This is a genomic window from Chromohalobacter canadensis (genome assembly GCF_029544075.1).
Taxonomy (GTDB): Bacteria; Pseudomonadota; Gammaproteobacteria; order Pseudomonadales; family Halomonadaceae; genus Chromohalobacter; species Chromohalobacter canadensis_A.
This window is the reverse complement of sequence record NZ_JAJQJH010000002.1, coordinates 343,229-455,205: the sequence shown is the minus strand read 5'-3', so window position 1 is coordinate 455,205 and position 111,977 is coordinate 343,229. Positions and strand designations below refer to the sequence as shown.

General features: G+C 61.3%; 114 protein-coding genes and 1 pseudogene (2 of these 115 running past the window's edge). 54 read left to right on the top strand and 61 right to left on the bottom strand.

The genetic code is table 11. The features are described 5' to 3' along the window. A protein-coding gene (locus LUN51_RS05800) for a ZinT family metal-binding protein (protein WP_277810504.1) crosses the window boundary here: on the top strand, positions 1-160 show its 3' end. 584 nt of this gene lie to the left of the window's left edge; 160 of the gene's 744 nt are visible here — the last part of the coding sequence; its start codon lies beyond the left edge, outside the window; it ends in the stop codon at positions 158-160. Between the two features lie 64 nt (positions 161-224). On the opposite strand, the gene LUN51_RS05795 is transcribed toward LUN51_RS05800, so the two are convergent. Then, positions 225-1,106, bottom strand: coding sequence for a DMT family transporter (locus LUN51_RS05795; protein WP_247620832.1), 882 nt, complete (start codon positions 1,104-1,106; stop codon positions 225-227). Positions 1,107-1,229: 123 nt separating this feature from the next. Here LUN51_RS05795 and LUN51_RS05790 point away from each other — a divergent pair, with 123 nt between their 5' ends. From LUN51_RS05790 to LUN51_RS05755, 8 genes are all read left to right on the top strand, one after another. Continuing rightward, positions 1,230-2,126 carry a LysR substrate-binding domain-containing protein gene (locus tag LUN51_RS05790; protein WP_277810503.1) on the top strand — a complete coding sequence of 299 codons (897 nt, stop codon included), beginning with the start codon at positions 1,230-1,232 and terminating at the stop codon, positions 2,124-2,126. A gap of 83 nt (positions 2,127-2,209) precedes the next feature. Then, a complete protein-coding gene (locus tag LUN51_RS05785; RefSeq protein ID WP_277810502.1) occupies positions 2,210-2,740 on the top strand; it encodes a C40 family peptidase in 531 nt (176 codons plus the stop codon). A 114-nt stretch (positions 2,741-2,854) separates the two neighbouring features. Continuing rightward, positions 2,855-3,892, top strand: coding sequence for an ABC transporter substrate-binding protein (locus tag LUN51_RS05780; RefSeq protein ID WP_277810501.1), 1,038 nt, complete (start codon positions 2,855-2,857; stop codon positions 3,890-3,892). After that, positions 3,889-4,650, top strand: coding sequence for an ABC transporter permease (locus LUN51_RS05775; protein ID WP_277810500.1), 762 nt, complete (start codon positions 3,889-3,891; stop codon positions 4,648-4,650). Before LUN51_RS05780 ends, LUN51_RS05775 begins: the two co-directional genes overlap by 4 nt. After that, positions 4,647-5,429, top strand: coding sequence for an ABC transporter ATP-binding protein (locus LUN51_RS05770; RefSeq protein ID WP_277810499.1), 783 nt, complete (start codon positions 4,647-4,649; stop codon positions 5,427-5,429). Before LUN51_RS05775 ends, LUN51_RS05770 begins: the two co-directional genes overlap by 4 nt. Next, positions 5,426-5,728 carry a hypothetical protein gene (locus LUN51_RS05765; RefSeq protein ID WP_040240664.1) on the top strand — a complete coding sequence of 101 codons (303 nt, stop codon included), beginning with the start codon at positions 5,426-5,428 and terminating at the stop codon, positions 5,726-5,728. The genes LUN51_RS05770 and LUN51_RS05765 overlap by 4 nt, the downstream gene beginning before the upstream one ends. Positions 5,729-5,911: 183 nt before the next feature. After that, the gene (locus LUN51_RS05760; RefSeq protein WP_247620838.1) at positions 5,912-6,544 is read left to right on the top strand and encodes a peroxiredoxin; all 633 of its coding nucleotides are present in this window, start codon (positions 5,912-5,914) and stop codon (positions 6,542-6,544) included. A gap of 136 nt (positions 6,545-6,680) precedes the next feature. Further along, positions 6,681-7,367 carry a DJ-1/PfpI family protein gene (locus LUN51_RS05755; protein ID WP_246894955.1) on the top strand — a complete coding sequence of 229 codons (687 nt, stop codon included), beginning with the start codon at positions 6,681-6,683 and terminating at the stop codon, positions 7,365-7,367. 16 nt (positions 7,368-7,383) lie between these two features. Here the strand turns inward: LUN51_RS05755 and LUN51_RS05750 are convergent, their stop codons facing one another. The 4 genes from LUN51_RS05750 to LUN51_RS05735 all read right to left on the bottom strand — a co-directional run bounded on the left by LUN51_RS05750 (position 7,384) and on the right by LUN51_RS05735 (position 11,087). Next, on the bottom strand, positions 7,384-7,527 hold the full coding sequence (locus LUN51_RS05750) for a hypothetical protein (protein WP_247640156.1): 144 nt from the start codon (positions 7,525-7,527) through the stop codon (positions 7,384-7,386). A gap of 189 nt (positions 7,528-7,716) precedes the next feature. Beyond that, positions 7,717-8,736, bottom strand: coding sequence for a histone deacetylase family protein (locus LUN51_RS05745; protein ID WP_277810498.1), 1,020 nt, complete (start codon positions 8,734-8,736; stop codon positions 7,717-7,719). A gap of 72 nt (positions 8,737-8,808) precedes the next feature. Then, positions 8,809-10,098: a methyl-accepting chemotaxis protein gene (locus LUN51_RS05740; protein ID WP_277810497.1), complete on the bottom strand. Its 1,290-nt coding sequence runs from the start codon at positions 10,096-10,098 to the stop codon at positions 8,809-8,811. A gap of 113 nt (positions 10,099-10,211) precedes the next feature. Continuing rightward, positions 10,212-11,087: a DMT family transporter gene (locus LUN51_RS05735; protein ID WP_277810496.1), complete on the bottom strand. Its 876-nt coding sequence runs from the start codon at positions 11,085-11,087 to the stop codon at positions 10,212-10,214. A gap of 211 nt (positions 11,088-11,298) precedes the next feature. Between LUN51_RS05735 and LUN51_RS05730 the strand changes: the two genes are divergently transcribed. Further along, on the top strand, positions 11,299-11,883 hold the full coding sequence (locus LUN51_RS05730) for a gamma-glutamylcyclotransferase (RefSeq protein ID WP_040240656.1): 585 nt from the start codon (positions 11,299-11,301) through the stop codon (positions 11,881-11,883). Between the two features lie 82 nt (positions 11,884-11,965). Here LUN51_RS05730 and LUN51_RS05725 read toward each other — a convergent pair whose 3' ends face one another. The 3 genes from LUN51_RS05725 to LUN51_RS05715 all read right to left on the bottom strand — a co-directional run bounded on the left by LUN51_RS05725 (position 11,966) and on the right by LUN51_RS05715 (position 15,784). Then, the gene (locus LUN51_RS05725) at positions 11,966-13,831 is read right to left on the bottom strand and encodes a TRAP transporter large permease subunit (RefSeq protein ID WP_277810495.1); all 1,866 of its coding nucleotides are present in this window, start codon (positions 13,829-13,831) and stop codon (positions 11,966-11,968) included. An 82-nt stretch (positions 13,832-13,913) separates the two neighbouring features. Further along, positions 13,914-14,915 (bottom strand): TRAP transporter substrate-binding protein, encoded by a 1,002-nt coding sequence (locus LUN51_RS05720; protein WP_277810494.1) that lies wholly within the window; start codon positions 14,913-14,915, stop codon positions 13,914-13,916. A 104-nt stretch (positions 14,916-15,019) separates the two neighbouring features. Next, complete coding sequence (locus LUN51_RS05715; protein ID WP_040240652.1) at positions 15,020-15,784, bottom strand: SDR family oxidoreductase; 765 nt, start codon at positions 15,782-15,784, stop codon at positions 15,020-15,022. 249 nt (positions 15,785-16,033) lie between these two features. On the opposite strand from LUN51_RS05715, the gene LUN51_RS05710 reads away from it, so the two are divergent. Next, complete coding sequence (locus LUN51_RS05710; RefSeq protein ID WP_040240650.1) at positions 16,034-16,762, top strand: GntR family transcriptional regulator; 729 nt, start codon at positions 16,034-16,036, stop codon at positions 16,760-16,762. Positions 16,763-16,812: 50 nt separating this feature from the next. Here LUN51_RS05710 and arfB read toward each other — a convergent pair whose 3' ends face one another. Together arfB and LUN51_RS05700 are read right to left on the bottom strand one after the other, a co-directional pair. After that, a complete protein-coding gene (arfB, locus tag LUN51_RS05705; protein ID WP_040240648.1) occupies positions 16,813-17,226 on the bottom strand; it encodes an alternative ribosome rescue aminoacyl-tRNA hydrolase ArfB in 414 nt (137 codons plus the stop codon). Between the two features lie 76 nt (positions 17,227-17,302). Continuing rightward, the gene (locus tag LUN51_RS05700) at positions 17,303-17,476 is read right to left on the bottom strand and encodes a hypothetical protein (protein WP_179861068.1); all 174 of its coding nucleotides are present in this window, start codon (positions 17,474-17,476) and stop codon (positions 17,303-17,305) included. Between the two features lie 338 nt (positions 17,477-17,814). On the opposite strand from LUN51_RS05700, the gene LUN51_RS05695 reads away from it, so the two are divergent. Next, complete coding sequence (locus LUN51_RS05695) at positions 17,815-18,180, top strand: hypothetical protein (protein WP_277810493.1); 366 nt, start codon at positions 17,815-17,817, stop codon at positions 18,178-18,180. 11 nt (positions 18,181-18,191) lie between these two features. Continuing rightward, entirely contained in the window at positions 18,192-20,231 is a 2,040-nt protein-coding gene (locus LUN51_RS05690) for a pyrroloquinoline quinone-dependent dehydrogenase (protein ID WP_277810492.1), read from the top strand. Between the two features lie 244 nt (positions 20,232-20,475). Here LUN51_RS05690 and LUN51_RS05685 read toward each other — a convergent pair whose 3' ends face one another. Together LUN51_RS05685 and LUN51_RS05680 are read right to left on the bottom strand one after the other, a co-directional pair. Then, positions 20,476-20,664 carry a hypothetical protein gene (locus tag LUN51_RS05685; RefSeq protein WP_277810491.1) on the bottom strand — a complete coding sequence of 63 codons (189 nt, stop codon included), beginning with the start codon at positions 20,662-20,664 and terminating at the stop codon, positions 20,476-20,478. Positions 20,665-21,598: 934 nt separating this feature from the next. Then, on the bottom strand, positions 21,599-22,189 hold the full coding sequence (locus LUN51_RS05680) for a manganese efflux pump MntP (RefSeq protein ID WP_075367653.1): 591 nt from the start codon (positions 22,187-22,189) through the stop codon (positions 21,599-21,601). Positions 22,190-22,530: 341 nt separating this feature from the next. Here LUN51_RS05680 and LUN51_RS05675 point away from each other — a divergent pair, with 341 nt between their 5' ends. Further along, entirely contained in the window at positions 22,531-23,028 is a 498-nt protein-coding gene (locus LUN51_RS05675) for a TspO/MBR family protein (protein WP_075367652.1), read from the top strand. Between the two features lie 119 nt (positions 23,029-23,147). Here the strand turns inward: LUN51_RS05675 and LUN51_RS05670 are convergent, their stop codons facing one another. Further along, the gene (locus LUN51_RS05670) at positions 23,148-23,642 is read right to left on the bottom strand and encodes a hypothetical protein (protein ID WP_277810490.1); all 495 of its coding nucleotides are present in this window, start codon (positions 23,640-23,642) and stop codon (positions 23,148-23,150) included. A 248-nt stretch (positions 23,643-23,890) separates the two neighbouring features. Here LUN51_RS05670 and LUN51_RS05665 point away from each other — a divergent pair, with 248 nt between their 5' ends. Further along, positions 23,891-24,784, top strand: coding sequence for a LysR family transcriptional regulator (locus LUN51_RS05665; protein WP_277810489.1), 894 nt, complete (start codon positions 23,891-23,893; stop codon positions 24,782-24,784). A gap of 174 nt (positions 24,785-24,958) precedes the next feature. On the opposite strand, the gene LUN51_RS05660 is transcribed toward LUN51_RS05665, so the two are convergent. Next, entirely contained in the window at positions 24,959-25,549 is a 591-nt protein-coding gene (locus LUN51_RS05660) for an NADPH-dependent FMN reductase (RefSeq protein WP_277810488.1), read from the bottom strand. Between the two features lie 166 nt (positions 25,550-25,715). On the opposite strand from LUN51_RS05660, the gene LUN51_RS05655 reads away from it, so the two are divergent. Both LUN51_RS05655 and LUN51_RS05650 read left to right on the top strand, forming a co-directional pair. Continuing rightward, a complete protein-coding gene (locus LUN51_RS05655) occupies positions 25,716-26,249 on the top strand; it encodes a 2,4'-dihydroxyacetophenone dioxygenase family protein (RefSeq protein WP_277810487.1) in 534 nt (177 codons plus the stop codon). Between the two features lie 241 nt (positions 26,250-26,490). Then, positions 26,491-26,613 (top strand): YHYH domain-containing protein, encoded by a 123-nt coding sequence (locus LUN51_RS05650; protein WP_101706253.1) that lies wholly within the window; start codon positions 26,491-26,493, stop codon positions 26,611-26,613. A gap of 108 nt (positions 26,614-26,721) precedes the next feature. On the opposite strand, the gene LUN51_RS05645 is transcribed toward LUN51_RS05650, so the two are convergent. The 3 genes from LUN51_RS05645 to LUN51_RS05635 all read right to left on the bottom strand — a co-directional run bounded on the left by LUN51_RS05645 (position 26,722) and on the right by LUN51_RS05635 (position 31,066). Next, positions 26,722-28,671: a tripartite tricarboxylate transporter permease gene (locus LUN51_RS05645; protein WP_277810486.1), complete on the bottom strand. Its 1,950-nt coding sequence runs from the start codon at positions 28,669-28,671 to the stop codon at positions 26,722-26,724. A 77-nt stretch (positions 28,672-28,748) separates the two neighbouring features. Further along, positions 28,749-29,867 (bottom strand): Bug family tripartite tricarboxylate transporter substrate binding protein, encoded by a 1,119-nt coding sequence (locus LUN51_RS05640; protein ID WP_277810485.1) that lies wholly within the window; start codon positions 29,865-29,867, stop codon positions 28,749-28,751. Positions 29,868-29,932: 65 nt separating this feature from the next. Beyond that, positions 29,933-31,066, bottom strand: coding sequence for a 4-oxalomesaconate tautomerase (locus LUN51_RS05635; protein ID WP_277810484.1), 1,134 nt, complete (start codon positions 31,064-31,066; stop codon positions 29,933-29,935). Positions 31,067-31,211: 145 nt separating this feature from the next. Here LUN51_RS05635 and LUN51_RS05630 point away from each other — a divergent pair, with 145 nt between their 5' ends. Further along, the gene (locus LUN51_RS05630; RefSeq protein ID WP_097021652.1) at positions 31,212-32,120 is read left to right on the top strand and encodes a LysR family transcriptional regulator; all 909 of its coding nucleotides are present in this window, start codon (positions 31,212-31,214) and stop codon (positions 32,118-32,120) included. A 144-nt stretch (positions 32,121-32,264) separates the two neighbouring features. Here the strand turns inward: LUN51_RS05630 and LUN51_RS05625 are convergent, their stop codons facing one another. The 3 genes from LUN51_RS05625 to katG all read right to left on the bottom strand — a co-directional run bounded on the left by LUN51_RS05625 (position 32,265) and on the right by katG (position 36,265). Further along, positions 32,265-33,026: an SDR family NAD(P)-dependent oxidoreductase gene (locus LUN51_RS05625; RefSeq protein WP_277810483.1), complete on the bottom strand. Its 762-nt coding sequence runs from the start codon at positions 33,024-33,026 to the stop codon at positions 32,265-32,267. A 40-nt stretch (positions 33,027-33,066) separates the two neighbouring features. Continuing rightward, positions 33,067-33,819 carry a sulfite exporter TauE/SafE family protein gene (locus tag LUN51_RS05620; RefSeq protein WP_277810482.1) on the bottom strand — a complete coding sequence of 251 codons (753 nt, stop codon included), beginning with the start codon at positions 33,817-33,819 and terminating at the stop codon, positions 33,067-33,069. 292 nt (positions 33,820-34,111) lie between these two features. Next, positions 34,112-36,265 carry a catalase/peroxidase HPI gene (katG, locus tag LUN51_RS05615; RefSeq protein WP_246925647.1) on the bottom strand — a complete coding sequence of 718 codons (2,154 nt, stop codon included), beginning with the start codon at positions 36,263-36,265 and terminating at the stop codon, positions 34,112-34,114. 317 nt (positions 36,266-36,582) lie between these two features. Here katG and LUN51_RS05610 point away from each other — a divergent pair, with 317 nt between their 5' ends. Then, a complete protein-coding gene (locus LUN51_RS05610; protein WP_277810481.1) occupies positions 36,583-37,899 on the top strand; it encodes an aspartate aminotransferase family protein in 1,317 nt (438 codons plus the stop codon). Positions 37,900-37,985: 86 nt separating this feature from the next. Here the strand turns inward: LUN51_RS05610 and LUN51_RS05605 are convergent, their stop codons facing one another. Next, positions 37,986-39,446 (bottom strand): PLP-dependent aminotransferase family protein, encoded by a 1,461-nt coding sequence (locus LUN51_RS05605; RefSeq protein ID WP_277810480.1) that lies wholly within the window; start codon positions 39,444-39,446, stop codon positions 37,986-37,988. 249 nt (positions 39,447-39,695) lie between these two features. Here LUN51_RS05605 and LUN51_RS05600 point away from each other — a divergent pair, with 249 nt between their 5' ends. The 4 genes from LUN51_RS05600 (at position 39,696) to LUN51_RS05585 (ending at position 42,800) form a co-directional block, all read left to right on the top strand. Continuing rightward, complete coding sequence (locus tag LUN51_RS05600) at positions 39,696-40,619, top strand: transporter substrate-binding domain-containing protein (protein ID WP_277810479.1); 924 nt, start codon at positions 39,696-39,698, stop codon at positions 40,617-40,619. An 82-nt stretch (positions 40,620-40,701) separates the two neighbouring features. Next, positions 40,702-41,343 (top strand): amino acid ABC transporter permease, encoded by a 642-nt coding sequence (locus tag LUN51_RS05595; RefSeq protein WP_277810478.1) that lies wholly within the window; start codon positions 40,702-40,704, stop codon positions 41,341-41,343. Between the two features lie 10 nt (positions 41,344-41,353). Continuing rightward, entirely contained in the window at positions 41,354-42,019 is a 666-nt protein-coding gene (locus tag LUN51_RS05590; protein ID WP_277810477.1) for an amino acid ABC transporter permease, read from the top strand. After that, positions 42,012-42,800, top strand: a complete 789-nt coding sequence (locus tag LUN51_RS05585) for an amino acid ABC transporter ATP-binding protein (RefSeq protein ID WP_277810476.1) — start codon at positions 42,012-42,014, stop codon at positions 42,798-42,800. The genes LUN51_RS05590 and LUN51_RS05585 overlap by 8 nt, the downstream gene beginning before the upstream one ends. A gap of 32 nt (positions 42,801-42,832) precedes the next feature. Here the strand turns inward: LUN51_RS05585 and LUN51_RS05580 are convergent, their stop codons facing one another. Further along, positions 42,833-44,248: an amidase gene (locus LUN51_RS05580; RefSeq protein WP_277810475.1), complete on the bottom strand. Its 1,416-nt coding sequence runs from the start codon at positions 44,246-44,248 to the stop codon at positions 42,833-42,835. On the opposite strand from LUN51_RS05580, the gene LUN51_RS05575 reads away from it, so the two are divergent. Next, positions 44,243-44,494: a UTRA domain-containing protein gene (locus LUN51_RS05575; protein WP_277810474.1), complete on the top strand. Its 252-nt coding sequence runs from the start codon at positions 44,243-44,245 to the stop codon at positions 44,492-44,494. The genes LUN51_RS05580 and LUN51_RS05575 overlap by 6 nt on opposite strands. Before the next feature lie 16 nt (positions 44,495-44,510). On the opposite strand, the gene LUN51_RS05570 is transcribed toward LUN51_RS05575, so the two are convergent. Continuing rightward, positions 44,511-45,761, bottom strand: a complete 1,251-nt coding sequence (locus LUN51_RS05570) for a D-alanyl-D-alanine carboxypeptidase (RefSeq protein WP_277810473.1) — start codon at positions 45,759-45,761, stop codon at positions 44,511-44,513. 286 nt (positions 45,762-46,047) lie between these two features. Here LUN51_RS05570 and LUN51_RS05565 point away from each other — a divergent pair, with 286 nt between their 5' ends. Then, complete coding sequence (locus LUN51_RS05565; protein WP_277810472.1) at positions 46,048-46,977, top strand: drug/metabolite transporter; 930 nt, start codon at positions 46,048-46,050, stop codon at positions 46,975-46,977. Here the strand turns inward: LUN51_RS05565 and LUN51_RS05560 are convergent. After that, positions 46,921-47,865 (bottom strand): LysR family transcriptional regulator, encoded by a 945-nt coding sequence (locus LUN51_RS05560; protein ID WP_277810471.1) that lies wholly within the window; start codon positions 47,863-47,865, stop codon positions 46,921-46,923. The genes LUN51_RS05565 and LUN51_RS05560 overlap by 57 nt on opposite strands. 87 nt (positions 47,866-47,952) lie before the next feature. Between LUN51_RS05560 and LUN51_RS05555 the strand changes: the two genes are divergently transcribed. The 3 genes from LUN51_RS05555 (at position 47,953) to LUN51_RS05545 (ending at position 49,562) form a co-directional block, all read left to right on the top strand. Continuing rightward, complete coding sequence (locus tag LUN51_RS05555) at positions 47,953-48,702, top strand: NAD(P)H-dependent oxidoreductase (RefSeq protein ID WP_277810470.1); 750 nt, start codon at positions 47,953-47,955, stop codon at positions 48,700-48,702. Between the two features lie 121 nt (positions 48,703-48,823). After that, the gene (locus LUN51_RS05550) at positions 48,824-49,099 is read left to right on the top strand and encodes a hypothetical protein (protein ID WP_277810469.1); all 276 of its coding nucleotides are present in this window, start codon (positions 48,824-48,826) and stop codon (positions 49,097-49,099) included. Positions 49,100-49,163: 64 nt separating this feature from the next. Continuing rightward, positions 49,164-49,562, top strand: coding sequence for a YkvA family protein (locus tag LUN51_RS05545; RefSeq protein ID WP_277810468.1), 399 nt, complete (start codon positions 49,164-49,166; stop codon positions 49,560-49,562). A gap of 67 nt (positions 49,563-49,629) precedes the next feature. On the opposite strand, the gene LUN51_RS05540 is transcribed toward LUN51_RS05545, so the two are convergent. Then, on the bottom strand, positions 49,630-50,406 hold the full coding sequence (locus tag LUN51_RS05540) for a ferredoxin--NADP reductase (RefSeq protein ID WP_247620863.1): 777 nt from the start codon (positions 50,404-50,406) through the stop codon (positions 49,630-49,632). A gap of 159 nt (positions 50,407-50,565) precedes the next feature. Here LUN51_RS05540 and LUN51_RS05535 point away from each other — a divergent pair, with 159 nt between their 5' ends. Continuing rightward, a complete protein-coding gene (locus LUN51_RS05535; protein ID WP_261507916.1) occupies positions 50,566-51,492 on the top strand; it encodes a LysR family transcriptional regulator in 927 nt (308 codons plus the stop codon). A 65-nt stretch (positions 51,493-51,557) separates the two neighbouring features. On the opposite strand, the gene LUN51_RS05530 is transcribed toward LUN51_RS05535, so the two are convergent. Next, the gene (locus LUN51_RS05530) at positions 51,558-53,372 is read right to left on the bottom strand and encodes a methyl-accepting chemotaxis protein (protein WP_277810467.1); all 1,815 of its coding nucleotides are present in this window, start codon (positions 53,370-53,372) and stop codon (positions 51,558-51,560) included. 127 nt (positions 53,373-53,499) lie between these two features. Next, positions 53,500-53,934, bottom strand: coding sequence for a host attachment protein (locus tag LUN51_RS05525; RefSeq protein WP_277810466.1), 435 nt, complete (start codon positions 53,932-53,934; stop codon positions 53,500-53,502). A gap of 266 nt (positions 53,935-54,200) precedes the next feature. Here LUN51_RS05525 and LUN51_RS05520 point away from each other — a divergent pair, with 266 nt between their 5' ends. Next, entirely contained in the window at positions 54,201-54,644 is a 444-nt protein-coding gene (locus LUN51_RS05520) for a hypothetical protein (RefSeq protein WP_277810465.1), read from the top strand. 20 nt (positions 54,645-54,664) lie between these two features. Here LUN51_RS05520 and LUN51_RS05515 read toward each other — a convergent pair whose 3' ends face one another. The 8 genes from LUN51_RS05515 to hemE form a co-directional block, all read right to left on the bottom strand. Beyond that, complete coding sequence (locus tag LUN51_RS05515; RefSeq protein WP_040240956.1) at positions 54,665-55,393, bottom strand: amino acid ABC transporter ATP-binding protein; 729 nt, start codon at positions 55,391-55,393, stop codon at positions 54,665-54,667. An 84-nt stretch (positions 55,394-55,477) separates the two neighbouring features. After that, complete coding sequence (locus LUN51_RS05510) at positions 55,478-56,587, bottom strand: amino acid ABC transporter permease (RefSeq protein WP_277810463.1); 1,110 nt, start codon at positions 56,585-56,587, stop codon at positions 55,478-55,480. Between the two features lies 1 nt (position 56,588). Continuing rightward, entirely contained in the window at positions 56,589-57,767 is a 1,179-nt protein-coding gene (locus LUN51_RS05505) for an amino acid ABC transporter permease (protein ID WP_277810462.1), read from the bottom strand. A gap of 79 nt (positions 57,768-57,846) precedes the next feature. Continuing rightward, a complete protein-coding gene (locus LUN51_RS05500) occupies positions 57,847-58,875 on the bottom strand; it encodes an amino acid ABC transporter substrate-binding protein (protein ID WP_277810461.1) in 1,029 nt (342 codons plus the stop codon). A gap of 124 nt (positions 58,876-58,999) precedes the next feature. Further along, positions 59,000-59,863, bottom strand: a complete 864-nt coding sequence (gene speE, locus LUN51_RS05495) for a polyamine aminopropyltransferase (RefSeq protein WP_277810460.1) — start codon at positions 59,861-59,863, stop codon at positions 59,000-59,002. Between the two features lie 98 nt (positions 59,864-59,961). Then, a complete protein-coding gene (locus LUN51_RS05490; protein WP_277810459.1) occupies positions 59,962-60,330 on the bottom strand; it encodes a VanZ family protein in 369 nt (122 codons plus the stop codon). A gap of 3 nt (positions 60,331-60,333) precedes the next feature. After that, a complete protein-coding gene (locus tag LUN51_RS05485) occupies positions 60,334-60,834 on the bottom strand; it encodes a thiol-disulfide oxidoreductase DCC family protein (RefSeq protein WP_277810458.1) in 501 nt (166 codons plus the stop codon). Further along, positions 60,806-61,867 (bottom strand): uroporphyrinogen decarboxylase, encoded by a 1,062-nt coding sequence (gene hemE / locus LUN51_RS05480; protein ID WP_277810457.1) that lies wholly within the window; start codon positions 61,865-61,867, stop codon positions 60,806-60,808. Before hemE ends, LUN51_RS05485 begins: the two co-directional genes overlap by 29 nt. A gap of 223 nt (positions 61,868-62,090) precedes the next feature. On the opposite strand from hemE, the gene ribA reads away from it, so the two are divergent. From ribA to LUN51_RS05465, 3 genes are all read left to right on the top strand, one after another. Next, positions 62,091-62,720 carry a GTP cyclohydrolase II gene (ribA, locus tag LUN51_RS05475; RefSeq protein ID WP_277810456.1) on the top strand — a complete coding sequence of 210 codons (630 nt, stop codon included), beginning with the start codon at positions 62,091-62,093 and terminating at the stop codon, positions 62,718-62,720. Positions 62,721-62,797: 77 nt separating this feature from the next. Next, complete coding sequence (gene trhA / locus LUN51_RS05470) at positions 62,798-63,481, top strand: PAQR family membrane homeostasis protein TrhA (protein WP_277810455.1); 684 nt, start codon at positions 62,798-62,800, stop codon at positions 63,479-63,481. A 33-nt stretch (positions 63,482-63,514) separates the two neighbouring features. Further along, positions 63,515-65,365, top strand: coding sequence for an ABC transporter ATP-binding protein (locus LUN51_RS05465; RefSeq protein ID WP_277810454.1), 1,851 nt, complete (start codon positions 63,515-63,517; stop codon positions 65,363-65,365). Between the two features lie 7 nt (positions 65,366-65,372). On the opposite strand, the gene LUN51_RS05460 is transcribed toward LUN51_RS05465, so the two are convergent. Beyond that, a complete protein-coding gene (locus LUN51_RS05460) occupies positions 65,373-65,879 on the bottom strand; it encodes a DUF421 domain-containing protein (protein WP_277810453.1) in 507 nt (168 codons plus the stop codon). 314 nt (positions 65,880-66,193) lie between these two features. On the opposite strand from LUN51_RS05460, the gene LUN51_RS05455 reads away from it, so the two are divergent. Next, positions 66,194-67,456 carry a NupC/NupG family nucleoside CNT transporter gene (locus tag LUN51_RS05455; RefSeq protein ID WP_277810452.1) on the top strand — a complete coding sequence of 421 codons (1,263 nt, stop codon included), beginning with the start codon at positions 66,194-66,196 and terminating at the stop codon, positions 67,454-67,456. 54 nt (positions 67,457-67,510) lie between these two features. Further along, a complete protein-coding gene (locus tag LUN51_RS05450; protein WP_277810451.1) occupies positions 67,511-68,365 on the top strand; it encodes an outer membrane protein OmpK in 855 nt (284 codons plus the stop codon). 97 nt (positions 68,366-68,462) lie between these two features. On the opposite strand, the gene LUN51_RS05445 is transcribed toward LUN51_RS05450, so the two are convergent. From LUN51_RS05445 to LUN51_RS05435, 3 genes are all read right to left on the bottom strand, one after another. Next, positions 68,463-68,780, bottom strand: a complete 318-nt coding sequence (locus tag LUN51_RS05445; RefSeq protein WP_277810450.1) for a hypothetical protein — start codon at positions 68,778-68,780, stop codon at positions 68,463-68,465. 123 nt (positions 68,781-68,903) lie between these two features. Continuing rightward, positions 68,904-69,224: a DMT family transporter gene (locus LUN51_RS05440; protein ID WP_178998406.1), complete on the bottom strand. Its 321-nt coding sequence runs from the start codon at positions 69,222-69,224 to the stop codon at positions 68,904-68,906. Further along, positions 69,221-69,595 carry a DMT family transporter gene (locus LUN51_RS05435; RefSeq protein ID WP_277810449.1) on the bottom strand — a complete coding sequence of 125 codons (375 nt, stop codon included), beginning with the start codon at positions 69,593-69,595 and terminating at the stop codon, positions 69,221-69,223. The genes LUN51_RS05440 and LUN51_RS05435 overlap by 4 nt, the downstream gene beginning before the upstream one ends. Before the next feature lie 132 nt (positions 69,596-69,727). On the opposite strand from LUN51_RS05435, the gene LUN51_RS05430 reads away from it, so the two are divergent. After that, positions 69,728-70,339 carry a TetR/AcrR family transcriptional regulator gene (locus LUN51_RS05430; protein WP_277810448.1) on the top strand — a complete coding sequence of 204 codons (612 nt, stop codon included), beginning with the start codon at positions 69,728-69,730 and terminating at the stop codon, positions 70,337-70,339. A 9-nt stretch (positions 70,340-70,348) separates the two neighbouring features. Here LUN51_RS05430 and LUN51_RS05425 read toward each other — a convergent pair whose 3' ends face one another. The 6 genes from LUN51_RS05425 to LUN51_RS05400 all read right to left on the bottom strand — a co-directional run bounded on the left by LUN51_RS05425 (position 70,349) and on the right by LUN51_RS05400 (position 76,008). Beyond that, entirely contained in the window at positions 70,349-71,329 is a 981-nt protein-coding gene (locus LUN51_RS05425; RefSeq protein ID WP_277810447.1) for an alpha/beta fold hydrolase, read from the bottom strand. 22 nt (positions 71,330-71,351) lie between these two features. Further along, entirely contained in the window at positions 71,352-71,954 is a 603-nt protein-coding gene (locus tag LUN51_RS05420) for a class I SAM-dependent methyltransferase (RefSeq protein ID WP_040240562.1), read from the bottom strand. Positions 71,955-72,051: 97 nt separating this feature from the next. Further along, positions 72,052-72,828, bottom strand: a complete 777-nt coding sequence (gene djlA / locus LUN51_RS05415) for a co-chaperone DjlA (protein ID WP_277810446.1) — start codon at positions 72,826-72,828, stop codon at positions 72,052-72,054. A gap of 25 nt (positions 72,829-72,853) precedes the next feature. After that, positions 72,854-74,803 carry a 1-deoxy-D-xylulose-5-phosphate synthase gene (gene dxs, locus LUN51_RS05410; RefSeq protein WP_277810544.1) on the bottom strand — a complete coding sequence of 650 codons (1,950 nt, stop codon included), beginning with the start codon at positions 74,801-74,803 and terminating at the stop codon, positions 72,854-72,856. A gap of 19 nt (positions 74,804-74,822) precedes the next feature. Then, positions 74,823-75,716: a (2E,6E)-farnesyl diphosphate synthase gene (gene ispA, locus LUN51_RS05405; protein ID WP_277810445.1), complete on the bottom strand. Its 894-nt coding sequence runs from the start codon at positions 75,714-75,716 to the stop codon at positions 74,823-74,825. Continuing rightward, positions 75,703-76,008, bottom strand: a complete 306-nt coding sequence (locus tag LUN51_RS05400; protein ID WP_040240552.1) for an exodeoxyribonuclease VII small subunit — start codon at positions 76,006-76,008, stop codon at positions 75,703-75,705. The genes ispA and LUN51_RS05400 overlap by 14 nt, the downstream gene beginning before the upstream one ends. A 314-nt stretch (positions 76,009-76,322) precedes the next feature. On the opposite strand from LUN51_RS05400, the gene serA reads away from it, so the two are divergent. Then, positions 76,323-77,573, top strand: coding sequence for a phosphoglycerate dehydrogenase (gene serA, locus LUN51_RS05395; protein WP_277810444.1), 1,251 nt, complete (start codon positions 76,323-76,325; stop codon positions 77,571-77,573). 97 nt (positions 77,574-77,670) lie between these two features. Here serA and LUN51_RS05390 read toward each other — a convergent pair whose 3' ends face one another. After that, entirely contained in the window at positions 77,671-77,838 is a 168-nt protein-coding gene (locus LUN51_RS05390; protein WP_179861065.1) for a hypothetical protein, read from the bottom strand. A gap of 80 nt (positions 77,839-77,918) precedes the next feature. Then, positions 77,919-79,955, bottom strand: a complete 2,037-nt coding sequence (locus LUN51_RS05385; protein ID WP_277810443.1) for a TonB-dependent receptor family protein — start codon at positions 79,953-79,955, stop codon at positions 77,919-77,921. A 270-nt stretch (positions 79,956-80,225) separates the two neighbouring features. On the opposite strand from LUN51_RS05385, the gene LUN51_RS05380 reads away from it, so the two are divergent. Then, the gene (locus LUN51_RS05380) at positions 80,226-81,188 is read left to right on the top strand and encodes a rhodanese-related sulfurtransferase (RefSeq protein ID WP_277810442.1); all 963 of its coding nucleotides are present in this window, start codon (positions 80,226-80,228) and stop codon (positions 81,186-81,188) included. An 89-nt stretch (positions 81,189-81,277) separates the two neighbouring features. On the opposite strand, the gene chrA is transcribed toward LUN51_RS05380, so the two are convergent. After that, the gene (gene chrA, locus LUN51_RS05375) at positions 81,278-82,510 is read right to left on the bottom strand and encodes a chromate efflux transporter (RefSeq protein WP_277810441.1); all 1,233 of its coding nucleotides are present in this window, start codon (positions 82,508-82,510) and stop codon (positions 81,278-81,280) included. 193 nt (positions 82,511-82,703) lie between these two features. Here chrA and LUN51_RS05370 point away from each other — a divergent pair, with 193 nt between their 5' ends. Further along, positions 82,704-83,174: a DUF2243 domain-containing protein gene (locus LUN51_RS05370; protein WP_277810440.1), complete on the top strand. Its 471-nt coding sequence runs from the start codon at positions 82,704-82,706 to the stop codon at positions 83,172-83,174. Continuing rightward, positions 83,069-83,953 (top strand): cytochrome c oxidase assembly protein, encoded by an 885-nt coding sequence (locus tag LUN51_RS05365; protein ID WP_277810439.1) that lies wholly within the window; start codon positions 83,069-83,071, stop codon positions 83,951-83,953. Before LUN51_RS05370 ends, LUN51_RS05365 begins: the two co-directional genes overlap by 106 nt. A 28-nt stretch (positions 83,954-83,981) precedes the next feature. Here LUN51_RS05365 and LUN51_RS05360 read toward each other — a convergent pair whose 3' ends face one another. The 7 genes from LUN51_RS05360 to LUN51_RS05330 form a co-directional block, all read right to left on the bottom strand. Continuing rightward, positions 83,982-84,470, bottom strand: coding sequence for an ureidoglycolate lyase (locus LUN51_RS05360; protein WP_277810438.1), 489 nt, complete (start codon positions 84,468-84,470; stop codon positions 83,982-83,984). A gap of 22 nt (positions 84,471-84,492) precedes the next feature. Further along, positions 84,493-85,341, bottom strand: a complete 849-nt coding sequence (locus LUN51_RS05355; protein ID WP_277810437.1) for a bifunctional allantoicase/(S)-ureidoglycine aminohydrolase — start codon at positions 85,339-85,341, stop codon at positions 84,493-84,495. Positions 85,342-85,358: 17 nt separating this feature from the next. After that, complete coding sequence (puuE, locus tag LUN51_RS05350; protein ID WP_277810436.1) at positions 85,359-86,300, bottom strand: allantoinase PuuE; 942 nt, start codon at positions 86,298-86,300, stop codon at positions 85,359-85,361. A gap of 206 nt (positions 86,301-86,506) precedes the next feature. Further along, positions 86,507-87,547: an SDR family oxidoreductase gene (locus tag LUN51_RS05345; RefSeq protein ID WP_277810435.1), complete on the bottom strand. Its 1,041-nt coding sequence runs from the start codon at positions 87,545-87,547 to the stop codon at positions 86,507-86,509. 46 nt (positions 87,548-87,593) lie between these two features. Next, on the bottom strand, positions 87,594-90,680 hold the full coding sequence (locus LUN51_RS05340) for an FAD-binding and (Fe-S)-binding domain-containing protein (RefSeq protein ID WP_277810434.1): 3,087 nt from the start codon (positions 90,678-90,680) through the stop codon (positions 87,594-87,596). A 48-nt stretch (positions 90,681-90,728) separates the two neighbouring features. After that, entirely contained in the window at positions 90,729-91,826 is a 1,098-nt protein-coding gene (locus LUN51_RS05335) for an enolase C-terminal domain-like protein (RefSeq protein ID WP_277810433.1), read from the bottom strand. A gap of 20 nt (positions 91,827-91,846) precedes the next feature. Further along, on the bottom strand, positions 91,847-93,646 hold the full coding sequence (locus LUN51_RS05330) for a thiamine pyrophosphate-requiring protein (RefSeq protein ID WP_277810432.1): 1,800 nt from the start codon (positions 93,644-93,646) through the stop codon (positions 91,847-91,849). A 470-nt stretch (positions 93,647-94,116) separates the two neighbouring features. On the opposite strand from LUN51_RS05330, the gene LUN51_RS05325 reads away from it, so the two are divergent. The 6 genes and pseudogenes from LUN51_RS05325 (at position 94,117) to hepT (ending at position 101,037) form a co-directional block, all read left to right on the top strand. Further along, complete coding sequence (locus LUN51_RS05325; protein ID WP_277810431.1) at positions 94,117-95,934, top strand: glycoside hydrolase family 15 protein; 1,818 nt, start codon at positions 94,117-94,119, stop codon at positions 95,932-95,934. 359 nt (positions 95,935-96,293) lie between these two features. Then, a complete protein-coding gene (locus tag LUN51_RS05320) occupies positions 96,294-97,025 on the top strand; it encodes an aspartate/glutamate racemase family protein (RefSeq protein WP_011505387.1) in 732 nt (243 codons plus the stop codon). A gap of 222 nt (positions 97,026-97,247) precedes the next feature. Then, positions 97,248-98,596, top strand: a pseudogene (locus tag LUN51_RS05315) (NCS1 family transporter). A gap of 48 nt (positions 98,597-98,644) precedes the next feature. Then, the gene (locus LUN51_RS05310; protein WP_277810430.1) at positions 98,645-100,099 is read left to right on the top strand and encodes an NCS1 family nucleobase:cation symporter-1; all 1,455 of its coding nucleotides are present in this window, start codon (positions 98,645-98,647) and stop codon (positions 100,097-100,099) included. A 97-nt stretch (positions 100,100-100,196) separates the two neighbouring features. Then, positions 100,197-100,598 (top strand): type VII toxin-antitoxin system MntA family adenylyltransferase antitoxin, encoded by a 402-nt coding sequence (gene mntA, locus LUN51_RS05305; RefSeq protein WP_277810429.1) that lies wholly within the window; start codon positions 100,197-100,199, stop codon positions 100,596-100,598. Positions 100,599-100,629: 31 nt separating this feature from the next. After that, positions 100,630-101,037 carry a type VII toxin-antitoxin system HepT family RNase toxin gene (gene hepT, locus LUN51_RS05300; protein WP_277810428.1) on the top strand — a complete coding sequence of 136 codons (408 nt, stop codon included), beginning with the start codon at positions 100,630-100,632 and terminating at the stop codon, positions 101,035-101,037. Between the two features lie 54 nt (positions 101,038-101,091). On the opposite strand, the gene LUN51_RS05295 is transcribed toward hepT, so the two are convergent. Continuing rightward, on the bottom strand, positions 101,092-101,835 hold the full coding sequence (locus tag LUN51_RS05295; RefSeq protein ID WP_277810427.1) for a GntR family transcriptional regulator: 744 nt from the start codon (positions 101,833-101,835) through the stop codon (positions 101,092-101,094). A gap of 50 nt (positions 101,836-101,885) precedes the next feature. Then, complete coding sequence (gene uraH / locus LUN51_RS05290; RefSeq protein ID WP_075368674.1) at positions 101,886-102,242, bottom strand: hydroxyisourate hydrolase; 357 nt, start codon at positions 102,240-102,242, stop codon at positions 101,886-101,888. 122 nt (positions 102,243-102,364) lie between these two features. On the opposite strand from uraH, the gene uraD reads away from it, so the two are divergent. From uraD to LUN51_RS17425, 5 genes are all read left to right on the top strand, one after another. Beyond that, complete coding sequence (gene uraD / locus LUN51_RS05285; protein WP_277810426.1) at positions 102,365-102,889, top strand: 2-oxo-4-hydroxy-4-carboxy-5-ureidoimidazoline decarboxylase; 525 nt, start codon at positions 102,365-102,367, stop codon at positions 102,887-102,889. A gap of 109 nt (positions 102,890-102,998) precedes the next feature. Further along, positions 102,999-103,829, top strand: coding sequence for an IclR family transcriptional regulator (locus LUN51_RS05280; RefSeq protein ID WP_277810425.1), 831 nt, complete (start codon positions 102,999-103,001; stop codon positions 103,827-103,829). A 326-nt stretch (positions 103,830-104,155) separates the two neighbouring features. Beyond that, entirely contained in the window at positions 104,156-105,205 is a 1,050-nt protein-coding gene (locus LUN51_RS05275) for a homocysteine S-methyltransferase family protein (RefSeq protein WP_277810424.1), read from the top strand. Between the two features lie 125 nt (positions 105,206-105,330). Beyond that, complete coding sequence (locus LUN51_RS17430; RefSeq protein WP_431355562.1) at positions 105,331-105,411, top strand: aldehyde dehydrogenase family protein; 81 nt, start codon at positions 105,331-105,333, stop codon at positions 105,409-105,411. A gap of 32 nt (positions 105,412-105,443) precedes the next feature. Then, positions 105,444-105,614, top strand: a complete 171-nt coding sequence (locus LUN51_RS17425) for an aldehyde dehydrogenase family protein (protein ID WP_431355561.1) — start codon at positions 105,444-105,446, stop codon at positions 105,612-105,614. Positions 105,615-105,653: 39 nt separating this feature from the next. Here LUN51_RS17425 and LUN51_RS05265 read toward each other — a convergent pair whose 3' ends face one another. Further along, positions 105,654-106,508, bottom strand: a complete 855-nt coding sequence (locus LUN51_RS05265) for an SDR family oxidoreductase (RefSeq protein WP_277810422.1) — start codon at positions 106,506-106,508, stop codon at positions 105,654-105,656. 183 nt (positions 106,509-106,691) lie between these two features. Between LUN51_RS05265 and pyrB the strand changes: the two genes are divergently transcribed. After that, positions 106,692-107,723 carry an aspartate carbamoyltransferase gene (gene pyrB / locus LUN51_RS05260; protein WP_277810421.1) on the top strand — a complete coding sequence of 344 codons (1,032 nt, stop codon included), beginning with the start codon at positions 106,692-106,694 and terminating at the stop codon, positions 107,721-107,723. A gap of 31 nt (positions 107,724-107,754) precedes the next feature. Here pyrB and LUN51_RS05255 read toward each other — a convergent pair whose 3' ends face one another. After that, positions 107,755-108,582 carry a helix-turn-helix transcriptional regulator gene (locus tag LUN51_RS05255; protein WP_277810420.1) on the bottom strand — a complete coding sequence of 276 codons (828 nt, stop codon included), beginning with the start codon at positions 108,580-108,582 and terminating at the stop codon, positions 107,755-107,757. A 123-nt stretch (positions 108,583-108,705) separates the two neighbouring features. On the opposite strand from LUN51_RS05255, the gene LUN51_RS05250 reads away from it, so the two are divergent. After that, positions 108,706-109,515, top strand: coding sequence for a carbon-nitrogen hydrolase family protein (locus LUN51_RS05250; RefSeq protein ID WP_277810419.1), 810 nt, complete (start codon positions 108,706-108,708; stop codon positions 109,513-109,515). 65 nt (positions 109,516-109,580) lie between these two features. Beyond that, positions 109,581-110,903 (top strand): APC family permease, encoded by a 1,323-nt coding sequence (locus LUN51_RS05245; RefSeq protein WP_277810418.1) that lies wholly within the window; start codon positions 109,581-109,583, stop codon positions 110,901-110,903. 72 nt (positions 110,904-110,975) lie between these two features. Here LUN51_RS05245 and ruvX read toward each other — a convergent pair whose 3' ends face one another. Beyond that, positions 110,976-111,422 (bottom strand): Holliday junction resolvase RuvX, encoded by a 447-nt coding sequence (gene ruvX / locus LUN51_RS05240; RefSeq protein ID WP_246942565.1) that lies wholly within the window; start codon positions 111,420-111,422, stop codon positions 110,976-110,978. Further along, a protein-coding gene (locus tag LUN51_RS05235; RefSeq protein WP_246942567.1) for a YqgE/AlgH family protein crosses the window boundary here: on the bottom strand, positions 111,422-111,977 show its 3' portion. The gene runs 2 nt beyond the window's last position; only the last 556 of its 558 coding nucleotides appear in the window; only part of the start codon is in view: it crosses the right edge, with 1 base visible at position 111,977; its stop codon occupies positions 111,422-111,424. Before LUN51_RS05235 ends, ruvX begins: the two co-directional genes overlap by 1 nt.

Below are 111,977 nucleotides of genomic sequence, written 5' to 3'. Positions count from 1 at the left end.
GTTCAGCGATCACGCCATCTCTCCCATGGATGCCGACCACTACCATCTTTACTGGGGCGACGATCGCGCCGCCCTGCTGGACGAGGTCACGAACTGGCCGACCTACTACCCCTCCCATCTAGACGGTGACGCCATCGCACGGGAAATGATGGCGCATTGACCGGGCCTGTACATACCACTCGGCATCCTCGGCGACAGCCGCCCCGAACGGAGCGGCTGTCGTCTCAAGAACTCACCGCCCCCTGGGGACGTCTCTTCAACTGCGTAATGACGGCGCTGCCCAGCACACCCACGAAGGCGATGACCAACGGCAGACTGAACGCGGCACGCCCCACCAGGATCAGCAGCACCGACGACATGACGGGCACGAAATACGTCAGCACGCCCAGCAACGTGGAGGAGCTTCTCAGCAGGGCGTAGCCCCAGGTGATGAACGCCAGTCCATAAGGGCCGATCCCGATGAGCGCCGCCACGCCCCAGTCCATCGCCGTCGCGTGCTCGGGAGCGGTTTCGAACGCACGGTGCAGCCCCCAGGAGGCGACGGCGGCAACGGCGAACAGGTGCTTGTAGTCCACCCAGGACAAGGCGGCGCGCCCCCGGAGATAGAGGGAGAACATGATCCAGGAAGCGCCGGAGGCCATGCCCTGCATATAGCCCAGTGCCGAGGTCGATTCGCCCTGAGCGTTCGAGAGCACCAGCGGCACCAGCCCCGCAAACGCCACGGCCGACCCCAGTAAGGTACGCGCCCTAAGACCACGCCCGGCCAGCAAGTCTGCCACGAGCATGAATCCCAACGGCCAGAGGTACGTCACGAGCGTGATCTTGGCCGGGTCGCCCTTGCTCAGGGCGGAGAAATAGAAATACAGCGCGCCTGTCAGGCCACCGACCCCCATCAGCCAGAACTTCCCGTCGCGCCAGGCGGCCACGCCGGACGATGCACCACGCCATCCCATGAGCAGTGCCATCAGCGCAGCCGCCCCCATGGCCACTGCTGCCGTCAACATGGGAGGCAGATTGATCAGATCGCGCAATACCGGCAGGCTGGCCCAGAGCGTGACGGTCAGAAGGCCCGCCAGTAGTCCGGTGGTGGTGCGTGTGCTGGTCATGGCCTGCTCCTGTGTATACCGAATCGGCGTGGGTGGTATGTGACGCGAGCAGTCTGGAGCCGCATGAATTATCATGGAAACGAAGACTTTCGATATTTCGATCATGATTCGTGATGGTACTGAATGGCTAACTTTCGTCCCTTAGATCTAGTGGTGCTCAACACCTTCGTCACGGTGGTGGACAAGGGAGGGTTTACCGCAGCGACGGATGCCTTGCATCTAGCACAATCGACCGTCAGTGCGCACATGAAGCGTCTGGAAGAAACCTTCGGGCAGCCCTTGTTGCAGCGTGGGCGGAAAGCGCCGATCCCTACGCCGGCGGGAGAACGTCTGCTCTCGCACGCACGGCAGATGCTGCGCCAGAATGCGCTCGCCTGGCAGGATGTCAGCGAGCAACGGCTGGATGGCGTGGTACGCCTGGGAATACCCGACGACTACGTGGTCTATCTGCCCGAGGCGCTATCCGAGTTCGAGTCCCAGTATCCGGGAGTCGAATTGCAGGTGGACTGCGGGCTCAGCGTGGATCTGGTACAAAGCGTGCGCGCCGGCAGCCTGGACCTGGCGATCACCACGCGTCAGCCCAAGAGCCCCGGCGGCGAGGTGCTGTGTCAGGAGCCCACGGTGTGGGCCGGCGCCCCCGGACATGACACCCAACGCCGCACACCGCTGCCCCTGGCGGTCTCTACGGATGGGGTTTGCATCTTCAGGGAACGCGCCCTGGCGGCACTCGACGCCGTAGGCATCCCCTGGCGAATCGCCTATACCAGCGCCAGTTTGTCCGGCCTTACGGCCGCGGTACGCGCGGGCTTGGCGATAACGGTGCTCACACCCTCCATGCTGGGCTCGGACCTGAGCATCATCGATAGCGCCGAGGGGCTCCCCGAGCTGCCCATGACTGAAATCGCTCTGCACCGCAGCCCGGGACGCCCCAAGGAGGCGGCGCGGCAGCTCGCGTTGAGCCTGCAAGCCCATATTCAGGCCCGATCAACGGTCGACCTTAACAAAGCGGCGCCAGTATGAGCTGGCGCTCTCACCCCCGTAGCATCTTTGGCTACACTGCTGGCATTCTTGTCGCTCATCGGATTCCGACTGTAGGAGCTCGCATGGAGAGTGATCCTGTCACCCATTCATCGTCCGCGGCAGTTGCTGCGCCGCGCTTACAAGCGACTTTGGCGCTGCTTTTATGCCTGCTCGTTCTGGCCGGGTGTTCGTCGAGCCAACGCATCGAGACGCACGATCCCGGCCCGACCACGGCGGAGGGCCTCTCCATCGAGCGGGCACTGATCATTTCCAACGCCAAGCAGGCGCTGGGCACACCTTATAAATGGGGCGGCAATTCGCTGGAGACTGGGGTGGATTGTTCCGGGCTAGTGCAAGTTGCATACCACGCGGCTGGGATCGATGTACCACGCACTTCCAATCAGCAGTACCAGACGCTCGATCATCGCGAGCAGGCGCGACCAGGGGATCTGCTGTTCTTCGGAGCCGGGGGTCGCGCCACCCACGTTGGGATTTATCTGGGCGACCGACGGATGATCCACGCCCCCGGCAGTGGCCGTGAGGTCACGGTCTCCTCGCTGAATATCCGCTACTGGCGCAAGCACTACTTAGGCGCTGCTGGCCCGGCACCATGAACGCCTCACGGGCAACGCGCATATTCTTATAACCAAATCGTTATTCGGGGCTTTTTCGTTATTATCGGCGAGTCGCTATAGTGGCGAACCTATCGCTTACCCCGGAGACTCGCCATGCGACGACTGTTTCACTGGATCGGCGCGCTCGCGCTGACCGCCCTGCTGCCGGGCGCGGCCCTGGCCCAGAACGACGAAACGACGACTCTCGAGGTCGGCTACATGCCCATCCTGCCGGTCGCGCAATTGTTCGTCATGGAGGGCGCCGGCTGGACCGACGAGGCGGGGCTGGATCTCGAGTTGACGCGCTTCTCCAGCGGTCCGGCCATGGTGCAGGCGCTGGCATCCGGCAAGCTCGACGTGATGAACTTCGGCATTGGGCCGGCCATGGTCGCCCGAGCCAACGGTGTGCCGATCAAAGTGCTCGCCGCCAGCATCCAGGAGCAGATCGGGCTGATCGCCCGCGGCGAGCTCGCCAATGCCTTCGAGGGCAATGATCCGGCGGCCGCCATTGCCCAGTTCACCGAGACGCAGGGCCGCAAGCCCAAGATCGCCACCTTCCCCAATGGCTCGGTACCCTACACCGTGCTGCGCTACTGGCTGGAAGAACAGATCGGGGTCGACGCGGACGCGGTGGATATCGTCACCATGGGGGCCTCAAGGGTTCAGCAATCGCTGCTGGCTGGCGCGGTGGACGCCGCCTCTACCCTCGAGCCGATCCTCAGTGTCGTGCAGCAACGCGATCCCGACGCTCGAGTCGTGGCACGCGGCAACGACATGCTGCCTCACCAGCCCGGCGCGGTGCTGGCAGTACGCGAGGCCGTGCTCGAGGAGCATCCCGAGGCGATCCAGGCTCTGGTCGCGCAGCACGTCCGCGCCACCGAGATGCTCGAGAACGAGCCCGCGAAGGCCGCGCCGTACGTGCGCGAGTTCGTCGGCAAGCGGCTCATCGACGAGGAAACTGTCACCGCCGCCTTGTCCTCGCCGTCGTCCAACTACCTGGCCGACCCGCACATGATCATCGACGCCACGCGTACCATGGCCGACTTCCAGCGTCGCATCGGCACGCTGAAGAAGCCCGTGGACGTGGATGCGCTCTTCGATACGTCGGTCTATGACGCCGTGATGTCCTCGACGGAGAACGCAGCGCCATGACGCGTCCCGCACGCCATCGACGCACCCTGATCAGCGCCGTCAGCCTTGCCACCCTGGTGGCGCTCTGGGAGACGGCCCTGCGCGTGGGCTGGCTGCCGAGCAACCTGGTGCCATTGCCCTCGCAGATTCCCGGGGTACTCTGGGCGGAAGTGCTGGACGGCATCTGGCTCGACGTCGTGTTGTCGAGCCTCTCCCATTACAGTATCGGCCTGGTGATCGGCTCGGTGCTGGGGATTGCGGTCGGCATGGCCGCGGCGCTGCTGCCCCGGTTCGATGCCGCCCACAGCTGGCTGGCACGCCTGCTGCGGCCGATTCCGCCGCTGGCCTGGATCCCCTTCGCGATCATCTGGTTCGGCGTGACCGAAACCGCCGCGGCTTTCATCATCAGCATCGGCGTGTTCTGGATCAATTACTTCACCAGCTACAGCGCGGTGCGCGCCATCAACGACGGCTACTACGAAGTCGCCCGGGCCTTCGGCCAGGGCGGTTTCAGCGCGCGGCTGGCCAAGATCAGCCTGCCGGCGGCGGCGCCGGGCATCCTCGGGGGACTGCGTGCCGGCCTGGGCCAAGGCTGGATGACGGTGGTCGCCGCCGAGCTGTTCGGCATTCCCGGCATCGGCCAGCGCATGATGGAAGCCTCGGGCCTGCTCGCCACCGATGTGGTGGTGGTCTACATGCTGACCATCGCCGCGCTCTACGCCCTGTTCGACTTCCTGTTCATGCGCATTCAGCGGAGGGTTCTACGGTGGCAGCAATGAATGACGCGTCCGCACCCGTCCTGACGGCACGCGGCGTACGTCTGGGCTTTGCCGACGACATCGTGCTCGACGACATCGATCTCGAGGTGGCCCCGCGCGAATTCGTGGCCATGGTCGGCGCTTCGGGCGTCGGCAAGTCCACCCTGCTGCGCGCTTTCGCCGGCTTGCTAGCCCCGCTGCGTGGCGACGTCCATCTCTCCACCGCCGAGGCGTCGGCCAGCCGCGCCTGGTCGATGGTCTTCCAGGCGCCGCGCTTATTTCCCTGGCGTCGCGTGCGCGCCAATGTCGAGCTGGGTCTGGAAGGGCTGGGACTATCGCGCGACGAGCGCCGTGCCCGTGCCATGGAACCGCTGTCGTTGGTCGGGCTCGAGGAACTCGCCGAGCGCTGGCCACGCACGCTGTCCGGCGGTCAGCAACAGCGCGTGGGCATCGCCCGCGCACTGGCGGTACGGCCTCGGGTGTTGTTCATGGACGAGCCGTTCTCCGCACTCGACGCCCTGACCCGCCAGCGCCTGCAGAGCGAACTCACCGAGCTGCGCCAGCGCAGCGACGCGGCGATCGTCTTCGTCACTCATGACATCGAAGAGGCCGTTCTCCTCGCCGACCGCGTCGTGGTATTGGCCAAACCCGACAAAGACGCGCCGGCCACGGTGCGTGATATCGTCACCATCGACCTGCCGCTCGCCCGGCGCCGCGAGCAGAGCGGCTTTCGCGACCACGTGCAGCGCCTGGAACAGCATATCGGTGTTGCCGCCACCCCCGAGGAGACGACCTCATGAGTGCCTTGCGTGTCGTATTGCATGCTCCCACCGCCGATGGCCTCGCCCGCGCCCGGCGCAATGCACTCAACCTGGCCCGGGCACGGCCCGACACCGAGATGCTGATCGTGGCCAACGGCGCCGCCGTGGCCGCCGCCCTGGACACGCCCGACCCGGCCACCGATGCCTGGCTGCGGCTTTGCCGCAATACCCTCGCGACCCAGGCGCTGGACAACCCCGGCGGCCTCGGGGAAGTCGAGGCCGCAGTGGTCACGCTCGCCGAACTGCAGGCGCAGGGCTGGGCCTATATCCGCGCTTGAGTCTCGCGACGCCCCCCTTGTGATCCCCGGGGCGCGTCACCATGTGTTGGAGAGAGGGGCGCGGGAAGCGTCACGTATGGGCAAATACCCAAGATGCATTTGCTTAGCGAAATCCATTGTTTCCCATGCCCTAGTTTGTGATGCGATGCTCAATGCTTCGCCAATCAGTGAAAGGAGGACGCCATGGCACTACAACTCGGCGATATTGCCCCGGATTTCACCCAAGACAGCACCGACGGAACGATCAACTTCCATGAGTGGGCCGGCGACAACTGGGTCATCCTGTTCTCGCATCCCAAGGATTTCACCCCGGTTTGCACCACCGAGCTCGGCGAAGTGTCGCGCCTGAAGCCGGAATTCGAGAAACGCAACGCCAAGGCCATCGGTCTCTCCGTAGATCCGCTGGACGATCACAAGGCATGGGAAGGCGACATCAAGGAAACCCAGGGCCATGGCCTGAATTTCCCACTGTTGGCGGATGCCGACCGTCAGGTCAGCTCGCTATACGGGATGATTCATCCCAACGCCAACGACACCCTGACGGTGCGTAGCGTCTTCATTATCGACCCCAGCAAGAAAGTGCGCCTGACACTGACCTATCCGGCCAGTACCGGTCGCAACTTCTCAGAGATCCTGCGCGTGCTGGATAGCCTTCAGCTGACCGACAGCCAGAAGGTCGCCACACCGGTCAACTGGACCGAAGGCGACGACTGCATCATCGTGCCCTCGGTCGATAACGAAAAGGCTAAGGAACTCTTCCCGCAAGGCTGGGACGAGAAGAAGCCGTACCTGCGCATGGTCAAGCTGCAGAAGTAACCCGTTACACGTGACCTACTGGGTCAGGCGCCGTCCGGTGCCATGACCTTTGATCGCCCGTGGCCTCCTGGACCACGGGCGATTTTTTTCATGCGCGCTATTCTGTATGAGACAACCCTTGCCTACGGATACCGCCATGGCGTCGACAATACATATCGTGATACCGATCTATCCCGGCGTCACGCAGTTGGATTTCACCGGACCTCATCAATTCTTCTCGCGTGTGCCCCAAACCGAGGTCGTGGTCGCCTCCGTCGGCGGCCTGCCGGTAGAGGCCCAGGGGCTGACCTTCACCAACCTGGCCGACCTGGACGTTATCGAGGCATGCGACGTGCTGTGCGTACCGGGCGGGCTGGGGTGCCTCGACGCCGCAGAGGATGCACGATTCCTTCACGCCATTCAGCGGCTCGCCAGTACCTCGCGGTACCTGACATCGGTCTGCACCGGCTCATTGATCCTGGGCGCGGCCGGCCTTCTGCGGGGGAGACGTGCGGCCTGTCACTGGGCCTGGCGAGACATGCTGCCACTCTTCGGCGCCATCCCCGATGCGGGGCGCGTCGTGCGGGACGGCAACCTCATCACGGGCGGAGGCGTCACGGCCGGCATCGATCTGGCGCTGACGGTCATCGCCGAGCTGCTGGGTGACGAGACCGCCCAGGCGGCGCAACTGACGCTGGAATATGCACCCGAGCCGCCCTTCGACGCCGGGCGGCCAGATACCGCACCGGCGTCCGTACATGCGCATGTGCTCGACGGCATGGCGGACATGCAGGCATCCCGGTATCGGCAGGCCGAACGCATCGCCACGCACTTGCCCGCATGACGCCGCTCTCCAAGGCCTAGGCCACGGGCGATTGTCGTTTAGCGGCGCGCCGCCCGGTGAGGCGTCGCCCTTTCATACGGCAGGCACGCACCAGACACACCACCCGATAGGTGATGAACAACAACAAGATAGCGATCTTGAAACTGGCCTTGATGCGCATCGTCGTACCCGGCTCGGCGTCTCATTGGGGAGGAGTACGACGAGTTAATCAGAGGGATGTTAAGGAATGTTGACGCCATGGTGGACGGCTGTACCCAATATCGACATCCCATAGGCATACTTGAGCGTGAACACCTCTTTTTTATAAAAACTTTCTTATTCAATGCTTGCCGATAAACTCGACCCTCTATCAGCCTTGGGTCAGGCCCTCGAAGAAGCTCACCGCGTTGGCTTCCAGCCCCTCGAGATAATAGCCGCCTTCCTGCACCACGAGCGTCGGCAGGTCAAGCTCGGCCACCACGCGCCCGAGCTTGCCAAACCCCAGCGTGGAAACCGCCACCTTGGCCTGCGGGTCCTGCTCATGGATGTCGAAACCCAGCGCCAGCACCAGCGCGTCCGGCTCGAACAACCGAAGCGCCTGGCAGGCTTCATCCAGACGCTCGAAGAACACCGCTTCTGGTGATCCGTGCGGCATCGGCAGATTGAGGTTGTAGCCCTCTCCCGCGCCATGACCACGCTCATCCTCGAAGCCGGTCACCGCCGGATAGAAGTTAGTGGTGTCGCCGTGGATCGAGATATACATCACGTCGTCGCGGTCATAGAAGATTTCCTGCACCCCTTGGCCGTGGTGCATGTCGGTATCCAGCACCACGACGCGCGGGTAACGTGCGGTCAGATGCTGTGCAGCGATGGCGGTGTTGTTGAGAAAGCAGAAGCCGCCAGCGGCATCGGCGCGGGCGTGGTGCCCTGGCGGCCGCGTCAGCGCATAAGCCTGGCGTGCCCCATGATTGAGCGCATCGGCGCCGGCAATCGCGCTTTGCGCCGCCCAGTACGCGGAATCCCAGGTCGCCTCCCCTATCGGCGCACTGCCATCCGCCAGGTAACGCCCCGCCTCGGCCAACACACCGCGCAAGGCATTGGGCGAGCGCACGAAGACATTGGACATGACCTCGTCGCCCCAATCGTCTCCCAGCGCCGTCCAGCGACGGTGGGCGCTTTCCAGAAAGCGCAAGTACGGCAGATGGTGCACGGCGCGAATCGCCGCCAGGCCACTATCCGGCGGTGTACGCACTTCGAATCCCAGGCGCCGAGCGGCACCCAGCAAGCCATCGAGGCGCGTGGGAACCTCCTGAGGCTCGCGCAGCTTGCCGCGCGAAAAGTAGAGCCGGGGGTGGTGGCGGCGCTGCTCGGCATGAAAAAACGTCTGCATGGTCGTGCCTCCGTTCCGGATCGATCTCGATAACGGTGCAAGATACGCGCCGAAATACTCGGCACGGGCCGGCTATGCCCAAGCGGCGTGCGCCTCGACCTGGTGGTGCGCTGGCAAGGCCCGGCGGGGTGCTGCGTCACGCGACGCGGGTGTCTCCTGCGACGTCTCCATGAGGCGGAACCGGTGTACCACGCTGGCCAGTCGGGATGACTGATCGTGCAGCGAGGCCGCCGCGGCCGCGGACTGCTCGACCAGGGCCGCGTTCTGCTGGATCATGCGGTCGATGCGCTCCACCGCATGGTTGACCTGCTCGATACCACTGGACTGTTCGCTGGCGGTGCTGCTGATCTCGCTGATCGCGCCACTGACCCGCTGCACCCCGGCAACGATCTCCTCGATGGTCGTTCCCGTGGCTTCGGCCTGGCTCACGCCGGCGGCCACCGTTTCGCCGCTGTCGCGAATCAGCGTCTTGATCTCGTTGGCCGCCGTGGCGGAACGTCCCGCGAGATTGCGCACTTCACTGGCGACCACGGCGAAACCGCGGCCCTGGCCTCCCGCGCGGGCGGCCTCGACCGAGGCGTTCAGGGCCAGCAGGTTGGTCTGAAAGGCGATGTCGTCGATCAGCCCGACGATGTCGCCGATACGCCGTTCCGCCTCGGCGATGGCATGCATGCGCGCGACCACGTCCTTCACCGCTTCGCCACCGCGCACGGCTGCCTCGGCGGTATGCGTGGCCAGCTCGTCGGCTCGCTGCGCGGCCTGCGCGGTCTGCTGGATGCTCTCGGTCAACTGGGCGATTGAGGCGACGCTCTGCTGCAAGTTGCCCACCGATTGTTCGGTGCGCGTGGCGAGGTCCTGATTGCCCAGGGCGATTTCCTCGCTGGCGATGGCGACGCTATCGCTGGCGTCGCGCACCTGGGCGACCATGCCGCCCAGGCCCGTCTGCATGGTGCCCAGGGCCTCCTGCAGCTCGCTGATTTCATCACGCCCCTGGCAGGTGATCGGCTGAGTGAGATCTCCCCCGGCGATGGCGGTCGCATAGTCCTTGGCCTCGCGCACCGGCGCACAGATCGCCCGCATGTTGAGCCAGGTCAGCGGCGCCACGACCAGGATCGTCACCAGCCCCGCGACTACGAACAACAACAGCGAACCTTGCGCCACCTCGGCCAGCCGCGTGGCCATGATACCGGACTGGGTCTCCTGCACGACCCCCTGATCCAACAGTCCCAGACTGGCGTCGTACAAGCGGTATATGCCCCATGCCCCGGTTCCTCCCAGCATGCCCAGCAACACCAGAACGACGACGATAGCGCCCACCATGCGAACGCGCACCGAGAAACGGCGCATTAGCGTCATCAACATGAGTTCCTGCCTCTTGAGTGGTCGAAAACCATTCCACCACTGTGGCAGGGCACGCATCGCAAACCTTGATGTACGTCAAGTACGCGAGGATTCACCGGCATGGGCCGCCAGTATCAGGTCGTCGGGCGGGCCTTGATTGCCACCTGCCGTTCATACAAGGCGATGGCGACGCCGCTGCCGATGATCACCAACGCGCCGATGAAGACCCAGATATCCGGCACTTCATCCCACAACCACCAGCCCAGCAGCACGGCCCAAACCATAGCCGTGTAATCGAACGGCGCCGCCAACGCCGCCGGGGCGTAACGAAACGCCAGCGTGATGCACGACACCGCGCCCACGCCGAAGATGCCGGACCCGATGAAGCCCAGCCACGCCGCCCCCTCGGGCATCCGCCAAACATTGGGCAGCAACATAGCGCTAACGATCAAGGGCACCAGCGTGGCGTAGAAGACCATCGCCCAAAGGCTTTCCTTACCGCCATAGCGCCGCGCAGTGATCATCATCAGCGCGTAGCACACCGCGGCGCCGACGACGATCAGCGCACCCCACTGGAAGCCCGCCGCGCCGGGGCGCACCACGACCAGAACACCGGCGAAGCCGACCAGCGAGGCGATGAACGGCAGGCGTTCGACGCGTTCCTTGAGCAGCGGGCCAGACAGCAGCGTCACGAACAACGGCGCGGCGAAGGCGATGGCGGTAGTTTCCGCCAATGGCAGTAGAGTCAGGCCGGTGACAAAGCAAAACATCGTGCCAGTGAAGATCAACCCGCGCATGAGATGCACGCCCGGGCGCCGGGTCTTGAGCTTTTGCCAGCCGCCGTTGAAACGTGCCAGCAGCGCGATCAACGGCAGCGAGATCAGGGTGCGGAAGAAGATGATCTGAATCGGATCGTAGGTGGCGCCTAGCCACTTGGAAATCGCATCGCCCAACGCGAGGCACAACACCCCGGCGCACATGATCAAGATTCCCAGCAGGGACGGCGACATACCCACCTCCATGAAGAAAGACCACGCGGCGCCTATCACAATGCGCCCCGCTACGTGTAATGGAAACGGCCCGAAGAATCGGCCCTTGAGCATAGCCGAATCGAATGCGCACCGCGATGGTGCAAAAAGAGGTATGCCGCATATCGACGCCAAAACGTGCATAATCGGGGGGGAGATTCCCGTTTATTCACTCGACGTACGCAAGAGAGTCATGACGCTCGATACGACCGCGATCAACCAGCAAATGACGCATTTCAACGACCATGAGGCGATCTGGCTTTTTGGCTATGGCTCGCTGATCTGGAAGGCGGATTTCTCGTTTCTGGAAAGTCGGCCTGCACATATCATCGGCTGGGAAAGACGTTTCTGGCAGGGCTCGCACGACCACCGCGGCACGCCACAGGCGCCGGGACGTGTCGCCACGCTGACCGAACGCCCTGGCGCGGTCTGCCATGGTATGGCCTACCGCATCACCCAAGACGTGCTCGGCCCGCTGGATGTGCGCGAGAAAAATGGCTATCTGCGCGTGGTCACGCCGCTGCACTTCGATGACGTCGAGGAAGAGGAAAACCGCGAGGGCCTGGTCTATCTCGCCGGCGAGGACAATGCCGCCTTCCTCGGCCCTGCACCTGACACCGCGATCGCCCGGCAGATCGCCGAATCCCACGGGCCCAGCGGCCCCAATCGCGATTACCTGCTCAACCTGGCCCAAGCGCTGCGTGACATGGGCCACGACGACCCGCACATCTTCGCCCTGGAACGTGAACTACTCGCGCTTCCCACTCAGCCGGCGTGAAACGACACGTCGGCTGACAGCAGGTCACGTATCTATCTTGTCACACAGTACGCAAACCACATACTTTAGATAAGTTGTATGGTCATCCCAAAAGCTCCCACAAGCCTACCGTCAGGAACGGGAATAAACATAGCAGAACCACTACCACCATAGCCCCAGCAATAAATGGCACCACCGCCCTGAACACTGCCGAAGGTGAAACCTTGGCAATTTGGGATGAGATAAACACCAACAGACCTACTGGCGGGGAGACGCCGCCGAGCTGCAGGACAATGATCATAATGATACCGAGCTGAACAGGGTCGACCCCAGCGTTAGTCATCATTGGCAAGAACAGTGGCGCAATAATCAGCATCGCCGGGGTCAGATCGAGAAACATCCCCGCAGCGGCCAAGACCACCAGCAGGATGATGAACAGCCCAAGTTGGCCATCAACGATGGTACTCGCCCAAGCGACAATCTCTTGGGGTACTTGCTCGGCGATCAGGACCCAGGCGAAGGGCACCGAGGCAGCGATCAAAAAACCCACCAAGGCGGCATCGGTCCCGCACTCGGCGAAGGCACGGTAGAATTTCTTCCAGCCATATTCACGGAATACAAATTTGCCGAGTACGAACGTCCAGAGCAACGCTATGACTCCCGCCTCGGTAGCGGTGATAATGCCAAACCGAATTCCCCCCAGCACACCAACGGTAATGACCAACACCGGCAAGGCACGCAGGAAGCTACGCCAAACGTCGTTCCAAGGGGCTCGAGCAGTGGCCGTTTGGTACTGACGACGCACCGAGATCAAGTAGGAGACCCCCATCAGGACGCCCGCACAGAGGATCGCTGGCAGGATACCGGCCATAAACAGCCGAGCGATGGAGACATTAGCCACTGAAGCGTAAACCAGCATGGCAATCGCTGGCGGCACGACATTGGGCAGAATCGCCGATGAAGCCGTGACCGCACAGGAGAATGCCGGTGAATAGCCACGCTGAACCATCTCGGGGACCAAGATCTTGGTGCTACTAGCAGCGTCGGCGCTCGACGACCCGGAAATGCCGCCCACCATCAGGCTATTGAGTACGTTGACATGGGCCAAGCCACCACGTAAGTGGCCAACCAGGCTAGAGGCAAAGTCGATCAAGCGTGTGGACAGGCCTCCTAGATTGAGTAGATAGCCGGTCGAGAGGAAAAACGGGATTGCCAATAGAATAAACTTGGTCGAACCGGTGACCATATTCTGAACGATCGCTGGCGCTGGAAGGATGAACGACGCCGAGTTAGCCAGGAAGACCCCGAACATCAAAGAAAAAGAGACCGGCACACCAACTACCAGAGCCACGAAGAATGCGACCAGCATGATCAGACTAGGCGAAACACCCTGTAACGGAGCAAGCAAGCCATGATCGAGACCAAGATAAAGCAGGCCAGCAATACCAAGTGCCAAGAAATTGCGGACCAAGGTACGCGTGTTGTCAGCATCTCGAGCAAGCAGGAATACCAAGCCAATCAGGCCAAATACCGGAATGACCGCGTACTTATATACCTTAGGCCACTCCAAGCTGGCACTGACTCCGCCGACCATCTCGGCAAGCTGGTAGCCACTGAACATCATCATCATTACCGTCAGAGCCAAGATCAGGCTCTGGATGAAGCCCAGCAGGCCTGACGACCAACCAGATAAATTCTTGGTCAAAAAATCAGCAGCGACGTGGCGCTGCTGTCGGATCCCTAACGCCGCCCCGAGGAAGATCAACCAGGTGAACGACCAAACCGCGAACTCAGCGGTCCACGAAAAGGCGTCATTGAATACATAGCGCGAGACTACGCCAGCGAATACGTCTATCGTCATCGCCAGCAAATTGACGAAGATCAGCAGGCGGACCACCGACTCCAGCCCAGCAGCGCCGCGACCAAGACTCAGCAAAGGCAGCGTGTGAGAAAGGCGATAGGCTGACATTCGATACGCTCCAGAATGGCAACGCCATTGAGGTGGGATGGAACGTGCGACCCCGCCATGGTGGCGGGATCGCTTCCAAGGTTCAGTCGGCGTTCTCAATCAGCGAGACGAGTGCCTTGCCGTTAGGAATTTTCTTGGTGTACTCCTCCCTGACTGGCTGCATGGCTTCTTTCCACGGACCTTTATCATCGATCTCAATGATGGTGGCGCCATCCTCAACAGTCTTGGCTAGAGCCGCCTTATCATCTTGCTGACGCATAGCAGGCAGTTGCTCCTGAACTTCGCTGGCAGCCTTGGTGATCTCTTGCTGGTATTCCTCCGGCAAACGCTGCCACCAGCTTTGTGACACTACCCAAGTCCCCATCGCATAAACGTGCCCAGTTTTTACGTAGTAAGGCGCAACTTCATAGAAGCGATTGGTAAGGTAATTGGTCGCTGTATTATCAAAAAAGTCGATCACCCCTGTCTGCATTGAATTATATATCTCGGGAGCTGGGATTGGCGTAGGGTTAGCACCGGCGGCTTTCCACATAGCGACGTGCAGTGGACTCTGGATGACGCGCATCTTTTTCCCCTTAACGTCATCAACCGAATGAATTGGAGTGCTGCTCATCAACTGACGGATGCCATTGACCGAAAACCCCATGAGGTGGAAACCTTCACCCTCAAACTTGGGCGCCAATTCATCAGTGAGAGGCTCGTTAATCGCTACCGCCTGTTCGTCACTGTTGATCAAATAAGGCAGATCAAGAACCTGAACTTCGGGTACCCAAGAAGTCAGCACCGAGCTAGTAATGATCCCCATCTGTACGGAGCCAAGCCTAATTCCCTCCGCCGATTCGCTCTCACCGCCGAGGACACTGTTGGGAAACAGCTTAATATCGACATTATCATCGGTTCGCTCGCGCACCATATCGGCAAACTTTTTAGCCGCAACGTACTTAGTGTTACCCTCTGGCACGTCAAGCGAAAGCTTGGCGTTGTACTCGGCTGCCAATGCCGATGTGCTAGCAACGGAAATAGCCAATGTCGATAACAGTGCAGTAATTACCGGTAGGCCACGCAAGGAGTGTTTGATTTTCATGATACGTCCTATTGATCTTATGTTTACATTACAACGTGTAGGTTAGGAAACTTGTCATTGTCATGAGCGTAAGCTCTATTCACTAACCCTTGTGTAGGAGCTCATCAAAGTACGGCGAGCATGCCGCCATCGACGTAGATAATCTGTCCATTGACATAGTTGGAAGCAGGCGACGCTAAGTACACCACCGTCCCGACCAAGTCTTCAGGCGTTCCCCAGCGCCGCGATGGTGTACGTCCAGTGATCCAGCCATTGAAATCGGGATCATCGACTAGCGGTTGCGTCATCTCGGTAATCATGTAACCAGGACCAATCGCGTTAGACTGGATACCATGCTCTGCCCATTCCGCCGCCATCGATTGCGTCAATAACCGTACCCCGCCTTTAGCAGCCGTATAGGCGCCTACAGTAGGACGAGCTACGGAGCTCATTAGCGAACCAATATTGATTACCTTGCCACCCTGACCGCGCGCTATCATTTGGCGTGCGACATTGCGGCCAAGTAAGAAAGCGCTCGACAAGTTCGTATTGATGACCGTATCCCACTCATTGCGAGTCAACTCTACCAGCGGCTTTCGCAGCTGCATGCCAGCGTTGTTGACTAGAATATCAACATATACGCCATCCTCCTTGAGGTTACCAAGGGCCTTTTCGATAGCGGCTTCATCCGTAATATCGAAGGAAATCTTCAAAACATTGAAGCCTTCACCGGACAGTGCTAAGTGAGCCTCATGCAGCTTGTCTTGGTTGCGCCCATGCAAAATGACTTGGGCCCCGGCTTGTGCCAACCCCCTTGCCATAGCAAAACCCAGGCCACCAGATGAGCCTGTGATCAATGCTGTCTTGCCCGATAGATCAAAAAGCGTCATAAGCCGCTTACTCCCTTGCATCAGGATAGTTAAAGCTGTTGAATAACCGCATCGTCACCCCTAATTTTCAAGGCTTCAGAAGGAGCACCACGGTCATTACCCGAGCAGCCAAGGTTAAGCATTTAACTATGTGCCACCTTTGTCTAACGCTGCTTTTATGCTCTCAGATTTCGTTTTCTAATAAGAAATATATCGCCAAATTTCAAAGTATTCCATAATACTTAAGATTAACGATGGGCAGGTAAAACAATGTCTGAAACAAAAAAATCAGCAACTTACAGTAAGTCTCAGGGAAACCTGGCTTATGAACGGCTTGAATCAAGCATTGCTCATATGGATATTCAGCCAGGCGCCTTCATGACCATGGCCGACTTGCAGAAGCAGGTAGGGCTGGGGCGCACCCCAGTTTTGGAAGCTACGCGCAAACTGACTGATGATACCCTGCTGGAGATGCAGGCAGGCATTGGGATACGGGTCACCCCTATCGACCTGGCAAGAGAGAAGCGATTACTCAAGATCCGGCGTGATCTTGAGTGTTTTGTACTTGAGATGGCTATCGAGAATGAAAGCGGTCTAGTGCGCAACCAAATGCACCATTTAATTCAGGCTTTGCACGAAGCCGAGTCGAACAATGACTTGCGTCGATTCAACGACCTCGATAAGCGCATGGATCAACTAATTCTTGAAGCCGCCAACGAACCTTTTGTAGCACGCACACTACGACCATTACATACCATATTTCGTCGCTTAGGCTTTCTTTACCAGAGCCATCTAGGAGACACCACCACGGTCAACAAGAATATACTAATTCACATTAAAATCCTTGATGCAGTTCTCAATCGTGACGTCTCCTCTGCCATCTCCGCCAACCATGAGCTCATGGACTTTATGCATGCAATGTTCGAACCGCTGGACCGAAAGCTAGAGCCTTCATTCTTTGACGTCAGTATCAAGCCACTAAATGCAGGCCTTTACTGACCTTCTGAAAGATTAGCCGGCGTGAAGTGACACGCCGGCTGAAAGTGGGGTTACGTTTCTACCTTGCCACGCAGAGCCTTGGTTTTGCCCTTGCGGGTTTTCTTGTCGATGCGGCGGCGCTTCGCGCCCTTGGAAGGCTGGGTGGGGCGGCGCGCCTTGTGCTGCTTCACCGCATCCTGAATCAGCGCCTTGAGACGCGCCAGCGCCTCTTCCTTGTTGGCTTCCAGCGTGCGATAACGCTGCGCCTTGAGGATGATCACACCGTCCTTGCTGATGCGCTGATCGGACAGAGCCATCAACCGCTCCTTGTAGAACGGCGGCAAGGACGAACGGGGAATGTCGAAACGCAAGTGTACCGCCGAAGCGACCTTGTTGACGTTCTGGCCGCCGGCACCCTGCGCGCGAATCTGGCTAATGTCGATTTCCCAATCGGCGAGCGTCACCGTATTGGAGAGCGTCAGCATGGCGTGGCCCTCTTGGTGGGTGAATGAGCCTCGACAGGCTACACCACTGGCGCCTCCCTTGGGCACTCGCGTGACGTCAGGAAGCGTCGTCGTCCTGGCGTTTATCTTCGTTCAGTGTTGAGACCTTCGTCGTGGCGTCATGGACACTTACGTGTTGATTGGCTTCGCTTTCTGCTACCAGAGAGAACGGCAGCAGGGCAGAGACGACGATGGTTGCCAACATCGAGAACAGCTTGTTGAGCGCTTTCATAACCACTCCTTAAAGATGATGGTGATGCGGCGTTTTGTCGCAATACACTATTAGCATGCTAAAAGAATGGCCAAGCGTCAAGAGCTCCATGCTCACCCGTGTTTTCTGCCACACTCAAAGGATCACTGGCGGCAATATTATTAGCCGTTAAACTATTTTGGCCCAAGGCCACAATTTCTCTGAATTTTTTACTAAAATACCCATGCGGGCTACGACCAAAGGCGTAGCCACGGCTCAATCATTTCGCTCATAACCTTTGAGCCTGGCGCAATGCCCCGGCCCAACGGCGGAATAAGAGCTAGGTGATCATTCCTGTCCCACAAGGAGACAACAACGTCATGCCACAATCTCGTTCGCAAAGATTGGGCGCCATTGTGCTGCTGGTAGCTTCGATCGTCGGGTTTGCCATCGCACTCTATGCCTATTTCACCCCGTTGACCGGCGTCAATGGCACACTTGGCGCGCTTGTCGCCATCCTGGCCAACATCGCCCTGGCCGTCATGGCGCTCATATTGCCTGCACTGAAAGGGACCGCCGCGCGTAACGTGTGGCGCGTGCTGATTTTGCTGGGTCTTGCCGGTACCTTCTTCGCGGCGCTCCTCCTACACCAATGGTGGATCTGCGTCGCCATGGTGGTCGGCTTGATCGGGCTGATTCTCGATCTGGCCCTCGCGACCCGCACCGCACGCCCCGCCCATACATAAGGAGCCGCCCCATGCCGACATTGAGAACCACTGCGCAACGCCTGGGCACGGCCACGGCGCTAGCGCTTTTCCTGACGCCGCTGCCGCTTTTGGCGCAGGATCAGGAAGCCGACCAGGACGCCTTGAGTGCACAAGAAGGCACGTCGTCGCAAGCTTCATCCAAACAAGCGTCGTCCGAATCGATACCGCTGGTCCCCGGCACGCCAACGTGGGACAGCTTCCACGGCCAGCTCAACGCGCAGAAATACAGCCCCCTGGATCAGATCAACGCCGATAACGTCGGCGACCTGAAAAAGGTCTGGGAAGTGCATACCGGTGATGTCTCCGATGGCTCTGGCGACCTACCGCCCACTGTCTGGTCCGCAACGCCGGTTTTCGCCAACGACACGCTCTATATTGGCACGCCGTTCTACCGCATTCTCGCGCTCGACCCCGCCACCGGCGAGCAGAAGTGGAGCTTCGACACCGAGTCTTCCCTCGAGGCACTGACTCAGCCCGCGCTCAAGAGCCGCGGCGTCGCCTACTGGGAAGCGGACGACCCGGTCGAGGGCGAATCCTGTCAGAAGATCGTCTATCTCGGCACCATGGACGCGCAACTCTTCGCCGTTGATGCCGACACTGGCAAGAAGTGTACAAGCTTCGCCGATAACGGCGTACTCAACGTCAACCAGTGGAACGACACCCATGACAAATGGCCACTGTCGCTGCTGCAGCCGCCGACCGTGGTGGGCGACCACCTGATCCTCGGCTGGGCCGGCAAGGACTGGGCATTCGAGCAGGCGCCTCCCGGCACCGTGTTCTCCATCAACGCCCGCACCGGTGAGCGTGAGTGGAGCTTCAACGCCCTCTCCGATGAAATGCGCGAGAAGAGCGGTACCGCCAACGTGTGGACGCATATGTCCGCCGACGAAGAAAACGGCCTCGTTTATCTGCCGATCTCTTCGCCGTCACCCAACTATTGGGGCGGCAACCGCACCGAGGACGTGCCCTTGGCAACCTCGACCACCGCGCTCGATGTCGATACCGGTGAAGTCGTCTGGTCGCGTCAGTGGGTACACCATGACGTCTGGGACTACGACATCAACGCCGCACCGACACTGATGGATATCACGGTGGATGGCGAAGAAATCCCGGCATTGATCCAGGCCACCAAGCAAGGCTTCCTGTTCGTCGTCAACCGACTGACTGGTGAGGATGTCTGGCCGATCGAAGAACGTCCGGTACCACAGGGCGACGGCTCTGTTAAAGGTGAGGAATACGCGGATACGCAACCCTTCCCGACCAAGCCCGCGCCGCTTCTCGACCAATCCGAGAAGCCGAAGATCTGGAAACTTGCCGATGTCGTTGGCGGTGGCGAGTGTTCCGCGCTATGGGACGACCTGACGTATGAAGGCATGTACACACCGCCCACCACCAAGGGCGAAGGTGCACTGGCCTACCCGGACAGTGCCGGTGGCGTGCAATGGGGCGGCGTTGCCTTCGATCCCGTCAGCCAGACGGCCATCGTCAACACCTCGCACATCGTGCAGACCGTCAAGCTCTATGACCGCGAAGCCTACGAGAAAGCCGATAGCGGCTCGGGCAACGAAAGCGGCTTCGCACCGCAGACAGGGGCGCCTTACGGCATGCGCCTAGAAGTGGCGCGTAACTGGCTCGGCATGCCGTGCTGGGAACCTCCCTTCGGCGAAGTCGTCGCGCTCGACATGAAAACCGGTGATGTGAAATGGCGTCGTCCGATCGGCTCTTCGCAGCAGTACGGCTTCTTCATGCCTGAAAGCTGGGGTTCACCCACCATCGGTGGTCCTGCAGTCACGGCCGGTAACCTGGTCTTCATCGGTGCCTCGATGGACGCCAAGCTACGCGCCTACTCGCTCGACAGCGGCGAAGAGCTGTGGGAAGACCAGGCCGAAGCGCCCGCTGTCGCCAACCCCGCCGTCTACGAGTATGAAGGCCGCGAATACGTCGCCTTCGTGGCAGGCGGCAACTCGATCCTGAAGGATCAGGTCGGCGACCAGGTCGTCGTCTACGCGCTGCCGGAAGACGACGAGTAACGTCTGACGGTCAGCGGTAGAAGGCAAGACAGCAGTAACGTAGAAAGCAGACGGGGTGGGCCATTGGGCCCACCCCGTTCTTGTTGTCGCGTCTCTTTGTGGTCAGATTTTGTAGCCCCGTTTGTCTTGAAACCAGCTAACCGGCATCTGCAGCAGGGCGTGGACTCCCCCCGACCCAGTAGACACCTATCGGGTCTCAGCTTCGATCCCAAAAGCTGCGGTATCAAACCTGCGGCGACTACTGTCACTTCACCGAAAAAGCCACTGAAAGGATCAGCTCAATCTTGGCTTCGTCTCGGACATAGCCCGCGCCTTTCAAGATGAGACTTAGCTCAAGGGTTCGCACCAGATAGCTCACTCGCTGCCAGTTACTCAGGAAGTACCAATATTTCGATAGCAACGGCGAAGCAAAAGCGGGCAAGTCAGCCAGCATGATAGTTTAAAAAAATTCCTCCAATATGAAGTGGGTACCTATATCAAGAGGGGTATAAAAACCACAACGGCCACCAGGCACACAGTGCCTGGTGACTACTAAGAACCGTTCAGCGATTCACGACGTGTGACAAGCAGGAGAGCAGTAAAAACACCCATTCGATTGAGTGTAGTAGATTCTCTTTGCCTCACGCACGGCCGGAGCACAGCTTTGGAAATCGCCTACATAGGTTTTACTAACAATCTGATCATAATATTGGCAACTCTGTGTATGAACCTCATGATCACCATTAGCTTGTGCCTTGTCATTGACGTAATAGCGCATGATGCTTCCCTTTTATAATGAATTCACCACAACGCTCGCATTATATCTCAGTTATGTGATATCCCACTTTAGAATAACCGACCCGCATCGAGGATAGCATTAGGTGCATTTGCGGTTGGTACCCACATATTTTCCGTTAACCACTTACCGAAGTCCGCAAGTTCTCCATCGTTCACAAGATAGTGGTCTGCAGCCGACTAGCCAGCCTGTTGGGAAGCCCGCAACCTGCAGGGTATCGCCAATGTACTAGTGGTAGCTTCATCTTCCGCATCCTCGTCAGCCACCTCTCCGGCCTACACCCGCTACGCACAAAAGAACTTTGTCATTTCGAGATTCGTACTCTCGTTGGAGCAACTAGTATGGATGATGCACCATCTGGTAACCATCAGCTCGAATTACCGCTCACGCCTTCGATCCTGAAGGATCAGGTCGACGACCAGGTCGTCGTCTACGCGCTGCCGGAAGACGACGAGTAACGTCTGACGGTCAGCGGTAGAAGGCAAGACAGCAGTAACGTAGAAAGCAGACGGGGTGGGCCATTGGGCCCACCCCGTTCTTGTTGTCGCGTCTCTTTGTGGCAGAGCCTTTGAACCCGGTTAGCGATAGCGCATCACACTGAGGCGACGCCCACCAGATGTTCATAGAGTACGGCGACACCGATGGCGATGAGAATCAAGCCACCTAGCACCTCGGCCCACTTGCCGACGATGGTGCCGATGGCACGGCCGAGCAGCGTGCCGATGGTTACCATCAAGGCCGTCGCCAAGCCAATGGCCGCTGACGCCAAGACGATATTGATATCCGTCAGCGCCAGCGTAATCCCCACGGCCAAGGCATCGATGCTGGTCGCCAGCGCCGTGAAGGCAATTAGCCATATGGATTTTTCTCCCTGCTGATCTCCGGCGACCTTGATCGCGTCGGCACCGCCCTTCTGAAGCCCTTCCCAGATCATGTGACCGCCCAGCATCCCCAGCATGGCAAACGCGATCCAGTGATCGATACCGGATACGAAACGCATCGCGGCATGGCCTAGCGCCCAGCCCACCAGCGGCATGATCGCCTCCACCACGCCAAACACAAGACCTATGCGTAGCGCGCTGATGAAGCGTACCTTGCTCAACTCGGCGCCTCGGCCGATGGAAGCGGCAAAGGCATCTGTCGACATGGCGAATGCCAACAGAATCAAGGAAGCAGGATTCATGTGTTCTCCATGGTGCACGACAGGCGACGCCGATGACTCGACCTCGCACCAAAAACCTGATCATTTTTGTCAACTTTTAAAACAGCCTATACCCGACACCCCAAAAGAACAATAAATGATTGAAAATAAAGCAAAAATTAACCGCGATTGATAAGTATCGTGGTGGTTAACGGTTTGGGAGCAGGCTTCGAATGAATAACCAAGGTTTAACAATTCCTTGCGATTTATAGGGAAAGGCGAACGCACTGCGACGTTTCAGCGCAATATCCGAAAAATGCTTGGCATATCATCGCCATATCGCACAATCTGAAGATGGTTTTCGAAGGGAAAGAGGCATCGCCATGCACGTATTTTCGACTCGCCACCAAGTCCTCGGGCTGCTCGGCTGGCTGGTGGTCAGCTTCATTACCGCCGGGATCGGCGCCATCGCATCAGTGGATGCCACGCAGTTCTACGCCGAACTCACGCAGCCCAGTTGGGCGCCACCCGCCGGCGCCTTCGGCCCGGTGTGGACAACTCTCTTTGCATTGATGGGCGTCGCCGCTTGGCTGGTCTGGCGGGAAGGCGGCTGGCGTCGGCACCAGGGCGTACTGACGCTGTTCATCGTGCATCTCGCCATCAATGCACTATGGAGTTGGCTGTTCTTCGTCTGGCACCAGGGGGCGCTGGCCTTCGTCGAGGTCATACTGTTATGGGGCATGATCCTCGCCACGCTCATCGCCTTCTGGCGTGTGCGCCCGCTGGCCGGGCTGCTGCTGGTGCCTTACCTGGCTTGGGTGACACTAGCTACGGCGCTGACCTACACCGTTTGGCAACTCAACCCACAGTTGCTGAGTTGAGCATTCGGATAGCACCTGAGATAAGTCCGACATTCCCCCTCAATATGAGTGCGGCCTACATGGCCCCGCCCTGCGCCTCAGTCAATACTTGGAAATAGATCTCGCGCCATGGCTCAATTCTAGGCCATGGCGCTCTTGATGCTTTCAATAGAAACCTCTGTTCTCATTTTTAGCGTCGTCGGCTCAAGTTCTTTTTCAGACAGACAGTTCAACCAGGCTTGCTGAGGCTCAGCGCAGAAGAACCGCTTTATGCCATCGCCAAGAAAGTTTTCTAGATCAACATGATCACTGGGATATAACAGCGCAAATGCCTTTTTTGCCTCACCGATATCCGACACCTCTCTCGCAGTGCACCTCAGGTAGAGACACATGAGGTTGTTGGTCCCCCTCGCGCGTGTCGAATCATAGAAGGTCATGAAGGCCGAGTTATTAAAAATGATATTCTTGGAATGTTCCGCCTGAACCCAAGACGACCAGAAAAAGTTTAAATCCATATCCGGCAAGGCGGTGACAGGTGTATTCCATGGCACGTCGTTTTTCGACGTCGCTATGTTGGCATAAAGGTTGTCATTAAGAATACCAGCTGCCCGATTGGCTAAGTCGATGTCGTTCATTACTATCTCCCAGGTTGGAGGGTTCCATGGCTTTGGCGCCCCTGCATGCCACGGCTGAGGAGGATCAGCACCAGGCCCCTATGAGCGCAACACGACCATAAGCAGGGTAAATGCGCCTGGAGGCGTCGTTTCTTTGCGGGCCGTCACAAGAACAGCGTACGTACAATACCCACTTTCCTAAAAGCGATTTATCCTGATACCTGCTATCGTTTTTAGAGATAAGTGCCTTTCTGGCAGGGAGACACCGCATGCAACTCAAATCGTTACGTCTGTTCATGGCCGTGGCCGAAACCGGCAGTTTCGTGGCCGCCGCCGAGAAGATGCATACGGTGCAATCCAACGTGACAGCCCATCTCAAGAGACTCGAGGAAGAACTCGATGCCCAGCTCGTCCATCGAACAGGCCAGACGCGCCTGACCTCTGCCGGACGAGCGCTGGTGGCGTATGCCGAGCGCATGCTGTCCGCGCATGATGAAGCGCTATCGCACTTCAAGGGCAGCGACAAGACGCATGGACAACTGCGGATCGGCGCAATGGAAACCACCACCGCGTTACGGCTTCCCCCAATCCTCACGGCATACCATACCGCCCACCCCGAGATCGATATCACGCTACACACTGGTTCCACGGCGGAACTCATCGAAATGCTGATGGCGGGCCACGTCGATGGCGTATTCATCGCGGGAGGTCTCAAACATCGCCGTTATCATCTACTCAAGGCCTTCAGCGAACACCTCGTACTGGTCGGCCCCCAGCCCATGACCGCAATGCCCACCTCGGAAGAGCTGATGGCTACCGCCTTCCTCGCGTTTCGCCAAGGCTGTAGCTATCGCCAGCGCATCGAGCTGCTACTGGCCTCCCATGGCGTCAACGCAGCACGCATCTTCGAGTTCGGCAGCCTGGATGCCATGCTCGGCTGTGTCGCCGCCGGGATGGGCTATACCGTGCTCCCCTTGAGCACGGTCGAGGCCCACCAGCACCGCTTTGGCATCCACTACCTAGCTCTGCCGGCATCCCTGGCAGAAATCGACACCTACTTCGCCGCACCCGAGCCCGCCACCTGGACGCCTGCCCTGGCCCGCTTCGTCGACACTTTGCACCAGGCCGTAGACGTGCCCGAACCGCAGCGCGTCGAAGCCTGATATCAGCCAACGCGCATGTCATGGGTCATTCACGTTCATGGCCTCGGCGCAGATTAGACACGGCACTGATCTATACCGTCTAGCAGCTCAACCCACAATTGCTGGGGTAAGGCCAACTCTCGGCGGGAAAGCGCCTTACTGGGAACCCGGCTGACGTCGAACGAGTAGGATGACCTAGAATGGTGGGGCCCGGTGCTCACGCTGGCGTTTACTCGCCTCGATCCACCATGTCAGATCATCCGCAAATCGGCCAAACGCACGTTCAAAGGATTTGCCAGCATCACCGACGGGCGTGCCGTTCTCGTCCAACGTATTGGTAATCTGACCGACTGCGACCGTGCTGGAAATGACCACCATACCCATCTCAGCTAAAGTCCCGTGCCAGGCCAGGTTGGCGTGAGCACCGCCGAGACGGCCGGCCGAATAGCTGACGATACCGGCTGGGCGCCAGAACCACTCTTCCAGAAAGTGATCGGTCAGGTTCTTCAAACCCGGCTGCATGCCCCAGTTGTATTCGCCAGTGACGAAGATGAAACCATCGGCCTCGCGAATCTTGGCCGCCAGTGCCTCCATCGGTGCCGGCGCCTCGCCCTCGGGATATTCCTTGTACATGCGATCCAGCATCGGCAGATCGACGGCCTTGGCATCGACCAGTTCGGCATCAGCGCCCCGATTCTTCAACGCATCGACGATATAGTCGGCGAGCCGAATGCCGGCGCGGTCGGACCGGTAGGAACCATAGAAAACCAGAATACGATCAGCCATGAGAAAGTACCTCGAACGCGAAGGGTGATTGGACAGACAAGTCCCTTCAGAGTAGCGCCGTCGAGGGAAAGCCACCACGACCACTCCCCCCATGCGAAAGCCTACTTTATCTCCCGCGCGGAACCGGGCATGACTGTGCACAGGACACAACGCACAGGAGCCTGACATGCCCACCCACGCCACCACCGAATTCTGGAAGGACCTCGCCCCCATCGCCGAAAGCTTCAAGCCCGATGCCAGGCCCGAGGTCCACATCGCCAACGCCCCCACCGACGACGAGCGCTACTACGTGCCGTTTTCCGACACCGTTTCCTCCCGGCCGTTGTGGATTTCGCCTTCGCAAAACCGCTGGTGCGATGTCCTCATGGCCAAGGGCGCTGGCCTGGTCAATCGCCACTACCACCCACATGAAGTCTTCGCCTACACCATCTCCGGTAAATGGGGTTACCTGGAGCACGACTGGGTCGCCACCGCTGGCGACTTCATCTACGAAACGCCCGGCGAAGGCCACACCCTGGTCGCCTACGACCACCCCGACCCCATGCGCGTGTTCTTCATCGTCACCGGCCCACTGATCTGGCTCGATGAAAGCGGCGACTCCTGCGGCCACTTTGACGTGCACGACTACATCGCCCTCTGCCGCGACCACTACGACAAGGTTGGCCTCGGCGCCGACCTTGTGGACAGCCTCTTCCGCTAATCACCGGTTTTTAAGCGCACCGCCACCACGCCGCCACACATCCAGCAGCGTGTTTTTTAATGCGCCTTTGCTACAGTGAATGTATCGCTATGTATATTTAGGTTTCGAAAGGTCAATGGCGTAGGCTGTGCCGAAGTGGAATAGCAAGGCCGTGATAAGGAGCAGCTAACACTCGGATGGAATTTGGGTGTTTCAATACCAAGGAAGACACCAGGCAATTCTCTCCACAAAAGAGGCTTTTATGACAAAGTTAATAGCATTCCTGTTCGCTTCAATGATGATCGTTGGCATAGCCCAGGCGCATTCTGGCGGAACTGACGAGGATGGTTGTCACGCAGGTTCTAAACCGTATCACTGTCACTAACCAGTACATTACTGCACCAAGCAGATACGCTCTACTTGGTGCAGTGTTCACGCTACCTTCAGACCAAATACCCAAATCGGTCCGCGGAACGTGTATGACAGAGCTGATTCAGCCGAACAGCCAAGGATCGATCAGCCCACTCGGGTAAGTCAGGGTCAAGAACTCAGCCATACCCACCAGAAAGACCGTAACCCCAAGCGCCATGACGGCCGCCACCCAAGGCTTGAGACGCGCGATGGCCAACAGAAAGACGAGGCAGAATAGCGTCGCCGCGGTGATGAAGCCCAGTAGCTGCATGGCACCTACCAGAGCAAAGAATCCTACTAGCCAGAGCCCCTGCAGGCCGATGGCTTGATGCTCCCACTGGGGACGATGCATCAGGCAACGAGCGATCTCCATGAGGCAGGAAACGGCGAGGATTGCGATGGCCAGTCGGGGCATGATGCCGCCTATCAAGGTCAGGTCGGTCACATCGAGCCAGGCAACGATTGCCGTCCCCAGCAAGGCAGCGAAAAGTACCACGTCGATGACGCCCAGGGAGGAAGGTTCGGTGCGGTCCGTGGAAGCGGCGCCGACCGACGAGGCCTGTCGACGCTTGATCCACAGCGAACGCAGCAAGGGAATGAAGAGAGCCGCAAGGATCAGGGAGCCGATGATCAGCACGCCGGGACGCATGAAGGCATCCGCGCCCTGGAACTGCACCGCCTGGTAGAAGTAGCCCTCCGCTCCCGGCGCCAGCACGAAACCGATAAGAAAGGCAGGGCGAGACCAATTCGCCTGCTTGAACAGGACGCCCAAGATACCCACCGCTCCGAGGGCGATCAGGTCACCCGTGGAACGCGTGGCCTGGAAAGCGGCGAACATGATCAACACCGTGATCAGAGGTGCCAGCGTGGCGAAGGGGACCCGGGTCAGACTGGCTACCGGGCGAGCCAGCATCAGGCAGAGCGCGGCCCCCAGGATGTTGGCCAGGGCCAGCGACCAGATGATGGTGTAGGTCAGGTCGAGGTGAGTCTCGATCATGCCAACGCCAGGCTGCAGCCCAAGCAACAAGAGACCACCCAGGAACACTGCAGCCGTGCCCGAGCCCGGTACGCCGAACAGCAGAGTCGGCACCATGGCCCCGCAAGCGCAGGCATTGTTGGCAGATTCAGGGGCGATCACCCCGCGAATATCTCCCTTGCCAAATTCGGACTTGTCCTTCGCGCTTTGCACCGCATGACCGTAGGTGAGCCAATCGACCACCGAGCCGGCCAGGCCAGGGATGGTACCGATCAGGCTGCCGATAGCAGCACAACGTGCGACGAGGCCTCGTTGCTTACGGACATCTCGAATGCCTTGCCGCCATCCTTCACCGAGTTTACAAGGCTCTTCGGCGATCGAACCGCGTTTAACGAGTAGATCGACGATCTCCGGGAGAGCGAAAATCCCGAGCCCCACCACCACCAACGGCAAGCCATCGTAGAGATAGTCGAGACCGAAGTTCATGCGAAATTCACCGGTGGCCGGCGCCATGCCGATAGCACCCACCAGCAGGCCCAGGCCACAGGCGGCTAGCCCCTTGAAGAGATCGCGCCCGGAAAGTACGGCCACCATCGAAAGGCCTAGCAAGGTCAACATGAACAACTCGGAGGAAGAGAACGACAACACCAGCGGGCGGGCGATCAAGATAAAGCCGGTCAAGATGACGGCACCGATGAGGCCCCCGATCATCGAGGACAGAAAGGCACTGGACAGCGCACGTGCCGCTTGGCCGCGCTTGGCTAGCGAGAAGCCATCGATGACGGTCGCCTGGGAAGAGCTGGAGCCGGGGATACCCAGCAGCACGGAGGCAAAAGTATCACCGGTGGGAATCACGGCGACCAGGCCCATCAGCATGCCAAGGGCCACGGTCGGTTCCATACCGTAGAGGAAGGGCAGCAGCAGCGACATGCCGGCGATGCCCCCGAGGCCGGGGATGATGCCGACAACGAGGCCGACCAGCACGCCCAGCACCATGAAGAGCAGATGGGACAGGGTGAAGAGCTGCCCCAGGCTGGAGAGAAGAATATCGAGCATGGCGTATGGCTCATATATTGTGTGATCAGGAGGAGCCGGGGCTGCCGACCCAGCGGGCCGGCGTATTCCACTATTTATTAGATCTTGGCTCCGTGCTCCGACTGCAACCAGTCGGCCAGCCAGTCGCGAGTGGCATCGTTAATGGACATGGCATCATCAAGGTGGCGCTGGACGGTTTCGCCGATAACAGGTGTGTAAGGTCCCAATTGAGCGGCGGCCGCCTTCTTGAACGCCTTGGTGTCCACGAAGTCACGGGCCGCCTGACGATAGGAGTCGATCAGGGCTTCTGGGGTGTCTTTTGGCACCATGATCAACTTCTGCAAGGCATAGCCGGAGGCAAAGAACTTGCGGAATGCCTCATACTCATTGCCCGATGGTGCCTCGCCATGCCGCGCTTGGTAGACCTCGTTGAAAGTGGGCAAATCCGGAAAAGCCGGGTCACGCACGATCTTGCCTTCGTCGTTCAGCACCCCAAGCGAGAAGAGCGGCACTGCCTTGCCAGCCTCCACCAGCGGCTCGACGTTGCTCAGATAAGCAGAGGTCGTCTGGAAGTCGATATCGGCTTCACCACGCTCGAACGCCAGGCGACCCTCGCCCCGACTGCGCATGCCGAACACGGCTTGCACGTCGGCGCCCAACATGTCCAAGGCGATCAACACCGGAAGTTCGACGCCTGTGGGATTCTGCGCTGCCAATTTGACCGGCTGCTCCAGCAGGGCATCCAACGCCGTATCGGCCGACTCACCAAGGCTGGGCTGGGCATAGACCACTCCGCCTGTCGGCGTGGCCAGGATAGGCGTCCAGTCGCTGTAGTCGTAACGCACGCGGGGATCGCCGAGCATGGCTGGATACTGGGTCGAGGCCGAGGTCCCTAGCCAGTTACTGCCATCCGACTTGGCACGCACGGCAAACAGATTGGCGCCGTTTATCGAGCCGCCACCTGGCACGTTGTCGATCATGATGGTCGGCTCTCCCGACAGAGACTCGCTGAGCCAGGGCGAAAAGAATCGCGCCCAAACGTCTGTCCCCCCACCGACACCAAAGGGAATGGTCCACTTGATGTTACCGGGCACCTCGACGTCTTGAGCCTGAACAGCTGTCGTCAGTCCCAGTCCAGCAATCGCTCCCCCTAGCAGTACCGCTTTCTTGAGTCGCCCGAGCGAAAGGCAAGCAGTTGCAGTCTTGTTGATTGGCATGGCGTTACTCCTGTTGTGTTGTAGTTGTCATGGTTGATGATGGTCATCCCAGCGGATCTAAGGATTTAGCTGGCCCTGGATGCCAGCATATCCTGACCGGGAGCCGAGGGAAGTGAGTAGAAAATGGTTCCGCTCATGATCTTTCTGGCAGTACGAATGAGGGAAACGCGGGCAATGTCGACGGGATTGCCGTTGCGGTGCTCGACATCCAGGTCGATGAGTCCAGAAGGATGTTCCAAGCTGACCTGTGACAGCTGACCATCAGCCTCCAGTTTCCCTGCCTCAACCAAGATGCGGTTAGCCACGGTGCCAGGCACGCTGACAGCCGTGGCCACCGCAATGGCGCCAGTGACGGCAATGGCTTTGTGGCAGCGGTGAGGCACGAAATAGCGAGTGCATAACGTGCTGTCGTCGTCGACCGGTGCCGACACCAGCACCGGTTTGGGCAAGACGCTCTGGCTGACATCCCCCAACCCCATTCGCAGTCCCGCCTTGCGACGAACCGATTCCAGCCGTTCGAGCATGGCAGGATGAGCGTCCAGTTCAGAGGGAGACTCCCGGCCACTGAGCCCCAGATCGGCCGCGTTGATCATCATGATGGGAGTGGCAGCATCGAGGCAGGTGACCTTGAGGCCACCTATCGTGTCGACGGCGTTTCCGGTCGGCAGCAGCGCGCCCGTCTTGGTGCCGATGATATCCAAAAAGCTGAGCTGGATACCGGCGGCACATCCGGGGACGCCGCTGATCGTCGTATCGCCCTCGTAAGCGACCTGACGCCCTGGTGTCGGCACATGACACTCGATCAGCCGTTGGGTGTTGAGGTTACGCACACGAACGGTAGTAACCTCCTCCTGGAGCTCTACCAGCCCCGTTTCGAGGGCGTACGGACCGACGGCCGATAGCATGTTGCCGCAGTTCGGGTTGAAGTCGACACGCCGGTTGAGCACATCGACCTGCGCGAACAGGTAGTCGACATCCGCTTCGGGGTGCGATGAACGCTCCACAATAGCGACCTTGCTGGTCAGCGGATCGCCCCCTCCAATGCCATCGACCTGGAGAGCATGCCCCGATCCCATCAGGCTGATCAGGATCTCGGCTTGCGCTGCCTGGCTATCGGGAAGGTCCCTCATGCGCAGGAAAGGGCCTCTGGAGGTGCCACCGCGCATGATCATGCAGGGAATGCTATTCATCATCGTCATGCCATATCGCGTCTAAAAGGTGTGATATGAGCATGTCAGGGCGCTTTTAATGCCTCAAATGCAAATAAGAGCAACGACCAATTTGCAAATCACATTAATGTGCTATGGTCATTAATATACTTCACTCCATGCAAGAAAAAACGACATGCTACATCGTTTAGAATTCCTGGATTTACAAGCTTTTATTCTGGTCGCAGAGCTAGGTTCCTTCCACGAAGCCGCACAACGCCTTCATCTCTCTCAGCCGGCGCTGTCTCGCCGCATCCAGAAACTCGAGGAACTCTTGGAAATCGAGTTGCTGGAACGCACGACCCGGCGAACGCGGCTGACTCCGATCGGTACGGACTTCCTTCCCCGGGCAAGACGCATGATCGAGGAATACGAATCATCGATCCTGGGCATTCGAGAGCTGGCCACGCATCAGAAGGGAACGGTCACCATTGCCTGTATCCCCACCGCGGCGTTCTATTTCCTGCCTAGTGTTATTCGTGGTTTCAGCGAAGCCTGGCCAGGCATCCGCATCCGGATACTCGACGTGAGTGCCAAGGAAGGTCTGGAGAAGGTGATCAGCGGCGAGGCCGACTTCGGTATCAACATGTTCAGCGCCCAGAGTCCGGAAGTCTCTTTCACCCCACTGCTGAAAGACCCTTTCGTCCTGGCGCTACGTTCGGACCACCCTCTTGTGGATAAGCCAAGGATCGAATGGTCGGATCTTGAACAGGTCAGATTGATCACGGTGAGCCGGGACAGCGGCAATCGGATCTTGCTGGACAACACCCTCTCGGCGGAAGGCATCCGGCTGAATAGCTTCTACGAAGTCCAGCACCTTTCTACTTCGCTGGGCCTGGTCGAGTCAGGACTGGGGGTGGCTATCTTGCCTAGAATGACCATGCCTGGCGCTGGCCATGACTCGCTCTGCGCACGTGAGCTTCCCAAACCTCGCATTCAACGCACCATCGGGTTAGTGAGAAGCAACTCGCACAGCATTTCCAGCACAGCCCAGTTGTTTATCGACATGCTTCTCGAGCATTGGGGCAACTCCGAATGCACCTGAGAGAGATTGATATGCAGCCGGCTGATAACTCTCTTCTACCCGGCGAATACCGGCGCCTCATGTAGGGGCTCGATCCTATCCCGCCCTGTCCCCGATTCATCCAACCCCGGCCTCATGGCCGGGGCGAGGCACCTTTACTCCCCCTCACTCGTCGTAATCGATGGCGAACGCGGACCAGGCTTGGCGCGTGGGCATGACTTCCAGTCGATTGAAGTTGATATGCGGGGGGAGTGTGGCGATGTAGAACATCTGCTCGGCGATGTCCTCGGCGGTGAGCGCGGTGGTGCCGCTATACAGCGCGTCGGAGGCGGCTTGGTCGCCGCCGGTGCGCACAAGGGTGAATTCGGTTTCGGCGATGCCAGGGGCGAGGTCGGTCACGCGCACGCCCGTGCCGAGCAGGTCGCAGCGCAGGTTATAGCTGAACTGTTTGACGAAGGCCTTGGAGGCGCCGTAAACGTGGCTGCCGGGGTACGGCCATTGGCCGGCGATGGAGCCGACATTGACGATGGTGGCGCCCTCGCCGACGTCGATCAGCGTGGGCAGCAACGCATGGGTGACGTTGACCAGCCCCGTGACGTTGGTGTCGATCATGGTGTGCCAGTCGCGCCGGTCTACTTTTTGAGCGGACTGCGGCGCCAACGCGAGGCCAGCGTTATTGAGCAGCGTGCGTACCCGCGTGAAGCCTTCCGGCAACGCGGCCACGGCGGCATCGACGGCATCGCTGTCACGCACGTCGAGCGCGACGATATGCACCGGCACCTGGCCTTGCAGCTCTTCCTTCAAGGCTTCCAGGCGCTCGAGACGGCGCCCGGTGAGCACCAGCGACCAACCTGCGGCGGCGAAGCGATGCGCAGCGGCGCGGCCGAAACCGGACGTCGCACCGGTGATAAAGACACAATCCGTCATGAGGGTTTCCTCCAGTTGTGGAAATGAGCGGTGTTGGGGATCAGGCAAGCGCCTCGCGGATCAGTACCCACAGCGAGAGCCCGATCAACAGCGGCGCAACGCTAGACTTGAGCGAACGCGGCGGTGCGCTCTCGAAGCGCCACTGGCCGAGGGCATTGCCGAGCAGCGCTGGCAACAATAGCCATGCTGCCCAGTGCCAGGTGCTGGTGTGCAAGGCACCCGCCAGGCCCAGCCCGAGCAGGGAGGCGCTACTGCTGGCGGCAAAGAAAACGATGGCCGTGGCGCGCATCGAAAGCGATGGCATGCGGCGATAGAGCAGATACAGCATCAACGGCGGCCCGCCTGAGGAGGCCAGCGTCATGCATAACCCCGAGAGCCCACCCGCGCCGAGCGCCACGTCACGCCGTTGCGCAGCGTGACCGGGCGAGGCGACGTCCCGCTGACAGAGCAGGGCCACGGCACCGCTCATCGCCAATAGCGCGACGACGATACGCATCGGCGCGGCCGGCACGCTCGCCAGTAGCCACACCCCGAGCCCGGTCGCCAGTGCCATGCCCAGCAACAACGGACGCAGGCACGGCCAGTCGGCATGACGCAGGGCGCGTCGCCATAGTCCCAGGCTCGTGACGAGATCCAGCAGCAACGCCAACGGCACGGCTTGGATCGGCGGCATGAACAGCATCAAGCCCAGCGCCAGCAGCATGGCGAACCCGAAGCCGCAATATCCGCGCACGCCACCCGCCAATAGCGCGAGGCTCATCGCAGCGGCAAGCGTGGGCAGCGTCGGGGACACGGCAGCTCCTGGGATCGGGAATGAGGCACTGGCACAGCAGCCTAGCCAGCTTGTAAAGGCCACGGTAGGGCCAGTTACGGTATCCCGATGGGACATCCCGCTGTCACGGCGGTCGGCATTGGTACGCTGCTATCCGCGAAACACAGGCGTGCTGAAAGGCACACACCAGGAAGGCATGAATCGGATCGAGTTCATCAAGCGGAGGGCTTACGGTACGCGACACGGCGCACTTCGTCTTGAAGGGCCGTGTCGCGTTTCCCGGCGTGCGAGACGCTAACCGGGAAGGGGGGCGTTACGCGATGTCGAAGCGATCAGCGTTCATCACTTTCGTCCAGGCTGCGACGAAGTCGTTGACGAATTTCTCGCCATTGTCGTCTTGGGCATAGACTTCCGCGTAAGAACGCAGCAGCGAGTTGGAACCGAAGACCAGGTCAATGCGCGAGGCCGTCCACTTGACGGTGTCCGTCTGCCGGTCACGGATCGTATAGAGGTTGTTACCCGCGGGCTTCCAGGTGTTGCCCATGTCGGTCAGGTTCACGAAATAATCGTTGGTCAACTGCCCTTCACGGTCGGTGAAAATACCGTGCTGGGTACCGCCATGGTTGGTGCCCAGTACCCGCATACCACCGATCAGCACGGTCATTTCCGGTCCGGTCAGCCCCATCAACTGCGCGCGATCGAGCAGCATTTCTTCCGGCTTCACCACGTAGTCTTGCTTCTGCCAGTTACGGAAGCCATCAGCCAGCGGCTCAAGTGCCGCGAAGGAGTCGGCATCGGTCATCTCGTCGGTGGCGTCGCCGCGGCCTTTCACAAACGGTACGCGCACGTCATAGCCCGCCGCCTTCGCCGCTTGTTCGATACCCACGCTACCCGCCAACACGATCACATCGGCGATGCTGGCACCGGTCTCGGCAGAGATCCGCTCATAAACGTCGAGGACTTTGGCAAGACGCTCAGGCTCGTTCCCCTGCCACGCATTCTGAGGCGCCAGGCGAATGCGTGCACCGTTAGCACCACCACGCATGTCGGAACCGCGATACGTGCGAGCGCTGTCCCATGCTGTGCTGACCATCTCACCGATGCTCAAGCCGCTTTCGGCAATCTTCTGCTTAACGACCTCTTCACAGTAAGCGATGCTGCCTGCCGGAACCGGGTCCTGCCAAATCAGGTCATCTGCAGGAACGTCGGGGCCGATATAGCGTGCTTTCGGGCCCAAATCGCGATGGGTAAGCTTGAACCATGCCTTGGCAAACGTTTCAGAGAAGTACTCTGGATCGTTCATGAACTTCCGGCAGATGTCGTTGTAGACGGGGTCTACTTTCATCGCCATATCGGCATCGGTCATGATCGGCTTACGGCGAATCGACGGGTCTTCGACATCCACCGGCATATCGTCTTCGGCAATGTCGACTGGCTCCCATTGCCATGCGCCGGCCGGGCTCTTTTTGAGCTCCCATTCGTAGTTGAACAGCATATCGAACCAACCCATATCCCATTGGGTCGGGTTCTTGGTCCAAGCGCCTTCTATGCCGGATACGACGGTATCTCGACCGATGCCACGGCCTTTGGTATTCATCCAACCGATGCCCTGATATTCCACATCGGCTGCTTCTGGTTCTGCACTGAGCTCGTCAGCATCACCATTGCCGTGACACTTACCAATCGTGTGGCCACCGGCGGTTAGCGCCGCTGTTTCTTCATCGTTCATGGCCATACGAGCGAAGGTTTCACGTACATGCTCAGCAGTTTTCTGCGGATCTGGCTGTCCATTCACGCCTTCGGGATTGACGTAAATAAGCCCCATCTGCACCGCTGCCAGCGGGTTTTCCATGGTGTCCGGATTTTCGACATCAGCGTAGCGCTCGTCAGAGGGCGCTAGCCACTCTTTCTCATCACCCCAGTAGATATCCTTTTCCGGATGCCAGATATCTTCACGACCGAAGGCAAAGCCATAGGTCTTCAAGCCAGCGACTTCATAGGCAATGGTACCGGAAAGGACCATCAGGTCGGCCCATGAAATCTTATTGCCGTACTTCTTCTTGATGGGCCATAAGAGGCGACGCCCCTTATCGGTATTCACATTGTCCGGCCAGGAATTGAGCGGCGCGAACCGCTGGTTACCCGTACCACCGCCGCCACGGCCATCCGCTAAGCGATAGGAGCCTGCAGAGTGCCACGCGACACGGGCAAACATACCCACGTAGCTTCCCCAATCTGCGGGCCACCACTCTTGGCTATCTACCATCAGCTTTCGGAGGTCATCTTTCAGTGCTTGAACGTCAAGTTTCTTGACCTCTTCCCGATAATTGAAGTCAGGATTCATCGGGTCGGTTTTACGGTCGTGCTGGTGCAGGATGTCCAGGTTAACACCTTCCGGCCACCAATCTTTATTGGAGGTTCCTGTGGAGGTGTTACCGCCGTGCATTACCGGACATTTTCCGCTCATATTACGTTCCCCTTGATGGCGCTCGCGCTTGGGTATATTCAAGGTTTCCATGATCGGAACCTTGAATAACGCGCTCACTTTCGCGTGACAGTCATGTGTTATTGACGTGTGACGTTTTTAAAGCATCCCCGTGATAGTTAAAATTTGTATTTTGCTACCCACTAGATAGGTATAAATAATTACGAGGTAAAACAGGGCCATGCTGCTGTCACGACGTCGATACCTTTCTGGCTCTATCGGGGCATACGGAAAGCTGCCTAGGCTAAGGGCCATCGATCCTTCAAACCGTTCGTTGCCGACCGCACAGGACCTTGCTCATGACTACGACCAACGACCTCGTTCACCAGCTCGACCGCCAGTACGTCTTTCACTCCTGGTCCCAGCAGGGGCAGCTCGATCCACTGGTGATCGCCGGTGCCGAGGGGTGTCGCATGTGGGATTATGCAGGCAAGGAATACTTGGATTTCAGCAGCCAGTTGGTGAACACCAACATCGGCCACCAGCATCCCAAGGTCATCGCCGCCATCAAGGAGCAGGCCGAAACTCTAGCCACGGTGGCCCCGGCGCATGCCAACCTGGCGCGGGGCGAGGCCGCCAAGCGCATTGTGGAGCGTGCTCCGCAAGGCTTCTCCAAGGTGTTCTTCACCAACGCCGGGGCGGATGCCAACGAGAACGCCATCCGCATGGCGCGGAGCTTCACCGGGCGCGACAAGATTCTTTCGGCGTATCGCTCCTATCACGGCAATACCGGATCGGCCATCGTCGCCACGGGCGATCCGCGTCGCGTACCCAACGAGTTCGCGCGGGGCCATGCGCACTTCTTCAATCCCTACCTTTATCGAAGCGACTTCTGGGCCGGCAACGAGCAAGAGGAATGCCAGCGCGCCTTGCAGCACCTGCGCCGAGTCATCGAATGCGAGGGCCCCGGCGCCATCGCCGCCATTCTGCTCGAGCCGATCCCCGGTACGGCGGGCGTACTAACGCCCCCGGCGGACTACTTGAAAGGCGTGCGAGCGTTGGCCGACGAGTTCGGCATCCTGTTGATCTTCGATGAAGTGATGGCAGGTTTCGGGCGTACCGGGCGCTGGTTCGCCTTCGAGCATTTCGATGTCACACCGGACCTGATCGCCTTTGCCAAGGGGGTCAATTCCGGTTATGTACCAGCCGGCGGCGTCGTGGTCTCGGACGCCATCAGCCGTTATTTCGACGAACACATGTTCTTCGGCGGCCTGACCTACTCCGGACATCCGCTGGCGATGGCCTCGATCGTCGCCACGCTGGATGCCATGCGCGACGAAGGGATTGTGGAAAATGCCGCCCGCATCGGCGAAGTCGTGCTCGGCCAGGGGCTCGAACGCCTAGCGCGCGAGCATGCCATCGTCGGCGAAACACGCGGACTGGGGGTCTTTCATGCCCTGGAACTGGTCAGCGACCGCGAGAGCCGCACGCCGCTATCAGCGAGTGCGATGAGCGAGATCAAGGACGCCCTGCTCGCCGAAGGCATGCTGCCGTTCGTGGCCGAGAACCGCATTCATGTGGTGCCGCCGTGCATCGTCAGCGAGGCGGAAACCCAGCAGGGGCTGGCGATTCTGGATAAAGTCCTGGGCGAGATGTCGGCCAAGCACGCCGCTTGATTGCCCGAGTAGCGAGCTGCATCGCCGCCACAAACGCTAGATAACATACGCCGGGCCTTGTGCCCGGCGTAGTCGTGGGTACGCCGCTACCCCAGCGTTCGCGCCAGACGTTCGATGCCCGGTTCGATGCGTTCGGCGTCAATAGCGCCAAACCCCAGGCGCATGAAGTTGCGTGGCGGTACACGCTCGAAGAAATGCTGAAAACCAGGCTCGATGAGCACGCCGTTTTGCGCGGCCTGCCAGGCCAGGCGCTGAGTATCCACGCCTTGCGGTGCTTCCAGCCAGAACACGCTGGCATGGTCGCCGCCGACGCGCCGGCAATCGGTCAGGTGCCTGGCAATGGCGTCGTTCATGCACTCCCAGCGGTGGCGCATCTCGTCGGCGAACTGCCGCAGGTAGCGGTCGTAATGGCCTTGGGCGAGAAACTGCGCCAGCTGTTGCTGCAAGCTCGACGGCGGGTGGCGATACATCAACCGCCGCAGCGCGCGCAGCTCGTCGATCAACTCGGCGTCGGCCACGAGATAGCCCAAGCGTAGCCCCGGTGAGAGCGGTTTGGACAGGCTACTCATGTAGATCACCCGCCCGCCGGCCCGGCTGGCTTTCAGCGCCGGTTGCGCGTGACGGTCGAAGTTCACCTCTGCGTCATAGTCGTCCTCGAGCACGATCTGATCGAAGCGCTGGATCTGTTTAATCAACTGCTCGCGACGCTCGCGGCTCATGGTGACGCCGGTCGGCCCCTGATGGCTAGGCGTCACGTAGAGGTAGTCACAGCGTGGAGTCTCGGCATCGAGCTGCATGCCCTCGCCGTCCACGTGCTGGTAGTGAAGCTGGGCGCCCTGGCGCAAGAAGACATTGACCGCCTCGCGATACCCGGGGTTCTCGACGGCGACACGCGTTTGCCGGTCGAACAGCAGCTGCGCGATCAGAAACAGCGCATTCTGCGATCCCAGGGTCACCAAAATCTCATCGCTCTGCGCATGAATGCCGCGCTTGGGCAGCACCCGCGTGCGCAATTGCTCGATCAGCATAGGGTCGTCCTGATCATAGCGATCACTGAGCCAGTGACGCTCGCGATTCCCGCCCAGCAGACGTCGCGAAGTCTCGCGCCATTGTTCGAGGGGAAACAGCCGCGTATCCAGTTGCCCATATACGAAGGGAAACTCGTAATGCATCCAGTTGCTGGGACGCAGTACGCCCTGCAAGTGACTGGGGCGATGCGTGAAGCGTTTGCCCCAGGATGGTGCATCCACCGTCGTCTGGCTCGTCGCTTGGGCCAGCGCCAAGGTATCGCTGTCATGATAAGCGTCGTGCAGGTAGTAACCGCTACGCGGCCGGCTGACCAAGTAGCCGTCCTCGACCAGGCCTTCGTACACCAACGCCACGGTATTGCGCGAAATGCCCAATTGCAGGGACAAACGGCGACATGACGGCAACGCCTCGTCGGCGGGAATGGTCCCGGTATGGATAGCGTCGAGCAGCGACTCACGCAATTGCTCCTGCAACCCGCGCTGGGTATCGAAATCGAGATGGAAATAATGGTCGAGCATCGTTTTCTCCCGATGAGGCATCACACCGGAATAGATGCAAGGAGCGCGCCATGACACTGCACTGACTGGATGGACACATGATTAGGCGTCGAAACATCTGGCCAACCGGTGTCCATCAACTGGCTCTATATCGACCAACGTCGAATTCTTTAGGGTGGAATCACCAAGTTCGCGATTGCCGCCATCGCGGCGAGCCGTCTTCGGTCTCAGCCACCAACGATCTCAACAACAACAGCGAAGGTGATTATGATGCTTCCCACGACTCGTAACGCAGGTCGCACTACAGGTTTCACTCCCCGCCCCCGCTTCTCCAAGGTCCGTTTCTCCAAGACTATTGCCGCTACCGTGGCCGGCACCTTGATGTCGTTGTCGCTGCCCGCCCTGGCGGCGGATCTGGAGGAAATCCAGGAGCGCGGTTACATGGAGGTAGCCACCGAGGATAATTACGCACCCTTCAACTTCATCGAAAACGGCGATGCCAAGGGCTTCAACGCCGATATGCTCGAAGAGCTGCGCGATTACGCCGACTTCGAGGTTCGTCAGGAAATCCTCCCGTGGACTGGCCTGTTGGCGGCGGTCTCCAACGATCAGTACGACATGGCCTTGACCGGCGCATCCGTCTCCGATGAACGCTTGCGCGTGTTCAACTACACCCCGCCCTACGCCTCCGCCCAGCATTTCGCCATCAAACGCGCCGACGATGACAACATCAGCGATGTCGATGACCTCAGCGACAAGCAAGTCGGCGTCCAGGCCGGAAGCGTACTGCTCTCGCGCCTGCCGGAGTTGGAGGCGATGCTCGAAGAGGACGGTGGCGCACTCGGCGAGGTCGTGCAGTACGAATCCTATCCCGAAGCCTTTGCCGACCTGGCCAATGGGCGACTGGATTACGTCATCGACTCAGCGGTACCGGTGAATACACTGGTGGCCTCCAAGCCGGACGTCTTCGCCAAGGGCCCGGCGGTTTCCGGGGCGGGCTACGTTTCTTGGCCGATTCCCAAGGATAGCCCTGAACTGCTGGAGTACATGAGCGGCTTCCTGGAACACCTCAAGGAAAATGGCCGCCTCGCCGAGCTGCAGGAAAAATGGTTCGGTGAAAGCTTCCCGAACCTGCCCAAGAAACCGCTAAAGAGCGTCGAACAGTTCCACGAACTGGCCGGTCTCGACGACTAAGTGATGGCCGCACCCCTGTGTCACCGCGGCGCCGTGGCCCGGCCACGGCGTCGCCCCTATTCCTTAGCTCGGGGAATCTGTCATGAACGCCAGCGCCTGGCAAATGTTGCTGGAAGGGGCCTGGACCACCGTCTGGATCTCCGCTGTCTCGATTGCCATCGGGGTCGTGGCGGGCCTGGTCATCGCCCTGATTCGCCTCGCGCGAATTCCCATCATCGATCAACTTCTCGTTCTCTACATCAGCGTGGCCCGCGCCACTCCCCTGGTGACCCTGGCACTATTCATCTTTCTCAGCGCCCCTGACCTGGGGCTCGATCTCAACCGTAGCGTCGCCGGTATCCTGGCGCTGTCGCTCAACACCACTGCCTTCAATGCCGAGATCTGGCGCAGCGCATTTCGTAATTTCTCCCGCGAGCAAAGCGAAGCGGCCATGGCAACGGGCATGACGCCATGGATTACCTTTCGCCGCATCATGTTGCCGCAGATGGTGATTACCAGCTTGCCAGGGCTGGTCAACGAGATGTCCTTTCTGATCAAGGGTAGCCCCGCCATCGCAGTGATAGGGATCGTCGATCTGACCCGCGTGACCAATCGCATCTCGGCCGTGACCTATGAGCCACTGCCGCCCATTCTCGTCGCCGGCGCGCTCTACATGGCAATAATCGGTTGCCTGGTATGGCTACAACGTCTCGCCGAACGCCGTGCCAACCGGCTGGCAATGTGAGGATATGACCATGAGCAACTGGGACATCCTATGGGATGAGCGCGCGCAGTTCTGGAATGGTTTTCTGAGCACCCTGGAAATATTTGGCCTATCGATCGTGGGTGCCTTTTTGATCGGCTGCGGGCTACTTTATTTACTCGAAGGCAGCCGCAAGCGGCTGACCATGCCGCTACGCATTTTCATCGATGGCATGCGCATGCTGCCGTTCTTGATCCTCGCCTATCTGCTGTATTACGGCTTGCCAAGCGTCGGTATTCGTCTCGATGCCTGGTGGTCGGGGGTCGGCGCTCTGGCGGTGTATCACGGCGCCTATTTCGCCGAAATCTTCCGGGGAAACCGCTTGACCTTTCCGCCGGGGCAGATCGAGGCTGCCGAGGCGCACGGCTTCATCAAGGGCAAAATGTTCTTTCGCCTACTGCTGCCGCAGATCATCATGCAAACCCGGCCATTACTGGGCAACCAACTGATCTATGCGCTCAAGGACACTGCCTTTCTCGTCATCATCACCGTGAGTGAGTTGACCGCCGCCGCCAACAGCTTATCGAGCACCTATTTCATTCCCACCGAGGCGTTCATCGTCGTGATCGGTTTCTACTGGGCAATCAGCGTGACGATGGAAATCATCATCAAACAATGTGGGCGTTTCAGCGCCAAACGGGGGTTCGACAATGTCTGAAGCAAACACGTCTGAGACGGCTGCGGTTTCGATCCGCCATCTTTCGAAAAGCTTCGATGACGTCGAGGTGTTGCGTGATGTCGAACTGGAGGTAAAAACCGGCGAGGTGGTGACGATCATCGGCTCGTCCGGCTCGGGCAAGTCGACGCTGTTGCGTTGCATCAACTGGTTGGAGCAGCCCGACCGGGGCAGCATTCATATCGCCGGGCAGCGCATCGGCGTCAACGACGCCGGCCGGCCGATGCCGGTGCGCGAGCTGGCCAAGGTGCGCGCCAAGACCGGCATGGTGTTCCAGGGCTTCAATCTGTGGCCACACCTCAACGTGCTGCACAACGTCACCGAGGCACCCATCCACGTGCAGGGCAAGTCCAAGCGCGAAGCCGAGGAACTCGCCACGGCGCTACTCGAGAAGGTCGGCATGGCCCACAAGCGCGACAGCTATCCCAACACGCTCTCGGGCGGTCAGAAGCAGCGCGTGGCCATCGCCCGGGCATTGGCCATGCAGCCAACGGTGATGCTCTTCGACGAGCCCACCTCGGCGCTGGACCCGGAGCTAGTGGGCGAGGTGCTGGCGGTAATCAAGGATCTCTCCGCTGAAGGCTACACCATGGTCATGGTGACGCACGAGATGGCCTTCGCCCGCGCGGTGTCCGATCAGGTCGTCTTCCTGGAAAAAGGCCTGATCATCGAGCGGGCCGACCCGGAAACCTTCTTCACCACCCCCAAGACCGATCGTGTGCGCAAATTCCTCGAAAACCACGATACGCCCTCGCCCGCCTGAACGGACAAGGGCAATGGCCGACCGGGCCCCGCTCAGCCTGTCTGAGCGGGGTCAGGTACGGTCGGGAAGCGCGGCGGATGCGCCTGCATGAAGGCATGGCAGGCGCGCAGCACGCGGATGTCATCGAACTTGCCGCCAGCGAGCTGGAATCCTACCGGCATGCCCGTGTCGGTGAAGCCGCACGGCACGGCGGCGGCGGGTTGCTGGCTGAGATTGAAAGGATACGAGAATGGCGCCCATTCTTCCCAGTCCCGCATGCCGCTACCCGGCGGCACTTCGTGATTGGCTTCGAACGGCGACACCGACACCGATGGCGTCATCAGCAGGTGGTATTTCTGGTTGAAATGCTCGAGGCGTTGCGTCAGCCGCGCACGGGATTCCAAGGCGCGGAAGAAGTCCAGCGCGCTCCAGCGCTCGGCGATGCGCGCATTGGTGACTAGCCCCGGGTCGAGCAGGGTGCGTTCATGCTCGGTGGACTGCGACCAGACCTCCAGCGAGGCGGTGAACCAGATCTTCTGAAAGATCTCGATCGGCGACTCGAAACCGGGGTGAACCTCCTCGACCTCGGCCCCCAATACCTGGAGCTTCTCGGCGGCCTCGCGCACGCGGGCGGCGATCTGCGGCTCGACCTGGGCGTAGCCAAGATCCGGCGAGTAGGCGATGCGCAGGCCGCGCAGGTCGCAGTCCATGTCCACGCCCCAATCATCGGGCTGGCCGCGCGTGGCGTACGGGTCGCGGTAGTCGTAACGCCCGATCACGTTGAGCATACGCGCAGCATCGGGCACGTTGCGCGTCAACGGGCCGATATGCGAAAGCGAGGGTTCCGTGGCGGGCGGCCATTGCGGCGTCCAGCCGAAGGTCGGCTTGAAACCGAACACGCCGGTAAACGCGGCGGGAATACGGATCGAGCCACCCGAGTCCCCACCCTGATGCAACACGCCCAGGTTGAGTGCCGCCGCGGTGGCCGCACCACCTGATGACCCGCCCGGCGTGAGGCGTGTGTCCCAAGGGTTATAGGTAGCCCCGAACACACGATTGTCGGTGACGGCCTTCCAGCCGAACTCCGGCGTGTTGGTCTTGCCCAGGAAGATGGCGCCAGCCTCACGCAGCATGCGCGCCGGCGGCGCGTCGCTTTCACAGGGCGCATCCGTCGTGGTCAACGAGCCGTTGCGGGCCGGCATGCCGGCCACTTTGGTCAAGTCCTTCATCGACACCGGCACGCCGTCGATGGGGCTCAGCGCCTTGCCCTGCCCCCAACGACGCGCCGAGGCCTTGGCGGCTTGCTCGGCGCCTTCGCGGTCGACATACACATAGGCGTTGACCGCGTCGTTGAAGCGATCGATACGCGCAAGCGCAGCACGCGTGGCTTCCAGCGGCGAGGCCTCGCCGGACCGAAACAGTGCCGCCAGTTGCCCGGCATCCATCATGCCCAGATCGGTTTCTTGCATAACACCCTCACATCCTTGTTCGGTGAATGGCACGCGATGTTGGCGCGTAAGTCGCTGCGATTCTACCCCACCGCACTGACCGGCGATGAAGCCGAAACGCTCGGCATGCACAGTGGTTGTGCGGGCCTTTGCGTGACACGCGTTACGCATGACCGTGAGGGCCGCGCCCTTGAGTATGACAAGGATTACTGGCTACACGATGCCATCTGCCTGCGCGTGGAAGTGGCGATGGAAGTGGCGATGTAAGGCCTGCCGGGGCGCCTCATTGGCCGGAACCCATGGCGACCACGACGCAGTCGACACCCTCGCGCGCCAACTGCTGGCACCCTCGGCGCGCTTGAGTTTCCTCGAGATCCACCAACTGTGCCCGAAAGACGCCCCCATCGCCTTGCACCGATGACACTGCCACGCGACCGTCGAGATCGGCTGGCAGGAAATCGGCGGCTTGGTCGGCCTGCCGACGCGCCCGGGTACGGTCGCTGAATGCGCCCACCTGCACGGCCCAGGCGCCAGCATTATTGGCCGCTTTCCTGGCATCACCGTGCTCGTATTCCGCCTGGGCGATCAAGTCACGAATGGGGTCATCGGCGGGTGTGGGCGCGGGGTCACTCGTTGGGGTGGCCTGCAAGCGGTCCCCGTAAATGTCCGCCTTCGCGATCCAGTCACCATCCGCGACCGATTCGGCACGCGCGAAGCCACGATCGAGCAGCTCGCTCATGTGGGCATCGCGTGACTGGGCGGTAAAACCGCCCATGACCACGGACAGCAGACGACGCCCATCATGTACCGCGGAGGTCGCCACATTGAAACCCGAAGCACGAATGTAACCGGTCTTGAGGCCATCGGTGCCGGCATAGTTGTCGAGCAGTCGATTGTGCCCTTTGTAGCGCCTCCCCTGCCACGTAAACTCGGTCTTGGCGAACATCGGATAATAACTCGGAAAGTCCTGCATCAGACGCAGCGCGAGAATCGCCATGTCACGCGCAGTGGTGACTTGGCGGTCATCGGGTAGCCCCGAGGCATTGCGAAATGTTGTGTGCGTCATGCCCAAGGCGCGCGCCTTGTCGGTCATCTGGCCAGCAAAGGTGGACTCGCTACCGGCCAGCCCCTCGGCCACCACCGCCGCCACATCGTTGGCGGATTTGACCACCAGGATATTGATGGCATCTTCCACCTTCACCGTCTCACCTGGCCTCACGCCCATCTTGGACGGCGGTTTCGCGGCGGCATGCTGCGAGACCGGCAGGCGCGAATCCATGCTCAGCGTGTCGTCCTCAAGCGCCTCGAACAGCAAGTAAAGCGTCATCATCTTGGTCAACGACGCGGGGTAGCGCGTCGCATCGGCATTGGCGGCATGCAGGACCGCACCACTCTCGGTGTTGATGACGATGGACGCGTAACGCGGGTTGGGCGCCGCCTGCGCTGCAGGGAGCATACACAACGCCATCACGAAGGCGATCAAAATGAGCAGCGCAGACACCGCACGCGATCGATGAGGAAACGGGGACGTCATTTGTTATGTCCTTGAAGGAGGAACCCCTCGCGGGTCCACTCGTAACATTTGCCGCGACATTTGTTATGGCGACGCCACAGAGCGCAATAACATAGGGATTATGAGCGAGAGACGCATTCTGTACAGCCCCTATAGGCATTTTTGGCACCATCCGTGACATTTCGCAAACTTTCGTCACGCAACGACGGGGCCCGCATGGCGAAACGATGGCTCGGTTGCGATCACGTCAAGCGTAGTGGACGATGTCATCTTTCATCTGGTATACCCCAGAAAGAAGACGTCTCACTTGACGCCCCTTGAATCTGCCCGGAGGCCCACGCTGAGCGCACTTGCCATCGCCTTGATTGTCGTATCCGCCGTGCTCCATGCCGGCTGGAACCTGCTTGGCAAGCGCGGTGAGCCATCGCTGGCGTTTTTCGCCCGCTCCATGGCAACCGGCAGCGTGCTGTATGCGCCGCTCCTGTTCTGGGGGCCTTCGCCATTGCGGCTGCCCGATGTCTTTTGGGGCTGGATCATCGCCACGGGAGCGTGCCAGGCGCTCTACATGGGCGGCTTGGCCTGGGCATATGCACGGGGTGAAGTCAGCCTGCTCTACCCCATGGCGCGCGCGTTGCCGGTTCTGCTCGTGCCCGCCGTCGCGCTCCCCTGGCTTGCCACAAACGCGCTTAATGGCTGGGATATCCTCGGCATGGCATTGATCGCCGCCAGCGCGATGGTCATGCCCCTGCCCCACTGGCGCGCCTTTCGCTTGTCGCGTTACCTCACTCCTGCGCTGGGCTTCGTACTGCTCGCCGCTGTCGGTACCACCGGATACTCGGTAATCGACAAGCACGCCCTGGGCTTGATGACCGCGCATGGCTACACACCGCTGCAGGCTGGGCTGCACTACATGGTGCTGCAAGCCATGACCACCTGGCTGTGGATGTGGCCACTCGTACGGGCATTGCCCAACGAGCGTCACGCGGCACGACGACTGCACCGCTCCCCCGCCGCGCGTCGTGCCTGGCTGACGGGTGCCATGATCCTCGGCACCTATGGGCTGGTGCTGATTGCTATGTCCACCAGTGCCGACGTCAGCCACGTCGTCGCTCTGCGTCAGCTCTCGATTCCCCTCGGCGTCCTCGCCGCCGGTTACTGGTTCCGAGAACGCCTCCCTCCATTACGACTCGGCGCCATCGCCGTCATGCTCGGAGGACTGGCGCTCGTCGCATGGTGAAGTAGGCTTGGAAGCTGAGACTTCGCCTTTCAAGCATGCTTGTCGTGTGCTCAGCACTTCCGACAGATAGGAGAAAAAAGCCATCACCCTGGCGGTACGCCGCAAATCGGGATGCGTCAACAACCACAAAGGCGTCTCCAAGGGGGCCAGCGACTCACCGACTTTCATGAGGCTATCTTCCCTATCGGCGAGATAACACGGCAGAACACCGCGCCCCATGCCACTGCGCACTCCCGCCAGCATTCCCAACATGCTATCGACACGATAACGGCATTTAGCTTCTACCCCTTCATGAGCCATCCACCGCTCCAGGGCGGGGTATCCCAAGTGTGAATCAGGCCCTACCCAAGCGCTTGTCTCAAGGTGGTGCCGATGGACATAGACGGCCTGAGCGATTTGTCCCACTTGGCGACCCACTAGTGTTTCCGGGGGTAATTTTGTTGGCCGAATCGCGATATCCGCATCCCGGTGCGATAAATTATATTCACGATTAGAGACTTCCACTTCCAATACGATGTGAGGGTATTCATGCTGGAAACCTGCAAAGACATCACTCAGCAGCCCCATGAGCAAAGTGTCGGTCGTAGTGACACGCAACGTACCGGACAATCTGGCATCCTGCCCCACGAGACGCCTTTCCACGGCGTCGATATCTGTCGCGACACGTGCTGCGGTCGTCGCTAGATCGTCACCCGCTAGCGTCGGCACATAGCCCGTGCGTTGACGTTCGAATAGCCACACCCCCAACCGAGCTTCAAGCGCCCCTAAGCGGCGAAACACCGTGGCATGGCTGATCCCAAGTTCTCGCCCGGCCCCGGCTAGAGACTCCTGCCGCACGATTGCCAGTACGATCCGTAGATCATCCCAAGGCAGGATCTGTGCATTCATGCAAAGCTCACTTTCATTCATAGGGAATGTCATTTCTTTTATGCAAAGCCTAGCGTAATTAGTCCCATGTCGTTACAAGGCTTTCCCATGAATATTCTGATCGTGCATTGCCATCCCGAACCGCGTTCATTCAACGCCGCACTAACCGACATTGCCATGGCCACACTGACTCGAGAGGGGCATGAAGTGCATGTTTCCGACTTGTACGCCGAGGCCTTTGACCCTGTCGAGCGCGCCTCTCACTTCAAAAGGCGTGCGGATCCCGAGTATTTCTCGGCGCTCACCGAGCAACGTCACCATGTTCAATCAGACACACTCCCCAGCGACGTCCAGCGGGAAATCGACCGGCTGCAACACGCCGATCTCGTGATCTTGCAATTCCCGCTCTGGTGGCACGTTCAGCCCGCCATGCTCAAAGGCTGGTTCGATCGTGTATTCGTTTATGGCGGGCTTTACTCGGGCACACATCGCTATGATCGAGGACCTCTAAAGGGCAAGCGGGCTATCTGTTCGGTCACCACGGGGGCGCCAGCATCGACATTTTCTCCCAGCGGTCGAAGCGGCGATATCGCCACACTGATGTGGCCGATCCTGTGCTCTCTCTATTACGTCGGTTTCGATGTACTTTCCCCGCACATCACATACGGCGTGCAGGGTGGCGGTTTGAGCTATAAAGACGAACCTGCCTTCCACGATCATCTGGAACAGGCCAAACAACAGTGGGAGACACGTCTACGCCACTGGCAAACGGAGAAATCGATTCCTTTCACCGGCTGGCAGGACTGGGACGAACAGGGCCAGACCGTAGACGCTCACCCCTTGCGGTGGCGTATATAACCACGGCATACAATCTATCGGTCGTCCGATAGTCCTTGAGCTCGTCCCTGCATGGCACCTATCTTGAAGGAGCGCGGCACATAAAGGTGCCGTGCTTTACTCACAATGAGGAGATGACGAAATGGAAATCATCATCGAGAACGCCGGTATGGAAGCCGACGAGTTTCATGCGATGGCCGGCGGCGAAACCGGCGAGGCCTTGCGCAAGACAGCCAAGAACTACCTCGGCAGCCAGAACGTTACCGAACATCAACTCGAGGAATTGCGCATGGCAGGCGGCGCGGAATACGAAGCGCTGCGTCGTGACATGACGCAACACGCCTTGAGTGTGGTCAATGTACCCATGGACGCCGCGATCTCCCTGGATATCGCGTTCAAGGGCGGCGCCAAGTCGTAATCCCAATGCGATGACTCATTGCAAGGGGCATCTTAAGATGCCCCTTCTGTCGCGAGGAGCGTGTATGACCCCACGCCACGACCCCATCGAAGAGACGCCCCTGACCGATACCGACGATGTTGTACCGGGAGAAACGGTCGATTACGCAGACACGTTCCAAGAGCAGCGTTTCTGGCACAAAATCACCCGCTACGGACGCAGCGCCGGTCGCGAAGTCACGCGACGAGCACTGCAACTGTACTTCGTGCTACAGCGTCCCGACGTTCCGGTATGGGCGAAGACCACGATCTTCGGTGCACTGGGGTATTTCATCTCACCGTTGGACGCCATCCCCGACCTGATCCCCGCAGGCGGTTACGTCGACGACGCCAGTGTGCTCGGCGCGGCACTGATCGCGGTGTCGGTCTACATTGATGACGACGTCAAAGCCCGCGCCGAGCAAGCCATGCCCAAGTGGTTGTGAGTGCCCATAGAAAAAGCCCCTGACGATGTCAGAGGCTTCTCGTGTCACGCCGGAACACTGTCGTCGATCACTTCTCGACGAAGGCGCGCTCGATCACATAATCGCCCGGCTCGCCCATGCGCGGGGAAATGTTGAAGCCCAGTTCGTCGAGCATGGCGCTGGTGTCGTCGAGCATCGCCGGACTCCCGCAGATCATCGCGCGGTCTTGCTTGGGGTCGAGCTCGGGGAGGCCGGTATCGGCAAAGAGCTTACCGCTACGGATATGATCGGTCAGGCGCCCCATGGTGTGGAATTCTTCACGCGTTACCGTGGGATAGTAGACCAGCTTCTCGCTGATCTCTTCACCCAGGTACTCGTGAGCCGGCAGGTCTTGGGTGATGAAGTCGGCATAGGCCAGCTCGCTGACCGTGCGCACGCCGTGGATCAGCACGATCTTCTCGAAACGTTCGTAGACTTCCGGGTCCTGGATCAAGCTCATGAACGGCGCCAGGCCCGTGCCGGTAGACAGCAGGTATAGGTTGCGACCCGGCAGCAAGTCATCCACGACCAACGTGCCGGTGGGCTTGCGGCTGACCATGATCTGATCGCCAACCTTGAGATGCTGCAGACGTGAGGTCAGCGGGCCGTCCGGCACCTTGATGCTGAAGAACTCGAGGTGATCCTCGTAATTGGGGCTGGCCACCGAGTAGGCCCGCAGCAGCGGCTTACTGTCGGCTTCCAGACCGATCATCACGAACTGGCCGTTCTTGAAGCGCAGGCTACGCTCGCGCGTGGTGCGGAAGCTGAACAGAGTATCGTTCCAGTGATGAACACTGAGAACTTCTTCAAGTGCCAGTTTACTCACGAGACGCTCCTTAACTTATAACCGGAAAGCATTAACTGCTGAAATGGAAGTTGCACTAATTATAAGACTGAACCAATATATCTGTTAAATGAATTGTATGGATATCGGTTATCTATCTAGCCGATATAGAAAGGTCGATAAGATCGCCAGGAGATCGCCATGCGTTACACCCTGCGCCAGCTCGAAGTCTTCGTCGCCATCGCGCAGCACGAGAGCGTATCCCGCGCGGCACAGCGCCTGGCGATGTCGCAGTCCGCCACCAGCACCGCCCTCGCGGAGCTGGAGCGACAATTCGATTGCCAGTTGCTCGACCGCATCGGCAAGCGACTCAAGCTCAACGCACTGGGCTTTCAACTCTTGCCCAAGGCCGTGGCCCTGCTCGACCGTGGCGAAGAAATCGAAGAGCTGCTCAAGGGTCAGCGCGGTATTGGCTCGCTGGACGTCGGCGCGACGCTGACCATCGGCAATTACCTAGCGACACTGCTGATCAGCGACTTCATGCGCCGCCACCCCGGGAGCCGCGTGCGCCTGCATGTTCGCAACACGGCCTCCATCGTCGATCGTGTCACCCACCACGACCTGGACCTGGGGCTGATCGAGGGCGACTGCCAGCACGATGATATCGTCATGCAACCCTGGGTCGAGGACGAACTCACGGTCTTTTGTTCGCCACGGCACCCATTGGCCAGCGCCGGTGAGGCGGATCTGGAAGCGCTGATGCGCGAGGATTGGATCATGCGTGAGGAGGGCTCGGGAACACGCCGTACGCTGGATCAAGCAATGCGCCACCGGCGTGGCCGACTCAATGTGCTGCTCGAGCTGGAGCATACCGAGGCCATCAAGCGCGCGGTGGAATCAGGACTGGGTATCGGCTGTGTCTCGCACTTGGCCCTGCGCGACGCCTTTCGGCGCGGCAGCCTGGTGCCCATCGCCACCCCGGAGCTCGACCTGACGCGCCAATTCACCTTCATCTGGCATCGTCACAAATACCTGACCACCGCCATGCGCGAGTTTTTGCGCCTATGCCGTGAGATGACCGCCGGTATTCAGCGCAGCGACGACATCGACCTGCCCGCCGTGCCTTGATCAAAAAAGCCCATCGGCATATGCCGATGGGCCGTGATGGAAAGAAGTGGAGAGATTGCGTGGTCTTAGGACTTGGTCAACGCCGGGCGTGTCTGCGAGTGCCCGTCCTCGCGCAGGCTGAAGCGCCCCACGACTTCGGCCAAACGTGCAGCTTGGTCACGCATCTGCTCGGCAGCAACGGTAGATTCCTCAACCATCGAGGCGTTGTGCTGGGTCATTTGATCCAGGTCGTTGACGGCCTGGTTGACCTGGGTCACGCCTTGGCTCTGCTCTTGCGTGGCGGCGTTGATCTCGGCCAGCACATCGGAGACCCGCGCCACAGCAGTGACGATTTCCTGCATGCTGTCACCCGCCGTGCGCACTAGATCGGTGCCTTCGCGGGTCTTGGCCACCGAGGTGTCGATCAGCTTCTTGATATCAGCAGCAGCCGTGGCCGAGCGGCTCGCGAGTTGGCGCACCTCACTGGCAACCACCGCAAAACCGCGCCCTTGCTCGCCGGCTCGCGCCGCCTCGACCGAAGCATTGAGCGCTAGCAGGTTGGTCTGAAAAGCGATTTCGTCGATCAAGCGCACGATGTCGGAGATCTGCGTCGTCTGAGCATTGACCTCTTCCATGGTATCGACCGCCTGGCGCGCAACATCGCCGCCATGATTAGCGACGTTCGTCGCTTCCCGAGAGAGCTGGTCGGCCTGACGCGCGGATTGCGCGGTGTTTTCCACCGTGCTGGCGATCTGCTCCATGGCGGTGGAACTTTCCTGCAGATTGGAGGCGGCCTGCTCGGTGCGCCGCGAGAGATCCTGGCTGCCGTGAGCGATTTCGCTGGAAGCCTCACTCACCGAGGTGCTGCTGGCACGGACTTCGAGGAGTACATGGTTGACGGCATCGGCAAAGCCATTGAAGCCCTGGGCGATTTGCGCCACTTCATCGCGGCCGTCGATTTCGAGCCGGCGGGTCAGATCGCCTTCGCCGGAGGCGATATCGAACATGGCATCGCGCGCCTGGCGCAAACGCCGAAAGACAGGAGACAACAGTGCCCACAGCAGCAAGGCGGCGATCAAGCCGGACAGCACCATGGCGACCAGCGTGGAGTGCAACACGCCCTGCACCCCGGCGTTGGCTTCGGCGAGGTCCAGCGCGATGATCAAGCGCCAATCGGTTTCCGGCACTGCCACGGCATACAGGAGGACCTCGCGGCCATCGATGTTAGTTTCTTTGGGATGCCCTTCGCGCACCAGCGTGTCCAGCCATTCCGGCGTCAGGCTGTCATCCAGTGCCGTTGCTGGCTCCAAGGCCAGGTCGGCATCACGGTAGGCGACGATATCGCTGTCGCGGTTGACCAGCAACGCGAAACTGGCATCGGTAGGTTGGATCGAGGTCACATTGTCGGTGACGTCGGCCAGGCTGACATCGGCGCCGATCACGGCCTGGGTCTCGCCGTCCTCGCTCACCGGAGTGGCAAAAGAAACCACGAGACTATCGGTCACCATATCCAGATACGGCGCACTGGCGATGGTTTCGCCAGACTCCACGGCGGAGCGATACCAGGGACGCTGGGTCGGATCGTAATCTTCCGGCGGTTGCCAGTCGTCGTTGGTAATCAGGCGCTTGTTCGGCAGGCCGACGTAGACCTGGCTGAAGCCGCCGGCTGCGGCAGTCTGCTGCAAAGCGGGAACGAAATCGTCGCTCTCGAGAGCCGGGGGCAGCGCTTCGGTCAGGCGCTTCTTGCTCACAGCCCAGTCTTCGATGGCATCGACATGACCGCGCGCCACGGCGCTCAGCGTATCGATATTGGTCGTGCGTTGATGCTGGCTGACGAGCCAGTAACTGACGCCCCCGGTAGCCGCTAATGCGACCAGGATCATGGCTACGCAAGCCACCATGATCCGGGTTCGAAGCGATGTGAACATTAATGAGTGCCTATCGTTGGAGAATACCTCCTTTGATTAACGGCACTCATGGAAAAAACTTTAGTCGAGACGTTTATTCATTTTGATTCGAATGTCCACATCAATTGAGGGGCGGGCGAAACTTCTCGGCCAATTCCTCCTCGTTGGCACTCGATAAATCTTTATCCAAGGTATGGATGACGCAGGCCTGGGTCGGCTTGTCGAGTTTCTGACGAATCAGGCCCAAGAAGTGCGGCGCGGCGGCAATGATGAACTCGTCGGCTTTCCCTTGAGTGCGCGCCTGGCGGAGATAATCGGCGACTTCCTTGGCAAAAAACGCAGCATGCTTTTCCATCGTGGCATCGTCATTGCCGGACTGACGCGGTGAATGCGTTACCACGTCGTCGGATTCTCCTTTCCCACCCGTACGCAGATCGCCGGTATGCAAACGGCCCTCGGGATGAATCAACGTATCGACTTCACGAACCACACCGGCTTGATGCGCGAAGACACGCGCACGCGAGGCATTGGCTGTCACGATATAACGTTTGTCCATGTCTGACTCCTTGATCGGGGGTTCACCGGCATCTCGGGACAACGGCGCCTCCTGCGCCGTTGATGTCCGGCCGCCTCTTCGCGCGAACGGCGACCCTTCAAGCATCGAAACCTAGCGTATTTCTGTCAACCTCGCGGCAGGCGTCGGCACACCGCGACATCCGAGTAGCATGACAACAACAGGTTCACGCTTGACGCAAACCTGCTAACATCGCGTCGCTGGACAGGAATCACCGGCTACGAGCGCTATCTGCCAGGGAGAGCGACATGCGCGATTTTATCTTGATGCGTCGCCCACTACCGCGACGGACGTTGATCTTTTCTCATTGTATTCTGCAAATCGGCCTGCTGTTGGCCGGCGGTGTCTGGCTATGGCGCCATTCACCGGCGGCAAGCGGGGTATCGTGGCAGGAAAGCTGGCCGATGCTGGCGCTGGGCGGGGGCGTGCTGCTACTCGCTATGGCGTTGGTGCGCCTATTCGCCGAGTTATGGATGGCGCCGCACCACATGCAGGCACGCCGAGGCGGCTTTGCCCCGGGTGATGTGATGACGCGTGCCATCGACCGGCGTCCGGCCATGCACGATCCGGAAAAGGCCTGGATCAGCACGGCGAAGCCGCTCGACCCCGATGAAGGCGTGGTAGGCCAAGCGCGCGTGGCAGAGCCCCGCCAGCCAGCCACTCCCTCCCAACGTCAGGAACCCAGCCTCTAGTTCTTGGGCACATCGCCCCGCTAGTGGCCGAGAATCTGACTGAGGAATAGCTTGGTGCGCTCGGAGCGCGGATTATTGAAGAACGTCTCCGGTGGCGCCTCTTCGATGATTTGCCCTTGGTCCATGAAGATGACGCGGTCCGCCACGGTCTTGGCAAAGCCCATCTCGTGCGTGACGCAGAGCATGGTCATGCCTTCGCGGGCCAGCTCGACCATGACATCGAGCACTTCCTTGATCATTTCCGGGTCGAGCGCCGAGGTCGGCTCATCGAACAGCATCACCTCGGGGCGCATGCACAGCGCCCGCGCGATCGCCACGCGCTGCTGCTGCCCGCCCGATAATTGCCCCGGGTACTTGTACGCCTGATCGGCGATCTGAACGCGCTCCAGATACTCCATCGCGGTCTTTTCGGCCTCGGCGCGCGGCTTTTTCTGCACCCACGTCTGCGACAGGCAGCAGTTTTCCAGCACGCTGAGATGTGGAAACAAATTGAAGTGCTGAAACACCATGCCTACGTTACGGCGAATCTGTTCGATACGCTTGACGTCCTGCGTCATGGGCACGCCGTTGACCACGATCTCGCCTTGCTGGTGCGTTTCGAGATGGTTGATGCAACGAATCAACGTCGACTTGCCCGACCCCGAGGGGCCGCACACGACGATGCGCTCGCCACGTTTTACCGTCAGGTCGATATCGCGCAGAACGTGAAAATCGCCGTACCACTTGTTGAGGCCCGTCATCTCGATCATCGGCGTATCGCCGTGAGAGGTAGCAGTCGCTTGGCTCATGATGCAGTTCCTTGGCGTTATCGTTATTGGTTTAGTCGTTGTGGTTCAGTTCGTGTGGCCGGTCTGTAGGCGCTTCTCGATGTACTGGCTATAACGCGACATGCTGAAACAGAACACCCAGAACACCAGCGCGGCAAACACGTACCCTTCGGTGGCAAAGCCCAGCCAATCACTGTCGGTCAGGCCCGCGCGGATGATCGCCAGCAGATCGAACAGCCCGATGATCAAGACCAGCGAGGTATCCTTGAACAGCGCAATAAAGGTATTGACGATCCCCGGGATGACCAGCTTCAAGGCTTGAGGCAAAACGATCAGTCCCATTCGATGCCAATACCCGAGTCCCAGCGCCTTACCCGCTTCATCCTGCCCACTGGGAATGGCCTGTAGCCCGCCACGGATAACTTCCGCCATGTAGGCACTCCAGAACAGCATGATTCCCACCAGGGCACGCAGGAGCTTGTCGAACTCGACCTCGGTCGGCACGAACAGTGGCAGCATCACCGAAGCCATGAACAACACGGTGATGAGTGGCACGCCCCGCCAGAATTCAATGAAGACGACGCTCACGGCCCTGACCAGCGGCATGTTCGAACGCCGCCCCAAGGCCAGTATGATCCCGATCGGTAACGAGCCGACGATACCGATCGTGGCCACGGTCAGGGTCAGCATCAGTCCGCCCCAATTGCGGGTCGAAACGTGCATCAGCCCGAAATGGCCACCCAGAAGCAGGAAATACGCCGCGATCGGAAAGCCGACCACCGCAATGACCGCGGCCCAGCGTTTGCCCGGGATCCTGGGAATCGCCAACCAGGCAAGCAGCCCCGCCATCAATGCGAAAACGATATCCACCCGCCAGCGCGCCGCCTCGGGGTAGAAACCATAGATGATCGACTCGAACCGTGCGCTGATGAACACCCAGCAGGCACCTTCGCCACTGCACGCCTGACGCGAATCACCGAGCCAGTCGGCCTGGATCAAGGCCCATTGCACGAAGGGCCACAACACCCAGAGCAACACGCCAATAGTAACCACAGACACCACGCTATTGATGGGGCCGTTAAACAGGTTGCGCTGTAGCCACTTCAATACGCCCCGGTGCGCATTGGGTGGACGCCGCGCTTCAATCATCACATCACGCATGGACTCACCGGCCATCTCAACGCTCCTTGAGCAACGTACGCGCGTTATAAACATTCATCAGTGCCGATACCAACAGGCTGATCACCAGATACACGGCCATGGTCATGGCGACGATCTCGATGGCCTGCCCGGTCTGATTGAGAGTCGTGCCCGAGAAGACGGCCACCAAGTCGGGATAACCGATCGCCGTGGCCAACGAGGAGTTCTTGATGAGATTCAGATACTGACTCGTCAATTGCGGCACGATGACGCGCATCGCCTGAGGGATCACCACCTTGCGCAAGGTAATGCCGCCCGGCAGGCTCAGGGCATTGGCCGCCTCGACCTGGCCCGCGGGTACCGATTGGATGCCCGAGCGCACGATCTCGGCAATGAAGGACGCGGTATAAATCGACAATGCCAGCCACAAGGCCACCAGCTCAGGCAGGACTCTCACGCCACCGCTGAAATTGAAGCCCGTAAGCTCGGGAATGGACCATTCGAGCGGCGCCCCCGTCAGCAGGAACACCAATAGCGGCGTACCAATGATCAAGCCCGCACCCAGCCAATAGATTGGCAAAGCCTTGCCGGTGCGGACCTGACGACGTTTCGCATAAATACCCAGCGTGATCGCCGCAATGATGCCCACGAGCAGGGCCCAGGGCGTCGCCGCGAAACCGCTTAGTGGCTGCGGGTCGGGGATGACCAAGCCACGCACATTGATAAAGACGATTTCCAACAGGCTGAGGCTTTGGCGAGGGCTGGGTAATGCCTGCAGCACCGCGAAATACCAGAACAGGATCTGGACCAGCAGGGGGATGTTACGGAAGATTTCCACATAGGCGCCCGCCAAGCGCGCCAATAGCCAATTCGGCGACAGCCTCGCAATCCCCACCGCGAAACCGATGATCGTCGCGACTACGATGCCCAATGCCGAGACCAGCAAGGTATTGAGCAGGCCGACGATAAAGGTACGTCCATAGGTACTGTCGCCGGAATACTCGATCAACGTCTGCGGAATGGAGAAGCCCGCACGCTCATCGAGGAAACCGAACCCTGTGGAGATTCCTCTTGCCTCGAGATTGGCCATCGTGTTGGTGACGATAAAACCAATTAACGCCGCTAACGCCGCTAATAACACACCTTGCAATACATAGGCACGAAACGCCGGATTACGCCACAACGCAACCCGGTCGCCGGAAGGAGAACGCGACATATCGATCCTCTAATACGCTGGCACAAGAAGACACCCCGCAGATCATGCGGGGTGCTAACCGAGTACTTAACGAACCGTATCAGCGGATCGGCGGCGCGTAGAGAATACCCCCCTCGTTCCACAGGGCGTTCATGCCCCGCTGGATTTTCAGAGGTGAATTCTCACCCACCGTGCTGGAGAATACCTCTCCATAGTTGCCGACGTTCTTGATGATGTTGTACGCCCAGTCGTTGGGCAGGCCGAGTTGCTCGCCATAGTTACCGTCCTTGCCCAGCAAGCGTGCCACCCCGGGGTTGGGCGGGTTATCGCGCATCTCGTCGACGTTGTCGCTGTTAACGCCCATTTCCTCGGCGTTGACCATGGCGAAGATGGTCCACTGCACGATATCCAGCCATTGGTCGTCACCCTGGCGCACCACCGGGCCCAGCGGTTCCTTGGAAATCAGCGTCTCGAGGATCTCGACGCTATCCGGTTCGGGCAACTGCAGGCGCAACGCACTCAGCTGAGAGGTATCCGAGGTCAGCACGTCACAGCGCCCGTGGGCAAACCCCTGGGCGGTCTGGTCGGGCGTGTCGAACGTCACGGTGTTGATATCGATATCGCGCGAAGGGAAGTAGTCAGCCAGATTCAATTCGTGCGTGGTGCCGGACTGAATGCAGATGGAAGCACCGTTGAGGTCTTCCAGGCTCTCAATGCCTAGATCCTTGCTCACCATGAACCCTTGGCCGTCGTAAAAGGTCGTGGCGGTGAAGTTCAACCCCAGCGAGTTGTCGCGGGTCGCTGTCCAGGTCGTGTTGCGCGAAAGGACGTCGATCTCGCCGGACTGTAGCGCGGTAAAGCGCTCCTTCGCGGTCAAGGGTGTAAATTCAACTTTTTCGGGATCGCCAAAGATAGCGGCGGCGATCCCCCGACAGGTTTCCACATCGAGCCCTTGCCACTTGCCATCGGAATCCGGTGCCGAGAACCCGGCCAGACCGACGTTGACCCCGCAGTTGAGGGAGCCACGTTCCTTCACGTCATCGAGCGTCGCCGCTTGGGAGGCCGTTGCCATCCCTCCCAGCAGTAGGGCGGCAGGAACGGCAACCATGAACTTGTTCTTGTACAACATGCAGAAGCTCCTTGCGTTATTGTGGTGGCTTATTCGAGAGCCACGTTTCACATTAGCAAAGAGCTTGCCAGTCTAGCCAATATACCTAAGTCACGTACCTTTAACGTTTTTCACACGTTGCGCATCACACCGATAACGCACGCCGCATGAACGGCGGCAGCGTCAATGCACCACGATGGGTCTCGATGCTGTAGTACTCGAGCGGGAATTCCACCGCAGCGGCAGCGTTCTCGCGAAAGCGCGTCACGTCGTTACTCTTGCCGGCCAACGTGACGCTCCACCAGCCCGAGGGGTAAACCGGCTGTGGAAACGGCAGCGTGGCGACACTATCGAAGCCGGCGCGTTGCATGTCGGCGCGCAGCTCGCGAATGATCGAGCCGGTATGATAAAGCGGCGACTCGCTCTGTTGCACCAGCACACCGCCCTCGGCCAGCACGCGGTGACAACGCGCCAGGAAGTCAGCCTCGAACAGCCCTTCCGCTGGACCCACGGGGTCGGTGGAGTCGATGATCATGACGTCGACGCTGCCTGCTGGCGCGTTCTCGACCCATTTGACGCCATCCTCGAACTTGAGCGTGGCACGCGGATCGTCGTTGGAGGCCGTCAGTTCGGGGAAGTAGCGCTGCGAGGCTCGGGTAACCTCTTCGTCGATGTCGATCTGCACGACCTCTTCAACACCGGGATGTTTGAGCACCTCGCGCAACGTTCCACAATCACCGCCGCCGATGATCACCACGCGCTTGGGCGCAGCGTGAGAGAACAGTGCCGGATGCGCGATCATCTCGTGATAGAGGAAGTTGTCACGCGTGCTGAGCATCACGCAGCCGTCGAGTACCATCAGGTTGCCGTAGGTCTCGGTCGCGTAGACCTCCAGGTGCTGATAGGGACTCTGCACCTCGTGCAGCTTGTCTTTGATCATGAGGGAAAAAGCACTGCCATGGCTGTCGAACACTTCGGTGAACCAGCCCTGATCGAGACGCTCGGTCATGGGAATCCTCTTCATCGCCCTAGTGAAAGCCCTCGAGGGGCCGGAGTCGCGGCGTTCACGGCCTGCCGCGAACGCACCGGAAAACCGCGCAACATAGCCTATCCGCGCGCAACAAGAAAGCGCCTGGGCAGCAGCCAATGACAGGCCCCCACGGCGGCGAGCGCCCCTAGCGTATTAGCAAGAACATCGGCCCAATCGGCGCCGCTACGCCCTGGCACGCCTAACTGCAGGCCCTCGATGAAAAGGCCACAACCGATGGTCAGGCCCAGCGCCGTCACCGCACGCAGGCCGCCCAGCCGCAACAACGCAGCCAGCCCCGCATAGGCGATGAAATGGTTGAATTTGTCCCAGGGCAGGTCCTGGGGCATCTCTGAACCAGGCGTCAGACTTCCCCAGGCGATCACAGCGACGCTGACACCAGCCAATATCAGACATAATTCGCGAAGGTGGCGGAAGGAAACACGCATGACTCACTCTCCTTGTGGTGTGTCGGCAGAGTCCGAATTGTCATCCACCAAGGCGAGCGGCAATCCCAGCCGCCGGCAGGTCGCTGCGTCCAGACGCGACACCCAGTGCGGACCAACCTGCTGCGACCAGCCCGTCGCCGGCGCCAGTCGATGACGCCAGCGCCCCACGACATGATAGACACCATCGCGCCAGCCACGCGGTAGCCAGCGCAGCGTCGCCAGGCCACGCCAGGGCCACTGCAACCCTTGCGCCAGGCGCCACAGCGCGGCGCTATCGCGATGCAGCCCGCCCTCGCGCACCAGCCAGACGCTATCGAGCTGGCCAGGGTCGGCCCCGAAGTGCTCGCCCAAGCGTCGGGCCGGCATGTCATGCAAGCTCGCCAGGTACACCGGTGCCCGCGCGTGGCGCAGCACGAAGTGCACCGCGCGCCGACACAATGGGCACTCAGCGTCGAGCACGAGCAACATGGCGCGTTCAGCCATGATAGCGTGGGCTGAACTCATGCAGCGCCTCGATAAAGGCGGCAACATGATCGGGATCAGTAAATTGGCTAACGCCGTGCCCCAGATTGAAGATGTGGCCCGGCCCACTGCCATAACTGGCCAGGATGCGCGCTACTTCATCGCGAATCGCCTGAGGCGAGGCGAACAGCACGTTGGGGTCGAGATTGCCTTGCAGCGCCACGCGATCCCCGACACGGGTCCGTGCATCGCTCAGTTCGGTGGTCCAGTCCAGACCCACGGCGTCGGCGCCGCTATCGGCGATGGTTTCCAGCCACTGACCGCCCTGCTTGGTGAACAAGATCACCGGCACGTGGCGTCCATCGTGCTCGCGGATCAGCCCTTCGACGATGCGTGCCATATAGGTCAACGAGAACTCGCGATACGCTGGCGTCGACAGCACCCCACCCCAGGTGTCGAAGATCTGCACGATCTGGGCACCGGCACGAATCTGCGCGTTGAGGTAATCGGTGACCGACCGCGCCAGTTTGTCGAGCAGCGCGTGCATCGCCGCGGGATCGCCGTACATCAGCGCCTTGGCATGCCGGAAGTCCTTGCTCGAGCCGCCTTCGATCATATAAGTGGCCAGCGTCCAGGGGCTCCCCGAAAAACCGATCAACGGCACGCTATCCGCCAGCTCGTGCCGGATAGTGCGCACCGCGTTCATCACATAATCGAGATCCCGCTCGGCATTCGGCACCTGCAAGGCATCCACTGCCTCGGCACTGCGCACCGTCTTGCGAAACTTGGGGCCTTCGCCCGTTTCGAAGTAGAGCCCCAAATCCATGGCGTCTGGAATCGTGAGGATATCGGAAAACAGAATCGCCGCATCGAGCGAGTAGCGACGCAGCGGCTGCATGGTGACCTCGCACGCCAGCTCGGCGTTGCGGCACAGGTCCATGAAACTGCCGGCCTGGCCGCGGACTTCCCGGTACTCGGGCAGATAACGGCCCGCCTGGCGCATCATCCACACGGGTGTGCGGTCTACCGGTTGACGTGCCAGGGCACGCAGTAGGCGGTCGTTTTGCAATGGCATGGGAGCTCCAGACGTCGATTTTGCCCTCATTGTAACGAATGCCGAGCGCCACGACTTGATTCACGGTGACGCATCCCCATTTAGTAGCCTGCTAGTAACGTATTCTTCCGTAGTGAGCGCGCACGCGGCACTCACGGGATGAGCCCCGCGTCACGGCCTGCTAGAATGTTCGCCCCAGACGCCTTCCCTTTCCGCACCATAATGTGCATCACCGAGGTTCATCGTGACGATTCGCTTCATCGCCGCCTCTCAACTGCCTACCCCTTGGGCCACCTTCACCATGCATGGTTTCGAGGACGAGGCGACAGGCAAGGAACATATTGCCTTGACCCTGGGCGATGTCTCGACACCCGAGCCCGTACTGGGGCGCGTGCACTCAGAGTGCCTGACGGGGGACGCCCTGTTCTCGATGCGCTGCGACTGCGGCTACCAATTGCAGGAGGCGCTCAAGCGCATCGCCGACGAAGGGCGCGGCGTGCTGCTCTATTTACGCCAGGAAGGCCGTGGCATTGGCTTGCTCAACAAGATCCGTGCCTATCATCTTCAGGATCAGGGTTTCGACACCGTGGAAGCCAACGAGCATCTCGGCTTCGGCGCCGACATGCGCCGCTATGATCTCTGCGTGCCCATGCTCGACCACCTGGGCGTGCAAGCGCTCAAGTTGATGACCAACAACCCCCGCAAGGTAGATGCCCTGACACGCGATGGCGTACGTGTCGCCGAGCGACTGGCGATCACCGCCGGGCGCAACCCTCACAACGAGCAGTATCTGGCCACCAAGGTCGGCAAGCTCGGGCACATGATGGTACTGGACGACTTTGCCCCCACCCGCAAAGGTGATCGGGAGCGCTGACGCTGCCATTTGACGAACTATACTGATGCGCATGTTGTCTTGATGTCAGCGCGTCGTATAACGTCCAGGAGTTCGCCATGTCACATGAAGCCCCACCCGTTTCGTCCGAACAAGACGCTCCTTTTTCCGGCCTCGAAGAAGCACTGCATAGCATCAGCCATGGGATCGGCGCCGTGCTCAGCCTCGCTGGTATGGTGGTGCTCATCGTTGCAGCCAGCCTGGCGGCTGAAGTTAACCCTTGGAAGATCGTCAGTATCAGCCTATACGGCGTCTGCCTACTATTGCTGTACACGGCCTCGACGTTCTATCACGGCCTGCGCAGCGCGCACCTCAAGCGCCTTTTCCAGGTATTCGATCACTGTGCGATCTACCTGTTGATCGCCGGCACCTATACGCCGTTTTTGCTGGTCAACCTGCGCGGCCCCTTGGGCTGGACGCTGTTCGCGGCGATCTGGAGCCTCGCGCTAGGCGGCATCGCGCTCAAGATTGTCTGGCCGCATCGCTTTGGCATGCTGCGTGTGGGGGTCTACCTGTTGATGGGCTGGATGATCGTGCTGGCTGCTGGCGAACTCGATGCCCACCTCAATGCCCCCGGCCTTGCCCTGCTGGTCGCAGGCGGCATCACCTACACGCTGGGCGTGGTGTTCTATGCGATCCGTGCGATTCCTTTCCATCACGCCATCTGGCACCTATTCGTCCTGGGTGGCAGTGTGTGTCACTACTTCGCCGTCTACACCGCCGTGCTGCCGTTTCAGGCATAAAGCACGGCGGCGTCGCCCTGCCAGGAAATACGCATGTTCCGCTGGTTCGAAAACCGTCTCGCTCCCTTTCCGCCCCAAGAACCACAACGCCCACCGGACACTCTGGTCGCTTTCTGCCTGCATTACACGCGCGGCGCCTGGCCCTACCTGCTGACGGCAACGGTGCTGATGGCGCTCATCGCCGGCATCGAAGTATGGATGTTCGGCTTTCTCGGCAATATCGTCGATTGGCTGGCGGCCCAGGACCGCGAGACGTTCCTCGCCGACCAGGGCTGGAAGCTGACCGGCATGGCGTTGATCGTGCTGGTCCTGCTCCCCGGCATGGTATGGCTGCATTCGCTCTTTCAGCAGCAGACGCTGATGGGCAATTTCCCCATGCGCATCCGCTGGCAGGCGCACCGCTATCTATTGCGGCAATCGATGGGCTTCTATCAGGACGAATTCGCCGGACGCATCGCCACCAAGGTGATGCAGACGGCGCTGGCCGTGCGCGAGTGCGTGATCAAGCTGTTCGACGTGCTCAACTACGTAAGCGTCTACTTCCTGGGTACACTGCTGCTGGTGGGCAATGCCGACTGGCGGCTGGCACTTCCTCTGGTCGCGTGGCTGGCCGGCTATCTCGTTCTGCTGCGCATTTTCGTGCCCATCATGGGGCGTGTGTCCAAATCCCAAGCCGATGCGCGCTCGCGTATGACGGGCCGCATCGTCGACAGCTACAGCAACATCCAGACAGTCAAACTGTTCTCCCACGCTCAGCGGGAAGCAGCGTTCGCCAAGGACGGCATGCATGGATTTCTGGTCACCGTGCATCGCCAGATGCGCCTGGTTACGGGACTCTACGGCCTGCTTTATCTACTCAATGCGCTGTTGTTGTTCAGCATCGGCTGGCTATCGATCCAGCTATGGCTGGTCGAGGCGGTCAGCGTCGGCGCGGTCGCCGTGGCGCTGGGGTTGGTGATGCGTCTATGGGGCATGTCGCAGTGGATCATGTGGGAAGTCTCGGCGCTGTTCGAGAACATCGGCACGGTCCAGGATGGCATGGCGACACTCTCGCTGCCGCGCCAGATCGAGGATTCGCCCGAGGCGAAGCCGCTCGCCATCGACCGCGGCGAGATCGTCTTCGACCGGATTCGCTTTCACTACGGCAAGGGCAGCGGCGTCATCGATGAGTTATCGCTTGCCATTCAGTCGGGTGAAAAGATCGGGCTGATAGGTCCTTCGGGGGCCGGCAAGTCAACGCTGGTCAATTTGTTGCTGCGTTTCTTCGAACTAGAAGGCGGCGCGATTCGCATCGATGGCCAGAACATTGCCGAGGTGACTCAGGAAAGCCTGCGCGCGCAGATCGGTATGGTCACCCAGGACACCTCGCTGCTGCACCGCTCGGTGCGCGACAACCTCCTATACGGCCGGCCCGACGCCACCGACGAGATGGCCTGGAAAGCGGCCCGCGGGGCGCATGTCGCCGACTTCATCGAGTCGCTGCGCGACATCCAGGGCCGCGTCGGTTTCGACGCGCATGTCGGCGAGCGCGGCGTCAAGCTCTCCGGTGGCCAGCGCCAACGCTTGGCCATCGCCCGCGTGATGCTCAAGGACGCGCCGATCCTGATCCTTGATGAAGCCACTTCGGCACTCGACTCCGACGTCGAAGCGGCAATTCAAGAGAACCTCGACCAGCTGATGAAAGGCAAGACGGTGATCGCCATCGCCCACCGGCTCTCCACCATCGCCGCCATGGACCGCCTGGTGGTCATGGAGGGCGGACGCATCGTCGAACAGGGTAGCCATGCAGAATTGATCCGCCACGATGGTCTCTACGCACGCCTATGGCGGCGCCAATCCGGGGGCTTCCTAGAGAGTGAAGTTGCGGCGACCGAAACGCCCTGAGTCTTCGCTACCCCTTCGACGATGGCATGCCCGCAACGCCATCAAGCGCCGAGTCGCTCTTGCCAGCCTCGGGAATGACACTAAAGGTGCCGTCGGTCTCCAGCACCACCGCATACACCCGTTCAACGTCGGCGATGCCGTTTTCCCGGATAGCCGCCATGACCTCGGCTTCGACCACACGTTCCTGACGCATCGCTGCATGGCGATATTCGCCCGCGTACAGCAGCAATGTCGGCTGCGACTTGACCAAGTTCTTGACCCGTGGCGAGCGCACCGAGGAGAACGTGATGGCGAACTGCAACAGCACGATGATAGTAAACGCCGTGAGACTCTGCGCCAGCGACACCTGCGTCGAGACCAGCGCCGTGGAAAGCGTCGACCCCAGCGCGATGGTGACCACGAAGTCGAAGGCGTTCCACTTCGACAACGTGCGCTTGCCGGAAAGTCGGATCACGACGATCAGGACCACATAACTGATGATACCAACGACGATCGTGTGTGCGACCGGATGCATGATGGAACTCCTCAGGAGGGATGGAACGAGCCTGTCAGCGTAGGCGGCCCACCCTATCCAGGCCACCCTTTCTCGGTTCCTGAACTGTCTTTCTGTCTTGAATACGTTCACACATGGAAATGTGAAGTGTAGAACAAATCGCCGATGATCTTGTTTATCGGCCCGCTAAGTCCCGCCAGGACGTTGACATCGAGCAGCTGGTGTTATTTTAATAGCACATTACTGTGACTCTAATAACAAAACGACAAGCCACATGCTGGCGTATGCCGTTCCCTGTATAACAACCCACAATCGAACGTCATCAGGATGCTGATATGACCGCTATCATGAGCCTGGTAGGGATGGCGACACTGATCCTTATCGCTGTACTGTTTTCCTCTAGCCGCAAGTCGATTCGGCTGCGCACGGTTGGCGGTGCCTTCGCCATTCAAGCTGCCATCGGCGCCTTCGTGCTTTACATTCCTTTCGGACAAGCCGTTCTGGCCACGATCTCGGAGGGGGTCAGCCAGGTCATCGTCTATGCCAATGACGGTATCGACTTCCTGTTCGGCGACCTAGCCGACCCGGAGAGCGTCGGGTTCGTCTTCGCCTTCAAGGTACTCCCGGTCATCATCTTCTTCTCGTCGCTGATCGCCGTGCTCTACCACCTGAAGATCATGCAGTGGATCATCCGCCTGTTGGGGGGCGCGCTCCAGCGCGTACTGGGCACCTCACGCACCGAATCGATGTCGGCCACGGCGAACATCTTCGTCGGACAGACCGAAGCGCCCCTAGTGGTGCGCCCCTTCATCGCCTCCATGACGCGCTCCGAGCTATTTGCGGTCATGTGCGGTGGGCTAGCCTCGGTCGCGGGTTCGGTGCTCGCAGGTTACGCGAGCCTGGGCATTCCGATGGAATACCTGATCGCGGCCTCCTTCATGGCGGCGCCAGGCGGCTTGCTGTTCGCCAAGCTGTTGATGCCGGAAACCGAAACGCCCGATGACAGCATCTCGCGCGCCGAAGAAAAGATCGAAGAAGATGAAAAGCCCGCCAACGTGCTCGATGCCGCCGCCACCGGCGCCACCTCAGGCATGATGCTGGCGGCCAACGTCGGCGCCATGCTGCTGGCATTCATCGGTCTGATCGCACTGATCAACGGCATCCTCGGCGGCGTAGGCGGCTGGTTCGGCATGGACTCGCTGAGTCTGGAAATGATCCTCGGCTGGCTCTTCGCACCGCTGGCCTTTCTGCTGGGCATTCCCTGGAGTGAGGCCACGCTGGCCGGCTCGTTCATCGGTCAGAAGATCGTCGTCAACGAGTTCGTCGCCTTCATCAACCTGGCCCCGTACATCTCCGGCGACACCGTCGTGGCCGCCACCGGCGAGGCCATGTCCAAGCATACCGCCGCCGTGCTGTCCTTCGCGCTTTGCGGCTTCGCCAACCTGTCCTCGATCGCCATTCTGCTCGGCGGGCTCGGCCTCATGGCGCCCAATCGCCGCCAGGAAATCGCCCGCTACGGCCTCAAGGCCGTGCTCGCCGGGACACTTTCCAACCTGATGTCGGCCACCATTGCAGGGCTTTTCATTAGCTTGGCGTAACACTGAACGTATCTCGACCGCAACGTACAAAACGTAAAGATGGGATGAATGACCATGAACAAGATCACAATAAGCAAGTGGGTTGGGGCTTCGTGCTTGGCCACGATGGTAGGTGCTACTCCCGCCATGGCGGCGGATTATTCAGAAGGCATTCACGAAGACGACAACCTGTGGTTGACCTTCAATCTAATGCATAGTGAAGACAACCGCCTGCCGTTTCGCAACGCTCAGGATACCTATGTGGAGATGGAGTTCGGCGGGCGTTCGGGCATCGTCGACCTGTACGGCTATGTCGACATGTTCGATGCCCTCGACGACGGCAGCGACGACCAGAGCGGCGGCGACAACGTGTTCATCAAGCTCGCGCCACGCTTCTCGCTGGACGCCATGAGCGGCCGCGACCTCTCGGTGGGCCCGGTCAAGGAATGGTACATCGCCACCGTCACGACGATCGGCGACAACGGTCCCGGCGGCGGTCTATGGGAGCACTACGTCGGCCTGGGGTCAGACGTCGAGGTACCTTGGTTCGGCGAGATCGGTCTCAACCTTACCGCGCGCTATGTGCGCGAGAACTACGGCGGCCCGGATGAGAGTTCGTGGGACGGTTTCATGGCCTCCACCAACTGGTTCAAACCGTTCTACACCTTCTCCAATGGCAGCTATTTTTCCTACCAGGGGTATATCGACTATAAATTCGGTGCCGATACCGTCGCCGAACAGGCAGGACGCAGCAGCAACAGTCTGGAGTGGTTCAACGGCCTTTACTATCACACCGATCGCTTCGCCATCGGGTATGGCCTGAAGCTCTACAACAACATGGCTTTCTACCGCGACGACACCGATGCTTCCGGCGTCCGCCAGGACACCTCCGGCCCCGGTCATTACTTCAGCATCAACTACAAGTTCTGACCGCTTGCGTGTCCGCCGCTCGGCGGGCACGCACCGTCTACCGGCGCCCATCCGCCGATACACTCAAGCAACGCGCAAGTCGTATCACACGTCCTGCTTACCAGCCGGCGGGTGCGCCAAGATGGCGATTGTTGTCGGAAAGGATCTCCAACCAGCTACGCTTGTCCTCGGCTTGATCGGCGTCGCGAGCATCCTCATTGACGGCGCGCTGGCTGTCCGCCATGGCGACACTCATGCCGGCGTCGCGATAGTCTGCCGCATCAGCGTGGCGCATGCCCGGCTCAGTCGTCGTTTGAGATGCCACTTGCAGCGGCTCGTGATTCACGGCGGCGGCTTGTTGAGAAGCCGTGCTGGCTTGGGCGGCCAGCGGCAGGGCGGCGGCCAGTAGTGCAATAGCAGTGATTGAACGTGCCATGGGAATGTCTCCTTGTCGTGAGTGAACACGACACATTCTATTAGCCCGCTAAACATTATCCTACTATAGTCTTGCTATCGCACTTATAGTCTTGGACTATGGGTCGGATAGAAAACGCCATACTCAAGCCAACAGCTTGAGCCCCACTACACCCAGAACAATCAGTGCGGTAAAGGCGATTCGCAGGGGATGGCGTGATTCCCCCCAGTATAGCATCCCCAGCAAAGTGCCGCAGACGGTACCGATGCCAGTGAACACGGCATAGGCAATGCCCAAGTCGATACCGCGCATAGCCAGTGCCAAAAACCCGAGTGCCGTGCCGAATCCCAACGTCATGAGCACACCGCCAGCTAGCGCGCGCCCATGGCTGACGCGGGCAAACCCCACCACGCCGAGCACCTCAAAAACCCCCGCTCCGAGTAGCGCCAACCAATGCCACGTCATGAGGACACTCCTTCGCGCTGCCGTTCAGCGTCGTGATTCGCCCGACCGGCCTTGGGCTCGCCGGCAAACTGCTGCAAACCGATGACGCCAATCAGGATCAGGCCAATACACGCCAGCGATGGCCACGAGAAATGCGTACCGAATAGCCAGGCATCGGCCAGTACCGTGCCCGCCGCGCCCAGGCCCACGAAGACCGTGTACACGGTACTGGCCGGCAGAAAGCGCACAGCACGTACCGCCAGCAGTAAGCTCATGGCAGCCACGATCACGGTCGCCAGCCATTCAAGAGGGCTACTGGCGAGTTTCAACCCCGTCGCCCAACCGACTTCGGCCACCGCTGCCAGCGGTAGAATCAACCAACGTATTGCCATCCTGTCCTCCTTGATCAACTGCGCCTCGCACTTTTCGTAACACGTCTCACGCCAAGATCGCCAAAACTAACTAACGGTCGTTAGTATAGAGTTGACGACACGACTTGGCAATCATGCGCGCAAGCCGCGATCATGAGCATATTCACGCAGGCCCAGGGACGTTCAGTGCATACCCGCGACAAACTCAAACAAACCGGCCTCGCCTTGTTCGCCCAGCACGGCTACGAAGGCACCAGCCTGGCGCAAATCGCCGCCGAAACGGGCATCAAGAAGCCGTCTATCTACAACCACTTCCCCAACAAGGCGGCGCTCTTCCTGGCGATCTTCGAGGAGGTCGAAAGCGGCATCGTCGCGCTCATCGACGACAGCCTGACACGTTCCCACGACTTGCCCACGCGTGAACGCCTCGAGCGGCTCATTCGCTCGTGCGCCACCTTCATCCGCCGCGAGCATCAGGGCGTATTCTATAAGCGCTACCTGCTCTTTCCGCCCACGGACGTCGCCACCCAAGTCGCCGCCATCTCGAATGACAACGAGCGGCGCATCAACGCCTATCTACACGTACTTTTCGAAGATGGCCGCCAAGCTGGCGAACTACGCGCACTGCCCGAGGCGCAGTTCATCGCCGCCTTCTACTGCCTGATGGATGGCCTGTTCGCCGAGAACTTCTACTACGATGCCGATACGTTCGAACGACGTCTGGAGGGGGCCTGGGCCGTCTTTTGGGCGGGGGTGGAAGCCTGAAGGGCTCTATCAGGAGATCAAGGAGGAAGGCCAGGCCCGTGCCGCCATGCGCCGAATGAACGCCGCCGTTGCCTCAGACCGCATGATGGGCAGCATGTGCCCTGCCTCGGGCTCCACATGCACGAACATATCGGGGTATTGACGCTGCAGCGTTTCGATATGCAACGCTGGCTCGAGAATCCGGTCGTGCGCGCCGAACATGACGCCTAGCGGCACTCCCAGCGCCGCATAGCGCGGCACCTGCCGGGGCAATTCGTGCTCAAGCATGGCCAGGTCGGTGGAGGCCGCATGGAAGGCTTGGGGACGCAATGCCAAGCTCCCGCCGCCACGCATGGCGTAATCCGCAGGGACCGCCTCCGGCGCGAACACCTGCGCCAATGCTTGCCGCGAGGTCACGCGCGTCAGGGGAATGGCGAGCGTCTCGGCCATCCAGCGCCGCCAGCGGGGCGAGCGAATCGCCAACAGACGCATCGCCGGTGGCACATCCGATACCTGCGCCACCAGGGGCGCGAGCAATGCCAACCCCGCGACCTCCTCGGGATACTCCAGCGCTAGCGTCAGGGCCACCGCACCGCCCATCGAATGGCCCACCACGAGTGGCCGCTCGACCCCCAGCGCCCTCCAGGCCTCGTGCACGACGCGCGCCTGGCAAGGCAAGCGGGAACGCTCGTTGTCGGTGGCGTCGGAATACCCCGACCCCGGCCGGTCGATGGCAATGACGCGAAAATCATTGCCCAGTGCCTCGATCAAGGCATAGGTGAAATGCTGCAGCTGGCCGCCCAGGCCATGGATCATGACCAGCGGCGGCCCCTGACCGACATCGACGTAATGCAAGCGCCCGCCGGAGGTATCGATGAAGCCGCCGCAAGGCGGTAATCGGGCTTCGGCCTCACGGGCCAGGTCACGCGTCATGCGTCGCAGCCCCCAGAGACACGCCGCGACAAACAGCACACCGAGTAACATGCACCAGACCACGATCACGATCAGCATCAGGGCCACCCTACGGCGCGGCTCATGACCTTACCTCCGGCTTCTGAAAGGCCTGGTAGCAGTGCTGATTGCGCTCCAGCGCGACCAGGCTATGCTGATCGAGCCCAGGAATCGCGCGCGGGTACAAGTCCTCGAGCGCCGTCACGGCATCCGGAGGCACGGCGTTGTAGGGAGGGATATCGTTCCAGCCCAGCAGGAGCCGTCCGCCGGGTCGCAGGCAGGCCACCGTCGAGGCAAAGGCAGTGTCGATATCGCCGGGGGCATCCAATCCCCAGCCCAGCACACCGTTGCAAACCACGGCATCCAGGCTTTCGGGCGGTAAATGCGCTGCCAACGCGATCATGTCAGCGACGATATGGCGCTCAGCGCCGAAGGGCGATTTGGCTGGATCGACGTCCAAGGTGGTCACGCGGCTTACAGGGAAGAGATCGGGATAATCGCGCGTATACCAGGCGCAGCCGACGAGCAGTACATGACCGACGCCGACTTCCCTGGCCAGCGCCGGGAGGATCACCTTCTCCAACAACTGGCGATCACCATAACGGTAACCCACGCGCCATCCCAGGGAGTCGAATACGCCCAGCACGCGTGCCATGGCGCGGTACACTTGCAATCTCGCGGGCATCCACGTCTCCCGGTGTTGCGCCGTGCAGGCGATGACACCTTTCAGAGTTACCGACGCTCGGGGCACCTGTCAACGCACCGCCAGGCTGATGCGCTGGTCAGGCGTTCGCTTCGCGAGACTTCTTGATCAAATCGTAGGCGTTGGAGATTTCCTGGGTACGGGTCTCGGCCATTTCGCGCATGCTCTCGGGCAAGCCCTTGCCGGCGAGCTTGTCCGGGTGGTTCTGGCTCATCAGGCGGCGATAGGCCCGCTTGAGTTCGGCATCGCTGGCATCGGATTCCACACCGAGCACTCGGTAGGCATCGGTCAACGCCTGCTGCGATGTCGCGCCACCGCCCGCCTGCTGTTGACCGCCACGCAGCATGGCCTCGATCTGTTCGATCTCGGCTTCGCTGCATCCCAATCCGCGCGCCACGCGCAGTAGCATTTCATGCTCGGCGGGATGCAATTCGCCATCGGCGGCGATGGCCGAGAGCTGGACTTGCAGGAACACCTGCAACAGCGCGCGCTGCCCGCCGGTTACTCGCCGCACCGTGGCCAGCTCAGCGTCGAGGTCGAAATCGTCGGCTTTGCCGCGTTCGAAGGCCGCCTTCGCGCGCTCGCGCTGCGCCTCACTCAATCGTAAACGCCCAAAAAGCGTTTCGACGACACGCAGCTCGTCACCGCTGACGTGGCCATCCGCCTTGCAGACGCACCCCATGACCGCGAACGTTGAGTCGAGGAACTGCCCCTGCATTTGCGATAGCTTGGAGACGACCACGCGGCGTACCAGACGCCGCGCGACCCAATACCCCAACAAGGCACCGATAATCAGTCCCGGCAATTTACCGAACATGAAGCCGAGCCCGGCCCCAATCAAAATGGCGATCAGCATGAAGTTTCCGTCTTGTCGCTAAATGTTAGTCATTTTGGAGTGGCGCTCCCCAGCGCCGGCGCACCGCGGTCTCGATGCCCTCGGCGTCGAGACCGCACGCCGTCAGCAATTCGGCAGGCTTGCCATGCTCGACGAAGGCATCCGGCAGACCAAGATTCAATACCTCGACCTGGACACCCTCGGCAGCCAAGAGTTCATTGACGCCGCTCCCCGCGCCCCCGGCGACGACATTTTCCTCGAGCGTTACCAGCAGCCGATGTCGGCGCGCCGCCGCAAGTATCGCGTCACGGTCCAGCGGTTTCACGCTGCGCATATTGAGGTGCGTGGCATCGAGGTTTTCGGCAACCTCGGCAGCGGGACCGTTCATGCTGCCGAACGCCAGCAGCGCCACGCCGCCCTGCGCGCCGGTACGCCGTGTCTCGGCCTCGCCGATGGGCAGCGGCTCCAGGTTTGATGCCACCTGAGTGCCGGGGCCGGTGCCGCGCGGATACCGCACCGCTGCTGGGCCTTCGTGATGATAGGCGGCACTCAGCATGGCGCGGCACTCGGCTTCATCGGCAGGTGCCAACACCACCATGCCCGGGATGCAGCGCAGGTAAGCGAGATCCAGCGCGCCATGGTGCGTGGGGCCGTCTTCGCCGACCACGCCCGCGCGGTCGATGGCGAAGGTGACATCGAGCGCCTGCACCGCCACGTCGTGGATCAACTGGTCATAGCCGCGCTGCAGAAAGGTCGAATAGATCGCCACCACGGGCTTCATGCCCTCGCACGCCATGCCCGCCGCCAGCGTCACCGCGTGCTGCTCGGCGATCGCCACGTCGTAGTAACGCTCGGGATACTCGCGCGAGAAGCGAATCAGGTCGGAACCTTCGCGCATCGCTGGCGTGATGCCGATCAGGCGCGCATCCGCCGCCGCCATGTCGCAGAGCCACTCGCCGAAGACATTGCAATATTTGCGGGGCTTGGGCTTGGGCTTGGCTTCAGGCTCGGTCTCGTTGGGCGAGCGCGGCTCTTTCTTGGGCGGCGGCTCGCTGGCGGTTTTTTCGAGTTTGGTGATGGCATGGTAGCCGATCGGATCGGCCTCGGCAGGGCGAAAGCCGCGCCCCTTGCAGGTCTTGATATGCAGGAACTGCGGCCCTTCGAGGTTCGTCATACTGCCGAGCGTCTGCACCAGAGTCGGCAAGTCGTGGCCGTCGATGGGGCCGATATAATTGAAGCCCATCTCCTCGAACAAGGTCGCCGGGCTGACCATGCCCTTGACGTGCTCTTCGGTGCGGCGCGCCAATTCCAGCGCACCCGGTAGATGCGAAAGCACGCGCTTGCTGTTCTCGCGCATCACCGTATACGGCTTGCTGACCAGGATGCGTGCCAGATAACTGGCCATACCGCCGACGTTCTCGGAAATCGACATCTCATTGTCGTTGAGAATCACCAGCATGTTGGCATCGACATGCCCGGCATGCGCCAGCGCTTCGAACGACATGCCGGCACTCAAGGCACCGTCACCGATCACCGCACAGACGCGGCGCTTCTCGCCCTTGGTCCGCGCCGCCAGCGCCATGCCCAGCGCTGCGGAGATCGAGGTGCTCGAGTGGCCGACACCGAAGGTGTCGTAGGGCGACTCATCGCGCTTGGGGAACGCCGCCAGCCCGCCGAACTGGCGGATGGTCGACATCTGCTCACGGCGCCCGGTGAGGATCTTGTGCGGATAGGCTTGATGGCCGACATCCCAGACCAGGCGGTCATACGGAGTGTCGAGAATATGGTGCAAGGCGACGGTCAACTCGACCACGCCAAGCCCCGCGCCGAAGTGGCCGCCGGTACAGCCGACACTATAGAGCAGGTAAGCACGCAGCTCGTCGGCCAGTTCTCGCAACTGCGCCGTATTGAAATCGTGTAACGCCGCCGGGGACTCGAGCGAGTCGAGCAACGGCGTGGCCGGACGTTCGGCAGGAATCTCATCGAACAGCTTCATAAGCGTCATTTACAACCGATCAGTGATCGCGGTCGATCATATGGCGGGCCAAGTCGGCCAGAGGAAAGGCTCGCTCGCCCAAGGGCGCCAAGGCGTCCAGCGCCTCGTCGAGCAGGCCGTGCGCCTTGGCACGGGCGCCTTCCAGGCCGAGCAAAGCCGGATAAGTGGGTTTGGCACGCGCCGCGTCGGCGCCAGTGGCCTTGCCCAGGGTCGCGGCGTCGCCAGCGACATCGAGGATGTCATCCTGAATCTGGAACGCCAAGCCGATGGCGGTAGCGTAGGCATCCAGCGCCGCCACGCGAGAGTCGTCTTCATCGACGGCTGCCAGGGCGCCGAGCCGCACGGCAGCACGAATCAGCGCACCGGTCTTGTAACGATGCATGGTCGCCAGGGCATCGACATCCAACTGGCCGCCCACCGCACACAAATCGAGCGCCTGGCCGGCGGCCATGCCGTCACGTCCCGAGGCGTGGGCGAGCACACCCACCATTGCCCCCAGACGCGGTGGGCGCGCCTCGGCTAACACCTCGAAAGCCAGCGTTTGCAGCGCGTCGCCGGTCAGGATAGCCATCGCCTCGTTATAGACACGATGCACCGTAGGACGCCCACGCCGCATGTCATCGTCGTCCATGGCGGGCAGGTCATCGTGGATCAACGAGTAAGCGTGGATCAGCTCGATGGCAGCCGCAGGGGCATCCAGCGCAGTGTCCTCAGCGCCCAGAGCGCGTCCGGCGGCATACACCAGCACCGGGCGCAGGCGCTTACCGCCGCCCAGAACGCCATAGCGCATCGCGGCATCGAGCTCGCCGGCGACCGGCGTCGCGCGCTCGAAGACCCGCGCCAGCACTTGTTCGGTGCGTGCCCGCGACGTGGTGATGATGTCACGCTCGGCCAAGGGTTCAACGCTCACCATCGACCTCCCCAGCATCGAAAGGCGTCTCGTGGAAGCTACCATCGGGCTGCTCCAGCAACGCCTTGACGCGCAACTCGGCATTTTCCAGGCGTTGCTGGGCGTCGCGGGTCAGGTGCACACCACGCTCGAATGCCACCAAAGAGGCTTCCAGAGACAGCTCGCCCGACTCCAGTTGGCCCACTAGGGCTTCCAGGCGTGTCAACGTCGCCGCAAAATCCTCCGGCGCGCGTTCATCAACATCCGTTTCGTCGGGCTGGGCGCCATCGCCAACCGATGCATCCTTTTCCACCATGGCGTTTCTCGCTCATCCGTGCGGACCGATGCCACGGCCCGGTTGCCAAGAGTTGGCCCCACAGTATACACCCAAGCCCCGGGGACGCGTCTGCCCCGGCAAACGCGGCGCATCTGGCTCGTGTACCATACTCATGCGCAAGGTGCAGCGAATTCATCCTCAAACAGAGTGCCTGTGCTACGATATGGCCCCTGTCGCTGGGCGGCCTCCTCCCCCTTTTCTTGCCTCGGGGCCTCGGATCGCCCGCTTGGACAGGCCACCACCATACCGATTAGATAAACGTCGCATCAGTCGACGAAAGGGTTGAACCGACAATGGCCAAGACGTCTCTGGACAAGAGCAAGATCAAGATTCTGCTGCTCGAGGGCATTCATCAGTCCGCCGTGGACAACCTCCTGAATGCCGGTTACACCAACATCGAAACGCTCTCCACTTCTTTGTCCGAGGACGAGCTGGTCGAGAAGATCCGCGACGTTCACTTTATCGGCCTGCGCTCGCGCACGCAGCTCACCGAGCGCGTGTTCGCCGCCGCCGAGCGGCTCACCGCCGTGGGTTGCTTCTGCATCGGCACCAACCAGGTCGATCTCAATGCCGCTCTCGAACGCGGCATCCCGGTCTTCAACGCGCCGTATTCCAATACCCGCTCGGTGGCCGAGCTCGTCCTCGCCGAAGCCATCATGCTGCTGCGCGGCATCCCCGAGAAATCCACCCGCGCTCACCAAGGTGGCTGGCTGAAATCGGCCAAGAACGCCCATGAAGCACGTGGCAAGACACTGGGGATCATCGGCTACGGCAGCATCGGCGCCCAGCTCTCGGTGCTCGCCGAATCGCTCGGCTTCGACGTCCTGTATTACGACGTCATCACCAAGCTTGCCATGGGCAATGCGCGCCAAGTGGGCTCGCTCGAGGAGCTGCTAGCGCGTGCCGACATCGTCAGCCTGCACGTGCCTGACGTGCCATCCACGCGTTGGATGATCGGTCGCGACCAGCTGGCGCTGATGAAGCAGAGCGCTATCTTCATCAACGCCTCGCGCGGCACCGTGGTGGATATCGAGGCACTGGCGGAAGTGCTAGAAAGCGGCAAGCTGCTCGGCGCGGCCATCGACGTCTTCCCCGTCGAACCCAAGGGCAGCAACGATGAATTCGTCTCGCCGTTGCGCGGCAAGGACAACGTTATTCTCACGCCGCACATCGGCGGCTCGACCTTGGAAGCCCAGGAAAACATCGGCATCGAGGTCTCCGAGAAGCTGATCACTTACTCCGACAACGGCACCACCATCACTTCGGTCAACTTCCCCGAGGTCGCGCTGCCCGCCCATCCGGACAAGCACCGCCTGTTGCACATTCACGAGAACGTGCCGGGCGTGATGTCTGAGATCAACAAGGTACTCGGCGACGAGGGCATCAACATCTCGGCGCAGTACCTGCAGACCAACAGCGGCGTCGGCTACGTGGTCATCGATGTCGACAAGGCCTACGGCCCCAAGGCGCTGGAAGCGCTCAAGCGCGTCAACCACACCTTGCGCCTGCGCGTGCTCTACTCCGAAAGCAATTTCGAGGCGTAACGGCACGGCGCACGCCTTGCCCAACGCAACACGGCCCCTCCGAGAAGGGGCCGTGGCGTTTGTGGCCTGCTAGTTCAGCGATTTCCCGGTCGCGGCCTCACGGCGTCTCGTTGGAATGTGAGACATCCGCCGGGTTACTGGTCGGCCCGCTCTGGGGCACTCCCTTCTTGACCTCACGATGACCATCGTCATACGTATTGATCGTGCAGCCAGCAAGCCCCGCCAGCAGCAACGCGGTTCCCACCACCGCAAGTAGATAACGCATAGATCCCTCTTTTATCCGCTTATCGTGCCCAGGGCCCCCTGGCCGATGTCACCGGCCAGTGAGCGATTGATGCGACGCGTCTAGAACGCGACTTCCATACCAGCGTAGACGGTCCGCCCCGGCGCCGGCTCATAATAACGCCCATAGCTGCCGTTGAGACGCACATTGGCGAAATGCTCGCGGTCGAAGAGATTGCGCATGCCCACGTAGCCCTTGAGCAAAGTATCGCCGCCCAGATGCCAGCCATCACCGACGCGCAGATTGACCAACCAGTAGTCGTCGACTTCCACGTCGTTGGCGTCATCCGCCACCATATCACCGATATACTGCGTCTCGAGCGTCGCGAAGCGCTCGTCGAGCCCCTGCCAGGAGAGCTGGTTCATCCAAGTCTGCTCCGGCAAGCCGGGGATGCGATTACCGCCGTAGTTGCCATCCTGGGTGTCGTATTCGTCGAACTCGTACTTGGCCAGCGTCAAGGCACTGTCGAGGCGCCAGCTCGGCGTCATCTGCCAGCCCAGCGCCAGCTCGATACCATCGCGCGAGGAGTCGCCGGCGTTGCGGTAGAAGTCCCGACCATTCTCGTTGTAAGGCACTAGCTCGTCACGCACACGCACCGAGAACAGCGCCAGATCGTAATCCACGCCATTGTCGAAATTGCCCCGCAAGCCGATTTCACGGTTCCAGGATTTCTGCGGTTCCACGCCAGGGTTGAAACCGCCCACGCCGCTGGGGTTGGCGAACTCGGAGAATGTCGGCGTCTCGAACGCCGTCCCGGTCGTCACGTAGACCTGATGCGTCGGCAGATACCGGTAGCTCAAGCCCGCCGAGCCGCTCCACTCACGGAAGGTGCGGTCACCGCTCTGGTCGCCGTCGCTGTCGAAGTCATCGTCGATATCGAAATCGACGCGGTCGTAGCGTGTTCCCAGCGACAGCGTCAGCTTGTCGGTGAGATCCAAGTCACCCTGGGCAAAAACACCCAGCGAAGTGGCCGTCTGCATCTCGTCGCCCGCACGATCGATAACCCCATTCGCGACGTCTACATTGTGGCGATCCCGATCGTCTTCCTGGCGGGCCGCGTCGACCCCCACGACATAACGCAGCGGCAACTCGCCCAGCAGCAGATCCTGATGATATTCAGCGCTGGCACCGTAGTAATCGCGCTGGTAGTTGATGCGGCTATCGCCCTCATAGGGTAATTGCTGTTCGAAGTCACGCTGCAGATAAAAGCCCTTGACGTACAGCTCGCCCGGTCCCGCAGACAAATCCTCGTACTGTAGTCCCAGCACTTGTTGGTCGACTTCCTGACCGGCATCCAAGGCAAGCGAATTGGGCGCCGCATTTTGACGGTCATCGCCCACTTCCGACTCTTTCAACGCCCCTGGGTCCTCTGAGCGCGGATTGTCCAGCAAGTTGACGATGGCCGTCAGTGCGCGGTCGTTGCCCAGCTCGCGACTTACCTTGGCGTTCAAGTGATACTTCTCGACCTGACTCTGATCGCGATAACCGTCGAAATTCAGCGCCGACACACTCACATGATGCGACCAGGGGCCGTTCACGCCGCCATCGCTGAAGCGATATTTCTGGTAGCCGTCGCTGCCGATCTCGGCGCCCAGGCGGGTCTTCTGGTCGTCACGGCCATCCGCCGTGGTCACGCTGAGAACGCCCCCTGCCGCATTGCCATAAAGTACCGACGACGGACCGCGAATAACCTCGATGCGCTCGGCGCTATCGAGGTCGATGGCGTCGAGCTGTGCCTGACCATCGGGCAATGTATAGGGAATTCCGTCGGTCATCACCGTGATCCCGCGCACACCGAAAGGCGCCCGTGCGCCGAAGCCGCGAATCGCCAGGCGCTCGCCTTGGGCGAAGTTGTCACGATTTTGCAGAAACACGCCCGGCACGCGCACCAGCGACTCATCGAGACGCACGCGCTGTTGCCCTGCGGTAATATCATCATGTTCGATCACGGACACCGCAGCGGGGGTGGTGTACAGCTCGCGATCAAGGCGTGGTGCCGTGACTTCCATCACCTCCGGCGAGGAGGATTGGGCGAAGGCAACGCTGGAAACGCTCAGGGCGCCCAGCAACAAGGAGGTATTGAGGTAACGATGCGTCATGGAAATATCGACAGGTCGGGTCTGCCGGATGACGAGGCGTCGCCGGCGGACGGATTCATTAAGCGGGCAAGCATATTAGCATACCCATAACAAGATAGTCTTAGGTCTAACTCGCTATAGCGCAAGGTCATGGCGAGAAGGTACCTGAACGGGGCGGCATCCTGACGCAGATGCATCACCGCACGGCATTGCGTAAAATACGTCTCCCTTGGCACTCGCCAACGATTCACCCGGTCCGTCCTTTACGGGGACGATTACCAGGAGACAGACATGACCCAACCGCACGACGCGCCGCCCATCGTGGTGGCGGCGCTCTATCAGTTCGTCACCCTCGACGATTACGAAGCCCTGCGCGAGCCCCTGCTCGAGACGATGCGTGCCCACGACGTGAAAGGCACACTGCTGCTCGCCTTTGAGGGCATCAACGGCACCGTCTCCGGCACGCGCGAGAGCATCGACGCGCTGCTCGCCTGGCTGCGCGCCGACCCGCGCCTGGCCGCGGTCGACCACAAGGAATCCTACTGCGACGCGCATCCTTTCTATCGCACCAAGGTCAAGCTAAAGCGTGAGATCGTCACTCTCGGCGTCGACGGGGTGGACCCAAACCAGACGGTCGGCACCTATGTCGAACCCGAGGATTGGAACGATGTCATCGCCGATCCGGAGGTCCTGGTCATCGACACGCGCAACGATTACGAAGTGGAAATCGGCTCGTTCGAAGGCGCCATCGACCCACAGACCAAGACGTTCCGTGAGTTCCCGGATTACGTAAAGGCGCATTACGACCCCGCCAAGCACAAGAAGGTGGCGATGTTCTGCACCGGCGGCATCCGCTGCGAGAAGGCTTCTAGCTTCATGCTGAATGCAGGCTTCGAGGAGGTGTATCACCTCAAGGGCGGCATTCTGAGCTATCTGGAAAAGGTGCCTGAGGAACAGTCACGTTGGCAGGGCGAGTGCTTCGTGTTCGATAATCGCGTGACCGTGCGCCACGACCTCGCCGAGGGCGAATTCGAACAGTGTCACGCCTGCCGCCGGCCGATCTCCGAGGCCGACATGGCCTCCGCGAAATACGAGCCCGGCGTAAGCTGCCCGCATTGCTGGGACAGCTTGCCAGAGAAGACCCGCAACAGCGCTCGCGAGCGCCAGCGTCAGATCGAGCTCGCCAAGCGACGCGGCGAACCGCACCCGCTGGGTCGCGACCCGCGCCGTGACAAGGCGAGTCACGAAGCTTAAGCCCATCCCACCGCGAAAGACACGCGAGCCGACGCCCAGCCGTCGGCTCGAACCGGCGCTTCTGCCCCCACGCGCACGCCCGCGCGCACTCACGACAGCGTAATGACGATCCCCCCGAGCGCCAGGATGGCCACGACCGCCCAAGCTGGCAATTTCCAAACGCTCAAGAGCAAAAAGCCCACCAGGGCCAATGCAAATTCGTGCGGCCCGACCACCACACTGGTCCAGACCGGTTGGTAGAGAGCGGCCCCCAAAATGCCCACCACGGCGGCATTCGCACCTCGCATCAATGACTGCACGCGTTCCAGGCGCCTGAAACCATTCCAGTAGGGCAACACGGCCACCAGCAATGCGAGCCCCGGTAGGAAGATCATGATGAGCGCCAAGACCGCGCCGAGCAGCGGCACGGACAAAGCCCCCATCTCGGCGCCGAGATACGCTGCGAAGGTGAAAAGCGGCCCCGGCACCGCCTGGGCGGCGCCATATCCTGCGAGAAAACTATCGGGCGTTACCCAGCCCGACTGGACGACCTCGCTTTCCAGCAGCGGGAGCACCACATGCCCGCCCCCGAAGACCAGCGCACCGGCACGGTAAAAGGCATCTGCCATCGACAGCACCGGGGACGACGACACCCAGGCCAGCCCGGGCAACCCAATCAGCAAGGTGACGAAACACACCGCTGCGATTCGGGCGGCACGTCGAGACACCGGGAAGTGCAAGTCTCGCGACACGGGATCGCCTTGGCCTTGACGCACTTGGTCTCGATAAGCCGAGTCCCGGCACAACAGCATACCGCCCACCGCACCGGCGAGAATGGCCGCTATCATCCCCGCCGGACCACCGATCAGCACGACGATCAGCACCGCCGCCAGCGCAATGCCGGCGCGCCGCTGATCCGGGCAAAGCTTGTGCGCCATGCCCCAGACCGCATGGGCGACGATCGCCACGGCCGCCACCTTGAGCCCATGCAGAATACCCTCGCTGACCGGCCCGTCGAAGGATGCAGCCCCTGACGCAAACAGCACCAGCACGAGGGCCGAAGGCAAGGTGAAGGCCGTCCAGGCAGCGACGGCTCCCCAGCCCCCACCCCGCAACAGTCCCAGAGCGAAGCCGACCTGACTGCTGGCCGGGCCCGGGAGAAACTGACACAGCGCCACTAGATCCGCGTAGTCCGCTTCCGACAGCCAGCGGCGACGCGTGACGAACTCGGCACGGAAATACCCCAGATGGGCAATGGGGCCGCCGAAGGAGGTCAGACCCAGCACCAGAAAGGTAAAGAAGACTTCCTTGATACGTTCGATGGAATGACGAGCATCTCGCATGGAACCGGCCCCCGAGCAAGCGGATGAGGAGAAACCAGCGCTCACCGTGCCCGCCCTTATCGTTGAACGCCACCACGACGGCGTTTCGCGTCCTCCGGGGCGTTTCGCTTTACCACATAGCCTCGACTGCCTACATTTTAGGAGCGCTTAAGGAGTGAGCGCTCACGAATCCATTGACCGGCAGGAGGCCAACATGTCATCCCTTCCCTATCCCAGCCACGCCGACCCGCGCCGCACCCTGCTGGCCAGCGCGTTGATCGGCATCGGCTGCATGGCGGCGGTCGACGAAATAGTCTTCCATCAACTGCTGGCCTGGCACCATTTCGTCGATCGCTACACGGCCTTTGCGCTGGCCTCCGACGGTGTGCTGCACGCCATCGAGCTGGTATTGTTGGTGGTCGGCTTCTTCATGATGATCGAGTTGCATGGCGCTGGCCGCCAGGCGCCCGGCTACCGTGGCCCCGGATTCCTACTAGGCGCGGGGGGCTTCCAAGTTTTCGACGGCGTGGTCGATCACAAGATCCTGCGCCTGCACCAGGTACGCTACGTCGATAACCTGTGGCTCTACGACATCGCCTGGATCGGCTTCGGCGTCGTCGTCCTGGCGATCGGCTGGCTGTTGCTCAGGCGCGCCCAGCGTGGTCACGCTACAAGTCAGCATTAGCCTCCGACGTGTACATGCCCAACGTCGCGCAATGGCTCGCGCTGCTGGCCGCAACGCTGTATCTCGCCGGCGTGTGGCGCACCCGCCACGCCGGCAAGCCATGGTCGCTCTGGCGCAGCGCCAGCTTCGTCGTCGGCACCATTACGCTGGCCGTGGCGTTCGCCGCGCCGGTCAATGCCTTCGCGCACCACGACCTGCGCGGGCACATGCTGCAGCATCTACTGGTTGGCATGTTCGCGCCCTTGGGGCTGGTGTTCGGTGCACCGATGAGCCTGCTGCTGCGCAACCTGGCGCCAGCCCGGGCGCGGGCGACGGTCACGCTGCTGGGCAGCATGCCGGTGCGGATAGTCAGCCATCCGCTGAGCGCCGCGTTGCTCGATATCGGCGGCATGTATCTGCTGTATCTGACCCCGCTGTACACCCAGAGCATCGCCACCCCCTGGCTGCACCACGTCATCCATCTGCACTTCGTGATCTCCGGCTGCCTGTTCAGTTGGGCGATCGCCGGTCCCGATCCGGCACCGCATCGGCCGCGCTGGCGAACACGCCTGGGCGTGCTGATCCTGGCCATCGCCACCCACGCCACGCTCGGTAAACTGATGTACGCCTGGCTGCTCCCGGCAGGCACCGGCGCCAGTCCCGGCGAGATCCAGGCAGCCGCGCAATGGATGTACTACGGCGGCGATCTGGCCGAGCTCTTACTGCTGGTGGCGTTGATGCAGCAATGGTTGCGCGAACGGCAACGCGCCGCACGCGGGAAGCCGCTGCCAGCGGGATGAATGTCGGCGACTGTCTACGACGAGAGCCTCAAGGCAGGCTCACACGCATCGCCAGCGGGAACTCGTTGCAGTTGTCGCCCGCTCCGCCACGGTCGACCACCAGAAACTCGCCTTCCACGTCGAGCACCGAGTGAATGGCATGCCAGGTGCCGGCGCGGTAGTTGACCCCCTGGCGACCATCGGTGACGAAGGCCCGTACCCGTGCCGGGTCCACGGCCTCTCCCGGTGGCGCGACGACGACGACGAAGCGCTCGCCGTGCAGCGGCATGAACGCCTGACTGCCCAGCGGATGACGTTCGAGAAAGTCCAGCGTCAGCGGCAGTGTCACGGGCTGGCTGACGAAGAGGCTGATCAGCGGCCGAGCCCCTTCGCCGAGCGTTTCGATCCGCGCCAGGTCGTGATAGCGCTGGGTGCGACCGCCGTTGATGGGAAAGCCGTCGGCGTCCCGGCGGTCGATGACATCGCCGAACGGTGCGAAGGCTTCGGCGGTCAGGGGCTGGGCGGTAAGTTCGAGCATGCGTTCTCCTCGGAGGATTGTCTCAGCTCAAGCGCAGTTTCATATGGCGGTTCACATCCTTGTAGAGCAGGTAACGAAACGGCCCCGGCCCGGCGGCGTAGCAGGATTGCGGACAGAAGGCCCGCAGCCACATATAGTCGCCGGCCTCGACCTCGACCCAATCCTGATTGAGGTGGTAGATCGCACGGCCCTCCAGCACGTAGAGCCCATGCTCCATGACATGGGTTTCATCGAACGGGATCACGCCCCCGGGCTGGAAGGTCACGATGTTGACGTGCATGTCGTGGCGCACGTCCTGGGGATCGACGAAACGCGTCGTGGCCCAGCGGCCGTCGGTATCCGGCATGGCGATCGGCGCGATGTCGTTGTCGTTGGTGACGAAGGCTTCGGGCACTGCCAGCCCATCGACGAACTCGTAAGCCTTGCGGATCCAGTGGAAGCGCACCGGCGCGTCGCTGCCATTGCGCAGCTGCCAGTCGCAGCCCGGCGACAGATAGGCATAGCCTCCCGGTCCCATCGCGTGCGCTTCCCCCGCGATGGTCAGCGTCATCTCGCCCTCGACCACGAACAGCACGCCCTCGGCGCCGTCATCCGGCTCCGGTCGCTCGCTGCCACCGCCAGGCGAGACCTCCATGATGTACTGCGAAAACGTCTCCGCGAAGCCGGAAAGCGGCCGCGACAGCACCCACAGCCGGGTCTTCTCCCAGTGCGGCAGGAAACTGGTGACGATATCGCTCATCACCCCCTTGGGAATCACCGCATAGGCCTCGGTGAAGACTGCGCGCCCATGAATCAGCTGGCTCTGCGGCGGCAAACCGCCATGGGGGGCGTAGTAGGTTCTTTCAGGTGCGTCGTGGCTGCGTTGTGACATGAGAGGTTCCTCGCTTTTCAAGCCGGATGCGTTGCCGCCCAGTGACGCGCGATATCCACACGCCGGGTTATCCACACCCGGTCATGGGTCTCGAGGTGATCGAGGAAGCGCTGCAGCGCGCGGAAACGTCCGGGGCGACCGATCAGCCGGCAATGCAGGCCGATGGAGAGCATCTTCGGCGTTTCCGCGCCTTCGGCGTAGAGCACGTCGAAGGCGTCGCGCAGGTACTGGAAGAAGGGCTCGCCGTGATCGAAGCCGGTGGGCGAGGCGAAGCGCATGTCGTTGGTATCCAGCGTGTAGGGCACGATCAGGTGACGGTGCGTCTGACCCTGGCTGTCCTGGACGTCGCTCCAGAACGGCAGATCGTCGCCGTAGTAGTCGCTGTCGTAGAGGAAGCCGCCCTGATCGAGCAACAGCTGCCGTGTATTGGGGCTGTCACGACCGGTGTACCAACCCAGCGGGGCCTCGCCGTAGAGCGTTCGGAATATCTCGACGGCACGCTGCATATGCTCACGCTCGACGGCTTCCGACACATTTTGATAATGAATCCAGCGATAGCCGTGGCAAGCGATCTCGTGGCCCAGTTCCTGGAAGGCCTGGGCCACCTCGGGATGACGCTCCAGCGCCATGGCAACGCCGAATACGGTCAATGGCAACCCGCGCCGCTCGAACTCACGCAGCACGCGCCACACCCCCGCCCGCGAACCGTACTCGTAGATCGACTCCATGCTCAGGTGGCGATCCGGATAGGCCTCGGCCCCAGCGATCTCGGAAAGGAACTGTTCGGAGTGGCTATCGCCATGCAGCACGCTGTTTTCGCTGCCCTCCTCGTAGTTGAGGACGAACTGCACCGCGACGCGGGCCCCGCCCGGCCAATCGGCCTGAGGCGGTGTGCGGCCATAGCCGACGAGGTCGCGTGGGTAAATGTCGGACGGATCGGTGGAGGATGCGATGCCCATGAAGACTCCCGGTTTATTATTGTGCCGCTCGGATTAGCTTAGCGTGCGTTTATGTATACAAAAAATCAATCCCTCACCGCGCCCGAGACTATCCCTCGCGCTCAAGGACGTTCAAGCGCCTGCATTTCATCGACCCCCGCATCAACACCGATATGACCACACGCATCGTGAGCCCACCAGGCGCATCGTAGCGCCGAACATTCGAATCATCGCCGGCCGGATAGCGCCCGACGGCGATGCCGGCTGCGCCTGCGGCCGTTCAGCAGGGCACCGAGCAGTACTACGGCGCCCGCGGCGACACCAACTTCACGACGATGGGTACTCGCCCACAGTTGGACGCTCTGCCGGTGGGCCTCGCGATTGAAGCGTCCACGGGCGCCGCGCTCGCCGGCGACCGGTTGCCACAGGTTGTCGGCGCGATTCGCGTCCTCCGTCTCGTCGGTCTGCTGGCCGCCGACGGCGTTGTGCGCCAGATAACGGTCCATCAGCCCCGGGGCGAGCTTGTTGCCCCAGATGGTCAGCAGCGAGGAAATGCCGACGTAGAGCTGGCGACGGCGATGATGGGCCGCCCAGTAGATGGCGCGTGCGCCCACCTCGGGCTGGTAAACCGGAGCGACCGGCCGCGCGCGCCTGGGCAGGTGACTGCGACACCAGTCGAACTGCGGCGTATTCAGCCCCGGCATCTCGACAAGCGTGACATGCACGCGACTGCCCTCGTTGAGCAACTCGCAGCGTAGCCCCTCGGTATAGCCCTTGATGGCGTGCTTGGCACCGCAATAGGCGGTCTGCAGCGGGATCGGCCGATAGGCGAGCGCCGAGCCGACCTGCACGATGGTGCCTCGATTGCGTGGACGCATGCGCTTGAGCGCCGCCAGGGTGCCGTTGACGTTGCCCAGGTAGGTGACCTCGGTGACTCGCTTGAACTCCTCGGCGCTCATCGCGTGAAGCGGCGAGAACACCGTAGTCATAGCGGCGTTGATCCAGATGTCGATGGGGCCAAGTTCGGCCTCGATGCGCTCGGTGGCGCCCTCTATCTGCCGAGCGTCGGCGACGTCGGCGCTGATCGTCACCGCGCGGGCGCCCAGCGCCTCGACCTCGCTGCGCACCGCCTCGAGTCGATTCGGGTCGCGCCCGATCAATCCGAGATGGGCACCGCGCCGGGCGAACTCCCGCGCCGTGGCACGTCCCAGTCCGGCACCCGCGCCGGTAACCACGACGATTTCCTGATGCGTGTGGTGTGCGTTCATGGCACCTCCTTGTGTGCGTCGTTATCCGCGGTCATCGCTGATGGGATCAACGCCGTTGGCTCAATTTCCACAACGCCAGCCCGACCGCCGCCACGCCTCCGACGGTCACCGCGGCGCGCCGGTTGGCGCGACGCTGGGCTTGTTGCCGGCGGCGAACGATCTCGCCCTCCGGCAGGCCGATGTCTGTCGTCGGTGTCTGATCAAGCGCCATGCGCAGCACCTCGGCAATGTGCAAACCCTGGCGCGGCGTGGCCTGAGCGATCTGTTCGCGGCAGCTGAAACCGTTGGCGACGATCAGGGTTTCGCGGTCGGCCCCGCGCACCGTCGGCAGCAGCACCCGTTCGCCAGCCCCCATCGAGACGTCGTACTTGCCTTTCTCGAAACCGAACGAGCCAGCCATCCCGCAGCAACCGGAGTCGGGCATCCGGTGGTCGAGCCCGAGTCGGTCGAGCAGCTCAGTCTCGGCCTGCATGCCCACGACCGAGGTATGGTGGCAATGACCGTGCACCAGCGCCTTGCGATTCAGCGTCGGCGGTCGATAGTCGGCGCGCTCAATCAGGAATTCGCTGAACATCAGACTGTTCCTGCTCAGCGTGCGTGCGCGGCTGTCGTCGGGAAACAGATTGACCAGCTCGTCGCGGAACGCCGAGATGCACGACGGCTCCAGCCCGACGACCGGCACCTCGTCATCGATGACATCGCCTAGTTGGCCCATCACCTGCCTCAGGTAGGACTTGGCACTGTCGAGCATGCCGAAATCGTACAGTGGACGCCCACAGCACAAGCCTTCTGCCGGCAGCATGACACGATAGCCAGCCGCCTCCAGTACCTCGACGGCCGCCCGGCCGGTATCGGGGTAGAAATGGTTGGTGAAGGTGTCCGCCCACAGCATCACCGCGGGTGCGGTGGGGTTGACCGGCGCGCGCCCGGCGAACCACTGCTTGAAGGTCTGCGGCGCATACTGCGGCAGGCTGCGCTGTTCGGGCACGCTGGCAAGCTTCTTCGCCACGCCGCGCAGCCCGGGCGTGCGGGTCACGAAGTTGCTCAGAGCCGGCATTCTCGAGGCCAGCCGCGACCAGCGGTCGATGAAGCCGAAGGCGTAGTTGTTGAGCGGACGGCGGTGTCCCTCGTAGTAGTGCGACAGAAACTCAGCCTTGTAGGTCGCCATATCGACGTTGACCGGGCAGTCATTCTTGCAACCCTTGCAGGCCAGGCACAGATCCAACGATTCGCGGACCTCCTCCGATTGCCAGCCGTCGGTGATCACATCGCCCTGCATCATCTCCATCAGCAGCCTGGCGCGCCCGCGGGTGGCGTGCTTCTCCTCGCGGGTGACCCGGTAGCTTGGGCACATGGTGCCGCTTTCGTCGCTGCGGCACTTGCCGACCCCCACGCAGCGCATCGCCACTTTGGAAAAGTGCCGACCGTCGTCGGGAAACGCGAACTGCGTGGTCGGCTCCGCCGGGGTGTAGTCGATCAGGCGGAGGTTCTCGTCGAGCCGCCAGGGCGTGACCACCTTGCCAGGGTTCATTCGCCAATCGGGATCCCAGATCGCCTTGAAGCGCCGGAAGGCCTCGACCAGTTCACGGCCGTACATGCGCTCGAGCAACTCGCCGCGTGCCTGGCCATCGCCATGTTCGCCCGACAGCGAACCGCCATAGGCGGTCACCAGATCGGCGGCCTCCTCGGCAAAGGCATGGTAATGCGCTGCGCCGGCCTCCGACTGCAGGTCAAAGTCGATGCGCGAATGGATGCAGCCCTGCCCGAAATGACCGTAGAACGCCCCCTTGTAGCCGTACTTGTCGTAGAGTCTGCTCAGGTCTCGGACATAGTCGCCGACTTCGGTCGGTGGGACCGCGGAATCTTCCCAGCCGGGCCAGTGCGGGTGCTGGTCGGGCGGTGGGAACGCCGTGGCGCCCAGTCCGGCCTTGCGCACCGCCCAGATCTTGGCGGCCTGGGCAGGGTCGTCGACGATCTGGTGACCCTGCGGTGCGTTAGCGCCCGGCTTGGTCTGAAGCTTTTCGAGCAAGGCGTTGGTCCGGCCCCGGGCATCGTCGGCGTCGTCCCCGCCGAATTCGACGATCAGAAACGCATTGCCGTCGGGCAGCCGCCTTAGCTCCTCCTCGTTCATATGCTGCTGCTTCTCGTCATCGAACAGCCGCCGGTCGATCGCTTCCAGTGCGATCGGCCGCGCTTCGAGAATCTCCGGGACGTGATCGCCGGCGGCCGCCACGTCATCGAAGCCGATGACCGCCAGCGTGCGATGACGGACGTTCTCGGTCAGCTTCAGGGTTGCGTGCAGCACCGTCAGGCAGGTGCCTTCGGTGCCGCACAGCGCGGCAGCCAGATTGAAGCCGTTCTCGGGCAACAGGTTGTCGAGGTTGTAGCCCGAGACCCGGCGCGGCATGTGCGCGATACGCGGGAAGCGTTCGCGGATGCGCTCGGCGTAGCGATCGCGCAAGTCGCGCAAGGCGGCGAAGATCTCGCCCTGGCGGCCGCCCGCGGCGATGATCGACTCGATCTCCGCCTCGCTGTAATGGTCCTTGAGTGTCAGGCGCACACCGTCATAGGTGAGCACGTCGAGTGCCGCGACGTTGTCGCAGGTGCGCGGGCCATGGCCGAAGAATTGCGCCTGCACCGAATGCACGCCACAGGAGTTGTTGCCGATATTGCCGCCGATGGTGCACCACTCGTGGGTCGACGGATCGGGCGGGAATACTAGGTTATAGCGCCCCAACGCCTGGTTGACCTTGTCGTTGATGGCCCCGGGCTGCACCGTGATGCGCTGCGCGTCGACGTCGATGTCGACGATTTCATCGAGATATTTGGAATGGTCGAGCACCACCGCGTGATTGACCGTTTCTCCCGACAGGCTGGTCCCCGCACCCCGCGACAGCAGGGGAACGTCGAAGGCGTGACACAGGCGGTGCGTGGCGACGATATCTTCAATCGTCTTGGGTATCACGACACCGATCGGCGGCTGACGGTAATTCGAGGCGTCGTTGGCGTAAAGCGCCCGGCTACCGGTATCGAAGCGAACTTCTCCCTCAATGACGGCGCTCAGTTCCTCGGCCAGGTCGTGGAAGTCGCCGACCGCGTCGCTACCCGAGGGTTCGGATAATGGATGATTCACCGTGGCCTCCTTGCGTGGGTGATGAAAGGTGGGCGAGTCCCCTCCGATTCATGCCCGGTAACGCGCGGCCGTCTCACGGTCGAGACTCAGGCCCAACCCGGGACGCGTCAGATTGGGCTGTAGACGGCCATCGACCGGGCCGACATTGCTCTCGAACAGCAAGGCTTCGATGCGCGCATGGTCGTGAAAGTATTCGAGATGACGTAGCTGCTTGGCGCAGCACCCCGGATGCAGATGAATCGCCGGTGCGGTATGCGACGACAGCGGGATATTCCAGGCATCGCACAGCGCTGCTACATCCATGAAGCCGGTAATCCCGGCGCAGCGGGTGGCATCGGCTTGCATCACATCGACCGCCTGGGCTTCGAGCAGGTGACGAAAGTAGGGCAAGTCATAGCCGTACTCCCCGGCGGAGATCTCGACGCCGCCAGGCGCTCGATCCCGCAGCAGGCGCAGGCCTTCCGGGTCATCGGAGGAGACAGGCTCCTCGAACCAGCTCACGCCGAGCGGCGGAAACCGCTCGGCCATGGCCAGCGCCTGCTTGCGCGAATAGGCCCCGTTGGCATCGACATAGAGCTCGGCCGAGGGGCCGATGGCATCGCGCGCCTGGCGGATGCGTTCAGGGTCCGAAGCCGGCTCGCGTCCTATCTTCATCTTGACCCGGGGGATGCCGGCCTCAACCCAGCCAGCGAGCTGGCAACATAGTTGATCCTGCGAATAGTTTGTAAACCCGCCGCTTCCGTAGACTGCCACCGATTCGCGTACCGGCCCCAGCAGCGTCGCCAGTGGTACTTCGAGCAAGCGCGCCTTCAGATCCCACAGCGCGATATCCACCGCGGCGATCGCCATCGAGCTGATCCCCGGCCTGCCGAGATTGCGAATCGCTTCGACCATCGCCAGCCAGCATTCGCGCGTCGCCATGGCGTTGCGCCCTTGGATCAGTTCGGCCAGCTTGTCGTCGATCAACCGGGCACAAGCCGCATCACCGTAGGTATACCCCAACCCGGTACAGCCGCCAGCACTGAGCTCGACCAGCACCAGCGTGGTCGCGTCCCACGCCAGGGTGCCATCGGACTCGGGCCGATCGGTGGGCACGCTGTAGTGCGTCGTCTTTACCGCCTCGACCGGCACATGGCTTATAACCATCAGGCTCGCCTCCTGCCGAATCAGTGCTTGTGTATCTTGGGCACGACCTCGCGGGCGAACTGCTTGAACGAGGCCTTGATGATGCCCAGCGAATCGGGATCACCATGAAGCAGCGCCGACATGTAGGCCTTGGCTTGTTCGCGCTTGATGTGCGGCGGAATCGGCGGCACGTCGGGGTCGGTCTTGACCTCGAGCACCACCGGCCGGTCGGCGTTCAGGGCGCGGTCCCAGGCGCCGGCCAGGGCGTCCGGCTCGTCGACCTTGATGCCCTTGAGGCCGATCAGGTCGGCGTATTCGGCGTAGGGGAAGTCGGGCAGATCCTGCGAGCCGGCATACTTGGGATCGCCGACCTGAACGCGCATCTCCCAGGTCACTTGGTTGAGGTCCTGGTTGTTGAGCACCAGCACCACCAGCCGCGGGTCGCTCCAGCGTTGCCAATACTTGGCGATGGTGACCAGTTCAGCATTGCCGTTCATCTGCATCGCGCCGTCGCCGACCATCGCGATCACGGCACGCTCGGGGTGGGCAAGCTTGGCGGAGATGGCATAAGGCACCCCGCAGCCCATGGTCGCCAGGCCGCCCGACACCGAGGCCTGCATACCGCGACGCAACTTGAGGTCACGGGCATACCAGTTGGCCGCCGAACCGGAGTCGGCGACCAGGATGCAGTTGTCGGGCAGCTTCGGAGAAAGCTCCCAGAACACCCGCTGCGGGTTGACCGGGTCGGCGCTGGCCATGGCGCGCTCTTCGAGCATTTCCCACCATTGGGCGACGCTCTTCTCGAGATGCTCGCGCCAGCTGCGGTCGGTCTTGCGCTCGAGATGGGGCAGCAACGCCTTGAGCGTGGCGGCGCTGTCGCCGATCAGGTTGACCTCCATGGGGTAGCGCATGCTCAGCATGCGCCCGTCGATGTCGATCTGCACACCGCGCGCTTGGCCCTCCTCGGGAAGGAATTCCGAATAGGGGAACGTCGAGCCGATCATCAGCAGGGTGTCGCAGTTCGACATCATTTCCCAACTGGGATTGGTACCCAGCAGCCCGATCGACCCAGTCACATAGGGCAGATCATCGGGCAGCGCAGCGCGTCCCAGCAGCGCCTTGGCGACCCCCGCACCTAGCACGTCGGCGATCTCTATCACTTCATCCGTGGCATTGAGCGCGCCAGCTCCGACCAGGATACCGACGCGCTTGCCCTCGTTGAGCACCTTGGCGGCACGCTTGAGGTCATCCTCGTGGGGCTGGGTCCGTGGGCGCGGATAACCGACTCCAGAATGTACCGTACCGTGGGCATGCGCGGGCGTCTCGACGGCGGGCTGGGTTTGCAGGTCGTTGGGAACGATCAGCGCGGTGACGGTGCGGTCGGCGATGGCGATGCGCATGCACCGGTCGACCAGATGGCGCACCTGAGCGGGGGTGGTCGCCATGTGCACGTATTCATTGGCGACGTCCTTGTACAGCGCCGCTAAATCGACCTCCTGCTGATAGTCGCCGCCCAGCGAACTGCGTGCTTGCTGGCCGACGATCGCTACCACCGGGCGATGGTCCTTCTTAGCGTCGTAGAGGCCGTTGAGCAGATGGATAGCCCCGGGGCCGGAGGTGGCCAGGCAGACGCCGACTTCGTCGGTGAACTTGGCATGTGCGCAGGCCATGAAGGCGGCCATCTCTTCGTGGCGTGTCTGGATGAAATCGAAGCGATCACCGGCACGATCCAGCGCCCCCATGATGTCGTTGATCCCGTCACCGGCATAACCGAAGATGCGTTGGACGTTCCATTCAGATAAGCGCTTTAGCAAAAAATCGCTAACCGTTTCATTGCTCATGTCGAATTGCCTCCATGCAAGTTCTATCGCTAAACAAGCCAAGTAATTGCCGTGACTCTCTGGAAAGGCTAGATGGCTATTAAAATGTTTTCAGGCTTACAGGAATGAAAATAATTCATCGCCTAAGCGTGCCGAGCCAGGGTTAGATGCATCGGCTGGACTTTTTAATGCTTTCGATAAGACGCCAATTGAATGATTTCATGTCCAAACCCAGGAGGTCTCCCCACCATCAAGGCCGGCCTGTTGCTAACGTGGAATCTAACCTTTGCAGAGAAAGTGGATGCCACCTAGTTTAGGAAAGCGTTTTAAATAAGCATAAACATTGTTTAAAAATAGAGGGACTGAGGTGGATTAATATTTGTTAAACATGAGTAACGATAGGGGCGAGATAGGGACAATAAGTCATACTGATCTTGGTAAGCCAGGCTTTGATTAACCGACACTCACCGCCATTACAAGGAGTTTTCGGCATGGAGGCTTCCGCCAAGCGGATCGAAGATTACGGTTTCATCGGCAATATGCGTACCGCGGCCTTGATCGACCGCGACGCCACTCTCGAGTGGCTGTGCATGCCGCGCTTCGATTCCGATGCCTGCTGCGCCGCCCTGCTCGGGGATCGAAGCAACGGTTATTGGCAGATTGCGCCGCAAGAGAAGATGATCTCGCGCTCTCGGCGTTATCGCGGCGAAACGCTGGTGCTGGAAACCCTATTCGAAACCGACTCGGGGCGCGTAGCGGTCATCGACTTCATGCCGTTGGGCCGCGATGATGACGCGCGAGTCGACCTAATGCGGGTGATTGAAGGGCGCGAGGGCCGTGTGACAATGGAGTGCAACGCCCTGTTTCGATTCGGTTATGGCGATGTCACTCCGTTGCTGAGAGAGGATCGTCATGGCGTCTCGGCCATTGCCGGCCCGGATGCACTGCGGCTATGGTCACCGGCCCGAATACGTTGCGATGACGACACGCTACGTTCCACGTTCGAGGTTGCAGCCGGTGAGCGCGTGCCCTTCACGCTGACCTGGCATGCTTCGCATCAGAAGGCTCCCGAACCGCACGATACACTGCAAGCGCTCGATGAGGTCGAGCGTTGGTGGTCCGACTGGAGTGGCCGCTGCGAGATAGACGAGGCCTTCCGCGAGCCGGTGGTGCGCTCGCTGATCACCCTCAAGGCGCTCACCGATGAGCAGGCCGGCGGCATGGTCGGCGCCGCAAGCTGTTCACTGCCAGAAAGTCTCGGCGGAGAACTCAACTGGGACTATCGCTATACCTGGCTGCGCGATGCCACCTTCACGCTATACGCGCTGCTGGCCTCCGGTTATCGGGAGGAAGCCCACGCATGGCGCCAATGGTTGCTGCGGGTGGCCGCTGGCGAGCCCGGCAAGCTGCAGCCCATCTACGGCATCGCCGGCGAGCGTCGCATCGACGAGCACAGGCTCGACTGGCTCTCCGGCTTCAATGGCAGTCGTCCGGTGCGGATCGGTAACGGCGCCTATCGTCAGGTCCAGCTCGACATCCATGGCGAAGTCATGGACGGCCTGCACGCCAGCCGCATGCAGGATATCGAGCCCGATGCGGATCTCTGGCGTGTTCAGTACCGGTTGGTCAAGTATGTCGAGGCGCACTGGCAGCAGCCCGGGGCGGGGCTTTGGGAGCTACGCGGCCCTCAACAGCACTATACCCACTCCAAGGTGATGGCCTGGGTAGCGGTTGATCGAGCCATCAAGGGCGTCGAGAACTTCGGGCTCGAGGGCGATATCGAGGCTTGGAAGCGCTTACGCCAGCATATCCACGAGGACGTGTGCACGCATGGCTTCAATCGTGCCCGCAATAGTTTCGTCCAGCATTACGACAGTGATGAGCTCGATGCCTCGCTGTTGCTGCTGCCTCTGGTGGGATTTTTGTCCGCCACCGATCCGCGCATCGAGGCCACGGTCGAGGCGATCCAGCACGAACTGACACGTGAAGGCTTCGTCTATCGCTTCGCCACCGATACCCAGCGTCACGACCTGGCGGAAGACGAGGGAGCCTTCTTGGTCTGCTGCTTCTGGCTGGTCGATGTATTGCTGCTGCAGGAAAGGCGCGACGAGGCGCGGGCATTGTTCGACAAGTTGCTGGATGTGCGCAACGACCTAGGGCTGCTAGCCGAGGAGTACCACCCCATCCAACGCTGCCTGCTGGGTAATTTCCCCCAGGCGTTCTCACATGTGGGTTTGGTCAATAGCGCGCACAACTTCAGTAATGCGCACCGGCAGCATCAGCCGGCCCGTTCGCGTCAGGCGGATTGAACCTGGAGGTTCGTTAGGCCTCGACGATCTCGTAGGAGCGGGGCATCTCGGCGCCGCCCTGGGCGAGCACAATCAACGCACTGCAGTGTTCATAGCTCAAATCCATGCCCATGAAGATTCCCGGTTTATTATTGTGGCGCTCAGATTACCTTAGCGTGCGTTGATGTATACAAAAATCGACCCCTCACTGCCCCCTTGCCAACGAAAACGACACCCTGTGCGCTGCGGCGGTTCAAGGCATGTCCGGAGCAGCAGCCGACGATACAAGTGTGATCCGGCATTGACTTATTTTGTATTCAATACTAGAAATTTTGTAGACAAAACATGTGCGGCCCTGCCGCGCACCCAAGGAATGCCCCATGCGCTTGCACCTCATCAACCCCAACACCAGCACCGGCATGACGACACGCATCGGCGAGTCCGCCAGCCGCATAGCGGCCCCGGGCACCCGGATCGTGGCCACGCAACCGGAAAGCGGCCCGGTGTCCATCGAGGGTCACTTCGACGAGGCGATCAGCGCCGTGGGCGTGACCGAGGAAATCGCCAAGGGCGAGCGCGACGGCAGCGACGCCTACATCATCGCCTGCTTCGGCGACCCTGGGCTGATGGCGGCCCGGGAGCTGACCCGCGCGCCTGTGCTGGGCATCGCCGAGGCCGGCTTTCACGTGGCCAGCCTGATCAGCACGCGCTTTTCCATCGTCACGACGCTGAGCCGCACCGGCATCATCGCCGAGCACCTGCTGCAGGCCTATGGCTTCGCGCATCATTGCCGTCGTATCCGTGCCGCGGAAATCCCCGTGCTCGACCTGGAGGACGATGGCGACGCCGCCCTCACGCGGGTGATCGAGACCTGCCGGCGCGCCCGGGACGAGGACGGCATCGGCGCCATCGTGCTCGGCTGCGGCGGCATGGCCGATCTGCGCGCCACCATCGAAGAAGCGGTGGGCATCCCCATCGTCGAGGGGGTTACCGCCGCCGTGAAATTGGCCGAGGCGCTGGTCGGCCTCGGGCTCGGCACCAGCAAGCATGGCGACCTCGCCTTTCCGCGTCCCAAGTCCTTCACCGGCCATTTCGCCCATTTATCACGCTAATGCCCGCAAACGGGGGGAGCCACGTTTTCGCGCCACGACCCATACTCGCTAACGCTCAAGCCTGAAGCAGCCTAAATCATCGCCGGCGTCCTCTTACCGATAATCACAACACCAAGACGCCTGACAGATAGCCAAACAGCAGCACGCTACGCCACTCGGACGTCCCACAGCGGGGCGCACAACAACAAATCGCGGGGCACGGTCCCGCCCGAGGAAAGCGTCATGACAAGCGACTCCGCCACGTCGGAAGGGCCGCGCCCTGCCGGCAAGGCACCGGGACAAGAGTCCCTGGACCCACAGCGTACCCGCATCATGGGACGCCTCTCCTATCTACTGGCCTGGTTCGGTGGCTGCGTGTCGATCGGCACCTTCGCCATGGGCTCGAGTATCGTCGGTACGCTCAACCTATTACAGGCCTCGCTGGCCATCGCCATCGGCTGTGTGGTGATCGGCGTTGCGCTGACGATCAATGGCGCCGCCGGTTACAAGTACGGCATTCCCTTCATGGTCCAGGCACGCAGCGCCTTCGGCTTTACCGGCACACGCTTGCCGGGGCTCATCCGCGCGGTGCCGGCCATCGTCTGGTACGGATTTCAGAGCTGGATCGGCGCCGGCGCCCTGAACGCCGTCTCGTCGACCCTGCTGGGCTTCGACAATCTGGTGTTCTATTTCATCGCCTTCCAGCTCTTGCAGATCGCCCTGTCGGTGTTCGGCTTTCAGGGCATCAAGTGGCTGGAAAACATCGGCAGTGGCTTCATCCTGGCCTCGCTGGTCTACATGTTCTTCAGCGTGCTCGACAAGTACGGCGATGTAATCGGCGAACAACTGATCGACATCGACGGCACCTGGGGGCTACCCTTCTGGGGCGCGACGATGCTGTTCCTGGGCATCTACAGCACCATGATCCTCAATGCCAGCGACTACTCCCGCGAGCTCAAGCACGGCAGCGGGCCGGGGCTGCTGAGCACGCTCTACGCCATGTCGATTTTGCCCTGCACGCTGTTCATGGGCTTGATCGGGCTGATGGTCTCCGGGGCCACCGGCGTCGCCGATCCCATCGATGTCTTCGCCAACGCCGTCGACAATCCACCGCTTCTGATCACCACCCTGCTGTTCATCGCCTTCGCCCAGGTCACCACCAACGTGCTCAACAATGTGGTGCCGCCGACCTACGTGCTGATGGACGTCTTCAAGCTCAAGTTCCGCAGCGCCACCGTGATCGTGGGGCTGCTGGCCTTCGCGACCTTTCCCTGGGAACTGGTCAAGGACGATTCCGCGGCCGGACTGCAGCTGTTCGTGCAAACCTATTCGGCGTTTCTGGGACCGATCTTCGCGATCATGGCGGTGGATTATTACCTCATTCGCCGGCGCACGCTGGATCTCGACAAGCTCTATGACGCGCATGGCCCTTATCGCGGCATCAATTACCCGCCTGCATCGCCACGCTGATCGGCGCCCTGGTGGCGCTCAACGTCTCGGCGGTTTCGTGGTACGCGAGCCTGCTGCCGGCCGGCCTCACCTATTACTTGCTGATGCGCTACTGGCCGGCCTGCCGGCGTTTCAACCAATAACGATAAAGCTGTCCTCCACGACGTTGCATACCGATATAGAGCGCTTCCATGAACGATAACGACCTGCGCCTCACGGCGCCCGATGCAAGTCTCTACAACGCCGACCTGGCGCCACTGCCCCATGGCGAACGCCGCTGGGGCGCCTTCGAGATCTTCAATGTCTGGGCCAACGATATCCAAAGCCTGTTCGGCTACACCCTGGCCGCGTCATTGTTTCTGAGCTACGGCCTCAACGGCTGGGCGGTCATGGCCGCCATCATTCTCGCCGGCCTGGTGGTCATGGTACTGGTCAATCTGACCGGGCGCCCCAGCGTCAAATACGGCATTCCGTTTCCGGTGGTGGTGCGCGCTAGCCTCGGCGTGCACGGCGCCAACCTACCGGCGATGCTGCGCGCGGTGATCGGCATCTTCTGGTACGGCGTGCAAACCTACTTCGCCTCCACGGCCGTCACGCTCTTGCTAACCGCGCTGGGCGTGCCGGAGGGCGGCCAGTCCCTGGGGCTGTCGAGTGTGGCCTGGCTGGCCTTCGTAGTGGTGTGGGTCTTTCAGTTGGCGATGTTCTGGGCGGGCATCGAGCGCATCAAGCGCTTCCTCAACTGGGCCGGGCCGCTGGTCTACGCGGTGATGATCGTGTTGATGGGTGTGGTCTGGTGGCAAGCCGGTGCCTCGCTGCTGCCAGCCATCGACAACATCTTTAGCGGCAACAGCGACGCCGCCGGCAGTGCCGTCGGCGCCTTTTTCACCGTTCTCGGCACCATGATCGCGTACTTCGCCGCCGTGGTGATCAACTTCGGCGACTTCGCGCGCTTCGTGAAAAGCGATCGCGCCATGCGGCTCGGCAACTGGCTCGGGCTGCCGCTCAACGTCGCGGTGTTCTCGTTCATCGCCCTGATCATCACCGCCGGCACGCTGGCCTTGTTCGGCGAGGCACTGACCAACCCCTCGGACATCGTCGATCGCGTCGATAGTCTGCCGCTGACGATCGTCGCCGCGCTGACCTTCTTCGCTGCCACTGTGGGCATCAACCTAGTCGCCAACTTCATTCCCCCCGCCTATGACTTGTCCAACCTGTTTCCGCGCCGCATCAGCTTCCGGCTCGGCGGGCTGATCACTGCGATCATCGCCTTCTTCATCGGGGCCTTGTGGGTCAGCGTGATCAGCCGGATCGGCATTCCCGGCTTCGTCAACGCCATCGGCGCCGTCATCGCCCCGTTCTACGGCATCATCGTGATCGACTACTACGTCATCCGCCGAGGCCAGTTGGACGTTCAGGCGCTATTCTCCACTGCACCGGGCAGTGCCTATTACTATCAGAATGGCTGGAACCGCCGCGGACTGGCGGCTTTCGCCATTGGCGCACTGTTCTCGCTGGCCTCGGTGTGGGTGCCAGCGCTCGCCGCGCTGGAAGGCTTCGCGTGGCTACTCGGTGCCGGGCTTGGAGGTGCGTGCTACTACGCCTTGATGCGCGGGCAAGTCTCGACGCCTGCCGAGGTAGCGCACTGAGCACACATTGCTGGCGCGACGGCGCCAGCCCCTCGGCAAACCACCGCCAGTGCTACACTGTCGCTAGCATCCATCGCCGCTTTACAAGAGAGCTGAAATGCCCGACCAGACAGCCATTCTGCCACGCCTCGCCGAGCTAGCAGCCCGTGACGATGCAATCGCCGTGCTGTGGCTTTATGGCTCACGCGCCAAGGGCACGGCGACGGCGGAAAGCGATTACGATCTTGCCGTGGCCTTTCGCAACTTCGAGGAAGACGCCCTGGAGCGGCGTCTGCGTCCCGAGCTATTGGCACAAGACTGGCAAGATGCACTGGCTCTGACGAATGATCAGCTCTCCATCGTCGATATCAACCTGGCACCGCTGCCCCTCGCCCACGCCGTGATCCGCACTGGCCAGGTCTTACAAGCCAACGACCGCTTGCGTCTGATTTGCGAGGAAAACCGCATCACTTCGATGTGGGAGATCGATCATCAGTATCATCAGCAGCACTATGCTTGAATTGCGGCTTGAACCGACAGGTAAGCATCACGTGGAAACCGAATACATCGACGCCATGCGCGAGCATCTCGCCACCCTCGCCGAGGAACTAGAGCAGTTGCATCAGGCCGCCACGACGCCCGAAGGCTGGAACGCACTGCTCTACCGAGCGGCGGAGCGCAACCTCCAGTTGCTTACCGAGGCCTGCATCGGCATCGCCAAGCAACGCTTGAAGTCATTGAGCGTCGTGGTGCCTAGCGATGCTCGACAGGTCTTCGCCAAGCTACATAGCCTGGGGCATGACGACAGCGGTACGCCCTGGAACAAGGTGATCGGTCTGCGTAACGCGCTGGTGCACGACTATTTGAACCTGGATGCGGGAATCGTCGAGCACATCATCCGTCAGCGTGACTATCGGAACCTGCTCGACTTCGCCGAGACACAGCTTTCCGCACCGTAAAGGTGTCCAGCCACAATGGGCGCTGAAAGATTAACCACCGCGAGGCACACACCGTCACGACGGGGCGCCATCAAAGATAGCGTACAAGTCCGGGGTTTCTTCGGGCGCCTCGGCGATGGAAAGCGAGGCCTCGATGGCCTTGAGGTGGCGCTGCATGAAGGCGCGGGCACGCTCGGCGTTGCCGTTTTCGAGGTGACGAATCAGTTCGTCATGGTCGTGCGACTCGCAACCAAGGTGGCCGGTGTTGCCGTAAACGGCGAGGATCAACGACGAGCGCGAACACAGGCGACCTATGAACTCGCTGAGCGTGGCATTGCCCGCCAGCGCGGCCAGTTGATTGTGGAAGGCTGCCGAGAGCTTGATCGCTTCGCTCTGTTTGCCCGCCTTGAGCGCCTGGCGCTCGCGGTTGGCGCAGTCGCGCAGCGACTTGAGATCGTTCTCGGTAACGCGCGAAGCGATCTGCACCATCAGTTCGCACTCCACCAACTGACGGGCGGCGAAGACATCGCGCGCCTCTTCGGCGGTGGGCCGGGAGACGCTCGCACCACGCCGTGGCGTCAGGGTGACGAGATGCTCCAGGGCCAGGCGTTGCAGGATCTTGCGGATGCCGGTGCGGCTGACACCGAAGACGTCCGACAGGGCATCCTCGCGCAGACGCGCACCGGGCTGCAGGCGGTGTTCGATGATGGCGTCGCTGATCGCACGATAGATGGCGTCATGACGCTGCGCACCGTCGCCGGCCTTGCCCTCGTTGCGACGCGTTTTCTTGGCGGCATGCGCCTGACGTGACTCGCTCATTCACGGCTCCCGAATGCGTTTGCGCTGATCATCGCATTGCCCGCCCGACATCAGCTACCGCGGTAGGTGGAATAACCGAAGGGGGATAGCAACAGCGGGACATGATAGTGGGCGCCCGCATCGTCGATGCCGAAGCGCAGCGGAATCCGCGCCAGAAAGCGCGGCCCCGTCGGCGAAACCTCGTCTTGGCGGTCGAGATACTCGCCGGCCTCGAACAGCAGCTCGTACTCGCCCACCCGGAAGGCTTCGCCCTCCAGCAGCGGTCCATCGCAACGGCCATCCTCGTTGGTCACGAACTCGCCCAGCGCCTGACGGGTGTCGCCATCGAGCCGATACAGCGACAGGCGCATGCCGCGTGCGGGACAGCCCCGAGCGGTGTCCAGAACGTGCGTGGTGAGATAGCCCATGGTCACTCCTTGCGATCGTCGGCGGGCATCGAGCGGCGGCCCGGGATGGACGCCCGTGGCGCCACCGCTTACCCTGATTTTGTATACAACAATCCCGAACAACATAGCATCAGGAGACGCGCATGCGCCATGCCCTGCTCTCGCCGCGCCCCACGCAACTCGACCGCGAGGCCTTCGTGGCCGCGTATGGCGACATCTACGAACACTCTCCGTGGATCGCCGAAGCGGTATGGGACGCCGGCATCGATACCCACCATGACAGCCCCGCGGGTCTCGCCGAGGCGATGGCCGCCGTGCTCGACGCCGCCCCCGCCGAGCGCCAGCTCACGGTCATCCGCGCGCACCCCGACCTGGCCGGCAAGGTCGCGCTGGATGGCGGGCTCACCCAGGCCTCAAGCCAGGAACAGGCCGGTGCCGGGCTCGATCAGTGTACCCCGGACGAGCTGGCCCGCTTCGAGCGTTTGAATGCTGCTTACAAGGCACGCTTCGGCTTTCCCTTCGTGATGGCGGTCAAGGGCTACCACCGTCGCGAGATTCTCGATGCCTTCGAGGCCCGTCTCGCGCATACGCCCGACGAGGAACGCCGCACCGCCATCGCACAGATCCATCGCATCGCGCGACTACGCCTGGACGCCCATGCCGCCTGAAGGCAACTCTGCACCGAAATGAGCGCCGGCGTGCGTCTTTGGTGGGCTGGCGAGGCAGCGGAATTCATGGAAGAATTTTCCATGAATGCTTCGTGAGAGAGAGCCAGGCGTGACGGAAAGCAAACGCAAGACGGTCGGACGCCCCGCCGGCAACGGCAAGGCCGCCAGCGGCCACAGCCAATCGCTGGTGCGGGGCCTGAATATCCTCGAAGGGCTCGCTGCCGCCCCCGGTGGGCTGGCCCTGTCCGATATCGCCCAGATCGTGGGTCTGGCCCCGTCGACCACGCACCGCTTGCTGCAGGCACTCCACCAGCAGGGCTTCATCGCCCAGGACGCGGAGATGGGCGTGTGGCACATCGACGCCAAGACATTCCGCGTGGGCAATGCCTTCCTCGAGGCACGCGATTTCGTCGCCACCGCCCGCCCCTTCCTGCATCAATTGACGGCAGAGACCGAGGAAACCGCCAACCTGGGCATCCGGGATCAGGGCATGGCCGTGTTTCTCGCCCAGAGCGAGTCGCCGCAGATGATGCGCATGATCACGCGGCTGGGTTCGCGCGCCCCGCTTCACGCCTCGGGCGTCGGCAAGGCCCTGCTCGCCTGGCTGCCACGCGACGAGGTCGAGCGCATCCTCCACACGCGCGGCCTCGACAAGGTGACGCCCAATACCCTCGACACCCCGTCCCGCCTGCGCGACGCCCTCGGCGAGATCCGCCGCCAGGGCTATGCCTGCGACCGCGAGGAACACGCCATCGGCCTCAACTGCGTGGCGGCAACGCTGCACGACGAGAACGGCCTACCGCTCGCCGCCATCTCAGTCTCCGGTCCCGCCGCACGCATTCCCGAAGCCCGGCTCGCCGAACTCGGCGGCCTGGTGAGCCGCGCCGCCCGCGAGATCACGACACGACTGGGCGGGCGGCTGCCCGGCGCTCAGGACTGAGCAGACAAGCTAACTTAGTCTCGTTAGCCATTTCATTGAAAATCTCTGATTGTCGTTGCTTGATTGGCTGGGGCTTCTCTTCCACCCGCGTCATGAACGACCTGGCATCCTTGGCGGCCAGCAAAGGATAACGCCTGTCGCCCATCTGATCATCGGGGAACCTACAGCGACAGAGCTGATAGAGTATGCACTTCCCTACTAGAACCCCCTATTAACATGAGCCTGGTTCACTTTTAGGTGGGAATTCTTCATTGGTGGTGGAAGCCAAGAGGCTGCCAAAATGCGGCCTCGATTGAAGACGCACACCACCGCCGAGGCATTCATCCATGACGCAAGACCTGATCACCCAACGACTCGACCAGGGCCCCCTGATCTGTGCCGAGGGCTTTCTGTTCGAGCTCGAACGGCGCGGTTATCTCTCCGCCGGTGAGTTCGTGCCCGAAGTGGCGCTGTTGCGCCCAGACGCTCTGGAAGCGCTGCATCGCGATTTCCAGCATGCGGGGTCGGACGTCGTTCAGGCGTTCACCTACAACGGCCACCGCGAAAAAATGCGGGTGATCGGCAAGGAAGAGCTGCTGGAACCGCTGAACCGGGCTGCGTTGAAGATCGCTCGCAAGGTGGCCGATGAAAAGCCCGGTAACCTGATGGCCGGCAACATTTCCAACAGCAACGTCTGGGACCCGGAAGATCCGGCCGCCCAGCAGAGCGTGCGCGCTATGTTCGACGAGATGGTGCAATGGGCCGTCGAGGAAGGCGCCGATTTCATCATCGCGGAAACCTTCTACTATGCCGGCGAAGCCGAAGCGGCCCTGGCAGCGATCAAGGCCCAGGGGCTGCCTGCCGTCGTCACCCTGGCGCCGATGGCCGAGAACCGCATGGTCGATGGCCCCAGCATCGTGGAAACCTGTGTCGCCCTCGAGCAGCAGGGAGCCAGCGTGGTCGGCCTGAACTGCTTCAGAGGGCCGGACACCATGCGCCCCTGGATCCAGCAGATTCGCGACGCCGTTACCTGCCATGTGGCGGCACTGCCGGTGACCTATCGCACCACCGAGCAGGAGCCAACGTTCTTCAACCTCTCCGACAATCAGGGATGCAGCTGCCCGGCACCCCACGGACGCGCCTTCCCGACCGCCCTGGACCCGCTGTTCTGCAACCGTTACGAGCTCGGCGCCTTTGCGCGCGACGCTCATGCCCTGGGGGTCAATTACCTCGGCGTATGCTGCGGGGCATCGCCGATGCACGTGCGCGAAGTGGCCATGGCGGTGGGACGTGAACCGGAAGCCACCCAATTTGCTGAGCGCATGGAGAACCACTTCATGTACGGCTCCCATGAGCGCTTGCCGGAGCATATCGCCGCCCTAGGGGAAAAGGCCTAAGTAATTATTCATGATGAATAGGTTGCTCAGTTCCATAGCCACCGAGCAACCGATGTACCTCATATCAAAGACGGTCGAACGTGAGATAAGCGTTCAGGGGCAATCTGGGGTAGGTCAGCTTGCCGGTGCGGCGAGTACGCAATGTCTCGCTCGAGCTGGGTGGCAAGTCCTCCATCATTGTGACCGAGGACGCGGACATCACGTAGGCGGTGAGCCTCGTCACGAACGGGCATCTGCCATCGCGCGGCATCTCACGGCAGGATCGATCTGGACCAACATAGACCAGGTAGCCCCGCCCCAGGCGGCCTGGGGCGGTGGCAAGAAAAGCGGAATCGGCCGTGAACGCGGTCCCGAGGGCCTGGCTGCCTACCAGGATTTGAAGCAGGTGATGGCGCCCGTAGATGCCTGAGCGCCTCACCGAAAGCGACTGACGCCGCCCCGTCGCGGTTCAGGTATTGAGGATCACGCCGCCGTTGAGATGCAGCGTCTGGCCGTTCATGTAGGAAGATTCCTCGCTGGCAAGGTAGACGTAGGCGGGGCCCATTTCGCTGGGCTGGCCGGCGCGGTCCATGGGTACCTGGCCCCCGAAGCCGGCGACCTTTTCCTCGTCGAAACTGGCGGGGATCAGGGGCGTCCACACAGGGCCGGGGGCGACGGCGTTGACGCGAATGTCGCGGTCGACCAGGGACATCGCCAGCGAGCGAACCAGGCCCTGGATGGCACCCTTGGTCGCCGTGTAGTCGATCAGCGTGTCGTTGCCCTTGAAGGCGTTGACCGACGAGGTGGCGATGATGGTGTCGCCCTCGTGCATGTGCGGTAGCGCGTGCTTGGCCATGTAGAAATGGCTGAAGACGTTGGTCTGGAAGGTCCGCTGCACCTGGTCGTCGGGAATCTGTGTGACGTCGTTCCAGTCGTATTGCTCGGCGGCGTTGTTGACCAGGATGTTGATCGCGCCAAAGCTCGCCAGCGTCGTATCGACCACATGGTGGCACAGCATCGGGTCGCCGACATCGCCGTGCACCAGGACGCACTCACGCCCCTCGGCTTCGACCAGCGCCTGGGTATCCTCAGCGTCACGCGTTTCGTTGAGATAGACGACGACGCAATTGGCACCCTCGCGGGCGAAATGCACCGCCACGGCGCGACCGATACCACTGTCGCCGCCGGTGATGATGGCGACCTTGCCGTCGAGCTTGCCAGTGCCGCGATAACTGTCGCGGATATACTCGGGCTCGGGCCGCATGGCATGTTCATCGCCGGGTTGATCGGCTTGTTCCTGCGCGGGGAAATGTTGCTCACCCATGACATTCGCTCCTTGAATGGTGGGATATGACATTCATTACCATAGAAGTCGCTAGCGCCCAGGCCAAGCGGACCGCACCGGCGGGGTGCCGCATCGTGTTGGCTACAAGCAACGGATGAAGCCAACGGCGCGTATGCGTACACTACGCGCAGCGACCCCCTGCGCCACTTGCGAGGCTTACCGATGAGTTCCCATCTGCTTTCCGTCGATTCCCTGTCCCGCGATTACGTCGAGCACCTGATGCAGCTCGCCGGCCGCATGGAGCCCTTCGCCCAGCGGCGCAAGGTGACCCGTGTGCTCGAGGGTGCGGTGCTCGGCAACCTGTTCTTCGAGGCCAGCACACGGACTCGCATCAGCTTTCACGCGGCGTTCTCGCGGCTCGGCGGCAGTGTCTGCGACACCACCGGTTTTACCTTCTCATCGATGGCCAAGGGCGAGTCCCTCTACGACACCAGCCGCGTGATGGGCGGTTATGTCGATGCTGTCGTTCTGCGCCATCCCGACCAAGGCGCCGTGGCGGAATTCGCCGAGGCCACGCGCGTTCCGGTGATCAACGGCGGCGACGGCCCCGGCGAGCACCCCAGCCAAGCACTGCTGGATCTGTACACCATCGAGAAGGAATTCACGCGCCTGGGCAAGCGTCTCGAAGGCGCGCACCTGCTGCTGACCGGCGACCTCAAGCACGGCCGCACCGTGCATTCGCTGATCAAGCTGCTGTCGCTTTTCGACCCGCTGCGCATCACGCTGGTATCGCCGCCGGGGCTGGAAATGCCACGTCATTTGATCGACCTGGTCACCTCGCGCGGGCATCGCGTGGAGCAGCGCGAGAGCCTGGCCAACGATTTCGGCGACCTCGACGTGATCTATACCACGCGTATCCAGAAGGAACGCTTCACCGACGAGATGTCGGAGACCTTCGCCGGCATCTCCCAGGACTTCATCGTCGATCGCGCCTTCCTCGATCAGCGCTGCTCCCCGACCACCATCGTCATGCATCCCCTGCCACGCGACAGCCGCCCCGGCGCCAACGACCTTAATGTCGACCTCAATGGCGACCCGCGTCTGGCCATCTTCCGCCAAGCGGACAACGGCATTCCCATGCGCATGGCGATCTTCGCCAACCTGCTACAAGTCGAGGATTATATCGAGCGCGACGCCCAGGACGTGCGCTGGTTCGTGCCGCCGACCTTCGGCGTCGACGACCGCACGCTGTAAAGCTGGGGCGCCAACCTGCAGCGTGCTTAGGTTAACGACGCGCCTGCCAGAACAACGCAAACAGCTCCGACTGCGAGTTGATGCCCAGCTTGGCGTAAAGATGTTTCTTGTGGGCGCGCACGGTTTCCACCGAGATCGTCATGCGCCGGGCGATCTCCTTGGTCGAACTGCCACCCAGCATGAGTTGGCTGACTTCGCGCTCACGTTCGGTCAGTGACTGATGGGATTCCAGGTCGCGCGGCGCCTGGGGCGATGGATGCCATGGGTGCGGCCCCGGCGGCGTGCCATCTTCGTGTTCGAATTCGAAATGCATGCGCTGGCGCATCAGTGCCAGCACCCACGGCTGCACCAGACTCAGAAGGCCGAGCGCCTCGGGCGAGTAAGCGCGGGTCGATCCTAACGATAGGCATAGCGTGCGTTCAGCATCGAGGGGGCAATTGAACTGCACCTCGTCGGCGACGATGTTGCGCTGGAAGTAACGCTGGTAGTACTCGGTGTTCTGAAAGCACTGCGGTGCCACGTCGGCCAGCGTGTACAATCCCGCACGCGCGTGGTCCCGAGCATCGATATAGAACGGATCAAGCAGATACAGACCGCGCTGATAATCCTGGAACAGCGCCTCGTCGGCGCCGTCGTCCTCGTCGCTTTCGGCGAGGATGCGCGGCGGCTGGCGATGATGGAAGATCAGCACCACCCAGGTATCGAAGTCGACGTGACGCCCCAGGGTACGCACCGTGGCCAGCCAGAAATTGGCGCCATCCAACTTGTCCGCCAAGGCCCCGAAGGCGCGATGCCAGGCCACGCTTTCCAGACCGCTCGGTACTTCCATCTGCTCGCTATCGTCTGCGTCGCTCGTCATATCGCTCTCCTCGCTCACCCCCAAGGGGTAACCCCGTCGGGGAATGGTCATGCCTGTGTGATCGCGGATACTGAGGGAGCATCCGAATGACCGCACAGCCACAATGACGCTTCGGAGTTTTTCATGCAGATAGCCTTGGCACAACTGGCCGGGCGCGAGGGCGATATCGCCCACAACCTCTCGCGCACCCTGGCCTGTCTACGCGACGCCGACCCCGAGACGTCGCTGATCGTCTTTCCCGAAACGCACCTCACTGGCTTTGCCGAGCCCGGCCACGTCGACGACCGTACGCTGAGCCTCGACGGCGATGAACTCGCCACGCTCATCGCCGCCAGCCGCGAGCATGACACCGCACTCGCCCTGGGCTTGCTCGAACGCGATGGCGAGCACATCTTCAACACCACCGTCTTGATTACCCCGGAGGACGGCATCGCGCTGCGCTACCGCAAGGCGCATTTGTGGCCCGACGAGCGCGATCTCGTCGCCCCCGGCGATCGCGTGGGTTGCATCGAATGGCGCGGTCTCCAGATCGGCTTGTTGATCTGCTACGACCTGGAGTTTCCCGAGCCCGCACGCGCACTGGGACAACTCGGCTGCGATCTGCTGCTGGTCACCAACGGCAATATGGACCCCTACGGCCCCATGCACGCCCGCGCCGCCCAGGCACGCGCCCAGGACAATCACTACTTCGTCGCCATGACCAACCGCGCGGGCGAAGGCGCGGGGCTCACCTTCGCCGGCGAGAGCGCGCTGGTCGCCCCGGACGGCGAGACGCTGTTCCGCGCCGATCGCGAGGAAAGCGTCACCACGCTACAACTCGACCCCCAGCGCTTGCAGGACGCACGGCGTGATTACGACTACCTGAAGGACTGCCGTATCGGCCTGCAAGGCCAACGCCAGGATACCGACCGAGGCCGCTACTGGCATTTCTAAACCCGAGTCCCGGCCAGCTCCCGGCCACCCAGTAACAGTCGCAACAACCACAACAGGAGGCGACGATGAACCAAATGAAGAAGACCCTCTCCCTGAGCCAGGTCGTGCTGTTCGGCTTGGCCTACATGACGCCCATCATCGTGCTGGGCACCTTCGGCGTGCTCGCCGTCACCACGGAGGGCGCCGTCTCGGGCGCCTACTTGGCGGCGCTGATCGCCATGCTGTTCACGGCTCATAGCTACGGGCGCATGGCGAGTGCTTACCCGGTGGCCGGCTCGGCTTATGCTTACGTGCGCCACGCCATCGACGACCGCCTGGGCTTCATCGCCGGGTGGGCGATCCTGCTCGATTACCTGTTTCTGCCCATGGTGATCTGGCTGATCGGCGCCGCCTATCTGCACTCGGCCTTCCCGGCGATACCCACGCCGTTATGGCTACTAGCCTTCATCGCCGTTACCACCACGATCAACATCCTCGGCCTCAAACTAGCCAGCGCGGTCAATAGCGTAATGATGCTGGTGCAGATCCTGGTGTTGGTCGCGTTCGTAGGGCTAAGCATGCATTACGTGCTGGGCGACCCCAGCCAGCCCTTCTGGAGCCTGACGCCGTTTTTGGGCGCCGACTCCACCGCGACCCTGCCGGTGCTGATGGCGGGTGCCGCCGTGGCCTGCTACTCCTTTCTGGGCTTCGATGCCGTCACCACGCTGACCGAGGAAACCAAGGATCCGCAGCGTACCCTGCCACGCGCCATCCTGTTGATCACCTTGATCGGGGGACTGATCTTCGTGGTGGTGTCGTATTTCGTGCAGCTCGCCGCACCGGGGCATGACTTCGCCAACCCCGATGCCGCGGCTTATGAGATCGCGCGCAACATCGGCGGCGACATCTTCGTCTCGATCTTCTTGATCGGGCTGGTCGTCGGCCAGTTCGCCTCCGGCATCGCGGCGCAAGCCAGCGGCGCGCGCCTGCTCTATGCCATGGGCCGCGACGATGTGCTTCCCAAACGCTGGCTAGGCAAGCTGAGTCGTTTCGGCACGCCGCTGGGCGGACTGGTGTTCAGCGGCCTGGTCGCCTTGCTGGCACTGACCATGGACGTGCTCTCGGCAGCATCCTTCATTAACTTCGGTGCCTTCCTGGCCTTCGCCCTGGTCAACCTCTCGGTGATCTTTCACTACTACCTGAAGGAACGCCGTCGCAGCGGGCTGGATACCTTGTGGTTCCTGATCTGCCCGTTGATCGGCCTGGGCGCGATACTGTGGCTGATGGCGAGCCTGGATCACCTGGCGATCATGCTGGGCAGTGCGTGGCTGGCGTGCGGTCTGGCATGGCTGGTCTGGCTGACGCGTGGCTTCAGCCGCCCCACGCCGGAGCTGCATCTGGAGAGTTAATCATTCAGGGATAGAGTAGCTAAGCTAAGTATGACACTGCGACCGGCCCGGCCCCAGGCCGGTCGCTGTGCGTCATGGCATGCGTTGCAGGAAGGTGTCGTCGGCGAAGAAGCTTTCCAGGATCAACTGCGCGGCGATGCCGTCCACGCCATCGTCGCGATAGTTGCCCCGGTGCCCGGCGTCGCGGGCGATGCGTTTGGCGGCGCGCGTGGAGCCGCGCTCGTCGAACACTTCCACCGGCTTGCCGAAGCGCCCATGCAGGCGGTTACCGAACTTGCGCGCGCGCTGGCTCATGTCCGACTCGGTGCCATCCATGTTGAGCGGCAGCCCCACCACCAGCAGATCCGGCTGCCATTCTTTGAGTAACTGGCCGATCTGCTGCCAATCGGGAATCCCGTTACGCGCGGGCAACGGGGCCAACGCCGTGGCACTGCCCAGCATTTCGTTGCCTACCGCCACGCCGATGCGCCGCGTGCCGAAATCGAAGGCCAGTACCAGCCGTTGCCCTGCCTCGGCCATCAGGAATGTCCCGCCTCACGCGTCATCAGGTTCAGATCGACGCCCAAAATGCCCGCCGCCGCGTTCAGGCGTTGTTCGGCATGCACGTCGAAGAGGATCGAAGCGTCGCCTTCCACCGTCAACCAGGTGTTCTGCTTGAGCTCATCCTCGAGCTGGCCTGCCTGCCAGGCGGTGCAGCCCAAGCAGACGATGAAGTCATCAGGGCCCCGGCCCTCGGCGATGGCCTTGAGCATATCCATGGAGGTCGTCAGGGCGAGGTCGTCAGCGACCTGCAGGCTGGAATCCCAGGGCAGGTTCGAACCGCGATGCAGAATGAAACCGCGATCCTTGTGGACCGGGCCGCCATAGTGAACCGGCAAGTCACGCTGCAGGCACTCCGAGGCATCCAGTTCGAGCTGCTCGAGCAGGGCATCTAGCGTCAGCTCCATGGGGCGATTGACGATCACGCCCATGGTGCCGTTGTCGTCATGGTCACACAGGTAAGTCAACGTCCCCTTGAAGTTAGGGTCGTCGAGATGCGGCATCGCCAGCAGAAAATGATGCTTCAAGCTTTGC

What these genes read in the sequence shown, in the direction of transcription:
- speE (WP_277810460.1), bottom strand. Translation starts at nt 59,863, where the DNA reads ATGACCGAGCGTCTCGATCAGGGCTGGTTCACCGAAGTGTTCGACAGC.
- LUN51_RS05500 (WP_277810461.1), bottom strand. Translation starts at nt 58,875, where the DNA reads ATGTTGTACAAGAACAAGTTCATGGTTGCCGTTCCTGCCGCCCTACTG.
- LUN51_RS05390 (WP_179861065.1), bottom strand. Translation starts at nt 77,838, where the DNA reads ATGCGTTATCTACTTGCGGTGGTGGGAACCGCGTTGCTGCTGGCGGGG.
- LUN51_RS05720 (WP_277810494.1), bottom strand. Translation starts at nt 14,915, where the DNA reads ATGAAAATCAAACACTCCTTGCGTGGCCTACCGGTAATTACTGCACTG.
- LUN51_RS05535 (WP_261507916.1), top strand. Translation starts at nt 50,566, where the DNA reads ATGCGTTACACCCTGCGCCAGCTCGAAGTCTTCGTCGCCATCGCGCAG.
- LUN51_RS05490 (WP_277810459.1), bottom strand. Translation starts at nt 60,330, where the DNA reads ATGCGTGTTTCCTTCCGCCACCTTCGCGAATTATGTCTGATATTGGCT.
- LUN51_RS05445 (WP_277810450.1), bottom strand. Translation starts at nt 68,780, where the DNA reads ATGGCACGTTCAATCACTGCTATTGCACTACTGGCCGCCGCCCTGCCG.
- LUN51_RS05330 (WP_277810432.1), bottom strand. Translation starts at nt 93,646, where the DNA reads ATGAGCAATGAAACGGTTAGCGATTTTTTGCTAAAGCGCTTATCTGAA.
- LUN51_RS05775 (WP_277810500.1), top strand. Translation starts at nt 3,889, where the DNA reads ATGACGCGTCCCGCACGCCATCGACGCACCCTGATCAGCGCCGTCAGC.
- dxs (WP_277810544.1), bottom strand. Translation starts at nt 74,803, where the DNA reads ATGAAGCTGTTCGATGAGATTCCTGCCGAACGTCCGGCCACGCCGTTG.
- LUN51_RS05655 (WP_277810487.1), top strand. Translation starts at nt 25,716, where the DNA reads ATGCCCACCCACGCCACCACCGAATTCTGGAAGGACCTCGCCCCCATC.
- LUN51_RS05700 (WP_179861068.1), bottom strand. Translation starts at nt 17,476, where the DNA reads ATGAAAGCGCTCAACAAGCTGTTCTCGATGTTGGCAACCATCGTCGTC.
- LUN51_RS05660 (WP_277810488.1), bottom strand. Translation starts at nt 25,549, where the DNA reads ATGGCTGATCGTATTCTGGTTTTCTATGGTTCCTACCGGTCCGACCGC.
- LUN51_RS05485 (WP_277810458.1), bottom strand. Translation starts at nt 60,834, where the DNA reads ATGAGTTCAGCCCACGCTATCATGGCTGAACGCGCCATGTTGCTCGTG.
- LUN51_RS05295 (WP_277810427.1), bottom strand. Translation starts at nt 101,835, where the DNA reads ATGAGCGAGTCACGTCAGGCGCATGCCGCCAAGAAAACGCGTCGCAAC.
- LUN51_RS05585 (WP_277810476.1), top strand. Translation starts at nt 42,012, where the DNA reads ATGTCTGAAGCAAACACGTCTGAGACGGCTGCGGTTTCGATCCGCCAT.
- LUN51_RS05555 (WP_277810470.1), top strand. Translation starts at nt 47,953, where the DNA reads ATGAATATTCTGATCGTGCATTGCCATCCCGAACCGCGTTCATTCAAC.
- LUN51_RS05465 (WP_277810454.1), top strand. Translation starts at nt 63,515, where the DNA reads ATGTTCCGCTGGTTCGAAAACCGTCTCGCTCCCTTTCCGCCCCAAGAA.
- LUN51_RS05430 (WP_277810448.1), top strand. Translation starts at nt 69,728, where the DNA reads ATGAGCATATTCACGCAGGCCCAGGGACGTTCAGTGCATACCCGCGAC.
- hemE (WP_277810457.1), bottom strand. Translation starts at nt 61,867, where the DNA reads ATGCCATTGCAAAACGACCGCCTACTGCGTGCCCTGGCACGTCAACCG.
- LUN51_RS05710 (WP_040240650.1), top strand. Translation starts at nt 16,034, where the DNA reads ATGTCTGAAACAAAAAAATCAGCAACTTACAGTAAGTCTCAGGGAAAC.
- LUN51_RS05760 (WP_247620838.1), top strand. Translation starts at nt 5,912, where the DNA reads ATGGCACTACAACTCGGCGATATTGCCCCGGATTTCACCCAAGACAGC.
- LUN51_RS05265 (WP_277810422.1), bottom strand. Translation starts at nt 106,508, where the DNA reads ATGGGTGAGCAACATTTCCCCGCGCAGGAACAAGCCGATCAACCCGGC.
- arfB (WP_040240648.1), bottom strand. Translation starts at nt 17,226, where the DNA reads ATGCTGACGCTCTCCAATACGGTGACGCTCGCCGATTGGGAAATCGAC.
- LUN51_RS05455 (WP_277810452.1), top strand. Translation starts at nt 66,194, where the DNA reads ATGACCGCTATCATGAGCCTGGTAGGGATGGCGACACTGATCCTTATC.
- LUN51_RS05530 (WP_277810467.1), bottom strand. Translation starts at nt 53,372, where the DNA reads ATGGTGGCTTGCGTAGCCATGATCCTGGTCGCATTAGCGGCTACCGGG.
- LUN51_RS05735 (WP_277810496.1), bottom strand. Translation starts at nt 11,087, where the DNA reads ATGTCGCCGTCCCTGCTGGGAATCTTGATCATGTGCGCCGGGGTGTTG.
- trhA (WP_277810455.1), top strand. Translation starts at nt 62,798, where the DNA reads ATGTCACATGAAGCCCCACCCGTTTCGTCCGAACAAGACGCTCCTTTT.
- LUN51_RS05590 (WP_277810477.1), top strand. Translation starts at nt 41,354, where the DNA reads ATGAGCAACTGGGACATCCTATGGGATGAGCGCGCGCAGTTCTGGAAT.
- LUN51_RS05625 (WP_277810483.1), bottom strand. Translation starts at nt 33,026, where the DNA reads ATGACGGATTGTGTCTTTATCACCGGTGCGACGTCCGGTTTCGGCCGC.
- pyrB (WP_277810421.1), top strand. Translation starts at nt 106,692, where the DNA reads ATGAGTTCCCATCTGCTTTCCGTCGATTCCCTGTCCCGCGATTACGTC.
- LUN51_RS05580 (WP_277810475.1), bottom strand. Translation starts at nt 44,248, where the DNA reads ATGCAAGAAACCGATCTGGGCATGATGGATGCCGGGCAACTGGCGGCA.
- LUN51_RS05790 (WP_277810503.1), top strand. Translation starts at nt 1,230, where the DNA reads ATGGCTAACTTTCGTCCCTTAGATCTAGTGGTGCTCAACACCTTCGTC.
- LUN51_RS05745 (WP_277810498.1), bottom strand. Translation starts at nt 8,736, where the DNA reads ATGCAGACGTTTTTTCATGCCGAGCAGCGCCGCCACCACCCCCGGCTC.
- LUN51_RS05370 (WP_277810440.1), top strand. Translation starts at nt 82,704, where the DNA reads ATGTCATCCCTTCCCTATCCCAGCCACGCCGACCCGCGCCGCACCCTG.
- LUN51_RS05325 (WP_277810431.1), top strand. Translation starts at nt 94,117, where the DNA reads ATGGAGGCTTCCGCCAAGCGGATCGAAGATTACGGTTTCATCGGCAAT.
- LUN51_RS05665 (WP_277810489.1), top strand. Translation starts at nt 23,891, where the DNA reads ATGCAACTCAAATCGTTACGTCTGTTCATGGCCGTGGCCGAAACCGGC.
- LUN51_RS05695 (WP_277810493.1), top strand. Translation starts at nt 17,815, where the DNA reads ATGCCACAATCTCGTTCGCAAAGATTGGGCGCCATTGTGCTGCTGGTA.
- LUN51_RS05335 (WP_277810433.1), bottom strand. Translation starts at nt 91,826, where the DNA reads ATGGTTATAAGCCATGTGCCGGTCGAGGCGGTAAAGACGACGCACTAC.
- LUN51_RS05550 (WP_277810469.1), top strand. Translation starts at nt 48,824, where the DNA reads ATGGAAATCATCATCGAGAACGCCGGTATGGAAGCCGACGAGTTTCAT.
- LUN51_RS05610 (WP_277810481.1), top strand. Translation starts at nt 36,583, where the DNA reads ATGACTACGACCAACGACCTCGTTCACCAGCTCGACCGCCAGTACGTC.
- LUN51_RS05770 (WP_277810499.1), top strand. Translation starts at nt 4,647, where the DNA reads ATGAATGACGCGTCCGCACCCGTCCTGACGGCACGCGGCGTACGTCTG.
- LUN51_RS05360 (WP_277810438.1), bottom strand. Translation starts at nt 84,470, where the DNA reads ATGCTCGAACTTACCGCCCAGCCCCTGACCGCCGAAGCCTTCGCACCG.
- LUN51_RS05400 (WP_040240552.1), bottom strand. Translation starts at nt 76,008, where the DNA reads ATGGTGGAAAAGGATGCATCGGTTGGCGATGGCGCCCAGCCCGACGAA.
- puuE (WP_277810436.1), bottom strand. Translation starts at nt 86,300, where the DNA reads ATGGGCATCGCATCCTCCACCGATCCGTCCGACATTTACCCACGCGAC.
- mntA (WP_277810429.1), top strand. Translation starts at nt 100,197, where the DNA reads ATGCCCGACCAGACAGCCATTCTGCCACGCCTCGCCGAGCTAGCAGCC.
- LUN51_RS05525 (WP_277810466.1), bottom strand. Translation starts at nt 53,934, where the DNA reads ATGGACAAACGTTATATCGTGACAGCCAATGCCTCGCGTGCGCGTGTC.
- LUN51_RS05635 (WP_277810484.1), bottom strand. Translation starts at nt 31,066, where the DNA reads ATGACGATGATGAATAGCATTCCCTGCATGATCATGCGCGGTGGCACC.
- LUN51_RS05545 (WP_277810468.1), top strand. Translation starts at nt 49,164, where the DNA reads ATGACCCCACGCCACGACCCCATCGAAGAGACGCCCCTGACCGATACC.
- LUN51_RS05780 (WP_277810501.1), top strand. Translation starts at nt 2,855, where the DNA reads ATGCGACGACTGTTTCACTGGATCGGCGCGCTCGCGCTGACCGCCCTG.
- serA (WP_277810444.1), top strand. Translation starts at nt 76,323, where the DNA reads ATGGCCAAGACGTCTCTGGACAAGAGCAAGATCAAGATTCTGCTGCTC.
- LUN51_RS05630 (WP_097021652.1), top strand. Translation starts at nt 31,212, where the DNA reads ATGCTACATCGTTTAGAATTCCTGGATTTACAAGCTTTTATTCTGGTC.
- LUN51_RS05440 (WP_178998406.1), bottom strand. Translation starts at nt 69,224, where the DNA reads ATGACGTGGCATTGGTTGGCGCTACTCGGAGCGGGGGTTTTTGAGGTG.
- LUN51_RS05680 (WP_075367653.1), bottom strand. Translation starts at nt 22,189, where the DNA reads ATGAATCCTGCTTCCTTGATTCTGTTGGCATTCGCCATGTCGACAGAT.
- LUN51_RS05750 (WP_247640156.1), bottom strand. Translation starts at nt 7,527, where the DNA reads ATGCGCATCAAGGCCAGTTTCAAGATCGCTATCTTGTTGTTGTTCATC.
- LUN51_RS05605 (WP_277810480.1), bottom strand. Translation starts at nt 39,446, where the DNA reads ATGCTCGACCATTATTTCCATCTCGATTTCGATACCCAGCGCGGGTTG.
- LUN51_RS05715 (WP_040240652.1), bottom strand. Translation starts at nt 15,784, where the DNA reads ATGACGCTTTTTGATCTATCGGGCAAGACAGCATTGATCACAGGCTCA.
- LUN51_RS05650 (WP_101706253.1), top strand. Translation starts at nt 26,491, where the DNA reads ATGACAAAGTTAATAGCATTCCTGTTCGCTTCAATGATGATCGTTGGC.
- LUN51_RS05795 (WP_247620832.1), bottom strand. Translation starts at nt 1,106, where the DNA reads ATGACCAGCACACGCACCACCACCGGACTACTGGCGGGCCTTCTGACC.
- LUN51_RS05570 (WP_277810473.1), bottom strand. Translation starts at nt 45,761, where the DNA reads ATGACGTCCCCGTTTCCTCATCGATCGCGTGCGGTGTCTGCGCTGCTC.
- ruvX (WP_246942565.1), bottom strand. Translation starts at nt 111,422, where the DNA reads ATGGCCGAGGCAGGGCAACGGCTGGTACTGGCCTTCGATTTCGGCACG.
- ispA (WP_277810445.1), bottom strand. Translation starts at nt 75,716, where the DNA reads ATGGTGAGCGTTGAACCCTTGGCCGAGCGTGACATCATCACCACGTCG.
- LUN51_RS05520 (WP_277810465.1), top strand. Translation starts at nt 54,201, where the DNA reads ATGCGCGATTTTATCTTGATGCGTCGCCCACTACCGCGACGGACGTTG.
- LUN51_RS05505 (WP_277810462.1), bottom strand. Translation starts at nt 57,767, where the DNA reads ATGTCGCGTTCTCCTTCCGGCGACCGGGTTGCGTTGTGGCGTAATCCG.
- uraD (WP_277810426.1), top strand. Translation starts at nt 102,365, where the DNA reads ATGCGCCATGCCCTGCTCTCGCCGCGCCCCACGCAACTCGACCGCGAG.
- LUN51_RS05645 (WP_277810486.1), bottom strand. Translation starts at nt 28,671, where the DNA reads ATGCTCGATATTCTTCTCTCCAGCCTGGGGCAGCTCTTCACCCTGTCC.
- LUN51_RS05515 (WP_040240956.1), bottom strand. Translation starts at nt 55,393, where the DNA reads ATGATCGAGATGACGGGCCTCAACAAGTGGTACGGCGATTTTCACGTT.
- LUN51_RS05460 (WP_277810453.1), bottom strand. Translation starts at nt 65,879, where the DNA reads ATGCATCCGGTCGCACACACGATCGTCGTTGGTATCATCAGTTATGTG.
- LUN51_RS05730 (WP_040240656.1), top strand. Translation starts at nt 11,299, where the DNA reads ATGACGCTCGATACGACCGCGATCAACCAGCAAATGACGCATTTCAAC.
- LUN51_RS05755 (WP_246894955.1), top strand. Translation starts at nt 6,681, where the DNA reads ATGGCGTCGACAATACATATCGTGATACCGATCTATCCCGGCGTCACG.
- LUN51_RS05435 (WP_277810449.1), bottom strand. Translation starts at nt 69,595, where the DNA reads ATGGCAATACGTTGGTTGATTCTACCGCTGGCAGCGGTGGCCGAAGTC.
- LUN51_RS05310 (WP_277810430.1), top strand. Translation starts at nt 98,645, where the DNA reads ATGAACGATAACGACCTGCGCCTCACGGCGCCCGATGCAAGTCTCTAC.
- LUN51_RS05255 (WP_277810420.1), bottom strand. Translation starts at nt 108,582, where the DNA reads ATGACGAGCGACGCAGACGATAGCGAGCAGATGGAAGTACCGAGCGGT.
- LUN51_RS05250 (WP_277810419.1), top strand. Translation starts at nt 108,706, where the DNA reads ATGCAGATAGCCTTGGCACAACTGGCCGGGCGCGAGGGCGATATCGCC.
- LUN51_RS05345 (WP_277810435.1), bottom strand. Translation starts at nt 87,547, where the DNA reads ATGAACGCACACCACACGCATCAGGAAATCGTCGTGGTTACCGGCGCG.
- LUN51_RS05355 (WP_277810437.1), bottom strand. Translation starts at nt 85,341, where the DNA reads ATGTCACAACGCAGCCACGACGCACCTGAAAGAACCTACTACGCCCCC.
- uraH (WP_075368674.1), bottom strand. Translation starts at nt 102,242, where the DNA reads ATGGGCTATCTCACCACGCACGTTCTGGACACCGCTCGGGGCTGTCCC.
- LUN51_RS05765 (WP_040240664.1), top strand. Translation starts at nt 5,426, where the DNA reads ATGAGTGCCTTGCGTGTCGTATTGCATGCTCCCACCGCCGATGGCCTC.
- LUN51_RS05670 (WP_277810490.1), bottom strand. Translation starts at nt 23,642, where the DNA reads ATGAACGACATCGACTTAGCCAATCGGGCAGCTGGTATTCTTAATGAC.
- LUN51_RS05450 (WP_277810451.1), top strand. Translation starts at nt 67,511, where the DNA reads ATGAACAAGATCACAATAAGCAAGTGGGTTGGGGCTTCGTGCTTGGCC.
- LUN51_RS05595 (WP_277810478.1), top strand. Translation starts at nt 40,702, where the DNA reads ATGAACGCCAGCGCCTGGCAAATGTTGCTGGAAGGGGCCTGGACCACC.
- LUN51_RS05690 (WP_277810492.1), top strand. Translation starts at nt 18,192, where the DNA reads ATGCCGACATTGAGAACCACTGCGCAACGCCTGGGCACGGCCACGGCG.
- LUN51_RS05510 (WP_277810463.1), bottom strand. Translation starts at nt 56,587, where the DNA reads ATGGCCGGTGAGTCCATGCGTGATGTGATGATTGAAGCGCGGCGTCCA.
- LUN51_RS05245 (WP_277810418.1), top strand. Translation starts at nt 109,581, where the DNA reads ATGAACCAAATGAAGAAGACCCTCTCCCTGAGCCAGGTCGTGCTGTTC.
- katG (WP_246925647.1), bottom strand. Translation starts at nt 36,265, where the DNA reads ATGAGCGGAAAATGTCCGGTAATGCACGGCGGTAACACCTCCACAGGA.
- LUN51_RS05675 (WP_075367652.1), top strand. Translation starts at nt 22,531, where the DNA reads ATGCACGTATTTTCGACTCGCCACCAAGTCCTCGGGCTGCTCGGCTGG.
- LUN51_RS05420 (WP_040240562.1), bottom strand. Translation starts at nt 71,954, where the DNA reads ATGCCCGCGAGATTGCAAGTGTACCGCGCCATGGCACGCGTGCTGGGC.
- LUN51_RS05560 (WP_277810471.1), bottom strand. Translation starts at nt 47,865, where the DNA reads ATGAATGCACAGATCCTGCCTTGGGATGATCTACGGATCGTACTGGCA.
- LUN51_RS05640 (WP_277810485.1), bottom strand. Translation starts at nt 29,867, where the DNA reads ATGCCAATCAACAAGACTGCAACTGCTTGCCTTTCGCTCGGGCGACTC.
- LUN51_RS05785 (WP_277810502.1), top strand. Translation starts at nt 2,210, where the DNA reads ATGGAGAGTGATCCTGTCACCCATTCATCGTCCGCGGCAGTTGCTGCG.
- LUN51_RS05425 (WP_277810447.1), bottom strand. Translation starts at nt 71,329, where the DNA reads ATGCTGATCGTGATCGTGGTCTGGTGCATGTTACTCGGTGTGCTGTTT.
- chrA (WP_277810441.1), bottom strand. Translation starts at nt 82,510, where the DNA reads ATGCGAGATGCTCGTCATTCCATCGAACGTATCAAGGAAGTCTTCTTT.
- LUN51_RS05385 (WP_277810443.1), bottom strand. Translation starts at nt 79,955, where the DNA reads ATGACGCATCGTTACCTCAATACCTCCTTGTTGCTGGGCGCCCTGAGC.
- LUN51_RS05275 (WP_277810424.1), top strand. Translation starts at nt 104,156, where the DNA reads ATGACGCAAGACCTGATCACCCAACGACTCGACCAGGGCCCCCTGATC.
- LUN51_RS05380 (WP_277810442.1), top strand. Translation starts at nt 80,226, where the DNA reads ATGACCCAACCGCACGACGCGCCGCCCATCGTGGTGGCGGCGCTCTAT.
- djlA (WP_277810446.1), bottom strand. Translation starts at nt 72,828, where the DNA reads ATGCTGATCGCCATTTTGATTGGGGCCGGGCTCGGCTTCATGTTCGGT.
- LUN51_RS05725 (WP_277810495.1), bottom strand. Translation starts at nt 13,831, where the DNA reads ATGTCAGCCTATCGCCTTTCTCACACGCTGCCTTTGCTGAGTCTTGGT.
- LUN51_RS05740 (WP_277810497.1), bottom strand. Translation starts at nt 10,098, where the DNA reads ATGTTGATGACGCTAATGCGCCGTTTCTCGGTGCGCGTTCGCATGGTG.
- LUN51_RS05600 (WP_277810479.1), top strand. Translation starts at nt 39,696, where the DNA reads ATGCTTCCCACGACTCGTAACGCAGGTCGCACTACAGGTTTCACTCCC.
- LUN51_RS05320 (WP_011505387.1), top strand. Translation starts at nt 96,294, where the DNA reads ATGCGCTTGCACCTCATCAACCCCAACACCAGCACCGGCATGACGACA.
- LUN51_RS05685 (WP_277810491.1), bottom strand. Translation starts at nt 20,664, where the DNA reads ATGCTGGCTGACTTGCCCGCTTTTGCTTCGCCGTTGCTATCGAAATAT.